Annotated in this window: 102 protein-coding genes (2 of these 102 cut by a window edge); 37 read left to right on the plus strand and 65 right to left on the minus strand. The window is 69.9% G+C overall.

Going from position 1 to position 111,635, the window contains the following annotated elements:
• Both ACNI65_RS21080 and ACNI65_RS21085 read left to right on the plus strand, forming a co-directional pair.
• On the plus strand, positions 1–355 hold the final stretch of the coding sequence (locus tag ACNI65_RS21080) for an efflux RND transporter periplasmic adaptor subunit (protein WP_416759157.1). 959 nt of this gene lie to the left of the window's left edge; only the last 355 of its 1,314 coding nucleotides appear in the window; the start codon falls outside the window, past its left edge; its stop codon occupies positions 353–355.
• Positions 356–373: 18 nt separating this feature from the next.
• A complete protein-coding gene (locus ACNI65_RS21085; RefSeq protein ID WP_416759159.1) occupies positions 374–3,475 on the plus strand; it encodes an efflux RND transporter permease subunit in 3,102 nt (1,033 codons plus the stop codon).
• Here the strand turns inward: ACNI65_RS21085 and ACNI65_RS21090 are convergent.
• Positions 3,459–4,067, minus strand: coding sequence for a DNA-3-methyladenine glycosylase I (locus ACNI65_RS21090; RefSeq protein WP_416759161.1), 609 nt, complete (start codon positions 4,065–4,067; stop codon positions 3,459–3,461). The two genes, ACNI65_RS21085 and ACNI65_RS21090, sit on opposite strands and share 17 nt — an antisense overlap.
• Before the next feature lie 106 nt (positions 4,068–4,173).
• On the opposite strand from ACNI65_RS21090, the gene ACNI65_RS21095 reads away from it, so the two are divergent.
• On the plus strand, positions 4,174–6,894 hold the full coding sequence (locus ACNI65_RS21095) for a hypothetical protein (protein WP_416759162.1): 2,721 nt from the start codon (positions 4,174–4,176) through the stop codon (positions 6,892–6,894).
• Positions 6,895–6,901: 7 nt separating this feature from the next.
• Here the strand turns inward: ACNI65_RS21095 and ACNI65_RS21100 are convergent, their stop codons facing one another.
• From ACNI65_RS21100 to ACNI65_RS21110, 3 genes are all read right to left on the minus strand, one after another.
• On the minus strand, positions 6,902–7,378 hold the full coding sequence (locus ACNI65_RS21100; protein WP_416759163.1) for a low molecular weight protein-tyrosine-phosphatase: 477 nt from the start codon (positions 7,376–7,378) through the stop codon (positions 6,902–6,904).
• Positions 7,379–7,400: 22 nt separating this feature from the next.
• Positions 7,401–8,087 (minus strand): ribulose-phosphate 3-epimerase, encoded by a 687-nt coding sequence (rpe, locus tag ACNI65_RS21105; RefSeq protein WP_416759164.1) that lies wholly within the window; start codon positions 8,085–8,087, stop codon positions 7,401–7,403.
• Positions 8,088–8,162: 75 nt separating this feature from the next.
• A complete protein-coding gene (locus tag ACNI65_RS21110; protein ID WP_416759165.1) occupies positions 8,163–9,032 on the minus strand; it encodes a substrate-binding periplasmic protein in 870 nt (289 codons plus the stop codon).
• A 117-nt stretch (positions 9,033–9,149) separates the two neighbouring features.
• On the opposite strand from ACNI65_RS21110, the gene apaG reads away from it, so the two are divergent.
• The 3 genes from apaG (at position 9,150) to ACNI65_RS21125 (ending at position 12,881) form a co-directional block, all read left to right on the plus strand.
• Positions 9,150–9,524, plus strand: a complete 375-nt coding sequence (gene apaG / locus ACNI65_RS21115) for a Co2+/Mg2+ efflux protein ApaG (protein ID WP_416759167.1) — start codon at positions 9,150–9,152, stop codon at positions 9,522–9,524.
• The gene (locus ACNI65_RS21120; protein ID WP_416759169.1) at positions 9,521–11,569 is read left to right on the plus strand and encodes a site-specific recombinase; all 2,049 of its coding nucleotides are present in this window, start codon (positions 9,521–9,523) and stop codon (positions 11,567–11,569) included. The genes apaG and ACNI65_RS21120 overlap by 4 nt, the downstream gene beginning before the upstream one ends.
• Positions 11,570–11,705: 136 nt before the next feature.
• Entirely contained in the window at positions 11,706–12,881 is a 1,176-nt protein-coding gene (locus tag ACNI65_RS21125) for a murein transglycosylase A (RefSeq protein WP_416759171.1), read from the plus strand.
• A gap of 25 nt (positions 12,882–12,906) precedes the next feature.
• On the opposite strand, the gene ACNI65_RS21130 is transcribed toward ACNI65_RS21125, so the two are convergent.
• A complete protein-coding gene (locus ACNI65_RS21130; protein ID WP_416759172.1) occupies positions 12,907–13,188 on the minus strand; it encodes a DUF427 domain-containing protein in 282 nt (93 codons plus the stop codon).
• An 11-nt stretch (positions 13,189–13,199) separates the two neighbouring features.
• Between ACNI65_RS21130 and ACNI65_RS21135 the strand changes: the two genes are divergently transcribed.
• Complete coding sequence (locus ACNI65_RS21135; RefSeq protein WP_416759173.1) at positions 13,200–13,469, plus strand: hypothetical protein; 270 nt, start codon at positions 13,200–13,202, stop codon at positions 13,467–13,469.
• Positions 13,470–13,472: 3 nt separating this feature from the next.
• On the opposite strand, the gene ACNI65_RS21140 is transcribed toward ACNI65_RS21135, so the two are convergent.
• Together ACNI65_RS21140 and ACNI65_RS21145 are read right to left on the minus strand one after the other, a co-directional pair.
• Positions 13,473–15,143, minus strand: a complete 1,671-nt coding sequence (locus ACNI65_RS21140) for a GDYXXLXY domain-containing protein (protein WP_416759174.1) — start codon at positions 15,141–15,143, stop codon at positions 13,473–13,475.
• On the minus strand, positions 15,140–16,090 hold the full coding sequence (locus ACNI65_RS21145) for a DUF2157 domain-containing protein (protein ID WP_416759175.1): 951 nt from the start codon (positions 16,088–16,090) through the stop codon (positions 15,140–15,142). The genes ACNI65_RS21140 and ACNI65_RS21145 overlap by 4 nt, the downstream gene beginning before the upstream one ends.
• 104 nt (positions 16,091–16,194) lie before the next feature.
• Here ACNI65_RS21145 and ACNI65_RS21150 point away from each other — a divergent pair, with 104 nt between their 5' ends.
• Complete coding sequence (locus ACNI65_RS21150; RefSeq protein ID WP_416759177.1) at positions 16,195–16,866, plus strand: dienelactone hydrolase family protein; 672 nt, start codon at positions 16,195–16,197, stop codon at positions 16,864–16,866.
• A 7-nt stretch (positions 16,867–16,873) separates the two neighbouring features.
• On the plus strand, positions 16,874–18,364 hold the full coding sequence (locus tag ACNI65_RS21155; RefSeq protein ID WP_416759179.1) for a M28 family peptidase: 1,491 nt from the start codon (positions 16,874–16,876) through the stop codon (positions 18,362–18,364).
• A gap of 44 nt (positions 18,365–18,408) precedes the next feature.
• Here ACNI65_RS21155 and ACNI65_RS21160 read toward each other — a convergent pair whose 3' ends face one another.
• The 6 genes from ACNI65_RS21160 to ACNI65_RS21185 all read right to left on the minus strand — a co-directional run bounded on the left by ACNI65_RS21160 (position 18,409) and on the right by ACNI65_RS21185 (position 23,514).
• Positions 18,409–19,107 (minus strand): YciI family protein, encoded by a 699-nt coding sequence (locus ACNI65_RS21160; RefSeq protein WP_416759180.1) that lies wholly within the window; start codon positions 19,105–19,107, stop codon positions 18,409–18,411.
• A gap of 57 nt (positions 19,108–19,164) precedes the next feature.
• A complete protein-coding gene (locus ACNI65_RS21165; RefSeq protein WP_416759181.1) occupies positions 19,165–19,608 on the minus strand; it encodes a methylglyoxal synthase in 444 nt (147 codons plus the stop codon).
• Between the two features lie 35 nt (positions 19,609–19,643).
• Positions 19,644–21,011: a glycoside hydrolase family 18 protein gene (locus ACNI65_RS21170; RefSeq protein WP_416759182.1), complete on the minus strand. Its 1,368-nt coding sequence runs from the start codon at positions 21,009–21,011 to the stop codon at positions 19,644–19,646.
• 177 nt (positions 21,012–21,188) lie between these two features.
• Positions 21,189–21,854, minus strand: a complete 666-nt coding sequence (locus ACNI65_RS21175) for a hypothetical protein (RefSeq protein WP_416759183.1) — start codon at positions 21,852–21,854, stop codon at positions 21,189–21,191.
• An 86-nt stretch (positions 21,855–21,940) separates the two neighbouring features.
• Positions 21,941–22,633: a hypothetical protein gene (locus tag ACNI65_RS21180; protein WP_416759184.1), complete on the minus strand. Its 693-nt coding sequence runs from the start codon at positions 22,631–22,633 to the stop codon at positions 21,941–21,943.
• Complete coding sequence (locus ACNI65_RS21185) at positions 22,630–23,514, minus strand: EamA family transporter (RefSeq protein ID WP_416759185.1); 885 nt, start codon at positions 23,512–23,514, stop codon at positions 22,630–22,632. The genes ACNI65_RS21180 and ACNI65_RS21185 overlap by 4 nt, the downstream gene beginning before the upstream one ends.
• A 370-nt stretch (positions 23,515–23,884) precedes the next feature.
• Here ACNI65_RS21185 and ACNI65_RS21190 point away from each other — a divergent pair, with 370 nt between their 5' ends.
• Both ACNI65_RS21190 and ACNI65_RS21195 read left to right on the plus strand, forming a co-directional pair.
• Positions 23,885–24,085, plus strand: a complete 201-nt coding sequence (locus ACNI65_RS21190; protein WP_416759187.1) for a hypothetical protein — start codon at positions 23,885–23,887, stop codon at positions 24,083–24,085.
• Positions 24,086–24,156: 71 nt separating this feature from the next.
• Complete coding sequence (locus tag ACNI65_RS21195; protein WP_416759188.1) at positions 24,157–24,444, plus strand: hypothetical protein; 288 nt, start codon at positions 24,157–24,159, stop codon at positions 24,442–24,444.
• A gap of 25 nt (positions 24,445–24,469) precedes the next feature.
• Here ACNI65_RS21195 and ACNI65_RS21200 read toward each other — a convergent pair whose 3' ends face one another.
• The 3 genes from ACNI65_RS21200 to ACNI65_RS21210 all read right to left on the minus strand — a co-directional run bounded on the left by ACNI65_RS21200 (position 24,470) and on the right by ACNI65_RS21210 (position 26,809).
• Positions 24,470–25,825, minus strand: a complete 1,356-nt coding sequence (locus tag ACNI65_RS21200) for a type II toxin-antitoxin system HipA family toxin (RefSeq protein ID WP_416759189.1) — start codon at positions 25,823–25,825, stop codon at positions 24,470–24,472.
• A gap of 4 nt (positions 25,826–25,829) precedes the next feature.
• Complete coding sequence (locus tag ACNI65_RS21205; RefSeq protein WP_416759191.1) at positions 25,830–26,093, minus strand: helix-turn-helix domain-containing protein; 264 nt, start codon at positions 26,091–26,093, stop codon at positions 25,830–25,832.
• A gap of 119 nt (positions 26,094–26,212) precedes the next feature.
• Complete coding sequence (locus ACNI65_RS21210) at positions 26,213–26,809, minus strand: Lrp/AsnC family transcriptional regulator (RefSeq protein WP_416759192.1); 597 nt, start codon at positions 26,807–26,809, stop codon at positions 26,213–26,215.
• A gap of 208 nt (positions 26,810–27,017) precedes the next feature.
• Here ACNI65_RS21210 and ACNI65_RS21215 point away from each other — a divergent pair, with 208 nt between their 5' ends.
• From ACNI65_RS21215 to ACNI65_RS21225, 3 genes are all read left to right on the plus strand, one after another.
• Complete coding sequence (locus ACNI65_RS21215) at positions 27,018–30,578, plus strand: indolepyruvate ferredoxin oxidoreductase family protein (protein WP_416759193.1); 3,561 nt, start codon at positions 27,018–27,020, stop codon at positions 30,576–30,578.
• A gap of 236 nt (positions 30,579–30,814) precedes the next feature.
• The gene (locus ACNI65_RS21220; protein WP_416759194.1) at positions 30,815–31,747 is read left to right on the plus strand and encodes a DUF2167 domain-containing protein; all 933 of its coding nucleotides are present in this window, start codon (positions 30,815–30,817) and stop codon (positions 31,745–31,747) included.
• A 4-nt stretch (positions 31,748–31,751) separates the two neighbouring features.
• A complete protein-coding gene (locus ACNI65_RS21225) occupies positions 31,752–32,495 on the plus strand; it encodes a metalloprotease (protein ID WP_416759196.1) in 744 nt (247 codons plus the stop codon).
• A gap of 51 nt (positions 32,496–32,546) precedes the next feature.
• Here ACNI65_RS21225 and ACNI65_RS21230 read toward each other — a convergent pair whose 3' ends face one another.
• The 5 genes from ACNI65_RS21230 to ACNI65_RS21250 all read right to left on the minus strand — a co-directional run bounded on the left by ACNI65_RS21230 (position 32,547) and on the right by ACNI65_RS21250 (position 42,759).
• A complete protein-coding gene (locus tag ACNI65_RS21230) occupies positions 32,547–34,091 on the minus strand; it encodes an inorganic triphosphatase (protein WP_416759197.1) in 1,545 nt (514 codons plus the stop codon).
• Complete coding sequence (locus tag ACNI65_RS21235; RefSeq protein WP_416759199.1) at positions 34,088–35,878, minus strand: alkaline phosphatase D family protein; 1,791 nt, start codon at positions 35,876–35,878, stop codon at positions 34,088–34,090. The genes ACNI65_RS21230 and ACNI65_RS21235 overlap by 4 nt, the downstream gene beginning before the upstream one ends.
• The gene (locus tag ACNI65_RS21240) at positions 35,875–39,987 is read right to left on the minus strand and encodes an alpha/beta fold hydrolase (RefSeq protein ID WP_416759201.1); all 4,113 of its coding nucleotides are present in this window, start codon (positions 39,985–39,987) and stop codon (positions 35,875–35,877) included. The genes ACNI65_RS21235 and ACNI65_RS21240 overlap by 4 nt, the downstream gene beginning before the upstream one ends.
• Entirely contained in the window at positions 39,947–41,746 is a 1,800-nt protein-coding gene (locus tag ACNI65_RS21245) for an ATP-binding protein (RefSeq protein WP_416759203.1), read from the minus strand. The genes ACNI65_RS21240 and ACNI65_RS21245 overlap by 41 nt, the downstream gene beginning before the upstream one ends.
• A 434-nt stretch (positions 41,747–42,180) precedes the next feature.
• Positions 42,181–42,759 (minus strand): HD domain-containing protein, encoded by a 579-nt coding sequence (locus tag ACNI65_RS21250; protein WP_416759204.1) that lies wholly within the window; start codon positions 42,757–42,759, stop codon positions 42,181–42,183.
• A gap of 330 nt (positions 42,760–43,089) precedes the next feature.
• Between ACNI65_RS21250 and ACNI65_RS21255 the strand changes: the two genes are divergently transcribed.
• The 3 genes from ACNI65_RS21255 to ACNI65_RS21265 all read left to right on the plus strand — a co-directional run bounded on the left by ACNI65_RS21255 (position 43,090) and on the right by ACNI65_RS21265 (position 45,053).
• Complete coding sequence (locus tag ACNI65_RS21255) at positions 43,090–43,638, plus strand: cytochrome b (RefSeq protein ID WP_416763675.1); 549 nt, start codon at positions 43,090–43,092, stop codon at positions 43,636–43,638.
• Between the two features lie 169 nt (positions 43,639–43,807).
• Positions 43,808–44,359, plus strand: a complete 552-nt coding sequence (locus tag ACNI65_RS21260; RefSeq protein ID WP_416763676.1) for a YceI family protein — start codon at positions 43,808–43,810, stop codon at positions 44,357–44,359.
• Between the two features lie 121 nt (positions 44,360–44,480).
• The gene (locus ACNI65_RS21265) at positions 44,481–45,053 is read left to right on the plus strand and encodes a YceI family protein (protein WP_416763677.1); all 573 of its coding nucleotides are present in this window, start codon (positions 44,481–44,483) and stop codon (positions 45,051–45,053) included.
• Positions 45,054–45,124: 71 nt separating this feature from the next.
• On the opposite strand, the gene ACNI65_RS21270 is transcribed toward ACNI65_RS21265, so the two are convergent.
• Positions 45,125–46,018 (minus strand): hypothetical protein, encoded by an 894-nt coding sequence (locus ACNI65_RS21270; RefSeq protein ID WP_416759205.1) that lies wholly within the window; start codon positions 46,016–46,018, stop codon positions 45,125–45,127.
• A gap of 414 nt (positions 46,019–46,432) precedes the next feature.
• Between ACNI65_RS21270 and ACNI65_RS21275 the strand changes: the two genes are divergently transcribed.
• The 3 genes from ACNI65_RS21275 to ACNI65_RS21285 are packed head-to-tail and all read left to right on the plus strand — an operon-like array spanning position 46,433 to position 49,299.
• Positions 46,433–47,965, plus strand: coding sequence for a histidine kinase (locus tag ACNI65_RS21275; protein WP_416759207.1), 1,533 nt, complete (start codon positions 46,433–46,435; stop codon positions 47,963–47,965).
• Entirely contained in the window at positions 47,962–48,435 is a 474-nt protein-coding gene (locus ACNI65_RS21280; RefSeq protein WP_416759208.1) for a hypothetical protein, read from the plus strand. The genes ACNI65_RS21275 and ACNI65_RS21280 overlap by 4 nt, the downstream gene beginning before the upstream one ends.
• A 36-nt stretch (positions 48,436–48,471) precedes the next feature.
• Positions 48,472–49,299 (plus strand): LytR/AlgR family response regulator transcription factor, encoded by an 828-nt coding sequence (locus ACNI65_RS21285; RefSeq protein WP_416759209.1) that lies wholly within the window; start codon positions 48,472–48,474, stop codon positions 49,297–49,299.
• Positions 49,300–49,434: 135 nt separating this feature from the next.
• Here the strand turns inward: ACNI65_RS21285 and ACNI65_RS21290 are convergent, their stop codons facing one another.
• From ACNI65_RS21290 to ACNI65_RS21305, 4 genes are all read right to left on the minus strand, one after another.
• The gene (locus ACNI65_RS21290) at positions 49,435–52,086 is read right to left on the minus strand and encodes a hypothetical protein (RefSeq protein ID WP_416759210.1); all 2,652 of its coding nucleotides are present in this window, start codon (positions 52,084–52,086) and stop codon (positions 49,435–49,437) included.
• The gene (locus ACNI65_RS21295) at positions 52,083–52,781 is read right to left on the minus strand and encodes a lysoplasmalogenase (RefSeq protein WP_416759211.1); all 699 of its coding nucleotides are present in this window, start codon (positions 52,779–52,781) and stop codon (positions 52,083–52,085) included. Before ACNI65_RS21295 ends, ACNI65_RS21290 begins: the two co-directional genes overlap by 4 nt.
• 111 nt (positions 52,782–52,892) lie before the next feature.
• Positions 52,893–53,540, minus strand: a complete 648-nt coding sequence (locus ACNI65_RS21300) for an ImmA/IrrE family metallo-endopeptidase (protein ID WP_416759212.1) — start codon at positions 53,538–53,540, stop codon at positions 52,893–52,895.
• A gap of 120 nt (positions 53,541–53,660) precedes the next feature.
• Complete coding sequence (locus ACNI65_RS21305) at positions 53,661–55,727, minus strand: ATP-dependent helicase (protein WP_416759213.1); 2,067 nt, start codon at positions 55,725–55,727, stop codon at positions 53,661–53,663.
• A gap of 64 nt (positions 55,728–55,791) precedes the next feature.
• On the opposite strand from ACNI65_RS21305, the gene ACNI65_RS21310 reads away from it, so the two are divergent.
• Entirely contained in the window at positions 55,792–56,160 is a 369-nt protein-coding gene (locus tag ACNI65_RS21310; protein ID WP_416759214.1) for a DUF1304 domain-containing protein, read from the plus strand.
• Positions 56,161–56,193: 33 nt separating this feature from the next.
• Here ACNI65_RS21310 and ACNI65_RS21315 read toward each other — a convergent pair whose 3' ends face one another.
• The 3 genes from ACNI65_RS21315 to ACNI65_RS21325 all read right to left on the minus strand — a co-directional run bounded on the left by ACNI65_RS21315 (position 56,194) and on the right by ACNI65_RS21325 (position 58,922).
• Positions 56,194–57,015, minus strand: a complete 822-nt coding sequence (locus tag ACNI65_RS21315) for a substrate-binding periplasmic protein (RefSeq protein ID WP_416759215.1) — start codon at positions 57,013–57,015, stop codon at positions 56,194–56,196.
• 104 nt (positions 57,016–57,119) lie between these two features.
• Complete coding sequence (locus ACNI65_RS21320; protein WP_416759217.1) at positions 57,120–57,599, minus strand: hypothetical protein; 480 nt, start codon at positions 57,597–57,599, stop codon at positions 57,120–57,122.
• 243 nt (positions 57,600–57,842) lie between these two features.
• Positions 57,843–58,922 carry a hypothetical protein gene (locus tag ACNI65_RS21325; protein ID WP_416759218.1) on the minus strand — a complete coding sequence of 360 codons (1,080 nt, stop codon included), beginning with the start codon at positions 58,920–58,922 and terminating at the stop codon, positions 57,843–57,845.
• A 35-nt stretch (positions 58,923–58,957) separates the two neighbouring features.
• Here ACNI65_RS21325 and ACNI65_RS21330 point away from each other — a divergent pair, with 35 nt between their 5' ends.
• A complete protein-coding gene (locus tag ACNI65_RS21330; protein ID WP_416759219.1) occupies positions 58,958–61,456 on the plus strand; it encodes an alpha/beta hydrolase family protein in 2,499 nt (832 codons plus the stop codon).
• Here the strand turns inward: ACNI65_RS21330 and ACNI65_RS21335 are convergent, their stop codons facing one another.
• Genes ACNI65_RS21335 through ACNI65_RS21345 form a run of 3 tightly spaced genes read right to left on the minus strand, consistent with a single transcriptional unit; the run spans position 61,457 to position 65,346 of the window.
• On the minus strand, positions 61,457–62,353 hold the full coding sequence (locus tag ACNI65_RS21335) for a neutral zinc metallopeptidase (RefSeq protein ID WP_416759220.1): 897 nt from the start codon (positions 62,351–62,353) through the stop codon (positions 61,457–61,459). It abuts the gene before it with no gap.
• Between the two features lie 20 nt (positions 62,354–62,373).
• Positions 62,374–64,581, minus strand: coding sequence for an ATP-binding protein (locus tag ACNI65_RS21340; RefSeq protein ID WP_416759221.1), 2,208 nt, complete (start codon positions 64,579–64,581; stop codon positions 62,374–62,376).
• 15 nt (positions 64,582–64,596) lie between these two features.
• On the minus strand, positions 64,597–65,346 hold the full coding sequence (locus ACNI65_RS21345; RefSeq protein ID WP_416763678.1) for a substrate-binding periplasmic protein: 750 nt from the start codon (positions 65,344–65,346) through the stop codon (positions 64,597–64,599).
• Positions 65,347–65,644: 298 nt separating this feature from the next.
• On the opposite strand from ACNI65_RS21345, the gene ACNI65_RS21350 reads away from it, so the two are divergent.
• Together ACNI65_RS21350 and ACNI65_RS21355 are read left to right on the plus strand one after the other, a co-directional pair.
• Positions 65,645–66,262 carry a helix-turn-helix domain-containing protein gene (locus tag ACNI65_RS21350; RefSeq protein ID WP_416759222.1) on the plus strand — a complete coding sequence of 206 codons (618 nt, stop codon included), beginning with the start codon at positions 65,645–65,647 and terminating at the stop codon, positions 66,260–66,262.
• Between the two features lie 2 nt (positions 66,263–66,264).
• Entirely contained in the window at positions 66,265–66,984 is a 720-nt protein-coding gene (locus ACNI65_RS21355; protein ID WP_416759223.1) for a response regulator, read from the plus strand.
• A gap of 21 nt (positions 66,985–67,005) precedes the next feature.
• Here the strand turns inward: ACNI65_RS21355 and ACNI65_RS21360 are convergent, their stop codons facing one another.
• Together ACNI65_RS21360 and hemE are read right to left on the minus strand one after the other, a co-directional pair.
• Positions 67,006–69,111: a primosomal protein N' gene (locus ACNI65_RS21360; RefSeq protein ID WP_416759224.1), complete on the minus strand. Its 2,106-nt coding sequence runs from the start codon at positions 69,109–69,111 to the stop codon at positions 67,006–67,008.
• A gap of 318 nt (positions 69,112–69,429) precedes the next feature.
• A complete protein-coding gene (gene hemE, locus ACNI65_RS21365; RefSeq protein ID WP_416759225.1) occupies positions 69,430–70,536 on the minus strand; it encodes a uroporphyrinogen decarboxylase in 1,107 nt (368 codons plus the stop codon).
• Between the two features lie 148 nt (positions 70,537–70,684).
• On the opposite strand from hemE, the gene ACNI65_RS21370 reads away from it, so the two are divergent.
• Genes ACNI65_RS21370 through ACNI65_RS21380 form a run of 3 tightly spaced genes read left to right on the plus strand, consistent with a single transcriptional unit; the run spans position 70,685 to position 72,862 of the window.
• Complete coding sequence (locus tag ACNI65_RS21370) at positions 70,685–71,347, plus strand: LemA family protein (RefSeq protein WP_416763679.1); 663 nt, start codon at positions 70,685–70,687, stop codon at positions 71,345–71,347.
• A gap of 10 nt (positions 71,348–71,357) precedes the next feature.
• Positions 71,358–72,314, plus strand: a complete 957-nt coding sequence (locus tag ACNI65_RS21375; RefSeq protein WP_416759226.1) for a TPM domain-containing protein — start codon at positions 71,358–71,360, stop codon at positions 72,312–72,314.
• Entirely contained in the window at positions 72,314–72,862 is a 549-nt protein-coding gene (locus tag ACNI65_RS21380) for a TPM domain-containing protein (protein WP_416759227.1), read from the plus strand. Before ACNI65_RS21375 ends, ACNI65_RS21380 begins: the two co-directional genes overlap by 1 nt.
• A gap of 31 nt (positions 72,863–72,893) precedes the next feature.
• Here the strand turns inward: ACNI65_RS21380 and ppk2 are convergent, their stop codons facing one another.
• The 20 genes from ppk2 to ACNI65_RS21480 all read right to left on the minus strand — a co-directional run bounded on the left by ppk2 (position 72,894) and on the right by ACNI65_RS21480 (position 89,531).
• On the minus strand, positions 72,894–73,676 hold the full coding sequence (gene ppk2, locus ACNI65_RS21385; protein ID WP_416759228.1) for a polyphosphate kinase 2: 783 nt from the start codon (positions 73,674–73,676) through the stop codon (positions 72,894–72,896).
• Positions 73,677–73,756: 80 nt separating this feature from the next.
• Entirely contained in the window at positions 73,757–74,335 is a 579-nt protein-coding gene (locus ACNI65_RS21390; protein WP_416759229.1) for a hypothetical protein, read from the minus strand.
• Between the two features lie 61 nt (positions 74,336–74,396).
• Positions 74,397–74,915, minus strand: coding sequence for a hypothetical protein (locus ACNI65_RS21395; RefSeq protein WP_416759230.1), 519 nt, complete (start codon positions 74,913–74,915; stop codon positions 74,397–74,399).
• Between the two features lie 166 nt (positions 74,916–75,081).
• On the minus strand, positions 75,082–75,927 hold the full coding sequence (locus ACNI65_RS21400; RefSeq protein ID WP_416759231.1) for a D-hexose-6-phosphate mutarotase: 846 nt from the start codon (positions 75,925–75,927) through the stop codon (positions 75,082–75,084).
• 136 nt (positions 75,928–76,063) lie between these two features.
• On the minus strand, positions 76,064–76,480 hold the full coding sequence (locus ACNI65_RS21405; RefSeq protein ID WP_416759232.1) for a F0F1 ATP synthase subunit epsilon: 417 nt from the start codon (positions 76,478–76,480) through the stop codon (positions 76,064–76,066).
• An 81-nt stretch (positions 76,481–76,561) separates the two neighbouring features.
• Positions 76,562–77,974: a F0F1 ATP synthase subunit beta gene (atpD, locus tag ACNI65_RS21410; RefSeq protein ID WP_416759234.1), complete on the minus strand. Its 1,413-nt coding sequence runs from the start codon at positions 77,972–77,974 to the stop codon at positions 76,562–76,564.
• 48 nt (positions 77,975–78,022) lie between these two features.
• Positions 78,023–78,898, minus strand: a complete 876-nt coding sequence (gene atpG, locus ACNI65_RS21415) for a F0F1 ATP synthase subunit gamma (protein ID WP_416759235.1) — start codon at positions 78,896–78,898, stop codon at positions 78,023–78,025.
• 59 nt (positions 78,899–78,957) lie between these two features.
• The gene (atpA, locus tag ACNI65_RS21420; protein WP_416759236.1) at positions 78,958–80,511 is read right to left on the minus strand and encodes a F0F1 ATP synthase subunit alpha; all 1,554 of its coding nucleotides are present in this window, start codon (positions 80,509–80,511) and stop codon (positions 78,958–78,960) included.
• Between the two features lie 89 nt (positions 80,512–80,600).
• The gene (locus tag ACNI65_RS21425) at positions 80,601–81,134 is read right to left on the minus strand and encodes a F0F1 ATP synthase subunit delta (RefSeq protein ID WP_416759237.1); all 534 of its coding nucleotides are present in this window, start codon (positions 81,132–81,134) and stop codon (positions 80,601–80,603) included.
• A 2-nt stretch (positions 81,135–81,136) separates the two neighbouring features.
• On the minus strand, positions 81,137–81,607 hold the full coding sequence (locus ACNI65_RS21430) for a F0F1 ATP synthase subunit B (RefSeq protein ID WP_416759239.1): 471 nt from the start codon (positions 81,605–81,607) through the stop codon (positions 81,137–81,139).
• Positions 81,608–81,645: 38 nt separating this feature from the next.
• Positions 81,646–81,915: a F0F1 ATP synthase subunit C gene (atpE, locus tag ACNI65_RS21435; RefSeq protein WP_067066400.1), complete on the minus strand. Its 270-nt coding sequence runs from the start codon at positions 81,913–81,915 to the stop codon at positions 81,646–81,648.
• Between the two features lie 81 nt (positions 81,916–81,996).
• The gene (atpB, locus tag ACNI65_RS21440) at positions 81,997–82,866 is read right to left on the minus strand and encodes a F0F1 ATP synthase subunit A (RefSeq protein WP_416759241.1); all 870 of its coding nucleotides are present in this window, start codon (positions 82,864–82,866) and stop codon (positions 81,997–81,999) included.
• Between the two features lie 15 nt (positions 82,867–82,881).
• A complete protein-coding gene (locus tag ACNI65_RS21445; RefSeq protein ID WP_416759242.1) occupies positions 82,882–83,433 on the minus strand; it encodes an ATP synthase subunit I in 552 nt (183 codons plus the stop codon).
• A 219-nt stretch (positions 83,434–83,652) separates the two neighbouring features.
• A complete protein-coding gene (locus ACNI65_RS21450) occupies positions 83,653–84,591 on the minus strand; it encodes an SMP-30/gluconolactonase/LRE family protein (protein WP_416759244.1) in 939 nt (312 codons plus the stop codon).
• Positions 84,592–84,666: 75 nt separating this feature from the next.
• On the minus strand, positions 84,667–85,158 hold the full coding sequence (locus ACNI65_RS21455; RefSeq protein WP_416759245.1) for a GNAT family N-acetyltransferase: 492 nt from the start codon (positions 85,156–85,158) through the stop codon (positions 84,667–84,669).
• Between the two features lie 98 nt (positions 85,159–85,256).
• The gene (locus ACNI65_RS21460; RefSeq protein ID WP_416759246.1) at positions 85,257–85,901 is read right to left on the minus strand and encodes a glutathione S-transferase C-terminal domain-containing protein; all 645 of its coding nucleotides are present in this window, start codon (positions 85,899–85,901) and stop codon (positions 85,257–85,259) included.
• Positions 85,898–86,659 carry an alanyl-tRNA editing protein gene (locus ACNI65_RS21465; protein WP_416759248.1) on the minus strand — a complete coding sequence of 254 codons (762 nt, stop codon included), beginning with the start codon at positions 86,657–86,659 and terminating at the stop codon, positions 85,898–85,900. Before ACNI65_RS21465 ends, ACNI65_RS21460 begins: the two co-directional genes overlap by 4 nt.
• Before the next feature lie 18 nt (positions 86,660–86,677).
• Entirely contained in the window at positions 86,678–87,328 is a 651-nt protein-coding gene (locus tag ACNI65_RS21470; protein ID WP_416759249.1) for a VOC family protein, read from the minus strand.
• Positions 87,329–87,338: 10 nt separating this feature from the next.
• Positions 87,339–88,190 carry a PhzF family phenazine biosynthesis protein gene (locus tag ACNI65_RS21475; protein ID WP_416759250.1) on the minus strand — a complete coding sequence of 284 codons (852 nt, stop codon included), beginning with the start codon at positions 88,188–88,190 and terminating at the stop codon, positions 87,339–87,341.
• Between the two features lie 126 nt (positions 88,191–88,316).
• Positions 88,317–89,531: a PLP-dependent aminotransferase family protein gene (locus ACNI65_RS21480; RefSeq protein WP_416759251.1), complete on the minus strand. Its 1,215-nt coding sequence runs from the start codon at positions 89,529–89,531 to the stop codon at positions 88,317–88,319.
• A gap of 92 nt (positions 89,532–89,623) precedes the next feature.
• Here ACNI65_RS21480 and ACNI65_RS21485 point away from each other — a divergent pair, with 92 nt between their 5' ends.
• Positions 89,624–91,090, plus strand: coding sequence for a PLP-dependent aminotransferase family protein (locus ACNI65_RS21485; RefSeq protein WP_416759252.1), 1,467 nt, complete (start codon positions 89,624–89,626; stop codon positions 91,088–91,090).
• 40 nt (positions 91,091–91,130) lie between these two features.
• A complete protein-coding gene (locus ACNI65_RS21490; RefSeq protein WP_416759253.1) occupies positions 91,131–91,916 on the plus strand; it encodes a fumarylacetoacetate hydrolase family protein in 786 nt (261 codons plus the stop codon).
• 50 nt (positions 91,917–91,966) lie between these two features.
• On the opposite strand, the gene ACNI65_RS21495 is transcribed toward ACNI65_RS21490, so the two are convergent.
• Both ACNI65_RS21495 and ACNI65_RS21500 read right to left on the minus strand, forming a co-directional pair.
• Complete coding sequence (locus ACNI65_RS21495) at positions 91,967–93,844, minus strand: ATP-binding cassette domain-containing protein (protein ID WP_416759254.1); 1,878 nt, start codon at positions 93,842–93,844, stop codon at positions 91,967–91,969.
• A 93-nt stretch (positions 93,845–93,937) separates the two neighbouring features.
• Complete coding sequence (locus ACNI65_RS21500; RefSeq protein ID WP_416759255.1) at positions 93,938–94,822, minus strand: helix-turn-helix domain-containing protein; 885 nt, start codon at positions 94,820–94,822, stop codon at positions 93,938–93,940.
• Positions 94,823–94,911: 89 nt separating this feature from the next.
• On the opposite strand from ACNI65_RS21500, the gene ACNI65_RS21505 reads away from it, so the two are divergent.
• Positions 94,912–96,327, plus strand: a complete 1,416-nt coding sequence (locus ACNI65_RS21505; RefSeq protein WP_416759257.1) for a cytochrome P450 — start codon at positions 94,912–94,914, stop codon at positions 96,325–96,327.
• A 90-nt stretch (positions 96,328–96,417) separates the two neighbouring features.
• Here the strand turns inward: ACNI65_RS21505 and ACNI65_RS21510 are convergent, their stop codons facing one another.
• The gene (locus tag ACNI65_RS21510) at positions 96,418–96,990 is read right to left on the minus strand and encodes a helix-turn-helix transcriptional regulator (protein WP_416759258.1); all 573 of its coding nucleotides are present in this window, start codon (positions 96,988–96,990) and stop codon (positions 96,418–96,420) included.
• An 83-nt stretch (positions 96,991–97,073) separates the two neighbouring features.
• On the opposite strand from ACNI65_RS21510, the gene ACNI65_RS21515 reads away from it, so the two are divergent.
• On the plus strand, positions 97,074–98,270 hold the full coding sequence (locus tag ACNI65_RS21515; RefSeq protein ID WP_416759260.1) for a CynX/NimT family MFS transporter: 1,197 nt from the start codon (positions 97,074–97,076) through the stop codon (positions 98,268–98,270).
• Between the two features lie 37 nt (positions 98,271–98,307).
• Positions 98,308–98,814 (plus strand): hypothetical protein, encoded by a 507-nt coding sequence (locus ACNI65_RS21520; protein ID WP_416759261.1) that lies wholly within the window; start codon positions 98,308–98,310, stop codon positions 98,812–98,814.
• A gap of 37 nt (positions 98,815–98,851) precedes the next feature.
• Here the strand turns inward: ACNI65_RS21520 and ACNI65_RS21525 are convergent, their stop codons facing one another.
• Positions 98,852–99,847: a Bug family tripartite tricarboxylate transporter substrate binding protein gene (locus ACNI65_RS21525; protein ID WP_416759263.1), complete on the minus strand. Its 996-nt coding sequence runs from the start codon at positions 99,845–99,847 to the stop codon at positions 98,852–98,854.
• Positions 99,844–100,377, minus strand: coding sequence for a MarR family winged helix-turn-helix transcriptional regulator (locus tag ACNI65_RS21530; protein ID WP_416759265.1), 534 nt, complete (start codon positions 100,375–100,377; stop codon positions 99,844–99,846). Before ACNI65_RS21530 ends, ACNI65_RS21525 begins: the two co-directional genes overlap by 4 nt.
• A gap of 94 nt (positions 100,378–100,471) precedes the next feature.
• Here ACNI65_RS21530 and ACNI65_RS21535 point away from each other — a divergent pair, with 94 nt between their 5' ends.
• A complete protein-coding gene (locus ACNI65_RS21535; RefSeq protein WP_416759266.1) occupies positions 100,472–101,722 on the plus strand; it encodes a flavin-dependent oxidoreductase in 1,251 nt (416 codons plus the stop codon).
• A 146-nt stretch (positions 101,723–101,868) separates the two neighbouring features.
• The gene (locus ACNI65_RS21540) at positions 101,869–102,966 is read left to right on the plus strand and encodes a Uma2 family endonuclease (RefSeq protein ID WP_416759268.1); all 1,098 of its coding nucleotides are present in this window, start codon (positions 101,869–101,871) and stop codon (positions 102,964–102,966) included.
• Here ACNI65_RS21540 and ACNI65_RS21545 read toward each other — a convergent pair.
• The 5 genes from ACNI65_RS21545 to ACNI65_RS21565 are packed head-to-tail and all read right to left on the minus strand — an operon-like array spanning position 102,927 to position 108,754.
• A complete protein-coding gene (locus ACNI65_RS21545; RefSeq protein WP_416759270.1) occupies positions 102,927–103,694 on the minus strand; it encodes a metallophosphoesterase family protein in 768 nt (255 codons plus the stop codon). The two genes, ACNI65_RS21540 and ACNI65_RS21545, sit on opposite strands and share 40 nt — an antisense overlap.
• Positions 103,695–103,736: 42 nt before the next feature.
• The gene (gene fghA / locus ACNI65_RS21550; protein ID WP_416759271.1) at positions 103,737–104,609 is read right to left on the minus strand and encodes an S-formylglutathione hydrolase; all 873 of its coding nucleotides are present in this window, start codon (positions 104,607–104,609) and stop codon (positions 103,737–103,739) included.
• A gap of 35 nt (positions 104,610–104,644) precedes the next feature.
• Positions 104,645–105,628: a glutathione synthase gene (gene gshB / locus ACNI65_RS21555; RefSeq protein WP_416759272.1), complete on the minus strand. Its 984-nt coding sequence runs from the start codon at positions 105,626–105,628 to the stop codon at positions 104,645–104,647.
• An 11-nt stretch (positions 105,629–105,639) separates the two neighbouring features.
• Complete coding sequence (locus tag ACNI65_RS21560) at positions 105,640–106,812, minus strand: benzoate/H(+) symporter BenE family transporter (protein WP_416759273.1); 1,173 nt, start codon at positions 106,810–106,812, stop codon at positions 105,640–105,642.
• A gap of 58 nt (positions 106,813–106,870) precedes the next feature.
• On the minus strand, positions 106,871–108,754 hold the full coding sequence (locus tag ACNI65_RS21565) for a potassium transporter Kup (RefSeq protein WP_416759275.1): 1,884 nt from the start codon (positions 108,752–108,754) through the stop codon (positions 106,871–106,873).
• A 255-nt stretch (positions 108,755–109,009) separates the two neighbouring features.
• On the opposite strand from ACNI65_RS21565, the gene ACNI65_RS21570 reads away from it, so the two are divergent.
• The 3 genes from ACNI65_RS21570 to ACNI65_RS21580 all read left to right on the plus strand — a co-directional run bounded on the left by ACNI65_RS21570 (position 109,010) and on the right by ACNI65_RS21580 (position 111,259).
• Positions 109,010–109,786, plus strand: coding sequence for a hypothetical protein (locus tag ACNI65_RS21570; RefSeq protein WP_416759277.1), 777 nt, complete (start codon positions 109,010–109,012; stop codon positions 109,784–109,786).
• Complete coding sequence (locus tag ACNI65_RS21575) at positions 109,689–110,654, plus strand: LysR family transcriptional regulator (RefSeq protein WP_416759278.1); 966 nt, start codon at positions 109,689–109,691, stop codon at positions 110,652–110,654. Before ACNI65_RS21570 ends, ACNI65_RS21575 begins: the two co-directional genes overlap by 98 nt.
• 215 nt (positions 110,655–110,869) lie before the next feature.
• Positions 110,870–111,259 carry a hypothetical protein gene (locus ACNI65_RS21580; RefSeq protein WP_416759279.1) on the plus strand — a complete coding sequence of 130 codons (390 nt, stop codon included), beginning with the start codon at positions 110,870–110,872 and terminating at the stop codon, positions 111,257–111,259.
• Here the strand turns inward: ACNI65_RS21580 and gshA are convergent.
• Positions 111,250–111,635, minus strand: the 3' portion of a protein-coding gene (gene gshA / locus ACNI65_RS21585) for a glutamate--cysteine ligase (protein WP_416759280.1). The gene runs 910 nt beyond the window's last position; only the last 386 of its 1,296 coding nucleotides appear in the window; its start codon lies beyond the right edge, outside the window — the gene reads right to left on this strand; its stop codon occupies positions 111,250–111,252. The genes ACNI65_RS21580 and gshA overlap by 10 nt on opposite strands.

Consider the following 111,635-nt stretch of genomic DNA (forward strand, 5'->3'; position numbering starts at 1 on the left):
GCCCGGCCAGTACCTGCGCGTGCGCATGACGCTGCGCAGCATGAAGGACGTCGTCGTCGTGCCGCAGGCCGCGATCATCCTGCGCGGCAACGACCGCCAGGTCTACGTCGTCGCCCCCGACAAGACCGCGCAGCTCAAGACCGTGAAGCTGCGCTACACCTTCGGCGAGATGGCCGTGGTGGACGGCGTGGACGCGGGCGCGATGGTCGTGCTCGACGGCAAGCAGAACTTGCGTCCCGGCACGCCGGTGCGCACGCAGCCCGCCGCGGTGGACCCGGCCGCCGCCGCGCGACTGGCGGCCGCCTCGGCCGCGGCCGGCGGTGGCGCCTCGGCCACCGACGTCGCCGCCCCCTGATCCGACGCGGACGCTGCCATGAACCTCACCGAACTCTTCATCCGGCGGCCGGTCATGACCGTGCTGCTGAACCTGGCGCTGGTCGTCGCCGGCATCGCCGCCTGGAGCCGCATCCCGGTCGCCGCGCTGCCCAGCTTCAACACGCCCGTCATCAACGTGCAGGCCGTGCTGCCCGGCGCCAGCCCCGAGACCATGGCCTCCTCGGTCGCGCTGCCGCTGGAGAAACAGTTCTCGACGATCGCCGGCATCACGACGATCTCCTCGACCAACACGCTGGGCAACAGCTCGCTGACGCTGGAGTTCGATCCCTCGCGCGACATCGACGCCGCCGCGGTGGACGTGCAGGCGGCGCTGTTCCGCTCGCTGCGCGCGCTGCCCACCGAGATGACGACGCCGCCGTCCTACCGCAAGGTCAACCCCGCGGACGCGCCGGTGCTGCTGGTGGCGCTGACCTCGCCGTCGATCAACCTCTCCGACCTCAACGACTACGCCGAGAACCTGATCACGCCCAGCCTGTCGACGATCGACGGCGTGGCGCAGGTGTCGATCTACGGCCAGAAGCGCTTCGCCGTGCGCATCAAGGCGCGCAACGAGCTGCTCCAGCAGCGCAACATCACGCTCGACGAGCTGCAGGCCGCCGTCAAGGGCGCCAACGCCAACACGCCGGTGGGCACGCTGGACGGATCGCGCCAGACGCTGACCATCCAGGCCAACAAGCAGCTGCGCGACGCCAACGCCTTCGGCGGGATCGTCGTGGCCACGCGCAACGGCGCGCCGGTCTTCCTGCGCGACGTGGCCGATGTCCAGGACAGCTACGAGACCGTCAAGTCCTTCTCCAACTACAACGGCGAGCGCTCCATCGTGCTGGCCGTGCAGCGCCAGCCCGATGCCAACACGGTGAAGGTCGTGGACGCCGTCAAGGCGATGCTGCCGCGCTTCGCCGCGCAACTGCCCGCCTCGGTGCAGATGAGCACGCTCAATGACCGCTCGGTGTCGATCCGCGAAGGCCTGCACGACGTGTACTTCACGCTGGCGCTGACGGTGGCGCTGGTGGTGCTGGTGATCTTCCTGTTCCTGCGCCGCATGGTGGCGACGCTGATCCCGACGCTGTCGCTGCCGATCTCGCTGATCGGCGCGGTGACGCTGCTGTTCGCGCTCGGCTACAGCCTGGACAACATCTCGCTGCTGGGCATCACGCTGGCCGTGGGGCTGGTCGTCGACGACGCGATCGTGATGCTCGAGAACATCGTGCGCCACGTCGAGGACGGCATGGCGCCGTTCGACGCCGCGATCCGCGGCGCGCGCGAGATGGCCTTCACCATCGTGTCGATCTCGATCTCGCTGGTGGCGGTGCTGATCCCGATCTTCTTCATGCCCGGCGTGATCGGGCTGCTGTTCCACGAGTTCGCCGTGGTCGTGTCGCTGGCGATCCTCGTGTCGGCGGGTGTGTCGCTGACGCTGGTGCCGATGCTGTGCAGCCGCTTCCTGAGCCATCACCACGAGACTGAGGAGAACGCGCTGGGCCGCACGTTCGAGGCGGGCTTCACCTGGGTGCTGGACCGCTACACCGGCTCGCTGGACTGGGCGCTGCGGCACCGCTGGGTGGTGGGCGCGGTCGCGCTGGCCAGCTTCGTGGCGAGCGCCTGGTTGTGGATCGCGATCCCCAAGGGCTTCTTCCCCGAGGAGGACATCGGCCAGATCCAGGCCAGCACCGAGGCCTCGGAGGACATCTCCTTCGCCGCGATGACGGTGCTGCAGGAACGGGTCGCGCAGGTCGTCAAGGACGATCCGGCGGTGGCCTCGGTCGCCGCGGCCGTGGGCGGCGGCGGGGGCGGCGCGGTCAACACGGGCCGGCTGTTCATCAACCTGAAGCCGCGCGCCGAGCGGCCCGAGATGAAGCGGGTGCTCGAGGACCTGCGCAAGCGGCTGCGCGCGGTGCCCGGCATCGCGGTCTACCTGCGTCCCGTGCAGAACCTGCAGCTGGGCGGCCGCCAGTCCAAGAGCCGCTACCAGTACACGCTGCAGTCGGTGAGCACCGGCGAGCTCAACAGCTGGGCGGTGAAGCTGCAGGACAAGCTGCGCAATGACCCGGTGTTCCGCGACGTCACAAGCGACTCGCAGCTGCGCGGGCTGCAGGCCAACCTGGTCATCGACCGCGAGCGCGCGACGCTGCTGGGCGTGCAGATGCAGGACCTGCGCAACGCGTTGTACTCGGCCTTCGGCGAGCGCCAGGTGTCCAGCATCTACGCCGAGAGCAACACCTACCAGGTGATCATGGAAGCGACCGACGGCGACCGCCTCAGCGAGGACGCCTTCGACAAGATCTACCTGCGCGGGCGCAACAGCACGATGGTGCCGTTGACCGCCTTCGCCAGCGTGAAGCGCGAGCTCGGGCCGACGGCGGTCAACCACCAGGGTCAGCTGCAGGCGATCACGCTCAGCTTCAACCTCGCGCCGGATGTCCCGCTGGGCAACGCCACGGGCAAGATCGACCAGTTCACCAAGGAGATCGGCCTGCCGCCGTCGATCATCACCAGCTACGGCGGCGACGCGGCCGTGTTCAAGGACTCGCAGGGCGGGCAGGTGCTGCTGATCGTGCTGGCGGTGGCGGTGATCTACGTGCTGCTGGGCGTGCTCTACGAGAGCTACATCCATCCGCTGACCATCCTGGCGGGCCTGCCGTCGGCGGCGGTGGGGGCGCTGCTGACTTTGCAGCTCGCGGGCATGGAGCTGACGGTGATCGCCACCATCGGCATCCTGATGCTGGTGGGCATCGTCAAGAAGAACGCGATCATGATGATCGACTTCGCGCTGGACGCGCAGCGCAACGGCGGCATGACGCCGGCGCAGGCGATCCGCGAGGCCTGCATCCTGCGCTTCCGTCCGATCATGATGACGACGATGGCGGCGCTGATGGGCGCGCTGCCGATCGCGCTGGGCCTGGGCGCCGGCGCGGAACTGCGCCAGCCGCTGGGCCTGGCGGTGGTGGGCGGGCTGATCCTGTCGCAGGCCGTGACGCTCTACATCACGCCGGTGATCTACCTCGCGCTGGACCGCTTCAGCGGCAAGGGCCCGGACACGCGTGAAGTCGCGCAGGCGGAGATCAACGCGGTGGCGTGAACTTCCCGCGTTCGCGCGCCGCGGCCTCGCGCCCGATGCACCCGGGCGCGTGGTCGTTGATCAAGCCCATCGCCTGCATGAACGCGTAGACCGTCGTCGGGCCCACGAACTTCCAGCCGCGTTTCTTCAGTTCCTTGGAGAGCTTCACCGACATCTCCGAGGTCGGCCGCACATCGCCGCCCTCCTCCGGGTCCTCGAAGCGCCAGAAGAACGCGGCCAGCGAGCCGGCTTCCTTCTGCAGTTCCAGCGCGCGAGAGGCGTTGTGGATCGCCGCCTCGATCTTGCCGCGGTGGCGCACGATGCCTTCGTCCGCGAGCAGCCGCGCGACGTCGGCCTCGCCAAAGCGCGCGACCTTGGCGATCTCGAACTGCTTGAACGCCTTGCGGAAGTTCTCGCGCTTGGCCAGGATGGTCCGCCACGACAAGCCCGACTGGAAACCCTCCAGGCAGAGCTTCTCGAACAGCCGGCGGTCCTCGTCGACGGGATAGCCCCACTCGCGGTCGTGATAGTCGCGGTACATGTCGAAGCCGGGGGCTTCGCACCACTTGCAGCGCCACTGGCCATCCGGGCCTTGCGCCAGTCGTTCGCTCATCGTCGCTCCGGGGTCGCCATTCAAGTCGCTCGATTCTCACCGCGAACCTTGCGCCGCACTGGCAGCAGTCGACGGCCTGATGCCGCGGTTCGCCGACTCAAGCCCCATGCCCACCCTTCACGAACTCTACTCGCCCGGCTTCCTGACGGAGCGCGCCTCCGACACGCCCCCCGAAGCCGCCCCGACCGACACCCCCGCCCTCACGTATTGCCCTGAGCGCCACGGCAGGCCTGCGGACTTCGTGCGACATACGGACTTCGGTCCGTTCCGGGCGCGGGTCGAGCGTGAGCTCGCCACGCTGTCTGCCTTCGCCGCTGGCGCCGCGCCGACCGTCACGAATCTCGCGATGTGTCAAAGCAAGTTGTTCGACATCGACGACGCGGGCAACCATCTGCAGTACAGCGAGCGAGAAGCGGCGCTGATGTACGGCGAGGTCACGCGCGGTCTGACGCAGCTGAGCCGCTTGATCCTCGACGACCGGCTCAGCCTGGCGAGCCGACGTCTGGAGCTGGACCAGCTCGCCCCGCAGCTGACCGTGTGCGCGGGCGGCGCCGTCGAGGCGCTGCACTGCTGCCTCGGCCGGCTCGATCCCGCGCGCAACGACCTGCCGGGTCTCTTCCGCAGCCGCGTCGAGCAGATCGTCGAGCAGGTCGCCATCGACACGGTCGAGACCGAGTACGCCGACGAGCTGTCCGAGGCTCGGCTGGCTCAACGGCATTACGTCGCGGGGCTGAAGCGCAAACTCTACGACCGGCTGGAACTGCCGTGGCGCCTGCCGGAAGACCCGTTCGTCCACTCTCATCATGAGCAGCCGCTGGTCGAGCGGTGCGCCGCTTCGCTGGTGCCGAGACTCGCGCCGGAAGCCATCGCGCTGCTGCTGGCGGAGGACTACCTGCAGCGCTTCACCTGCGCGCTGCATCAGCGGATCGGGTCGCGAGGCGCTGCCCGCCCGTCCTCCCTGGACGCCCGGGCGCTGCCTTCACCGACAGTGACGCAGATCCAGGACTGCTTGCAGCCGCTGGCCGAGGAATTCGGCCCGCCGCCGCCCAGCGGCGCGCTGCTGCGCGAGGGCGAGGACGGTCAGTGCGAGTGCCTGACCGACGCCACCCTCGTGGCGGCCTACTTCCTCGATGTGATGGGCACGGCCGGCTCACTCGCCGCAAGCGGCGAGGCGAGCACGATCGCAGCCTGGTCGGAGCCATTGGCCGACGACCTGCCTGCGGCCCGGTCTTGCATCCGGTCCCGCGGCGACCTGGTCTGGGTCGAGGACAACGGGCTGCGGCGCCCGTTCGACGCGGAGGACCTCACCCGCGTGCCGCGCGGCGAGTTGCGGACATCCATGGTGCGGACGGCCCTCTTGAACAGCTCGCCGGCGCTCCTCGACCGCGTGCGGGCTTCGTCGGCCTGGAACGAGGAGCTGCAGGCGCTGTGGACCGAGACCCGCACGCCGCCGGCGGCTTCCCGGCCCCTGCCCGGACGGCTGAGCTGGACGGATGCGACGGGGCCGCAGTCGCTCGATCCGTCGCAGATCAGCCGGCTGTTCGACCAGCGCGGACCGGGCGAGCCCTTGCCCTCGGCGCTGCGCGAGGGGCTGAGCGCGCTGCTGGCGCTGACCTTGTCATTGCGGAAGCCCGGGCGCGCCCCTGGCGACGGACTGCCAAGGGCCCGCGTCATGCCCTTCGTCCAGCCCTTGAGGCTGTGGTGGGGCGAGGTCGGCAGCGCGATGCGCGCGGATCCGCCGCGCCTGACCGGCGACGAGCTGCTGGAGGTCTTGATGACCCCCACGGGCGACGCGCGGCCGCCGTTGGTGCAAGCCCTGACCGGTTCGCATCAGGACCTCGTGCATGTGCTGCTGGAAGGCCTGACCGAGTTGCGGCGCGATGGCCTGCTTCGCGGTGAGCGCCTGTTCGAGCGGCTCGCTGAACCCGACGCGGCCCCTGGCGGCCTGCCGGCGCTGTTGGCCGAGTTCAACTCGAACGCGCTGGGGCAACTGCTGCGCTTCGCGCTGCAGCCCGCCGGCGAAGACCGGCTTTCCGCTGAGGCCTGCCGCGCGCTGCTGCTCGGTCCGGCGCAGGTGCCGTCGACCCAGGCGGCCCCACCGCTGCCGCTCGCGCTGATCGAGCGAGCCCTCCTGTCCAAGACCGCCGCCCCGCCGCTGCAGCGATATGTCGAGGCGGCGATCCAGGCGTCTCAGCGCAAGCTGCTCTCGCGCGAGGATCTGCGGCAAGCCCTGGGCAGCCTGCCGGCAGCCGCCACGCGCATGCCGGAAAGCGCGCAGGAGTGGGAGACATGGTCGTCCGCTGCCTGGTTCTGGTACGCAGGGATCCTCAAGGGATGGTTGAAGGGCGAGATCCCGGAAGACGACGCCGCGGCCGCCCTCACCGAACGCGTGCGCCCGGACGGCGCGGAGGTCACGGCATCAGCGGCTTCACCAAGATCAGCGTCACCAGCGGACATCTGGGAGGCACGGCTCAACAGCAATCGGATCCAAGTCTGCGCCGAGCCCTTGCGGTTGGGTCCGCCGACGCCCGAGGCCGCGCGGGAGCGGCGCCTGCGCCGCCACATGCTGAATCGACTGGCTGGTCTGACCAGCGATGGCCGAGGCCTGGAGGGCCTGGAGGCTCGGCAGGTCCAGACGCCTTGCCGAGCGATCCGCTCGGCCCTGGACGCCGGACTCTGGCAGGAAGCCGCTGAATGCGCCCGACGATTGCAAACGGCGATGAATAGCCTGGCGTTCTCCCGGGAGGACATCGCCGCCGCCATCGGCAGCGCCCTGGACGGCGGGACCAAGCCTGCGAGCCCGGCGATGCGGGAAGCGGCGAACTGAGCGGCGCCTAGCCGGCGTCCTTGCCGAAGGTCGCGGGGTCCCGCGGCCAGGTGTGCACCCGGGCCTCGATCAGGTCGAGCACCTGCACAAAGCCGCTGCCCGAGCCGTAGTACGGGTCGGGAACCTCGTCCAGGCCCAGGCCCGTCATGCCGGCGAGGAACAGCCCCAGCTTCGCCGGCGAGATCGCCGGGCGCATCGCCTTCAATCCGCGCAGGACCGCGCGGTCCATCGCCAGGATCAGGTCGTGGCGATCAAAGTCCTCGGTCGTCACCTTGCGCGAGCGCCAGCGTCGGTCCATGCCGTAGCCGCGCTGCTCGAGCACGGTCAGCGCGCGCTTGTCCACCGGGTGCGGCCTCGAGGACGCGAACACGCCCGCCGAGGCGACCTCGCTCAGGCCGAGCTCGCGTGCGCGCAGGCGCAGCACCGCTTCGGCCATCGGGGAGCGGCACACGTTGGCCGCGCAGACCAGCAGCAGTCGGGTCACCGGTTCGAGGCGCCTGCGTGGATCAGCGCGCCAGCTCGGCGCGCATCGCGTCGATGACGCTCTTGTAGTCGGGCTTGCCGAAGATGGCCGATCCCGCGACGAAGGTGTCCGCGCCCGCATCGGCGATCTCGCGGATGTTGTCGACCTTCACGCCGCCGTCGATCTCCAGGCGGATGTCGCGGCCGCTGGCCAGGATCATCGCCTTGGCCTGCTGCAGCTTCTTGAGCGCGCTGGGGATGAAGCTCTGGCCGCCGAAGCCCGGGTTGACGCTCATGATCAGCACGAGGTCGACCTTGTCGATGACCCACTCCAGCACGTCCAGCGACGTGGCCGGGTTGAACACCAGGCCGGCCTTGGCGCCCTCGCCCTTGATCAGCTGGATCGTGCGGTCCACGTGCGCGCTGGCCTCGGGGTGGAAGCTGACCAGGTCCGCACCGGCGCGGCAGAAGGCCTGGGCGAGGCTGTCCACCGGCTGCACCATCAGGTGCACGTCGATCGGCGCGGGCGTGCCGTCGGGCTTGACGGCGTGTTTCTTCAGCGCCTCGCAGACCATCGGCCCGAAGGTCAGGTTGGGCACGTAATGGTTGTCCATCACGTCGAAGTGGATCCAGTCCGCGCCGGCGGCCAGCACGTTGCGGACCTCCTCGCCCAGCTTGGCGAAATCGGCGGACAGGATGCTCGGGGCGATGCGGGAGATGGGCGGGTTCATGGCGGGACGCGCGGCGGGCGTTGGCGGGGAAAGTCGACGATTGTAGGAAGGCCTCCGCAGTCGCGGCGGCCCGGGTCATCGGTAGCGCTCCGTCAGGCGTGCGATCTCGCCGGAAGCGTTCAGCTGGCGCAGCCGCTCCGTCAGCCGCTCCACCACCGGCTCGGGCAGCTGGCGCGAGACGACGACGAACTGCGTTTCCTCCTCGAAGACCTGCGTCCCGATGCGCACCTGCGACTCCAGACCGGTGAGCCGCGCGGCCTGGCGCAGGTTGATGTCCTGTCCGTAGACCGCCGCGGTGCGGCCCTTCACCAGCATCTGCAGCGCCTCGCGATCGCTGCGCGCCGACTCCTGGAACGCGACGTCGGCCTCCTGCAGCGTCCCCGCGAGCTTGGTCCCCTGCGCCAGCAGCACGGGCTGGCGCCGGGCGAAGGCGCGCAGCTCGTCCCAGGTCCGCGGCGCCGGCGGATCGCCCGCGCGCGTGGCCAGCACATGCGCCACGCGGTACAGCGGCACCGGCAGGTAGCGCATCAGCGGATGGCGATGCTCGGACTTGAGCAGGCAGAAGAACACGTCGAGCTCGCCGGTGCTGAGCATCAGCTCGAGCCGCCGCAGCGGGACCATCTGGTCCAGGCCCTGGATGCGCAGGTCGGGATCGGCACGCAGCACCGCCGCGGCGATCTCGCCGCACAGACCGGGGCGTTGCGGATCGCCCGAGGCGTACTTCGCGGGCGACCCCGACTGGGCGGCGCTGCGCAGCGTCAACGGACCGGAGCCGCCGCTGGTCGCACCCGGCGGCGGCGCGGGGCCCTGCGGCGCGGCGTGCGCGATGTCCCCGGGATCGGTGGCGAGGCCGGCCGCGAGCCCCAGCCACGCGCAGCCGCGCGCCACGGCCTGACGCCGGTTGGGGTGAGGAAGCGCCGGCGGGTGTCCTGCCCTTGTCTCCATGACGGATGGCGTCCGGATGCGTGCCGGCCGCGTGCTGGTGGTCCGTTCGAGCGGGTTCTGATTGTTGGCACAGTGTGCGGTAGCCAGCATAGCCGAGGCGACGCCTAAAATCCCCCGATGGCACATCCGCACTTCCACTGCAGCGTGGCCGTCGAGCCCCTCGCCGACCAGACCTTCCCGGATCGCAACGAGTTCGCGTACGGGTACACGATCACCATCGAGAACCGCGGCGACGTCACCGCCCAGTTGATCGGGCGGCATTGGACGATCGTCGACGCCGAAGGCAAATCGCAGGAGGTGCATGGGCTGGCCGTCGTCGGCCACCAGCCGCTGCTGCAGCCGGGCGAGCGCTTCCAGTACAGCTCCTGGGCGCAGATCGGCACGCGCCACGGCACGATGAGCGGCCGCTACCTGTGCGTCACCGAGCACGCCGAGGTCTTCTACGCCGACGTGCCCGAGTTCCTCCTCGCCGACACGGGGTCGCTGCATTGATCCGACGACGCCAGGGCTGGGACCTCACCGCGCTGCTCAACGCCGCGCATCCGCAAGCGCCGCTGGCCGAGCGCAACCTCTGGCTGGTGCGCCTGATCGAGTGGCTGCGGCACGCGCCGCTGAAGGACGCGACCAACAAGGAAGCGGGCAAGGACACGGCGAAGGACGCCGGCAAGGACGTCGTGGCCGCTGAGCCGGCCGCGCCCTCCGCCCCGCTGCCGGTGCGCCGGCTGAAGTACCTGCTCCACCTGCTGGAGCGCCACCCCGAACACGCCCGGGCCTTCGCCGAGGTCATCGCCAGCGTGTGGGCCGACGTGGACGCGATCAGCCTGTTCGCCGAGGTCGGCTTCGCGCCGCGCATGGCCCTGTGGAACGAATTCCTGGGACGCCTGCGTCGGCGGCTGCTGCCGCTGAGCGCGGACACCCGCGACCTCGCCGAGCTCTTCGAGCTGCTGTTCCCGCACGAGGCGGACGAGCAGTGGATCAACGCCGTCGACGATGAGCTGCTGCGCCGCCTGGGCCTGCTTTTCGCGGGGGCGCCCGAGGGCGACTGGCGCGAGGAGATGCGCGCGGCGATCACGGTGCTGGTCAGCTCGGTGCGCTCGGCGGGGCTGTCCGGCGCGCTGCGCGTGCGCATGGATCCGCAGAAGCTCGTCAGCCGGCCCTTCCGCAACCTGGCCACGGCCTGGGAGCAGGTCGAGCATGCGCTGGTCGACGACGACCGGGCGAGCCTGCCTGGCCGGCTGCAGTACCTGCGCGGCCTGCTCGACGAATGCCGCGCGGCGGTGCGGTCGGTGCCGGACCACCTGGAAGAACACGGCGTGTCGGTGGACCTGATGTTCGGCGTGGAGCAGATGCAGGCGCGGCTGCGACGCGTCGAGGACCTGCTGGCGGTGCTGCTGGCGCCGCATCCGCAGCGCGAGCTGCTGCGGCTGGTGGCCGACCTGGTCGCCGTCGTGCATGACCGGCGCAGCATCCGCACGCTGTTCGCGCGGCATTACTCGCTGCTGGCGCGCAAGGTCGCCGAGCGGAGCGCGGAAACCGGCGAGCACTACATCACCCGCAACCGCGAGGAGTACGGCGACATGCTGCGCCGCGCCGGCGGCGGCGGGCTGGTGATCGCGGGCACCACGTTCATGAAGTTCGCGATCGCGGCCATCGGGCTGTCCGCGTTCTGGGGCGGCTTCTGGGCCGGCGTGAACTACGCGGTGAGCTTCGTGATCATCCTGCTGCTGCACTGGACGGTGGCGACCAAGCAGCCCGCGATGACCGCGCCGGCGCTGGCCGACAAGCTGCGCCACATCGACAGCGATGCCGGCTTGCAGGCCTTCGTCGACGAGGTCGCCCATCTCTTCCGCTCGCAGGCCGCCGGCATCCTGGGCAACCTCGCGCTGGCCGCGCCGATGGTGCTCGTGGTGCAGCTCGCGGCGTGGCTGGCCCTGGGCAAGCCGCTGGTCGGCGCGAAGGAGGCGGAGCACGTGCTGCACGCGCTCACGGTGCTGGGCCCGTCGCTGTTCTTCGCGGCGTTCACCGGGGTGCTGCTGTTCGCGTCCAGCCTGATCGCGGGCTGGGTCGAGAACTGGTTCGTCTTCCATCGGCTGGACAGCGCCATCGCGTGGAACCCGCGCATCGTGGCGACGCTCGGCGCGAGCCGGGCCAAGCGCTGGTCGCAATGGTGGCGGGACAACATCTCGGGGCTGACCGCCAACATCAGCCTGGGTCTGATGCTGGGGCTGGTGCCGGCGCTGCTCGGCTTCTTCGGACTGCCGATCGAGGTCCGGCACGTGACGCTGTCGACGGGTCAGCTCGCCGCGGCGGCGGGCGCGCTGGGGTGGGACGTGCTCAAGCACTGGCCGTTCTGGCTGTGCGTGATCAGCATCCTGGGCACCGGCGTGCTGAACGTGGGCGTGAGCTTCTTCCTCGCGTTCAAGGTGGCGCTGCGCTCGCGCGGCATCCGCCTGGCCGATCAGAAGCGCGTGCGCGCGGCGATCTGGGCGCGCATGGGCCGCCAGCCGCTGAGCTTCCTCGTGCCGCCCAAGGGCTGATCGCCCGACGGCGGGGGCTCAGGCCGGATCGCGGTCGTCGGGCCGCTCGCCGCCCTTGCGCCCGGAGAACATCGTCCACCAGACGATGAACACGAGCAGCGCGAGCGCGCCGAGCGCCTCCAGCAAAATCACGCCCATGATTCGTGGTCCGATCCGTTGCAGAACTCGCCGCAGGAACGCGGCGCTGGCGATTCTAGGCGCGCCCATCCTGGCAGCCGCGGCGAGTGTCCTGATGGCGCTGTCGGCCGCGCCGGCCCGGAGCGCCTCGCTGGATCCGGCCCAGCTGCTCAACGGTCAGGACGACACGGCCGGACGCCGCGTGCTCCAGCGCGAGCGCGCCCGCTGGGTCGCCGCCCCCTGGAGCGAGCTGCCCGGCTGGGGGCAGGACCGGATGCTCGCGTGGTGGCCGGCGCTGTTGCGCGGCTGCGAGAAGCCGATGCCCGGCTGGACCACGGTGTGCGCGCAGGCGCGCGCCTTCAAGCCGGGCGACGACTGGGACGCGATGGTCTGGCTGATGAAGACGCTGCAGCCGTATCGCGTCGAATCGCCCGAGGGTCAGCGCGAGGGCCTGATCACCGGCTACTACGAACCGCAGCTGCAGGCGCGTCGCCAGTCGCAAGGCGAGTTCCGGGTGCCGCTGCTCGCGCCGCCGCAGGACCTGGCGCGACGCAAGCCCTACGACACCCGCCAGCAGATCGAGTCCAACGCCGCCCTGGACCGCCTCGGGCTGGCGTGGGTGCAGGATCCGCTGGACGCGCTGGTGATGCAGATCCAGGGCAGCGGCCGCCTGATGGTGACGGAGCGCGACGGGACGCGGCGCTGGGTGCGCCTGTCCTTCGCGGGGCACAACGAGCAGCCCTACCGCTCGATGGGCCAATGGCTGATCGCGCAGGGGGAGTTGCGGGCGACGGAGGCCTCATGGCCGGGCATCAAGGACTGGGCGCGGCGCAATCCGCAGCGGCTCAAGGAAGCGATGTGGGCCAATCCGCGCTACGTCTTCTTCCGCGAGGAACCGCTGCCCGACCTGGCGGTGGGGCCGCGCGGCGGCCAGGGCGTGCCGCTGACGCCGGAGCGCTCGATCGCCGTGGACAAGGCGAGCATCCCCTACGGCACGCCGGTGTGGATGGACACGACCGAGCCGATGTCGGCCACGCCGATGCGCCGCCTGGTGATGGCGCAGGACACCGGCGCGGCGATCGTCGGCGCGGTGCGGGCCGATTACTTCTGGGGCTGGGGCGAGCAGGCCGAGGCGCAGGCCGGGCGCATGAAGCAGCCGCTGCGGCTGTGGGTGCTGTGGCCGCGCCAGCCGTAGACCGCGAGGACGGGCGCCGCAGCGCTCACTCGGTGACCTGGACGCCCTTCCAGAAGGCGACGCGGTCCTTGATCTCGGCGGCGGCGTCGGAGGGCGTCGGGTAGTACCAGACGGCGTCGGGGTTCATGTCGCCGTGGACCAGCAGGCTAAAGTAGTGCGCCTGTCCCTTCCAGGGGCAGCTCGTGCGGTGGTTGCTGAACGTGGTGAACTCGCGCTTGAGCGCGGCCATGGGGAAGTAATGGTTGCCCTCGACCACCACGGTGTCGTCGCTCTCGGCGATGACTTCGCCGTTCCAGATTGCCTTCATTCCAACTCCTCGTGTTCAAACGTTATTTCGCCCATCGGGGCAAGGACATCTTCGTCACCGCCGGCTCGGCGCGGGATCTCGCGCCGGGCAGCTTCGGGATCTGCGCGATCGGGGGCGGCGCGGAGGGCTGGTCCGTCGTCCACGTCGGCCCGGATGGCGACGCCGCCGATCTCGGCGGGGAGTACTACTTTGCCACCTCCGAGGAAGCCCTCGCCTTTCTCAAGGAACTCATCGACCTGATGGTCGATGGCGGCGAACCGGAAGGCCTGGACGGCGATTGAGGCTCACAACGGCTTCAGGTCCTCCCCGACGACGCCCACCAGCAGGCCCTTGCCGTCGGGCGTCACGCGGAACTCGCCGTACTTCGCCGGTTGCCAGCGCTGCGCCTCGCCCTCGCGGAAGAACCAGGCGTCGGACACGAAGGTCCATCCGCCGGCTTTGGGCGTGAGCTCCAGCAGTTGCGTCCCCGGCGGCGGTGCCTCGCCGGGCGCGAGCAGCCGGGCCGCCACGACCACTCCACGCGCATCCAACGTCGCCGCCACGCGCGGCCTCGCGCCCCACAAGGGCGAGCCGTCGGCGGCCGTGTTGCGCGTCATCCACCGGATGCCCTGCGTCCCCGGCAGCTCGTAGGCCAGGCGCATGTAGTCGCCCTGCATCAGCGAGCGCGGATCCGCCGGCGCCAGCTTCACGTACACCGGACGGCCCTCGGTGATCAGCCGCTCGCGGCCCGCGATGCCGACGTTCACCAGGATCAACGCCAGCACCGCCGCACCCACGAGCACCGCCGCCGCCCCCCGCATCGCCAAGCGGGGCGCCGGCTCTTCCGACGCGGCCCCTGACGCAGGCGCTTCCGGATGCCAGGCCAGCCACCGCACCCAGGCCGCCAGCACGACACCGGCCACCACGAGCGCCAAGGACTTGTGCGCCAGCGGCAGGCTCCATTCGTAATACAGCGCTCCGATCGCCCACACCGCCGCCGCGCCAGCGAGCGCTGCCAGCGCCCAGCGCCGGGTCGACAGCATCAGCGCCAGCACCAGCAACGCGCCGCCCAGGGCCGGCATCAGCGCGGCCAGGCTCACCAGCACCAGTGCCGGCGGCACCAGACGAAGCGCATCCGCGGGACGCCAGCGTGACCACAGCCAGAACGCTCCGGCCAGCGCCAGCAACGCCGACAACGCCCGCGCGCACGCCATCGCCACGCGATGACCCTCGGTCACCATCTCCGTCGTGACGGTCATGAATCCGCCGCCACCGCCCATCGCGCCCACGGCCCCGAAGGCCTGGCCCGCCGCCATCGCGTGCAGCGCCAGGACGCCGATCCACCAGCCGCTCAATGCGGGCTCGAGCGCGGCTGCCACCGACGCGGTCCGCGCCGACTGCCCCGCCCGATGCTGCACGAGCATCGCCAGCACGCCGATCGCCAGCAGCGCCGCGGCCTGCGACAACATCTGCCCGCCGCCGCGCCGGTACCAGGCGAACGGCAGCACATCGTTCAGGCTGAGATGGAGCAGATACGCCGTCAGACCCGCCATCCCCAGGCCCACCAGCACCCGCAGCCACGCCTGCGGCAGCAGCACGACGAGCCCCGCCCCGATCGCCAGTCCGATTGCGGCCGCGCCGGCCTCGGGCAGGTCGCGGGCGAGCCCGAAGCCCAGGCACACCCCGCCCGTGAGCAGCAGCGGCACCGCCGCCTGCTCGAGGAACAGCGGCGTCGTCCGCCCGCGCAAGAGCACCAGCGCCAGGGCCATCAGCCCGAGGCCCTCGACATAGGGCATCGGCCCCTTGTCCCAGGCCTGCGCGAACAGCATCCAGAACATCGCGATGAACGGCGGCACCGCAAGCCACGCGCCCAGCGCGGTCAGCACGACCACGGGCCAGGGACGACCCGGTGGTCCCGACTCCGCGGGGACCAGGCCCTCGGCGCGGGCCTGCGCGATCCAGTCGGTGGGGTTCATCGCGCCTCCTGCACTGCGCGCACGCGCCGCATGATCAGGCTCACGCTCGCAGCCAACAGCCCGCAGGCCGTCAGGCCGATCAGCAGGAAACCGCCGATGTCCGCGCGCTGCTCGAGCATCAGCCGGGCCAGCGCCAGCACCAGCAGCGTGTCGACCGCCAAGGCCAGCGCGCTGAGCGCGTAGACCTCGGCACGGCGCCAGGCCAGCACGCCGCCGATGGCCAGCACGCCCAGGCCCAGGTAGAACTGCGGCGCCACATGGCGCGCGAACAGCCCGCCGATGGCCGCTCCGGAGATCGCGATCACCGACGCCAGCACCGCGAGCCGCCAGGCCCAGGGCTGCGTCGCCGCGCCGGGCCGCCAGGCCAGGCCCGCGCACAGCACGCCGTAGGCGACGAAGCCGATCGCGTGGACCGGCACGGTGGCGGCGTCGAAACGCCAGCCGTGTCCGCCGAAGGTTTCCATCCACAGGCCGATGCCGGTCGCCGCGATCAGCGCCCAGGGCGTCCAGACCAGGTCCGAGCGCGCCACCCAGGCCAGCGGCAGCCCCAGCGCCGCCCACAGCGCGAAGAGCTGCCAGGGATCGGCACCGGTCTGGTAGGTCTGGCCGAAATAGGCGAGCAGCCCGCCCAGCGTCAGCAGTCCCACCAGCGTCAGCGGTGCGCGCCAGGCGGCCAGCAGCGCGGCGGCCAGCAGGCTGATGGCGGTCACCGCCTGCAGCAGCCCGAAGCGCATCGCCCGGCCGAAGTCGTCCCAGTTCGCCGCGACCCACAGGATCAGCCCGAAACCGACCAGCCCCGCCGCCAGCGCGCCCGCGCCGCGGCGCAACGGCGTCCACGGATCGCCCGGCGGTGCGTCCAGGCCCGCCAGCGCCCGCAAGCGGCGTGCGCTGCTCGCATCCAGGCCCTGCCGGGCCGTCCATTGGTACAACTGCTCGTGCAGACTCACAGCTTCCTCCCTGAGGATCCGACCGCCCGCAGCGGCCGTCCATGGTGTTCTTCGAGGGGGCCGATTCTTCCTCTCATCCTTCGTTCTCGCACTGGGAGTTCCACATGGGACAGATGATCGAATTCGACCGCCCCGACGGCGGCCGCACCGAAGGCTACCTGGCCAGCGCCGGTGACGGCGCCCCGGGCATGATCCTGATCCAGGAATGGTGGGGCCTCAAACCCCACATCAAGGAGATCGCCGAGCGGCTGGCCTCCGCCGGCATCACCACGCTCGCGCCCGACCTCTACCGCGGCCGCATCGCCGCGGACGCCGACGAGGCCAGCCACATGATGAACGGGCTGGACTTCGGCGACGCCACCACGCAGGACCTGCAGGGCGCGCTCACCCACCTGCGCGAGCACCTGGGCTGCGGCCCGGTCGGCGTGATGGGCTACTGCATGGGCGGCGCGCTGACGATCGCGGCCGGCGTCCTGGTCAAGGACCTGCAGGCCGCGGTCTGCTACTACGGCATCCCGCCGACCGAGTTCGCCGACCCGGCCCGGATCGAGCCGCCCTTCCTCGGCCACTTCGCCACGCGCGACGACTGGTGCACGCCCGAGAAGGTCGACGCGCTGCAGGCGCGCATGACCGCCGCCGGCAAGCACCCGGTGATCCACCGCTACGAGGCCGACCACGCGTTCTCCAACAAGACGCGGCCCGAGGTCTACGACGCCGCCGCGGCGGAACTCGCCTGGACCCGCACGCTCGACTTCCTGAAACAACACCTCGCCTGACGCCGCCATGAGCCTACGCCCTGCCCTGATTCCCACCGCCGCCGCTGTCTGGGCGCTGATCGCCACATCCGCCTTCGCCCAGACCACGCCGGCCTCGGGACCGGCGCAGGCCACCGCTCGGGCGGCCGCCGAGACCGCGCCGCCGCCGCTGGATCCGCGCGTCGCGCCGATGCTGGCGGACATCTCCGCCGAACGCATTGAATCGACGATCCGCAAGCTCGCGGCCTTCGGGACGCGGCACACGGCGTCGGACACCGTCAGCGACACGCGCGGCATCGGTGCCGCGCGTCGCTGGATCGAGCGCCAGTTGAAGGACTGCAGCGCGCGCACCGGCGGCCGGCTGCAGGTCACGATGGACGCGTTCATCGAGCCGGCGGGCAATCGGCTGTCCGCGCCCACCGAGCTGGTCAACGTCGTGGCGACGCTGCCCGGCGCGTCGGCGGGCACGCCGCGCGAGCGCGTGCTGGTGGTGAGCGGGCATTACGACTCGCGCAACACCGACGTGATGGACGCCAAGGGCGAGGCGCCGGGCGCCAATGACGACGCCTCGGGCACGGCCGCGGTGATGGAGATGGCCTGCGCGGCGGCGAAGCAGCGCTTCGACGCGACGCTCGTGTTCATGGCGGTGCCCGGCGAGGAGCAGGGCCTGCTGGGCGCTCGGCACTGGGCGCGGCGTGCGCGTGCGCAGGGGCTGAACGTCGAGGGCATGATCACCAACGACATCATCGGCAGCTCGCGCGGCGACAAGGGCGAGTACGACCCGAAGCGCCTGCGGCTGTTCGCCGACGGCTTCGATCCGCTGCTGCGATTGCTGGTCAACGCCAGCGCCAACAGCGCGGCCACCGAGGACGAGGTCAAGACCAACGCCGCGATCCGCGCGCAGCTGCAGCCGCTGGCGGTGGCGGGCGGCGGCGCGGACCTGCCGACGCAGCAGTTCGGCCGCCACCTGAAGGCGGTGGGCGAGCAGTACCTGCCCGGTTTCCGCGTGGACCTGATCGAGCGCCGCGATCGCTACCTGCGCGGCGGCGATCACCTGCCGTTCCTGGAGCGCGGGTATGCGGCGGTGCGTTTCTCCGAGCCCTTCGAGGACTTCCGCCACCAGCATCAGAACTTGCGCACCGAGAACGGCGTGGTGTACGGCGACCTGCCGGAGTTCGTGGACTTCGGCTACGTGGCCGACGTGGCGCGGATCAACCTCGCAGGACTGGCGACGCTGGCATGGGCGCCGTCGCCGGTGAAGGGCGCGCGCATCGACGCGCGCGAGCTGACCAACGACACGACGCTGCTGTGGACGGCCAGCGTCGATCCGGAGCTGGCGGGTTACCGCGTGGTGTGGCGCCGCAGCGAGTCGCAGATGTGGGAAGGCGCCAAGGACGTGGGCAACGTGACGACGGTGACGCTGCCCCTGTCCAAGGACAACCTGATCTTCGGCGTGCAGGCCGTGTCCAAGTCCGGACACGCCAGCTTGGCGAGTTATCCGCTGCCGCTGTCGAGGTGACGGAGGGCGGTGAGGAAGGGCGCTGAGGGCGTGGCGCTGAGGGATCAGCGCAGCACGCCCTTCCCCAGCCACTGCCCCCAGATCTTCATCGTGACGCGCTGATCGGACAGGCCGGGGTACTCGGCCATCGTCTTGCGCAGCGCCGTCTCGTCCGTGCCGCGCATGAAGGCGACCTCGCCGATCGGGCCGTCCTCCAGCGAGTACCAGGCCCCGATCGCGCCGTCGTCCAGCGCGCGCTTGAGGAACACCGGCACGGCCGCCTTGTCCTGCGCCTCGGCGCGGGTGAACAGCACGATGCGGTTCTCCTCGATGCCGTTGGGATCGATGCCCGTGTGATGCAGCGCCTGATGGACGGTCGCGGGCTGCGCGTTCACGACCATGTAGCCCTCGCGCACGTACTCGTCGGGCTGGAAGTAGCTCAGCAGCGTCTCGCGGTCCGGCGCCTGCACGACGACGATGCCGCGCTTCTGCCGCGCCGGATCGCGCATCGGGCCGGCGGCGAAGAGCTTGCCCTCGCCGAACAGCTTCTTGAAGTTCTCGATGTGCCCGCGCTGCATCGCCTCGACAGCCGCCTTGTCGTCGGGCACCGGCTTGCCGGTCTCCAGGAAGATGAACCACCAGCGCGGCGCGGTCGCGGTCTGCGCGCGGGCCGGCGTGAGGACCGTCGTCATCGCGGTCAGCGCCGTCATCGCGCTCATTCCGGTGAGCGAAGCCGTGCCCGCGATCCAGGTACGTCGTTGCATCGGAGTCTCCTTGTCTGGGGCCGGCGCGCTCCCGCGCCGCAGCCTCGACCGATGACTCTACTCCCGCGAGGCCGGGGCGCCGAGCGCCTGCAGCGAGCGCAGCATCAGCCGGCCGCTGGTCACGTTGGTGGCGCAGGCGACGTTGTGCACGTCGCAGGCGCGCACCAGCGCGTTGATGTCGGGTTCATGCGGCTGCGGCGTCATCGGGTCGCGCAGGAAGACCACCGCGTCGACGCCGCCGACCGCCAGCCGCGCGCCGATCTGCAGGTCGCCGCCGAGCGGGCCCGAAAGCATGCGCTCGACCTGCAGGCCGACCTCGGCGCTCAACCGCGTGCCGGTCGTGCCGGTGGCCACGAGCTCGCAGCCGCCGAGGAAGTCGGCGAACTCGGTGGCGAGCATCACCATCTCGTCCTTCTTGCCGTCGTGGGCGATCAGGGCGATGCGCAGGCGCGCGGACGGCGTGGGGGCCGGGACGGCGATGGAAGTCAGGGTCGAGCTCATGGCCGCGATCGTAGGCCCGGGAGGCGCCGCCCGAGTTACCGGCGCGGTTCTTTCTGAGCCTTGGCCGGCGCGGTCGCGGTGCCTGCATCGAGCGGCAGGTTGCCCACGCCCCGGTTCATCGCGTTGAGCAGGTCACCGTTGTCCTGGCTCAGCTCCCAGGCGAAGACACCGGCCAGGCCGAGGTCGCGGGCGAAGCGGCCCTTGGCGAGCACGGCGCGCGGATCGTCGTAGCCCATCCAGAGCTTGAGCTTGGGGTGGTACAGCGACCACGACTGCGTCACCGGATCCCATCGCGATTCATAGCCCTGGCGGCCCTGCCCCTGGGCATCGAGGATGCGCCCGGCGATCTCGCGATAGCCCTGCGCGCCCTCGGCGCCGGGATAGGCACCGGTCTTGGCCGTGCCGGCCTGCGTCGCGGCCACGCCGGTGAAGCCGCGGCCGTACATCGCCACACCGGCGACCAGCTTGCCGCGCGGCATGCCGGCGGTCTCGAGGTTGCGCACCGCGCGCTCGAGGCTGTCATCGGCCTGCGCCGACGAGGACTTCAGCGTCGAGTGATGCCCGGCCACCGGCGACCACATGCCGTAGAAGTCGTAGCTCATCATGAAGACGAGATCGAGCGGCTTGGACGCGGCCTTGAAGTTGATCTTGCCGACGATCGAGTCCATCGGATTGACGGCGGTCGTGAGCAGGTAGGGCCGGCCGGTCTCGGCGGTGAGCGCGTCCAGCGCCTGGCGCAGGTCGGTCATCAAGTCGGCGTAATGCTGGCCGTCCTGCGGCGTGCCGAGCTGCACGCCATTGGGCGCGCCGTTGTTGCCGGGGTGTTCCCAGTCGATGTCGATGCCGTCGAAGGCGGGATGCTCGCGCAGGAATCGCTGCGCGGAGGCCGCGAACACGGCGCGTCGCGCCGGGTCGCCCGCGAGGTGGAAGATCGGATCCGACCCGCCCCAGCCGCCGATCGACGCGACGATCTTCAGATGCGGCGCGCGCTGCTTGTAGCGCAGGAAGGCGGCGTTGAAGCGCTCGTCGACGGGGCCGGTGCCGATCTCGAAGTCCTTCTTGCCGACGCACTTCGCGGCGTCCTTCTCCAGCTGGCCCGGGCCGCACAGGCGCAGGAAGGCGTAGAGCACATGCGTCAGGTTCTGCGGCGGCACGCGCTCGATGAGCTCGACCGGTTCCCAGTTGGGAACGTACACGCCGACGACCTTGTTGCCGGTGCGCTCGAACGCAACGGGCTTGCCGCCGAAGAGCGCGTACCCGGGCGCCTCGGCAGCGGGCGCGGAGGCCGGAGAGGGAGCCGGCGTCGGCGTCGCAGCGATCGCGGCGGAGGCGGCGATCGCGCCACACAGCGTGAGCGTGGTGCTCAAGGGGTTGCGGACACGGGACAGGACGCGAACGGACATGCGGGTCTCCAAGGGACGCCGCAGCTTAGCGGATCGCCGCTCGAATTAACACCAGTCAAATACCAATTAGACTGATTGAGCCGCTTCGAAGAAACCTGTTCGAGTCCAGATCCCAGACTCCCCTCGCCTGCGAAGCGGGAGAGGGGTGGGGGTGAGGGCTCGCGGAAGGACTCGTGCTCAAGGAGCGACGTCCACGCGCAGTTGCAGTTCCCGGAGCTTCTGCACCTCGGCGTCGCGGGTGCTGTAGGTGTTGCGGCTGGCGCTCGAGCTGACGCTGCCGGTGCGCGCGATGGTGACCCAGATGCCCAGCGGCGCCTGCACGGTGCTGAGCACGTCGGTGCTCGGGCGCTGGTGGGCGTCGGGCAGCGAGGTCCCGTAGGCGCCGCCCTGCGGCAGCTGGGACTGATCCGACGCACGGACCTCGACATTGACCGGACTGCGGCCACCCGGCCAGTTCGGCCGCACGACGATGCCGCGCACCCGTTCGGCCATGCCTTGGCGAGGCACGACGACCACGCGGTCGCGCTCGCTCTGCTGACGGTCCACGGCGACGTCGACCCATTGCACCGGTGTGGACTCGGTCATCGTGAACGAGGCCTGCGAGCCGTTGAGCACCATGAGCCGCGGGAAGAGCTGCTGGCGCTGCTCGCGGTTCTCGGTGGAGAGCGTGACGCCGCCGCGCGGCGAGACGCTGCCGCCGGTGCTGACGACGGTGCTGCCATCGCGGATGCCGGCGACGGCGGTGCCGCTGAGCTCGGACTCGACCCATCGGAGCTCGACCAGCAGGTTCTGCTTGGGGCCCTGCGCGTGGGCCGTCGCGGCGAGCCCGGCGCACGCGGCCAACAGGACGACAAGAGCGGTTCGGCGAGGGTGCTGCATCGCGCCAGCATACGCCGCGATGCCGTCACGGTCGCGCGCCACGGCTCCGACTACTTGTTGAGCGCCCTGCACCGCTGGATATCGCAAGCGGTCGGCAGCATCGAGCGGTACTCGACGACGCTGCCCCAGCTCTTGGGATCGCGCAGCGCGCAGCGCTCGCCCTTGCCGTTGTCGTAATAGGACAGCGTGTCGACGCAGCGCCGGGAATGCGCCATCAGCCCGAGGAAATGGCCCATCTCGTGCGACAGCACCATCTGCAGCGTCTGCTCGGCGGGGTGCTTCGGATTGCGCTCGCGCAGCAGCGCGAAGAGCCCCGGGCCGATGGACAGGCTGCGCGCGGTGACGTTGGCCAGCGCGAACTGGCCGCGGCTGCCGACGTCGCTCCACAGGATCTGGATGGCGTCCTCGGGCGGAGACTGGCCGATGGGCACGGCGATGACGCGCAGCTGGATGCCGCACTCGGACCAGGCTTCGGCGGAACGCTTCACCAGCGCCAGGACCTGGGCCTCGGTGAACCAGGGCGGCGCGTTGTCATGGCGATAGGCGAAGCGCAGCGAGCGCGTCGCGATCGGGCGATCCTTGCCGTCACCCCAGGTCTGGATTTCGCCCGGCAGGCATTGGGCGATCTCCTGATCGCGCACCGGGGGCGCGGCAGGTCTGCCCTTCTCCGCCGGCACGAACTGGGCGAGCGCGGACGCGCTCAGGAGCATCCACGCGGCCAGGTGCGCGACGCGGCGTCTCATGCGGCGCGCAGCACGCCGCGCACGCGCGGCCAGAGCAGGTTGACGGCCAGGCCGCTGATGACGAGCGCGGCGGCGGCGAGCTTCCACGGCGGGAGGCCCTCGCCGAGCAGCAGCGCGGAGCAGCTCATGCCGAAGACGGGCACGAGCAGCGCCATCGGGACGATGGTGGCAGCGGGGTAGCGCGAGAGCAGGAAGCTCCACGCGCCGTAGCCGAAGAGCGTGTTGCCGACGGACTGCCAGAGCACGGCGCCCCAGGCGCCCAGGCCCGCGTGGCGGAGCGCGTCGCCCATCTGGGCGGGGCCCTCGACGACGAGGGAGAGCGCGTAGAGCGGGGGCGCGGCGAAGACGCTGCTCCAGACGACGTAGGCGAGCATGTTCACGGCGCCGGCGCGCTTGCCGACGATGTTGCCGCTGGACCAGCTGAACGCGGCCAGCAGGACCATGGCCAGGCCCAGGACGGTGGTGGAGCCGTCGGTGTGGGAAGCGATGACACCGATGCCGGCCGCGGCCATGGCGAGCGACAGCCACTGGAAGCCCTGGACGCGTTCGCCGCTCAGGCGCATGGCCAGCAGCAGCGTGAAGAAGACCTGGGTCTGGATGACGAGGGAGGCCAGCCCGGGGGAGATCTGGGAGCGCATCGCCAGGTAGAGCAGGCCGAACTGGCCGACACCGACGAGCGCGCCGTAGGCGGCGAGGTTGCGCCAGCTGACCTGGGGACGCGGGACGAGGAAGACGGCGGGGATGGCGGCGAAGGTGAAGCGCAGCGCGGCGAAGAGCAGCGGCGGGAAGGCGTTCAGGCCCCAGCGGATCACGACGAAGTTGCTCCCCCAGATGGCGACCACGGACAGCGCGAGCAGGAAATGGCGGAGCGGGAGCGTCATGGCGGCCAGGGCGAGCGGGGGGATCGCTGACTATGCCAGCGAGGGGTCGGGGCCAAGCGGTACAGGGGCTTGGGAGTGTGACCGGTACAGAGACGTCATGGAATTGGCAATGGTCAGCATTAACTATTTAAGCTCACCGCACCAATTACGCCTGGGCGCCCCAATATCTATTCACATGATGGAATTTCCACCAATAAAAATTACTCCTCGACGCGAATAACCTTCATCCCATGGCTTTCAAGTCGACTGACAAAGCCATTTGAGCCTAGGCCGACATTCACGAAGGCATGGGTTTGACTTGAAGGGAATTCGAGCACTTCGGCTCGAAGCGGAAGGATGGACGCATTAACCATCCATGGAGGAGATTGATATGCGTGAACTCGAAGACCACGAACTCGATCAGGTATCGGGAGGGATCCCGTTGCTGATCTCGGCTTGGGTGGCGCTCGGCGACACCGCCGGTTGGGGTGCCGCGATGGGGGCCGGCGCGGCCGGTTATGGTTTTGGAACCGTCCTGTCGGACATGGCGAATCACCAGGGTGACAACCTGATGGACTTCAACCTCTTCTAAGGAAGCCCCATATTTCGTCGACGAAATTGGAGGGGACGCCCTCCTCGACTTTCATATATGGAGAATTCGGCATGGTCAATATCTTTCGAGTCGTTTGCCTGCTCATCGCGATTCTCAGCTTTTTCCTGGCTTGTCACTGGCTCTCGGTCCATCGGGTCGCGATGGGATTACTCGGTGGATCTGCAACCCTTGGATTTATCGCCACGGCCAATCTGATCGATCCGACTCGCCCCATGAATCTCAAGCAGTTCATCTTGCGGCAGGAGAGATTCCAGATCACGCCGATCGGCCGTGCCTTGCATTTCCTGTCGATCACGCTGCTGATCAGCGCGATCCTTGCCGGATGGTTCGAGCTTTGAGCACGACGCCAGGTCGTCTGGAGGATCACCGCCCAACGCCCAACCGATCCGCCGCCGCTTGGAGCCCATCCAGGATCGCCTCGGCCACCTCCGCGGGGAAATCGTCCGGCAACTGCGCTCGCACGGCCTGGATCACCGACGGCGTGCGCGCCACCACCTCATCGATCAGCGCCCCGATATCGCGACCGTCTTCCGTGACGACACCATGCCTGGTGCCGAGCACGACCCAGTGGCGTCGGAGGATGTCTCGCATCTTCCAATGCGCATTCTTCGACCGGACCGCCATGGCCATCTTGACCTTGTGCGACGACAGCTTGCCCCGCCCTTCTCCCAGCACGGGGTAGGCAGACAGCACGTCATAGAGCGGCGTGAGCTGATATCGACGCCCCGGCCGGAGGTGCAGGCTGAAATTCTTGGCGTGGCCGTCGGTCGCGCAGAGCATCCAGAAGATCAACTGCGCCTTGAAGAAGACGCGCTTGTCCTCCTCTTGCGCGATGGAGCCGTCGAGCAGATCGAGGAGTTGATCCATCCCCGGCCCGCCATCCGCTTCGTACTTCGCGCCCGGAGGCACTCCGAGCGCCTGACACATGTCTTCCTGTGGCAGGCGGATCAACCGGTTCATTCCCTCCCGCGAGGTTCGCCAGACGCGGTCGAACCGCTCGACCACAAGGACCTTCACATCCTCGAAATGCCGGACCTCGCAGGCCGCCACCGGCAGCCGGAACTCCCTCAGGATCTGCGCGCAGAGCCATTCGTTCTCGACGGAGTTCCGCATGTCCACCTGCAGGCCGCCGATCAGCCCCAGCGGCAGCTTGAAGATGTGCGTGGTTGGCGTGCTGCCTCGAGGCAGACACCAACGGTCGTCCAATCGCAGGAGCGCCGTCTTCTCCTGGGCGCCGGCAATGGAGATGCGGAACTCATCTTCGTCGGCCCCCCAGTTCAGCGTCTGCGGCGTCGTCGCGGCGCGCAGGTCCTGCGCGACCTCGGCGTCGCTCAGAGGCCTTGCCTGCGCCTCCGCCGGGCCGGCTGACACGTCTCCCTCGGGGAGGATCTCCAGCGCCCCCACGCAGTCCCGCCCGATCTCGGCCAGCAGGTCGAAGGCATCGATCGAGCCCGTGTTGAAGCGACGCGCCAGGCGCTCACGGATCTCCCTGCTGTCCGGCAGCAGGTTCTCGAAATAGGCGTGGACCTTCTCGCCTCGATGCGGCGCATTGCCCGGCATGAAGGGCAGCGACAGGGAAAGGGGGCGCCCCTCCGCTGATTCGACCCAGGCAGGGTCGTACTGGAGCGTGTCCTGCGCATTCCTGGCAAGCGTCCAGGTGCCCACGCGCGCTCCGTTCATCCAGAGTCCGAGCGTGCGGGTCGGTGCGAGGCGTCCCATGGCCTCACCACTCCGGTTGACCGTCGCCCGAACCACCCCGCGTCGCCGGCGACGGCCTGGCCAGGGTCAACTCGACCCCCAGGATGTTCAGCAGCTTCAGCAAACGCGCCGCGCCGACCGTGTTGGCGTTGCGCTCCAGGGCCGAGTAGGTCTGCTGCGTCACGCCCAGACGGAGCGCCACTTCGCTCTGCGTCAGGCCGGCCTCCTTGCGAAAGGCCTGCAGCAACGCCGGCAACTGATCGGGTGTCCTGACGGGGAAGTTCGGCATACAGACTATGGGCTGTTTATTCGGTTTACAGCATAGGAGCTGTTTTCAGAGAATACCAATCAAAGGCTGTAAACGCAATAAACAGTCTCTGCGCTGTTTCCTCCCTCACGCCTTCCCCCTCACCCCTTCGGCCGCAGATGCCCCAACGGCAGCGCGCCACCCGCCTTCACCTCGCCAAGCGAGAAGCTCGTGTGGATGTCCTTCACGTTGGGCAGGTTCAGCAGCGTGTCGATCGAGAACCGGCTGAACGCATCCAGATCCGTCGCCATCACCTCCAGCTCGAAGGTCCCCGCGCCGCTGATGTAGTGACAGGCAATCACCTCCGGCAGCTGCCGGATCGCCTCCTCCAGCTCCTTCGTCGCCGCGCCGTTGTTCCGATCCGCGTCCACCCGCACGAACGCCAGCACGCCCAATCCCAGCCGCCGCCGGTCGATCTCGGCCCGATAGCCGGTGATGAAGCCCTGCTCCTCCAGCCAGCGCACCCGGCGCCAGGTCGGCGCCGGCGACAGCCCGATCCGCGTCGCCAGCTCCGCGTTGGACAAGCGCGCCTCCCGCTGCAACTCCGCCAGGATCGCCACGTGGTACCGGTCCAGCTCCCCGCTCGCCGAGCCCCCCGACCCGCCGCCACCGTCCTCGGAATCCTCCGCCCCCGCCGACGCCGCGGAACCCGCCGTCGCCCTCATGGTTTTCCCTGAGACGCCGTTTTTCGATGCCATACGATCTCCACTACCCATTTCGGGAAAGATTCTTGCTCAATTGACCGCCCGCAGGGCAGAACGAGCAAGCACTCGCCGGGCATTGTTTCCTACACTGTTCGCTGCGTTTTCCGCGCGCGCCCATACTGGCGCTGCGTCGGCAGCCACGGCACACGGCCTCGCCACAAGCGAGGACCGGAGGTCAGCCACCCATCAGGAGACTCCCCGCATGAACGCCCCCTTGCCCGAACACATCCTGCGCGCCCTCGAGAAGGTCACGCTCGATGACAAATACGCACTCGACGAGGGCCGTGCCTTCATGAGCGGCGTCCAGGCGCTGGTCCGCCTGCCGATGCTGCAACGCACCCGCGACGCCATCGCCGGCCTGAACACCGCCGGCTTCATCTCCGGCTACCGCGGCTCCCCGCTGGGCGGCTACGACCAGGCCCTGATGGCCGCCAAGAAGCACCTCGCCAAGCAGCACATCGTCTTCCAGCCCGGCGTCAACGAGGAACTCGGCGCCACCGCCGTCTGGGGCACCCAGCAGCTCGCCCTCTTCCCCGAGAAGGCCCGCTTCGACGGCGTCTTCGGCATGTGGTACGGCAAGGGCCCCGGCGTCGACCGCTCCATCGACGTCTTCAAGCACGCCAACATGGCCGGCACGTCCAGGCACGGCGGCGTCATCGCCATCGCCGCGGACGACCACATCGCCAAGAGCTCCACCGCCGCCCACCAGAGCGACCACGTCTTCAAGGCCGTCGGTTTCCCCGTCTTCTTCCCGTCCAGCGTCCAGGAAATCCTGGACATGGGCCTGCACGCCTTCGCCATGAGCCGCTTCTCCGGCCTGTGGTCCGGCATGAAGACCATCCAGGAGATCGTCGAGTCCTCCTCCAGCGTCAGCGTCGACCCCGACCGCGTCCAGATCCTCATGCCCGAGGACTTCCAGATGCCCCCGGGCGGCCTGCACATCCGCTGGCCCGATCCCCCGCTGGATCAGGAAGCCCGGATGATGGACTTCAAGTGGTACGCCGCGCTGGCCTACGTGCGCGCCAACAAGCTCAACCACAACGTCATCGCGACGCCCCACGACCGCATCGGCCTGATCGCCTCCGGCAAGGCCTGGAACGACACCCGCCAGGCGCTGCACGACCTGGGCCTGGATGACGACAGCTGCCGCCGCCTGGGCATCCGGCTGCACAAGGTCAACGTCGTCTGGCCGCTGGAAGCGACCATCACCCGCGACTTCGCCACCGGGCTGCAGGAGATCCTCGTCATCGAGGAGAAGCGCCAGATGATCGAGTACCAGCTCAAGGAAGAGCTGTACAACTGGCGCCCCGACGTCCGCCCCAACGTGCTGGGCAAGTTCGACGAGACCGACGGCGACCAGAGCGGCGGCGAGTGGAGCCACCCCAACCCCAGCAGCAACTGGCTGCTGCGCCCGCAGGCCGACCTCACGCCGGCCATCATCGCGCGCGCCATCGCCAAGCGCCTCAAGAAGCTCGGCGTGGACGCCGACACCGCTGCGCGCCTGGACGCCCGCGTCGCGCTGATCGACGCCAAGGAGCAATCGCTCAAGTCCGAGGAAAAGACCGCCGGCGGCGCCGACCGCACGCCGTGGTTCTGCTCGGGCTGCCCGCACAACACCAGCACGCGCGTGCCCGACGGCTCGCGCGCCGTGGGCGGCATCGGCTGCCATTACATGGTCACCTGGATGCCGGGCCGCAACACCGCGACCTTCACCCAGATGGGCGGCGAGGGCGTGCCCTGGGTCGGCCAGGCGCCGTTCACCGACGAGAAGCACATCTTCAGCAACCTCGGCGACGGCACCTACTTCCACAGCGGCATCCTCGCGATCCGCCAGTCCATCGCGGCCGGCGTGAACATCACCTACAAGGTGCTCTACAACGACGCCGTCGCGATGACCGGCGGTCAGCAGGTCGGCGAGCGCCCCGAGGGCCACAGCGTCACGCAGATCATGAACAGCCTGATCAGCGAAGGCGTCGCCAAGCTGATCATCGTCACCGACGAACCCGAGAAGTACGACGGCAAGCCGCTGGCCGCCGGCGTCACCGTGCATCACCGCGACGAGCTCGACGCGCTGCAGCGCCAGTTCCGCGAGATCCCCGGCACCTCGGTCATCATCTACGACCAGACCTGCGCCACCGAGAAGCGCCGCCGCCGCAAGCGCGGCAAGCTGGTCGATCCGGCCAAGCGCACCGTCATCAACGAGCTGGTCTGCGAAGGCTGCGGCGACTGCTCGGTGCAGTCCAACTGCCTGTCGGTCGAGCCGCTGGAGACCGAGTTCGGCCGCAAGCGCCAGATCAACCAGAACACCTGCAACAAGGACTTCTCCTGCGTGAAGGGCTTCTGCCCGAGCTTCGTCACCATCGAGGGCGGCGAGCTGAAGAAGCCCAAGAAGGACAAGCGCATCAGCCCGTTCGACGCGTCGCTGCCGGCCCTGCCGCAGCCGCTGGTCCCCAACCCGGTCGAGGCCTGGGGCATCGTCGTGGCCGGCGTCGGCGGCACCGGCGTGATCACGATCGGCTCGCTGCTGGGCATGGCCGCGCACCTCGAGGGCAAGGGCGTCATCACGCAGGACGCCGCGGGCCTGGCGCAGAAGGGCGGCGCGACCTGGAGCCACATCCAGATCGCCAACAGCCCGGACGCGATCCACTGCACGAAGGTCGGCACCGCGGAAGCGGATCTGGTGATCGCCTGCGACTCCATCGTCGCGGCCAACAAGACCACGCTGGCCGTCATGCGCGAGGGCCGCAGCTTCGTCGCGCTGAACACGCATGGCTCGCCGACCGCCACGCTGGTCAATGACGCCAACTGGTCCTTCCCCGGCGCCGCCTGCGAGGCCGCCGTGCAGAAGGCCGTCGGCGCCTCGCACCTGGGCATGTTCGACGCCGAGGAAGTCGCGGTGAAGCTGCTGGGCGACTCGCTGTACACCAACCCGCTGATGCTGGGCTTCGCGTGGCAGAAGGGCCGCGTGCCGCTGAGCCACGCCGCGCTGATGCGCGCCATCGAGCTCAACGGCGTGCAGATCGACAACAACAAGGCCGCCTTCGAATGGGGCCGCCGCTGCGCTCATGACCTGGCCGCGGTGCAGTCGCTGTTCGCCGCGCAGCAGGTGATCAACTTCGTCAAGCGCCAGGGCGTGGACGAGCTGATCGCCAAGCGCGTGGAGTTCCTGACCGGCTACCAGAACGCCGCCTACGCCGAGCAGTACCGCGCCTTCGTCGAGAAGGTCCGCCAGGCCGAGACGCCGGTCGGCGGCACGCGCCTGACCGAGGCGGTCGCGCGCTATCTGTTCAAGCTGATGGCCTACAAGGACGAGTACGAGGTCGCCCGCCTGCACACGGACACCAAGTTCCTGGACAAGATCAAGGGCCAGTTCGAGGGCGACTTCAAGGTCGTGCACCACCTCGCCCCGCCGATGCTGGCCAAGAAGGACGACCACGGCCATCTGCAGAAGCGCGCCTTTGGCGCGTGGGTGCGTCCGGCGATGGGCGTGCTGGCGAGGATGAAGGGCCTGCGCGGCACCGCCTTCGATCCCTTCGGCCATACCGAGGAACGCAAGATGGAGCGCCAGCTGATCGCCGACTACCGCGCGACGATCGAGGCCATCCTGGCCAAGGGCCTGAGCACCGACCGCCTGGCCACCGCCGTTGACCTGGCCCGCATCCCGGAAGAGATCCGCGGCTACGGCCACGTCAAGGAGCGCCATGTGAAGGCCGCCCGCCTGAAGTGGGACCAGCTCAAGCAGCGTTGGCAGGAACTCGCCTGATCGGTCGGGCGGTCACCTGATCGCCTGAAGACCCTCAGAACGACACCCCACGGCCCGCCCGGCACCCGCCCGGCGGGCCGTGGTTCCTTCAGGCGTGCGAGGTTTGGCGTTCGTGCGCGACGCGACGCCCCCTCATGGGGGAAGTTCGGTTTTACGGATCCCTCACATCGATAGACTCGCACCCTTCGGCCCGAAGAGGCCGTCCGGATTCGTCACGTCTTTCGAGGGAGCTCTCCATGACCACCACCCCCACCCGCTGGATGCGGGCCTTCGCCGTCGCCTGCCTGGGCGCGATGTTCCTCGGCGCCACGCCGGCCTTCGCCGAGGGTTCACAGGGCGCCGAGACCGGCCAGAACGCCTTCGCGCAAGTGATCGCCGCGGCCCAGAACGACATCGTCAAGGGCCCGCAGGACATCAAGCTGTCGACGCAGGCCGTGCTGCACCTGCCAGAGGGCAAGGTCTACATCCCGCAGCCGCACGCGGCCAAGCTGATGCGCGCGATGGGCAACCCCGGCGATTACAGCGACCTGGAAGGCGTGGTCTTCCCGCGCGGCGACGGCGACTGGTTCGCGACGCTGCGTTTCGAGAAATCGGGCTACATCAAGGACGACGACGCCAAGCACTGGGACGCCGCCGACATGCTCAAGAGCTTCAAGGAAGGCACCGAGGCCAGCAACGACGAGCGCAAGAAGATGGGCGGCCGCGCGCTGGAGATCACCGGCTGGGCGCAGGAGCCCGCCTATGCCGCGGACACGCATCGCCTGGTCTGGGCGATGAAGTCGCGCGAGGTGGGCGCACCGGCCGGCGAGCCGCAGGGCGTCAACTACAACACCTACGCGCTGGGCCGCGAGGGCTACATGTCGCTGAACCTGGTCACCGACCTGGACGCGCTGCCCAAGTACCAGGGCGACGCCAAGCAGCTGCTGGGCGCGCTGGAGTTCAACGACGGCAAGCGCTACAGCGACTTCAATGCCAAGACCGACCACGTCGCCGAGTACGGCCTGGCCGCGCTGGTGCTGGGCGTGGGCGCCAAGAAGCTGGGCCTGCTGGCGGTGATCGGCGCGTTCTTCCTGAAGTTCGCCAAGATCATCGTGCTGGCGGTCGTCGGTTTCGGCGGCGCGATCATGAAGCTGCTGGGCCGCAAGAAGAGCGAAGCGGCGGAGTCCTGAGCCGATGACCAAGCTGCTCTTCCTGCTGTTCTCCGGGCTGAAGTTCGGCAAGCTGCTGGCCAGCGGCGGCACGATGCTGCTGTCGATCGCGCTGTACGCGATGGTCTTCGGCTGGCGCTACGCGGTCGGGTTCGTCGTGATGATCGTGCTGCACGAGCTCGGCCACTTCTTCGCCGCGCGGCACCGGGGCATCCCGGCGGGTCTGCCGATGCTGGTGCCCTTCATCGGGGCCTGGACCACGATCGACAAGGCCCCGCATGACGCCGAGACCGAGGCCTTCGTCGGACTGGGCGGTCCGCTGCTGGGCACGGTCGCGGCGACGGCCTGCTACCTGCTGGCGCGCAGCTGGAACGTGGACTGGCTGCTGGCCGTGTCGTACGCGGGCTTCATGCTGAACCTGTTCAACCTGATCCCGCTGTCGCCCTTCGACGGCGGCCGCATCACGGCGGTGCTGTCGCCGCGGATCTGGTTCGCGGGTGTGCCCATCCTGGTGGGGCTCTTCATCCTGCGGCCCAGTCCGCTGCTGCTGCTGATCGCGGTGCTGGCCGCGCCGCAGCTGATGAAGGCCTGGAAGTACCGCGCCGACAGCGAGGAGGCGATGACCTACTACGCGGTCCCGCTGAAGACCAAGATCGAGTACGCGGCCTACTACCTCGGCCTCGCTGCCTTCCTCGCGGTGATGGCGCACGACGTGCACGAGATGCTGGGCGCCGCGCACACGCTGGGCGGTGGCGGGCTCAGCACCTGACGCGCGAGAAGGCGATGCCTCGCGCCGGGCCCTCAGGCCCTGGCGCCGTCGTCAACCCTTCCTGAGCGCCGCGACGAGCTTGGCCGCCTTGGCCAGGGCCCGTTGCTGACGCGGCCTCAACCAGCCGATCGCGAAGCCCGCCTGCGCGGCGGCGCTCACGTCCGATGCCGCGATCGCCAGCGCCAACCGCTCGCGCGCCTGCGTCAGGCCCACTTCCAGATCGTTGAGCGCGCCCAGCTGCTGCGCCGCGGCGTGCACCCGCGCGAGGCGATGCCCACGTGCTTCCGAGACCTTCCTGGACACCTTCGCGCCCTCGCTGCCGGATTGCGCGTCAGGCACCGCGATGGCGAGCTCCATCGCGAGCCTGAGGCGACGCAGGCGCCGGCGCAGGTGATGGCGGCCCTCGGCGTCGAGCCGCTCGAAGCGCTTGATCTGCCCGTCCAGTTCCGCGCGCCAGGCATCGATGCGGGCATGGACGTGGCCGAGGTCCGCCTGCGCGGTGTCCGGCTTCGGACGCGCGAGCCACCCGATGAGCGCGAGCAACCAGCCCTGCGTCTCGCGCGTGAGCAGCAGCGCGGCGACATCGACGCGGGGCGTGGACGGCGGCTCGACATCGGCGGAGGGCCGCTCGGCGCGCCAGGCCTTGCGCAGCGCCTTCTGCCACGGCGCTTCGGCCTGGGCATCGGCATCGCGGGCGACGGTGAGCTGTCGCGACAGCTGACCCGCGCCGGCCGCGAGCGCGAGCAACGCGTGATCGTCGTCTCCCGCGAGCAGCAGCAGACCCGCGCGCAGGCGGCGCAGGCCGACGCGCATCTGATGCAGGTGCTCGGGCAGATGCCGGCCGGCGACGATCTGCGACGCGTTGCCGATCACGGGTTCGATGCTGGCGCGCAGCAGCGCGCGCAGGGCCTGGTCGGGCGTGAGGTCGGCACGCCAGCGCAACGCGGAGGCCGGGGCCACCGGCGCGACGGCCACTTCGCGCGCGAGCAGGTCGCCGCGCAGTGCCTTGGTGCGCAGCTCCAGGGAGAGGCCGAAGTGCTGGATGGCCCATTCGCGGGCGACCTCGAGCACCGCGCGCGGCTCGCCATCCTTGAGCTCGATCTCGAGTTCCGCCACCGGCGTCGAGCGCGACGCATCGCCGTCACCAGCGAGCAACGCGCCGTGATCGAGCGCGAGCTCGACGACACCGAACGGCGTCTCCATCGCACGCGAGAGGCGCGTGATGTCGGTGCGGAAGAGCGCCTGCAGCGCATCGGCCGGCAGCGTGTCGAGCAGCGTCTGGAGGGCCAGGCCGGCGGGATGCGTGGCGTGGCGGGTGACATCGAGGGTGGGGGTGTCGGCGCCGAGCGGCACGTTGTGCTCGAGCCGGGTCATGCCGTCGGGTGCGGCGCCCTTGAGGGTCTGGACCCAGACCTCGCCCTCGCGTCGCAGGCGCAGCGCGAATCCGGCGCGCGCGAGATCGCGATCGGGGGTATCGAAGTAGGCGGCCTGCAGGCGTTCCTGCGTCGCGGTCGAGGCGCCGCTGCCCGCGACCCACTGCCGCACCTCCGGCCATCGCGATTCGGGGATCTGGAAACGCAGCTCGATTTCGTTCATGGGGCAGTGTCGCACGCGACACACGCCAACACCCCATCCGGCGCCTCCGCCTCGGGGCCGGCGCGATCGAACCAGAGCTCGATCTCGTCGCCGCGCACACGCAGCACGGTGAAGCCGTCACCCGGGCGATCGGTCCATTCGCTCACCACGCACCGCAGCCGCTCGCCATCGGGGCCGTCGAACTCGAACACGTCCGGCGCGGCCAGCTCCTCGGCCGCCGTGATCGCGAACGGCCACGGCGCATACAGCGCCGAGCTGTGCACCGAATGCACCCGCACCACATCCCGTGCCACGTCCCGCGCCGGATCGCCATCGACACGCGAGATCTTCGCGCTCACCCAACCCGACCGATGCTCGTCGCCCGACAGGAACACCAGGCCCGACGCGCGATGTCGCCACACCGCACCGAGCAGCTCGTGCAGGCTGTGCGGATACCCGTCCCATGCGTCCGACCGCAGGCAGCTCGACGCGTGCTCCGCGGTCATGCGCTTGCGCGGCAGCGGCAAGGAGCCGCTCATCACAAAGCGCGGCCGCCCGGCGCTGCGCGCGAGCCAGTCGCCGAACGCGTCGCGCTGGGCCGTCGACCACATGCGCGCGCTCGACCAGTTCGCGACCCGCCGCGCCTCGCGCTCGCAGCGCGCATCGGCGATGAAGAACGATGCGCCGTGCCACGCGAAGTCGTGCCACAGCAGATGCGGGCCGCCCACGCGCGGCCCCGCTTCCCAGCGGTGATCCCACGCGGCCTGGCGTGCGACCTCGAACCACGGGCCCAGGCCTCCGTGGCTCGCGCCCGGGCTCGGCTCCCAGTTGTCGACGATCTCGTGGTCATCGGCCGCATGCACCACGCGCGCCACGGTCGGCGGCAACAGCCGCGCCGGTCCGCCCTTGAACTCGCCGTAGCCGCGCGCGTAGCGCTCGACGCCGCTGCGCGAATCGGCCATGCCGCCGCTCGCGTCGGCATAGATCTGATCGCCCGCGAAGAGCACCAGCGAGCAATCCCGCCCGCGCGCCGTTGACCGCGTGAATCGATGCAGCCGCGCCATCGCGGCCAGCGCCGGCCCCGCCTGCGACGCATCGAGCTCCCAACCCGGGCTCACATCGAGCATGCCCGGCGGGTACTGGCACGCGGCGAGCGCGAAGCAGACGCCCTCCTCGGCCGACGCCTCGGTCCGCGCCGATGCAGCTGATGCATCGCGCTCGTCCGGCGAGGGCACGAAGCCATGCGCCCAACGATGTGCCGGCTCGCTCAGCAACTGATCGAGCGCGCCCTCCACCTGCAGGCGCAACTCGTCCTCGCCCAGCCGATGCATCACGCCGTAGTGCTCGCCCTCCATCGCCAGCGCGCGCGGTTCCAGATACAGCGCGACCAGCAGCAGCCCGTTCATCTCGACATCGCGCGGCATGCCCGGGAAGCGCTCGTCATCGGGTTCAGGCCCGGGCAACAGCGATTCCCCCGCCACGATCGCGGGCGCCGGGAAGGCCTCCACCGGCATCGAGAAGCGCCACGGCGCACCCGGTTGTCCCTGCCCCGGCGGCACGAAGTCCTCGAGCCGCCACGGCAGCGACAACCGCTCATAGGCCCAGTCACCGCGCCAGCGCATCGGCACCCACACCAGCCAATGCGGCCAACCGCGCTCCGGCCGCAAGGCGCTCAGCAGCGGCACGCGGCCATGCTCCGGCGCTGCGTGCTCCACGCGATGTCCAGGCGCCTGCGCGCCGATCAGCAAGGCGTTGACGGCGGCCCGCTGCGCCGCGCGGATCGACCATCTTCTGGCGACGGCGTTCATGCCGGGTCCTCCTCGGCCAGGAAGGCCAGCACATGCGGGAACACCTGCGTCGCGACATGGCGGCCGATCAGGCAGTCCTGATGGCCATGGCCCGCGATCACGCGATAGCGATAACGCCCCGGGGCCGCCTGGTCGTAATAGTCCTTGAGCAGCTCCGCGCTGTCGGCGCTGCACAGGCCGTTGTCCTCGCCGTGCAGCGACATCACCGGGAAGGCCTTGAGCAGCGCCAGGCTCTTGGCCAGGCTGTCGAGGTACACGCTCGCGCCCTGCCAGTCGGTGATCTCGTGGCAGCGCGCGAAATGGATGGCCTGCGCCACGGTGTCCATGTTCAGCGGTCCGAAGTGGTCATCGATGAAGTCGAACACCGCCGGCGCGACATTGCCGATCGCGAAGTCGCGGCCGTAGAGCAGGTCCATGCGGTGGCGCGTCGCCGTCCAGGGCGTGCGCTTCATGCGCCAGGGCGGCCACGGCGGCGGGTTCTCCAGATCGAATTCCTCGTCCGGATAGGGCAGGCTCGCCAGCAATCGGTCGAGCAGCTGATCGAACAGCGCGGGTGGTCCTTCGGGCCGGAACGAGAAATCGCCCATCGGCAGGTAGGGCCGCACGTATTGCATCAGCACGCCGCGCAGGCTGTTGGTCGGCGACATCACCATGATCGGCGTGACCTGCGAGATCACCAGCTTGGAGATCCGGTCCTTGAGCCCCGCGCGCAGCGCGTAGAAGCGCTCCCACGGTTGCTCGCGCGGCTCCAGCAGCGCCATGTGCAGCATCACCGAGCCCATGCAGTGCGCGAAGACGTGCAGCCGCTCGCGGCCCGTCTCGCGCAGCACGCGGTCGATCGCCAGCGGGATGTCGTTGAACGCGGACTCCTCGAAGGTCCACGGCAGCTTCGCGGTCGGCAGGCCGGCGCTGGTGCGCATGTCCACGATCCAGACGTCGTAACCCGCGTCCCAGAGCAGCTTGGCCGGCCCCGGCCGCACCGAGTGGTGCGCGAAGGTCGTGCCGCTGGCGCTGTAGCCATGGATCATGAGCACCGGCTCGCCGCCGGGCCGCCCGTAACGCGTCAGGCGGATCAGCACGGGCTGGGCATCGTCGTCGCACGGCGTGCGGTCCAGGTCCTGGCGCTGCCGGCCGGCATCGCCCCAGCAGCCCGCGGCCATCTCGATCACCACCGGCTCGGGCAGGCCGGGCACGGCGCCCGGCAGGCGCGAGATGCGCCGCGGCGGCGCCTCGTCGGGCTTGCGGAAGGTCCATGCGTGCAGCCCCACCGTCATGCGCGCGATGTAGGCCATCAGCGCGCCGAGGTCGCGCACCGCCGACGGAATGTCCTGCGCCTGACGCACCCGCAGCAGCGGCATGCGCTCGCGGGCGAGATGGTGCAGATCCAGCGTCAGCGCGATCTCGCGCGCGCCCGGCGGCGGCGCCATGCCGGCCACCGGCGTCAGCACCAGCCGGCTGAGCTGCGTCCACGGATTGCCGCGCCGCGTGTAGCTGATGCGCTTGCGGCCCTCGAGCTGCGATCCGCGCAGACCGACCGCCCATGGCGGGACCTCGATGTCATCGCGCAACCGCACGCGGTAGGTCATCAAGCGCGCCTCGCCAGCATGGCCCGCGAGGTGCCAGGCGTTGACCGCGCGTGCGCGCAGGCCGGCCTTGGGCGCGCCGGGCAGCCGCGGCGCGCTGCGATTCCCGGCCCAGTCGATCAGGCCCTGCCACGAGTCCCGCACGCCGCGGTTGATCGCCCAGGCCCACAGTCCGCGCAGGTGGCGCCGCAGTGGGCCCGAGGTCTCGCGCTGGAAGAGCGTGAGCTCGCCCTCGGCCAGCGGCACGGTGAAGAGCGCGTGCTCGTCGCCGCGCTCCTCATGCGACCACAGGCGGCCATCGCCGGGTTCCGGTCCGACGACCTCGTAACGACCGGGACGTTTCTCGCGCGCCTCGAAGACGCGCAGGCGGCTGCCGGGCGCGACCTCGAGTCGTCGCTCCGCGCCCGGACGCAGCAGCTCCTGCAAGGCCTTGGGCCGGTAGGTGACGCACAGCTCGAGGTACTTCACCGGCGAGCCCGACGCGCCGGGCCAGCGCACGAAACCGCCCAGGCGCTCGCGCACTTCGATGACGGTGGGCGTCGTGGCTGTCCCGGCAGACGACGACGCCGATGCAGCCGTCGATGCCGATGCCGATGTCGTCGTCGATGCCGCCGTTGCGATCTCCGACGCGGGCCGACGGAACACCGGCCGCGTCGGCTCGCGCCGCCGCGCGACGAGCGGCGCGTCGCCCAGGCCCCACGCGACGATCAGCCGATCGAGCGCCCGTTGCGCGAGCGCGCTGATCGTCAGCGCCGGATTGATCGCGAGCGAGCCCGGCACGATCGCGCCGTCGAGCACGACCAGCCCCTCATGCACTGCGGCGCCATCGCCGGCGAACACGCGCCCGAGGTCATCCACGACCCCGTCGGTGCCGCGATCGCCCATCGCGCAGCCGCCCAGCGGATGCACGCTGACCATCGGTCCGCGCGCGTCGCCCGTCAGGAAGGCCATCTCCGGCGGCAACAGCTGCCACAGCGGATTGCGCAGCAGCCGGGCGCCCTGCCCTGCCAGCCGGCGTTCCAGCGCCTCGTGGCGCCGCGCGATCGCGGGCTCGTCGCGCAGGCCCGGCCAGTCGACCTGCAGCCCGCCGGCCTCCTCGAAACCGGCGCGCCGCGTGAGCCGCCCGGTGCCGCTGTCGCGCCCGATGATCGCCATCGGCAACTGGCGCTCGGTCACCGAGGGCCGCACCGCGAAGGGATCATCGAAGTCCGCGCCTTCCTCGTGCGGCCCGCCGTTGGCGCGCGCCAGGCCGTCGAGCGTCGCGGCGAACGCGAAGCTCTCCTCGAACAGCGGACGCAAGGCCCCGGGAATCGCCATGTCCTGCACGACGTGGTCGCTGCCCGCGGTCAGCAGGCCGGTGATCGTCGGGCCAACCTGACGCGCCGCCGGCGCCTGGTCCTCGTCCGCCACCGCGTGCAGCGCGCGCGGCCATTCATGGCCGACCGCGATCACGTCGCCGTTGGCCGAGAAGGCCTGCCCCAGCATCCGCGACACCCCGAGCCCGCGCTCACGCGAGCGCATCAGGATCTCCGTCGAGCCCAGCGTGCCCGCGGCCAGCACCACGCGTTTCGCGATCACCTCGAAGGGCTCGCCCTGGCGATCGCGCAGCAGCTCGTCGGTGTGTTGCATCCGCACGCGCCAGCCCACGCCGGGCACGGGCTCGAGGTCCTCGACGCTGGCGCCGCAGACCAGCTCCGCGCCCTGGCGCCAGGCCTGCAGCAGCAGGCCGGTGTCCAGCGACTGCTTGGCCTCGTGATTGCACCCGGTGGCGCAGTCGCCGCAAGCGATGCAGGCCTGATGCGCCCAGTCGGCCGCGCCGCGCGGACGATCGTCCATCGCGACCTGGATCCGCGCCGCGCGCGCGTTCGAGCCATCCAGCGCGCGCAGCGCCTCCAGCCGCCGCGTCTGGAACGCGGGCCGCGTCGCGCGCAGCCGCTCGATGGTGTTGTCGCCCGCGTCGTCGCGCACGCCCAGCAGGCGTTCGGCGCGCTCGAACCACGGGCTCAGGTCCTCGTCGAGGAAGACCTGCGGCCAGCCAGGCTCGCGGAACACCGCGGGGTCGGGCCGCTCCATCACGCCCGCGTTGATCAGCGAGCCGCCGCCCAGCCCGTTGGCCAGCGCGACGCAGACATCCGGCCCGAGGCGCAGGTCGAAGAGCCCCTCGCGGCGGCCCGTCGGCGCGGAGCCGCCCGAGGTGGTGAGCCGCACATGGCCCGGCAGATCGGCGAAGCGGCTGGGGAAGGCGCCGGGCAGGTATTCGCGGCCGCGCTCGAGCACGACGACGTCGATGAGTCGGCCGTCCGCGTCCCGCCGGCCGGCGAGCGCGTGCGCCGCGGCGGCGCCGCCGTAGCCGCTGCCGACGACGAGCACATCCACCACCGCCGGCCCGGGCGCGGGCACGGCCAGGCGCGCGGCCATCCAGTCCTCCAGCGGACGCGACAACCAGCGCGTGCCCAAGGGCCGCGCCGATGACGTGGCGTCGGCCTCAGACGGGGCTGGCGGCGCCTCCTCGTACGGGCGAGACATCGGCACCCTCCCTCCGATATTCGGCCAGCGCGGCCTGCATGGCGTTGATGAGCAGTTCCTCGGTCACCGGCTTGTGCAGCAGCGTCAGGCCGGCCTCGTGGGCCTCCCGCAGGCGCTCGGGCGCCGTGTCGCCGCTGACGATGAGCGCCGGCAGTCCCGGGAACGCGCTGCGCAGCGAGCGCACGGCGCTGATGCCGTCCTCGCCGCCGCGCAGGCGGAAATCGGTCAGCAGCAGATCGGGCTGCTGACCCATGCTCTTGAGCAGGCCCTCGCGCGTGCTGCCGGCCAGCAGGACCTGGCAGCCATGCGCGGTGAGCAGCGCATGCATGGCGATGCGCACCGGTTCCTCGTCGTCGATGACCAGCACGCGCATCGGCGGCAGGCGCGGTCCGTGCTGCGGCGTCGCGCCGGGCAGCACCTGCGCGATGTCCGCCGCCGTCACGTTGAGCATGAAGCTCGACCCATGTCCCGGCGCCGAGCGCAGCCCCAGGTGCAGGTCCAGCAGGTCCACCAGTCGCGTGACGATCGACAGCCCCAGGCCCAGGCCCTTGGCGCGGTCGCGCTCGGGATTCCCGACCTGATAGAACTCCTCGAAGATGCGCTGCTGCTCGTGCTCGGGAATGCCCATGCCGGTGTCGCGCACCGACAGGCGCCAGACTTCCTCGTCCTGGCCGCGGTTGACCTCGATGGCGACCTCGCCGCGCATCGTGTACTTGATGGCGTTGTCGATCAGGTTGCGGACCACGCGCTCCAGCAGCACCGGGTCGCTCTCGACGCAGGCCTCGGGCGGGCAGTCCAGGCGCAGCAGCAGCTGCTTGCGCAGCGCGGCGGGCTGGAACTCGCGTTGCAGCCGCGCGAGCCAGGGCTGCAGCGCGAAGACCTGGTTGTTGACCGGCACCACGTTGGCGTCCAGCTTGGAGATGTCCAGCAGCGCGTCCATCTGCGACGACAGCGACTGCAACGCCAGGTTCATCTGCGTGACGATGACGCGGCCCTCATCGTCCATCGGGCGCTTGTCCAGCGCCGCGCCGAACAGCGACAGCGTGTGCATCGGCTGGCGCAGGTCATGGCTGGCAGAGGCGAGGAATCGCGTCTTCGCTGCCATCGCCGATTCCGCCTGCGACAACGCCTGGCGCAGCTGCTGGTTGCTCTTGTTCTGCTGCAGCCGGATCAGCACGGACTCGGCGAAGACGCGATAGGTGTCCCGCGCCAGGCCGGTCAGGATCAGGCCGAAGAAGACGATCAGCACGGCCAGGACCCAGTCCAGCCAGCGGTGATCGCCGGCCTGGTGGAACAGGCCCCAGGCCAGCGCGTTGGCCACGGTCACCGGCCAGAGGAAGACCTGGAAGACCACGCGGTGTCCGGCCGTCGTGGCCACGGCGCCGGCGCACAGGCCCAGCAGCACGATGGTCTGCACCATGCGCTGGAAGTCGCTGAGGTGCGGCGCGGCCACGAGCGAGGCGCTGAAGACCATCCCGTTGGCCAGGCTCAGCCAGACCGCCCAGTCCAGGCGCTGCTCGAGCGGCCGGTGATGCATCTCGGGCAGCCGGCCCAGCACGGCCCACCGCAGGCCCAGCACCGCGAAGACCGCCACCAGCCAGCCGTAGGCCAGCCACGGCGACATCACCTGCGCCGCCATCACCGCCATCATCAGCGCCGCGATGCTCACCGGGTACGGGACGCGGCGGCCCTGCTTGCCGATCAGGCGCAGCAGTTCGAGCTCGACGCTCGACTGCTCGGCGCTGCGCTCACCCGCCATGGCCGGAGGGGACAGCGCCTGGCCGCTGCCGCGAGGGGAGATGCATGGGTTGTGTAAAGCTTGTTATGGGGCGGCAATATATCTTGCGGATCCCCACCGCCCAAGTGCCGTCCCTAGGCATCCCGCCCCAGGATCGCGGGCACCGCGTCGAAGCGCGAAAAGCCGCAGCGGCTGACGTCACCAAATCGCCAGAAAGGCTAAAAAGCGCATCGCGGATAAAACTATGCCGACCACCGCCACCTCCAACGAGGTTTTGGTAGGTCGGCATAGCACTCCTCCCCTTGATCACAACGCTGAGGTCCAGGCAGCGCGCGATCGGTGCCCAGTATGCAAATCGAAGTCAGTCGCCGATATCCCCCTCAAGTGGGAATCCCTCGATGGCATGGAACTTTCGGGCCATACGGAGCATTTAAGTCAGGACATGCGTCACCCCTTCAGGCGATGCGGACCCGCTCCGGCGCCTGCACCTCGCGCAGCAGTTCCTCCAGCAGCGCGAGGTAATACGCCAGCGGCGGCGTGCGCATGCCCGGGCGCTTGGCCAGGTCGTCCCAGCGGCGCAGCTGCAAGGCGGCGCTCGCGTGCGGATGCGCCATGAAGAGCAAGCGCTCCTCCGCGTTCATCGGCCCGCCCTGCAGCGCCAGGCTGTGGCGCGACGCGTCCGACAGGCTCGGCCCATAGGCCGCGTCGGTGCTCACCAGGTAGCGCTTGGCGGCGACATGCAGCCGGATGGGCTCCAGCACCGCGGGCCCGAGACCGCCCGCGCGCAGCAGCGGCAACGCGGTCAATTCATGTTCGTCATCCCGCAGAGGAGCTGTGGAAGCACCGTCCATCAGTTGGCCGATGTCATGAAGCAACGCAGCGGCTACAAGGCTATGCTCCGCGTGGGCCCACTCGGCGAGCTGGGCACATTGCAGCGCGTGTTCCAACGCGGTGACGGGCTCCCGGCGCTCGTCGCCGTACTGCAGATGACCGCGGCGGTGAAACACCGCTTCGATCTTGGCGATCAGGTCCATGTCGACTCCCAGCCATCGCTCCGGGTCGGAGCGGGCGCCAGTCTCGATGCGGCCCATGACGGATCTATGAAGCGTCGCCGGGGTTCTCATTCAAATGGACTGAACAGTGGCCTCAGTTCCGGTGAACCGACGAGGCAGAACCCACGCGGACACTTGCTCCCATCGCGAATGCGCCATCCCGACGCCCCAGGACTTTCCCAAGGACGCGAGCCCGACATGAGCCCCCACGACCCCCTGTCCCACGACCCCCTCAACGCGCCCACCCAGCCGGCCGAAGGCGCGGCCTTCGGTGATCCGGTCGCACCGGTCGCTTCGGCGGCCGCGGTGCCGATGCCCGCGCCGCGGCCGGTCAAGACGCGCTACGACGCGGTGGCCATGGTGTTCCATTGGGTGCTGGCGCTGGCGATCATCGGCGCGTTCTCGGTGGGCTGGTACATGGCGGACCTGCCGTTCTCGCTGACCCGGCTCAAGCTCTTCAACTGGCACAAGTGGGCCGGCGTGACGATCCTGGCGCTGTCGGCGCTGCGGCTGCTGTGGCGCCTGACGCATCGCCCGCCGGCGGATCTGCCGATGCCTGGCTGGCAGAAGCTGGGCGCGCACGCGGTGCACTGGCTGCTCTACGCGGCGTTCTTCGCCGTGCCGCTGAGCGGCTGGGCCTACAGCTCGGCGGCCGGTTTCCCGATCGTGTGGTTCGGCGTGCTGCCGCTGCCCGACTTCGTGTCCAAGGACAAGGAACTCGCCGAGACGCTCAAGCAGGTGCACCAGTTCTTCGCCTACGGGCTGGGACTGCTGGTGCTTGCCCATCTTGGCGCCGTGGTCAAGCACGTCGTCCTCGACAAGGACGGGCTGCTGCGACGCATGCTCCCGGGCCGCGCCTGAGCGGCACGCCCCTTGGCACCCGAACAAGACCTGACCCCGAGTTCAGACCCGATCAGACCCGTTCAGAACAACGACCGCAGAGGACTTCATGACCGCACGACTGGCCACCCATCTCTCGATCACCGCGCTGTCGGTGCTGAGCGCCGCCCTGCTGCTGGCCGCGCCGGCGATGGCGCAGACCAAGCCGGCCGCCGCACCCGCCGCGGCGACGGCGGCGGCCGCGCCCAAGCTGGTGCCGGCGCAGAGCGACATCGCCTTCACCTTCCGCCAGATGGGCGTGCCGGTGGATGGCCACTTCAAGAAGTTCGATGCCCAACTGGCCTTCGATCCGAAGAACGCGGCGGCGGGCAAGGTGACGCTGTCGATCGAGCTGGGCAGCGCCACGCTGGGCGATGCCGCGACGGACGCCGAGCTGGTCAAGCCCGAGTGGTTCAACGTCAAGAAGATCCCGACGGCCACGTTCCAGAGCACGTCGATCAAGGCGCTGGGCGGCGGCAAGTTCGAAGCGGCCGGCAAGCTGACGATCAAGGGCCAGGCCAAGGACGTGGTGGTGCCGGTGGCGCTGGCGCAGGCCGGCGGCACGACGACGGCGACCGGCGCGTTCGCGATCAAGCGGCTGGACTTCAATATCGGCGAGGGCGAATGGAAGGACACCTCCATGGTCGCCAACGACGTGCAGGTGAAGTTCAAGCTGGTGTTCACCGGCATGGCGCCGCTGTAAACCCGACATGAGGACCGCGACGGCCGTAAGGGTCGTCGATGTCCGATCCCAAGTTTCTCCAACCGGTCCGGGTCCTCGCCCGGTTCCTTCCTCACCCACTGTTCGACAGGACCCCACCATGATGAAGAAAGCCCTGCTGCTCGCCTCCCTGATCGCCGTTGCCGGCCTGGCGCAAGCGCAAAGCGCGACGTACGCGATCGATCCGACGCACACGTACGCGACGTTCGAGATGAAGCATTTCGGCACCTCGACCAACCGCGGCCGCTTCGACAAGAAGGAAGGCACGGTGCAGCTGGACAAGGCGGCCAAGACCGGCAAGGTCGAGATCACCATCGACATGAACAGCATCGACACGGGCTTCTCGAAGTTCGACAGCCACCTGAAGAGCGCCGAGATCTTCGATTCGGCGAAGTTCCCGACGGCCAAGTTCGTGGGCACGAAGTTCAACTTCACCGGTGACAAGGTCGCGTCGATCGACGGCGAGCTGACGCTGAAGGGCAAGACCGGCCCGGTGACGCTGAAGGCGGTGAACTTCAACTGCTACGAGAGCCCGATGCTGAACAAGCGCGAGGTGTGCGGTGGCGACTTCGAGACGACGTTCGACCGCACCGCGTTCGGTGCCGACTACGGCGTGGCGTATGGTTTCCCGAAGGAAGTGAAGGTCGTGATCCAGGTCGAGGCCATCAAGCAGTAAGCCCCCGGGAATCCTTTACACCCGATGCCGCAAGGCCCGCGAAAGCGGGCCTTTCGTGTTTGTGGCGGGCGTCATGGGGATCCGGTGACCGGTTGCGCGGCAGCCATGGAGAGCAGCCGCGCGCTGGTGGTGTGATCCGACAGGAATCCATTCACGGCATGGGTGGTGCAGAGCTTGTTGAACCAGTCCCACCCGAAGGAGGCCCGGTAGGCCGCAGCGGTCTCCGGCGAGATCCAGACCAACACGTCCAGCATCTCGGCGTGGAACTTCCGCAACGCTGCCACGGCGTGGCTCCAGTGCCGCGGCGATCCATGTCCCGGCGAGATGGCGTGCGGCTTCCAGATGGGCTCGAAATGGCAGACCCGATTCCGTAGCTGCTGCAGTCGCTTGACCTGGGTCAGCGCCGCCAGCTTGTTGGCTTCTCGGCTCCAATACGGCGGCTTGGAGTGTGGATGGTGCGGGAAGACGTCGGTGAACGTGCGCGGCGCGTGGCGGTTGGACAGGCCTTCCAGCAGGTTCGGCCAGAACCCGAACGACATTCCGGACACGACCGCATCGGGAGACGGTTGGATCAGTCGGCGCGTCGGTGGTGTGCCTTCGCACAACCGCTGCTCGATGCGTTCGAGCGATTTGCCCTTCAAGGCGATGGCGCCGGGAACTGCACGGTCGTACCAGGCGGCGGAGACGCTCGCACGGGCGGTCACCTGCAGCGACAGCGATTGGTGGATGGCGTTGCGCAGGACCACCTCGATCAAGCCCACGAACGGGTGGAGGCTCGCGCTCAGCGCCTGGGCCCACAAGTAGCACCCGAGCCTGGCCTCCGGCGAGTTCGGGGTGAAGGCGGCGCCATAGGGGACGAGACGCGCAGCCGACAGTCGATCCAGCACCTGCGCCACGCTCGCCGTCGAACTCGACGTCGAAGTGATCAAGGGAGACGGCAGCGGTTGTTGAACGGTTTGACTCATCGGGCTCGGCTCGTTACTCTCCCGCCCCGTAGGCACTGTGGATCCCACTCCCGCACCTGCACGCAGGTCCCCAAGCCGGTGATGCCCACAGCAGCAACAGAGCAAGACGCCACCCTCGGGTGGCGTTGAGCTTTCTGGGTCGCCTTGCGACCCCGGCACTTCCAGCACCACCGGGCGTGAAGCGCCTATCGTCCGTCGGCGCCGACCACCCGCCCGCGAGTCGTGAACCCCTTCACACCTGCCAGTTGACCGATCCCGACTGGCCGTCGGTCCAGGCCCGGACACCACCCCGCCGCCCCTCCGGCCTGTCGCCGATCGGTGCAGTCCATCCCACCTTCCGCACGGCGCGTCGCCCGCCCCCCTGGGCGCGAAAGGGACTTGCGTACAGTCCGCTCCATACGACAGGTCCCCCTCATGAACGCGCCGACTCCCGCCTCCCCCACCCCGCGCCAACGCTGGCAGGCTTTCATGCAGCAGGCCGAGCAAGGCTTCCACGCCTACGGCAGCTGGCTGGTGTCCATCACCTGGAAGCGCTTCGCGCTGCTCGCCGTGATGCTCATCATCGGCGCCAACATCCTGCAGACCCTCCCCCCCTTCTCCTTCAGCTGGCAGATCCCCCTCGAGACCACCGAGATCATCCATCCGCCCAAGGACCTGCGCCGCGATCGCGACGCCGACCGCCGCGAGCAGAAACGCGCCGCGGAAGCCGAGAAGGCCCGCGCCAAGGCCGAGAAGGAACGCGCCGAGAAGGAGAAGGCCGACACCGCCGCCACCTCCGAAGCCGCCGGCTCCTCCGCCGAACACACCGCGTCGGGCGTCGAGGGCGACGGCCTGCGCTACGAGGTCCAGATCGACTCGCGCGGCGTGCGCATCGTCCCGCGCCCGCCGCTGGGCTCCGCCAGCGCCGCCACGCCCGCCGCGGCCGCGTCCGCCGCCGAACCCGTCGACCCGAACCTGCCGTCCATCGACATCCGCATCCCCAACGAGAAGCAGCGCGAGGCCATCCGCGAGGCCGTCAAGACCGCCGCCGCCGACGCCAGGCGCGCCCTGGAGGAAGCCGCCGAGGACGCCCGCCAGGCCAAGGCCGAGGCCGAGGAAGCCAAGGACGAGCTCGAGCAGGCCCAGCGCGAGACCTCCCGCAAGACCCGCTACCGCACCGTCCACCTGGGCGACTTCCTGGACAAGCTCGCGCTGCTGGTGGTCTTCGCCTCCGCGCTGCTCAAGGCCACCTACAAGGGCCGGCTGCAGGCCGAGGTCAAGGCCGCCAAGGCCACCGAGACCGCCGAGGCCGAATCGCTGCGCCGCCAGGTCGTCGAGGCCCGCATGGCCGCCATGCAGGCCCAGGTCGAGCCGCACTTCCTGTTCAACACGCTCGCCTCCATCGACCACCTGATCGAGACCGACCCGCCCCGCGCCTCGCAGATGCAGAAGAACCTGATCGCGCTGCTGCGGGCCTCCATGCCCACCATGCGCGAAGCCAACGCCAACGGCGGCGTGCGCGAGCTGGGCCGCGAGATGGCCGTCATCCGGCCCTATCTCGAGATCCTGCAGGTGCGGATGGAGGAACGCCTGGTCTCGCGCATCGACGTGCCCGACGGACTGCTCTCCGCGGAGTTCCCGCCGATGATGATCCAGAGCCTGGTCGAGAACGCCATCAAGCACGGCCTGGAACCCAAGGCCGAGGGCGGCAGCCTGACGCTCAAGGCCGAGATCGTGCACGGCAAGCTGCAGGTCACCGTCGCCGACACCGGCCTGGGCTTCGGCCGCGCCGCGACCTCCGGCACCGGCGTCGGCCTGGCCAACATCCGCGAGCGCCTGACGCTGCTCTACGGCAAGGCCGCCAGCCTCACCGTCGCCGAGAACCAGCCCTCCGGCACCGTCGTCACCATCACCGTCCCCTACCGGACGTCCGCCCACCACGCCCCGGAACAAGGAGCACACGCATGAAAACGCTGTTCAAGGCTTTCTTCCTCGTCGGTTTCGCGCTGGTGGCGCTGGCCGTGCTGCTGGGCTGGGGCGCCATCCACGTGCTCGGCGACGTGCCCGGCGTCCACCTGCAGGTCAACGGCGACGAGGTCATCTGGTCCGGCCTGGATCTCTTCGACGCGCTGGGCGCGGGCCTGGGCCTCGTCATCACCATCGGCGTGATGTGCCTGGTCGTGCCGCTGGTGCTGCTGCTCGGGCTGGGCCTGCCGCTGCTGATCCTGGGCGCGCTCGCGCTGGCCGGCATCGCCGCGCTGCTGGGCGTCGGCGCGGTGGTCGGCTCGCCGCTGATCCTCATCGGGCTCATCGTCTGGCTGCTGGTGCGCGACAAGAAGCCGCGCCATCCGCCGGCCCAGCCGGTCCAGCCGATGCCCGCGCAAGCGCCCGCCGCGACGGTCGCGCCCACGCCCACCGAGCCCTCGTTCCGCGCCTGAGGTCCGAGCATGACCGATGACCTAACATCGCCCCTCATGAGCGACACCATTCAAGCCCCCCGCGCGGTCCTGGCCGACGACGAACGCCTGATGCGCGAGCAACTGCGCAGCCGCATCGCCGAGGTCTGGCCCGACCTGCAGATCGTCGCCGAGGCCAAGAACGGCCTGGAGGCGGTCGAGCTGGTCAAGGAACACAAACCCGATCTGGTCTTCCTGGACATCCGCATGCCCGGCATGACCGGTGTCGAGGCGGCCAAGCAGATCGCGCAGCTGCCCGACGACGAGGACTGGGCGCTGCCCGAGATCGTCTTCATCACCGCCTACGACCAGTACGCGGTCGAGGCCTTCGAGCAGGGCGTGTGCGACTACGTGCTCAAGCCCGCCGAGCGCGAGCGGCTGCAGGTCACCGTCGAGCGCATCAAGAAGCGCCTGGCGCAGCGCAGCGGCGAGGTCGAACCCGACGGCCCCAGCAACGGCACGCTGCAGCAGCTGCTGCATTCGCTGTCGGCGCGGGTCAACAACACGGGCGGCTCGCCGCAGTACCTGCAGTGGATCCAGGCCTCGGTCGGCCAGACCATCCAGATGATCCCGGTCGAGGACGTGCTGTTCTTCATCAGCGACGAGAAGTACACGCGCGTGCAGACGCCCACCGTGGAAGCGCTGATCCGCAAGCCGATCAAGGAGCTGGTGGATGAGCTCGACCCGAAGGTGTTCTGGCAGATCCACCGCTCCACGCTGGTCAACGTGAAGGCGATCAACGGCATCAGCCGCGACTTCCGCGGGCGTCAGCTGGTGGGGGTGCGCGGGCTCGAGGAAAAACTCGAGGTGAGCCGCAGCTACACCCACCTCTTCAAGGGGATGTGACGCTCTTCCTACCCCCCTCTCCCGCGGAGCGGGAGAGGGGCAGGGGGTGAGGGCTCGTCGAAGGGCACTGAGGTCCGCCACGAGCCCTCACCCCAACCCCTCTCCCGCTCCGCGGGCGAGGGGAAAGAGGGAAAGCTAGCGGGCGGGGCCCTTGAGCTTCACGCCCGCCGCCTTCATCGCGCGGCGCACCTCGGGCGCGCCTTCGAAGTCGGAATCCATCTCCGGCAGCACCGTCTCCAGGCCATGGCCGGAGTCGTCGCCGCCGCTGCCGCGCGGACGCCGGGATGGCGCGCGCAGCCCCAGACCCAACGCCAGCATCGCGTAGAACAGGAACGCGATCCGCGGCGCATCGATGAGGCTGTCGAACAGCCCCACCACGCCGAACGCCACCAGCCCGCCCACCACCGCCGGCGCCAGCGGATGCCGCCGCCCCGCGCCGAAGGTCAACCGCACCAGCACCGTCACCAGCAGCCCCGACCACAGCGCCAGTCCGAACAGGCCCTGCTCGAACAGCACGTGCGCCGGCAGGCTCTTCATGTGGAAGGGCATGTGATACCGGTCGCTGGAGAAGTACCAGCGCGCCAGCCCCTCGGTGAAGTCGCCGTTGCTCAGCAACGGCCCGTGGACGCTGTCGACGATCCCCACCGACGCGATCTCCAGCACCCCGCCGCGCCAGTTCTGCGTCACCGACGCCACCAGCCGCCTCGGCGCCCAGGACGGACCGCCGAAGTCCTCCGGCGCCTGGCCCAGCTTCAGGTCCACCGACTGCCACGCGCCATTCATCGGCTGGATCTCGGCTTCCTTGTCCACGCAGCGCAGCGGGTACAGCAGGAACTTCTCGCAGACCTCCACACGCAGCCGGGTCTTGAACTGCGTGCGCAGCCGCACCGTCGCCGCCACCTCGCCCGCCACCGCCGGCACGCGCTGGCTGAGCCGGAACATCTCGCCGTTGCCCATCTGGTGCAGCCCGCTGGTCAGCGTGACCGTCGGACCCGGCGCCGGCTCCGCGCCGGGCAAGGCCGAAGCCGCCGCCTCGGTGCGCGGCGCGTTGAGCCGGTAGTCGCCGACGCGCTCCTCGAACGGTCCGCCGTTGGCGAAGCTCGCAGGGAAGCGTCCGCTGCCCTGCCCCAGCAGCCAGCCGTCCATCGTCTTGAGCAGCCCCAGGCCGACGCGCCAATGCTCAAGACGGCCCTCGAAGTCCTGCTGCCCGGTCGACATGCGCTGGCCGATGTAGGCCCCGCCGCCCAGCGACGCCACCACGGCGCACATCAGCAGACTGCCGGTCCAGACCAGCCCCCGCACGCGCCACCCGGCGCTGCGCAGGTCCGCGCCGACCTGCGGCGACCACTGCGTCACGATCCAGAGCGCCGCCAGCACCGCCAGCACCAGCGCGATCACGCCGCCCTCGCGCCCGTTGCCCCACTGCACCGCCACCAGCGCCGTGGCCGCGAGGGAGGCCATCCACAGCATCGCCAGCACGAAGGCCTGCGTCGGCTGCGTCAAGCCGCCGCGCCAGCGCCACGCCAGGGCCAGGCCGAACAGCACCGTGACGCCGTCAATCACATACGCCGCCTTCGGCACGACATCGATCAGCAGGCCGCCGCCCACTGCCAGCAGCACCGCCGGCAGCGGCGCGAGCAGCAGCAAGGTGCGATGCTGGCCGCGCGGCCAGGACGCGCGCGTCGCGGGCATCGCGATCAGCACGGCCACGCTGCCCGCCAGCGCGAGCAGCGCGCGGTAGCCGCCGGCACCGAACAGCACCCAGGCCGCCGCCGCGGTGCCCACGATCACGCCCACGGCCCAGCCCAGCGGCACGCGATCCGGATTCGTACCGGCCGGCATCGATCCGTCGCCTGCGGTGTCCTGGTCCTCGCGCCGTTGCGCGACCCACAGCAGCGCGCACAGCGCCAGTCCGGCCGGCACCGCCAGGTAGACGCCCCGCGAGAAGGTCGTGATCGACGCATAGAAGGCCAGCAGCAGCACCGCCAGCGCCGCCACGAAGCGCAGCGGGCGGCGCTCGCGCAAGGCCCACAGCATCGCGAACGGCAGGCTCAGCGCGAGCGCGCCATCCAGCGACGCGCCACCGACGTTCATCTCCCAGAACAGCGAGGTGGTCCGGTAGTCGGTCGAGAAGTTCAGCAGCCCCGTGTAGATCCAGCGCTCCCACAACGCGCCCAGCGAGGTCGCGACCAGCACGATCACCCAGGCGGCGCGCGACAGCCGCGTCACCGACGAGGGCCGCAGGTCCGAGGCCTTCTGCCACAGCGGCAGCAGCAGCAGCACGAGGAAGAAACTCTTGCCCGCGCGCAGGCTGTTCATCGGCTCCTGGAAGCCTTGCCAGAAGCCGAACTGCACGCCGCCGAAGTGCTCGAAGCCTCGCCACACCGCGATGAACGCCGACAGCGCGAAGACCGCGATCAGCACCCGCACCGCGGCGCGCCAGCGCAGCGTCCGATACCGCCACGGCACCGCCTTGCGCGCGGGCTGCGTGATCGCGAGCGCCGCGTAGCCGCCCGCGGCCACGGCCAGCACGAGCAGGTCCAGCTCCTCGAAGGTGATCCAGCCGGTCCACGGCGCGAAGCCGATCACGGGCACCAGCGCGGGCACGAGCAGCGGCAGCACCCGCCAGCCGAGGAAGGACCCCACGGCGATCGCCGTCCACAGCGCGCAGGCGGCCACGGGCTGCACCGGGTAGTGACGCACCAGCCACAGGCCCAGCACGGCGCAGCCCAGGCTGCCCGCCAGCAGCATCCAGGACAGCGGACGTCGAGGCAGGACGAACTTCATGCGCGCGCCCGTCCCAGGCTGCTGGCGATGCACCATTGCGCCGGCCAGTAGCTGGCCAGCACCCAGAAGCTGGCCATGTCCAGCGGACCGGCGAACTTGTTGATCGCCAGCATCGCATCGGACAGCACGAACAGCGTGCCGCCCCAGGCGGCCCACCGGGCGAGCGGCTCATCGGGTTGACCGACGCTGGCCCGCCACCAGGCCCAGGCCTGCGCCGCCATCGCCGACAGGCACACCACGTAGACCACGACCGGGATCTGCAAGGCTGCGGGGATGTTGGGCCAGAGCCGGCCCAGCACCGCCGCCGCGATCACGCCGAACATCAGGAAGGGCCAGCGCACCGCGCCCAGCCGCTGGCGCGTGCAGAACCCGACGATGTAGCAGACGTGCGCCGCGAGGAAGCTGACCAGCCCGGGCAGGAAGCCCTGCTCGGGCCAGAGCAGCGCGATGTCACCGACCAGCGAGCACAGCAGGCCGGCGCGCAACCAGCGCGCCAGCCTCGGACGATCGGCGCCGCGCGGCCAGGCGTGGAGCAGGATCAGGACGGTCGTCAGCGGCTTGAAGACGAACCCCAGCCCCGGCGGAAGCTGCGCGGGCTGGGACAGCGCGAGGATGGCCGCGACCGCGCTGAGCAGGGTCAGCAGCGGCAGGGCAGCGGTCCACCGGGGGACGGGCTTGGCGGGGGAGGCGGTCATGCGCCCGCATTCTGCCGTTTGCCGGCGACACCTACCGCCCGGTTCCGGGTGACATGGCAGACCTTACAGGGTTGCCCCGGAGTGGGCGATCAGCGCTCGACGACGACGCGTTCAGAGGTAATCGCAGCGCTGGTGCAGCGCCTGCAGGCGCTCGCGCACTGCGCCTTCGGGCAGCAGGAACAGATCGCCGAGCTTGCGCGCGTTGATCACGCCCTGGTTCATCAGGCGCTGGACGACGAAGTCCGGCATCAGCAGCTCCAGCGCGAAGTGCTGGGCCTCCTGCTCGATCGGACGCGGATTGGCCACGGTCAGCGTCGGCGGCAGCTCCGGCGGCACCGGTCCATGTCCCAGCACGTGGTGCCCGAGCGCGTGCGCCAGCACCAGCCGCTGTCGCGGCGGGTCCTCGTCGTCGTTGAGCTCGATCACCGGGCGCCCATCCAGGTAGAGCAGGCGGCCGCGGTAGGGATAACCGGGTTCGCGCGTCCCGCCGCGCGTCCGGACCTCGACCCCGGCGCCCTCGGCCATGTCCCAGGCGTTGACCGGCAGCGTGACCTGGTCCCAGTGGGCCTTGCGCAACTCGCGGGCGATGGCGTCGATCAGCCGGCGGCGGGCGGCCTGCTCGGCGGAGGAGCGGACCTCGCGGTAGACGGGCGGCGGGAGTGGAAGCGAAGACGGAAGCGAAGAGGGAAGCGAAGGGGGCGGCGAAGGGGGTAGCGAAGGGGTGAGCGAAGAGGGATGGGGAACGGGGGCGTCGGGCATGGGCGGTCTCCTCGGCGAGCGCAGAGGGACCGGATGCTAGGAAGGCGTCGAGCGCCGCGAAATGACTCGAACCAGTAAGAATCGTTCGACCACGCCAGGCGCGGTCCGTTCAATGACGGCTCAGCGATCGTTCTTGGCCGCCTGCGCCTGCTTGGCCGCGGACTCGGCGGCCTTGGCGGCCAGCTGCTCGCGCATGCGCTTGAGCTTCTCGCGCGGGTCTTCCTTGATGCCGCCTTCGTCGAGCTTCATCTCCGCGATGAAGCGCGAGGGCACGCCCACGACGGTCTCGCGGTTCTTCTTGCGCCGGCGCAGCGTGGACACCGCCAGCGTGCGCCGCGCGCGCGTGATGCCCACGTACATCAGGCGGCGCTCCTCCTCGACGCGCTGCGGCGTGAGCTCGTCGTTCTCGGCCTTGAACGGCAGCAGGCCCTCGTTCACGCCGGCCAGCATCACATGCGGCCACTCCAGGCCCTTGGACGCGTGCAGCGTGGTCAGCACGACCTGGTCCTGCTCCTCCTGGCGCTCGGCCAGCGACAGGATCACGCTGATCGTCTGCGCGACCTCGAGCAGCGTCTGGCGCGGGCTCTCGGTGGTGATGCCGCCGTCGGTGGAGATCTCGCCGCCGCAGCGCTTGGCGACCCAGTCGACGAAGTCCAGCACGTTGCCCCAGCGGGCCTGCGCGACCTTCTCGTTGTCCTCCTGGTCGACGAGGTACTGCTCATAGGCGATGTCCTTGAGCCATTCCATCATCAGCGCCTTGCCCTCCTCGGCGCCCACGGCGTGCCGCGCGCGGTACTCGAGGTCGACGACGTAGCGTCCGAACTCGTGCAGCCCGTGCAGCGCCTTGCTCGACAGCGTCGCCTTGAGCGACTCGGCGAACAGCGACTCGAACATCGACAGCTTCCACTTCGCCGAGAACTCGCTCAGGTGGCCCAGCGTCTGGTGGCCGATGCCGCGCTTGGGCGTGGTGACGGCGCGCAGGAACGCGGGGTCGTCGTCCTGGTTGACCAGCAGGCGCAGCCAGGCGCAGAGGTCCTTGATCTCGGTGCGGTCGAAGAAGCTCTGGCCGCCGGAGACCTTGTACGGAATCTCCGCGCGGCGCAGCGCCTGCTCGAAGACGCGCGCCTGGTGGTTGGCGCGGTACAGGATGGCGAAGTCGGAGAACTTGGTCGTCGGGTGATTGGCGCGGATCGACTGGATGCGGGCGACGGCGCGCTCGGCTTCGTGTTCCTCGCCGTCGGCCTCGATCAGCGTGATGGGGTCGCCCTCGCCGAACTCGCTCCACAGCGTCTTGGGGAAGAGCTTGGGATTGCTGCCGATGACGTTGTTGGCCGCGCGCAGGATCGCGCTGGTGGAGCGGTAGTTCTGCTCCAGCGGGATGACCTTGAGCTGCGGGTAATCCATCGGCAGCTTCTTGAGGTTCTCGATGGTCGCGCCGCGCCAGCCGTAGATGGACTGGTCGTCATCGCCGACGGCGGTGAACATCGCGCGCTCGCCCACCAGGCATTTCAGCAGCTCGTACTGGACGGCGTTGGTGTCCTGGTACTCGTCGACCAGCACGTACTTGAGCGTTTCCTGCCACTTGCCGCGCGCTTCCTCGTTGGTCTGCAGCAGCTTGAGCGGCATGCCGATGAGGTCGTCGAAGTCCACGGCCTGATAGGCGGTCAGCCGCTCCTGGTAACGCTGCATGACGACGGCGGCGGCGCGCTCCATGTCGTCCTTGGCGTAGGCCAGCGCCTGCTGCGCGCTCAGGTTCTGGTTCTTCCACAGCGAGATCGTCCACTGCCAGGACTTGGCCGTCGCCGCGTCGGTCGTCCCGCCGGCGTCGCGCAGCACGGACAGCACGTCGTCCGAGTCGAGGATCGAGAACTGCTCCTTGAGCCCGAGGTGGCGGCCGTCCTCGCGCAGGATGCGCACCCCCAGCGAGTGGAAGGTCGACACCACCAGCTCCGACCCGGCCTTGTTGCCCACCAGATGACGAGCGCGCTCGCGCATTTCCTGCGAGGCCTTGTTCGTGAAGGTGATCGCGGCGATGTTCTTCGGCCGGTAGCCCTCGGACATCAGCTTGGCGATCTTCTGCGTGATCACGCTGGTCTTGCCCGAACCCGCGCCCGCGATCACCAGGCACGGTCCCGCGAGGTGATGCACAGCCGCCAGCTGGGCGGGATTGAGCGTGGTCTTGGACATGGAACGTGCGGGACAGGGAACGACGGGCGGGCCGGGGATGATAGCGGGACGTACAGTGCGAACCATGAACACCACCACCGCCCTCGCTGCCAACGTCGTTGTCGCGCTCGTCGCGCTGATCCATGTCTACATCCTGGTGCTGGAGATGTTTCTCTGGACGACGCCCAAGGGGCGCAAGGCCTTCGGACTGACGCCGGAGTTCGCCCAGGCCAGCAAGGTGCTGGCGGCCAATCAGGGCCTGTACAACGGCTTCCTGGCCGCGGGCCTGATCTGGGGTCTGGTGCTGGGCGCCGCGGGCGGTCCGGTGAAGGTCTTCTTCCTGGCCTGCGTGCTGGTGGCCGGCCTGTACGGCGCCGCGACGGCCAGTCGCAAGATCCTCTACATCCAGGCCATTCCCGCGGCGATCGGCCTGGCGCTGCTGTATCTGGGATGAGCCGCTGGGCTGAGCCTCCGGGCTGAGCCCGGTTCAATCCGGCAGCGCGACGCCGCGCCGCGCGGCCATCTGCTGCAGTTCGCCGCTGGCGCGCAGTCGCTGCATGCCGGCGTCGATCAGCGCCAGCCAGGGCTCGCCCGCCGGATCACGGCTGAACGCGAAGTGCCCGCGCAACTGCGCGAACGGCGGCGCGCACAGCGCGACCTGATCGTTCAGGCCCAGCTCCTGGATCACGGGCTCGGAGTTGCGCTGGTTCGCCGCGATCAGGTCCACGCGGCCGAGTTGAAGCATGCGCAGCGCGGTCGCGAGGTCGCGCACCGGCGTCACGTTGAGCGTGGCGCGCGCCTGCTCGAAGCGCTCGCCGTAGACCCAGCCCTGCACCGTGGCCACGCGCAGCGGCTGCAGCGCCTGAAAGTCGCCCCACCACAGCCCCTCCTCGCGACGGCGCGCGTAGAAGACGAGCGCGTCCTCGTAGAAGGCCTGGCGCGAGAAGCGCATCGTCTTCTCGCGTTCGGGCGTGCGATACGGGCCGACGAGGATCTGCGCCGGACCGTGCTCGATCATCGATTGGGCCCGCAGCCACGGGTAGAAGTCGTAGCGCGGCTGATGGCCGGCGGGCAGCAGGATCGCGTCGAGCACATCGACCGCCAGGCCCCGGGGCTTGCCGCCGTCCGCACCCGGCTCGAAGAGCCGCGCGAAGGTCGTGCCCGCGACCAGCACCTGCGCGGTCCGGGGCCGGCCGACATCGGAGGGCGCGCCTTTCGGCGTGGTCCGGGCGGTGGCCGCGGTCGTCAGACCGAGCGCCATCGTGCCGAGCGCGGCATGGCGGAGCAGGTGGCGGCGCAGGGCATCCATGAAGGGCCGATGATAGGCGCGCCATCGCGCTGCCGGCAGCCCTGCCTCACGGGGTTTCCCACAGGACGCGGGCGCCGCGCCGCCACGCCCCGAGCCCGCGCCGCTCAGCGGCTGCGCGTCTCCGCGGCGAGGGCTTCCGGCATCAGCGCCCCGGGGATGAAGATCGGCACCCGGATCGGATCGCGGCCGATCTCCTCGGCGTAGGACCCATGCACGCCGAAGGCCGCCGTCAGCACCGCGTGGACATGGGCCATCGTGTCGTACGACGGCGAGGAGCCGCCCGCGAAGTACACCTTCGCCTCGCCCACGCCCAGCCCGCACAGGCCGTAGACCCGCTCGCCGACGCGGGCGCAGTAATGGTCCGAGAGCTGCCGGCCGATCAGCGACGGCAGCCGCACCAGGTAGTCGCCGGTCTCGGCGTCGACGGCCCGGCGCACCGACAGGCGGATCCAGTGCGCATTCTTGCCGTCGATGCAGCTCTCGAGCACGCCCTTCAACCACGGCGAGCATTCGGGGTCGGTCACCGCGTCCCGCCAGCACGCCCGCCAATCGTCGAGGGACATCGGCTGGATTTCGAAACTCACGCGCATCTCCTCGCGTCGCCATCCGCGGCGACAGGAGGTTGATCGTAGGCAGCAGGCCCCGGTGAGGACAATTCGCCTCGATCGGCGCGCGCGTGACTTGTCGAGGTCGGATCCCGCCGAGAACTTGTGGTTTCGCCTGGGTCCGGCGCGACCCGCCTCGCGGGATCCCGCAAGGGAACTAGCGCATCGAGGTCGGTCGACGACCGCTCCGCGGGGCGCGCTCAGCCTGAGCTCAACCCGAGCTCAGCCCGAGCGCAACAGCAGCCACACCACGACGGCCGCCAGCGCCAGCACCAGCGCCAGGCTGGACAGACGTTCCAGCCTGGAGGCGGGCAAGGTCGCGGGCCGGTCGGCCTTCGTCTCCAGCGGCGGCGGGGGCGGCAGCAAGGGCATCGGCGCGGAGGCGGGTGCGCCAGCGCCGCGCGCGGCGGCAGGCGGCTCGAAGTCGATCCAGTCGCGCACGGCCTGCGCGAGCAGCTCGCGATCGGTGAACGAGCGGCCGTCCATCATGGCGCGGTCCAGCAACTGGTCCAGGCTCTCGCGCTGCGCCGCCGTCAGCGACAGCCACGACTGCAGCGACGCCACCGGCGTGGTGCCGGGTTCGGCCTCCTCCTCGACGGTGTCGTCACGCGCGTCGCCCGCCTCGCGGCGCGGCAGGCGTCCGTTGACCAGCAGGCCCAGCAGGCGGCCCAGCGCATGGGTCTCGCTGTTGGCGTCGGGTCGGCCGCCCGCGCGTTGACGCGCGTTGGCCAGAGGCTCGGCGGCCCGCACCAGCGCGGCCGGCGCCTGGCTGTCGCGCGGCGCCAGGCCCTGGCCCAGCCAGTGCAGCTGCTGGGCCGGGCTCAGCCACAGCGTGCCGGGGTCGAGCTCATGCAACACCAGGCCCTGCGCGTGCGCGGCATCGAGCAGCGCGATCAGGTCCAGCAGCAGCTGCATGCGGCGCTTGAGCGGCAGCGCCATCGCCACGCGCAGCAGCGGGGCGCCGTCCATCGCGGGAACGATGAGGTAGGGCAGGCCCGAGGGGCTCAGGCCGCTGTCCAGCGGCGCGCCGTAGACCGGGTACTGGAAACGCGCCAGCGCCTCGGAGTCCTCGGCGAAGCGCATCAGCACGGCCTGCGCGTCGGCGTCGTGCCGATAGACCAGCGCCATGCCGGCCTGGGCCGAGGCCTTGCCGTGCTCGACGCGATACCAGAAGCCCGACGCGCATTCGAAGAGCTCGGCGGCCACGCGCCAGACGCCCAGCCGCTCGCCGATGGCCGGCAGCGCGCGCGCCGCCCCCTCGCCGGCTGCGGCGGGAACGTGCGGGGCGGTCGGCTCGATCATGGGCGCGAATCCTAGCGCAGCGATACTTCGCACCCATGCCCTCCCGCGTCCCCTCTGTCGGTTCGAGCCGCCCGCCCGTCGGTGCCCCCCCTGCCTGGGTGGGGGCCGCGGGATCCGCGCTGGCGATCCTGTCGTCGCTGCTGGCGCTCGTCGCCCTGCCCGCCGCGGCGGACGCCGCGCCCTCCCCCTACAAGCAGCCCTCCGCGGCGATCCGCGAGCTGTTGGACGCGCCGTCGCTGCCGCGGCTGCTGCCCTCGCCGGACCGCCAGTCGCTGGCGCTGGTGGAGCAGCGCCGCTACACGCCGCTGGAGGAACTCGCGCGGCCGGGGCTGCGCCTGGCCGGCGCGCGATTCGATCCGCGCAACGCCAGCCAGCAGAACCTGCTGGCGGTGCAGCGCGTGCGGCTGCGCTCGCTGCTGGAGCCCGAGGCCGCCGAGCGCGACGTGGAGCTCCCGGCCGGCGGCACCTGGCACAACTTCGTCTGGGCGCCGGACGGGCAGCGCTTCCTGCTGTCGCGGCGCACGGACTCGGCCGACGAGCTCTGGGCGGGCGCGACGTCCAACGGGCAGCTCTGGCGCATCTACAACGTGCGGCTGAACAACGCCGTCGATGCCGACGACATCGCCTGGCTGAATCCGCGCGAGGCCGTCGTGCTGACCGTGCCCGACAACCGCGGCCCGGTCCCGAGCCGGCCGCAGACCGGTCCGGCGATCCAGGAGACCCACGGCAAGGCGTCGCCCGAGCGCACCTATCCCGACCTGCTGCGCAATCCGCGCGACGAGGACCTGTTCGAGCACTTCGCGCGCTCGCAGCTCACGCTGATCGACATCACCAACGGCCAGAGCCGCGACATCGGCACGCCGGGACTGTTCACCAGCGTGTCCAGCGTCGGCAACGGCCAGGCGCTGCTCACCGAGCGGCTGGTGCGGCCCTTCAGCTACAACCTGACCTTCGACGACTTCCCCACGGTGGTCGAGGTCCGCCAGCGTGACGGCAAGGTCATCCGCGAGCTCGCGAAGATGCCGCTCAAGCAGGGTGTGGCGATCGACGGCGCGCTGCAGGGACCGCGCGTGTTCTATCCCTCGCCGACAAAGGACGCGGCGATCTACTGGGTGGAGGCGCTCGACGGCGGCAACCCCGCCAACCGCGCCGCCTTCCGCGATCGCGTCATGCGCCTGGATCCGCCGTACACCGGCGAGCCCGCCGAGGTGCAGCGCATGCCCTACCGCTTCACGCGGCTGCGTTTCCTGGACGACGGCATCCACGGGCTGCTGACCGAGGAAGACCGCAGCCGCGGCTGGACGCGCACCTACCTGCTGCCGCTCAACGGCAAGCAGAGCCGGCCGCTGTTCGAGCACTCGGTGCGGGAGCGCTATCGGCATCCGGGCTATCCGTTCATGCGGACCTTGAGCAATGGCCATCAGGTCGCGCAGACGCTGGGCGGCGACCTGCTGCTGTCGGGCCAGGGCGCCGGGCCCAAGGGCGACCGGCCCTTCCTGGACAAGCTCTCGCTGAAGGACCTGTCCACGCAACGCCTGTTCCAGTCGGCCGAGGGCGTGTACGAGCTGCCCGTGGCGATGCTGGAGGACCGGCGCCTGGTCACGCAGCGCGAGACCGAGCATGAACCGGCCAACCTCGTGCTGCGCGAGAGCGGCAAGGCCACGCCGCTCACGCGGATCAAGGACCCGACGCCGCAGCTGAAATCGGTGCGGCGCGAGCTGGTGAGCTTCAAGCGCAACGACGGCGTGGAGCTGTCGTTCTGGATGTACCTGCCGCCGGACATGCGCGAGGGCGAGAAGCGGCCCGCGCTGGTCTGGGCGTATCCGCTGGAGTTCACCGACGCCGCGATCGCGGGTCAGCTCAGCGGCTCGCCGGGTCGGTACATGAGCTTCTCCGGCATCAGTCCGCTGAACCTGCTGATGGACGGCTACGTCGTGCTGATGGACGCGACGATGCCGGTGGTCGGCGACGCGCGCAACATGAACGACAGCTTCGTCGAGCAGATCACCGCCAACGCGCGCGCGATCGTCGACAAGGCCGAGGAACTGGGCACGGTGGACGCGCGCCGCGTCGCCATCGGCGGCCACAGCTACGGCGCGTTCATGGCCGTGAACCTGATGGCCCACACCAAGCTGTTCCGCTGCGGCATCGCCCGCAGCGGCGCCTACAACCGCACGCTGACGCCTTTCGGATTCCAGAGCGAGCGCCGCTCGTTGTGGGACGCCAAGGACGTCTACCTGAAGCTCTCGCCCTTCCTCTTCGCCAACCAGATCAAGGATCCGCTGCTGCTGATCCACGGCGAGGCGGACAACAACTCGGGCACCTTCCCGATGCAGAGCGATCGCCTGTACCAGGCGCTGGCGGGGCTGGGCGGCACGGCGCGTTACGTGCTGCTGCCCTTCGAGGCGCACGGCTACTCCGCGCGCGAATCGGCCGGCCAGGTGCAGTGGGAGATGAGCCAGTGGCTCAAGGGCTGCGTCGGCGATCCGCGCGCCGAGGCCAGGCCGCGCCAGGGGGCCGGCTCGGCCCCGTGATCAGAGCTGGCGCGCCGCGAAGGTGTCGCAGTCCTGCACGTTGCCCTGGGCCATCCCGCGCTTGAACCAGCGCTGACGCTGATCGCTGGTCCCGTGGGTGAAGCTCTCCGGCACGACGCCGCGGCCGGCGTTGCGCTGCAGCGTGTCGTCGCCGATCTGCGCGGCGGCATTGAGCGCTTCCTCGATGTCGCCGGCCTCGAGCCAGCCCTTGCCCTGCTGCGAGTGGTGCGCCCAGACGCCGGCGAAGCAGTCGGCCTGCAGCTCCACGCGCACGCTGGTGGCATTGGCGGCGGCCTCCGACTGCCGACGCCGCGCGGCATCGACCTTCTCGGTGATGCCCAGCAGGTGCTGGACGTGGTGGCCGACCTCGTGCGCGATCACGTAGGCCTGCGCGAAGTCGCCGGGCGCGCCCAGCCGGTCGCGCAGCGTCTGGTAGAAGCTCAGGTCGATGTAGACCTTCGAGTCCCCCGGGCAGTAGAACGGCCCCATCGCCGCCTGCCCCATGCCGCAGGCCGTCGGCTCGCGGCCCTCGAAGAGCCGCAGGCGCGGCGCCTGGTAGGTCTTGCCGCCGGCCTGGAAGAGCTTCGTCCAGACGTCCTCGGTGTCGGCGAGCACGACGGAGACGAACTTGGCGGGCGCATCGGTCGGATGGCTCGGATCGACGACGCGCTGCTGCTGGCCGCCGGTCTGCACGCTGCTGCCGTCCAGCACGCCGAGCACGGTCAGCGGGTTGATGCCGAAGATCCACGACGCGATGAGCGCAATGACGATGCCCCCGACGCCCAGGCCCCTTCCGCCGATCGGCAGCCCGCCACCGCCACCACCGCCGCCACCGCCGCCACCGCCGCCGCGGGCGTCCTCGACGTTGTCGCTCTCTCGTTCGCCTTCCCACTTCATGGTGTGCTCCTCAATTCAGCTCAATTCATCGCTTCGCCGTGGATCGGCAGGACCAGGTGGAACTCGGCACCGCCGCCATCGCGGTTGGCCGCATAGAGACGGCCGCCGTGCATCTCGACGATACGCCGGCTGATGGGCAGCCCCAGGCCGGTGCCGCCCGAGCCGTCCTTGGTCGCGCTCGACTGGATGAACGGCTCGAAGATGCGGTCCAGTTCATCGACCGGGATGCCCGGGCCGCGATCGGCGACGCACAGGTGCAGATCGCCTTCGGGCGTGCGTCCGCCGCGGACCTCGATGGTGCCGCCCTGCGGCGCGAACTTGATCGCGTTGGCCAGCACGTTGCGCACGGCCTGCTGGAAACGCAGCGGGTCGACGCGGGCGGGCATGGGCTCGGGCAGCTCGGCGCTGACCATCAGCTGGCGCTTGGCGGTGAGCGGCGCGAGCTCGCGCGTCACCGTGGAGACCAGCTCGCGCAGGTCGCGTGATTCCAGCTCCAGCGCGCCGACGGCGTCGAGCTTGGACGCGTCCAGCAGGTCGTTGACCAGCGCCAGCATGCGCTGTCCGGAGCCGTGGATGTCCGAGAACATCGCCTGCAGCCGCTCCTGCCCGCCGCTGCGCGCGATGCCCAGCTCCGAGAAGCCGAGGATGGACTGCAGCGGCGTGCGCAGCTCATGGCTGATGTTGGCGAGGAACTCCGTCTTGCTCCGCGAGGCTTCCTCGGCCGCGTCGCGCGCCTGGCGCGTGAGCCGCTCGGCGGCGGCGCGCTCGGTGATGTCCACGGCGCTGCCGGCGTAGCCGAGCAGGTCGCCGTCGCGGCGCAGCGGCACGATGGCGATCTGATAACGGCGCGGCGCGCCCTCGCCGTTGCGGATCGTGGCCTCGATGCTGCGCACGCCCTCGTCGCCATCGAAGAGCGAGTCGACCGCGTCGCGGTCCGCGGGCTCGGCGAGATCGGCCAGCCGCCGGCCCACCGCCTCATCGGGCCGGCCGCGATGCAGCGTCGTCCAGCGCGCGTTCACGAAGGTCAGCGTGCCGCCGGGGTTGGTGCGGAAGATCACCTCCTGCACGCTCTTGAGCAGCACGCGCATGTCGCGCTCGCGATCGGCGAGCTGTTCATGCGCGCCCTCGAGCGCCTCCATCGCCTCGGCGCGCGCCTGCAGGCTGCGGCGCACGGTGACCGTGGCCAGCACGATCACCGCGAGCGCCAGCGCGCCGATCAGCAGCAGCCAGCGCAGGCCCGCATGCCAGCGCGCGAGGACCTCCTCGACCGATTGCTCGACACCGACCATCAGCGGGCGCCGCGACGCCGCGCGGTAGGCCACGACGACCTCGCCGGGCAAGGCGCCGCTGCCGATGTAGGTGCCGTGCTCGCGTCCGCGGCGCAGCGCATCGAAGGCGGGATGACCGTCCAGGCGCTGGCCGGGTAGCTGATGCAGCGTCTCCATCGCCGCGAGGAGCTGGCCGTCGGTCGATGCGAGCCATGCCGCGCTTCGCCCCGCGGGCAGCGCGCGCTGCTGCACCTGCGTCAGCGCGTCCGGATTGATCAGCGCCAGCAGCCAGCGCGGGTCGCCGTCCTTGGCGGGCGCGACGGGGGCGGCGTCGGCGGGCGCGGCGGTTGACGCGGCGGTTGACGCAGAGGTGGGCGCGGAGGTGGGCGCGGAGGTGGCCTCGCTCACCCCGGGCGGCGCGGGCAGTTGCAGCAGCAGCGGCAACATGCCCACCGGCGAGCCGCGCGCGGCGCGCCCGCGCGCCAGGTCCGCCAGCCCACGCCCGGGCCGCAGCGGCAACAGCAGGTCGCGGTCGGGACCGGGCAGCCGGCCGAAGTCGTCCAGCGGCACCTCCAGCCCGACGTCATCGGCGTTCGTGCTGATCAGCACCCGGCCGCGGGTGTCCAGCAGCGACACGCTGCGGATGAACGGCAGGCCGACCAGCACATGGCTGAAGTGATCGCCCAGGTGCTCGACCTCATGCGGGTCGTCGACCGAGCGCATCAAGCCGTCGCCGATCGCGTGCAGGGACAGCGACGCGGTCTCCACGGTGCGGCTGGCGTCGCTCTCCAGGACCTGCGCCAGCAGCGCGCCGCGCACGCGGGCCTCGTCGATCGCCTCCTGGCGGCCGACCCAGGCCGGCCCGATCAGTCCCGCGAGCGTGCCCGCGGCCACGGCCACGCCCGCCCACAGCGCGGCCCGGCGCAGGCGTTGGAGCGATCGGACGGCGGGACCCAGCATCGTCGCGACTCCGCCTCAGGGCACCACGATGGCGGCCAGGCCGTGGCGCGCGGCGGCCGCGCGCAGGCGGCCATCGCGCTTGATCCGCGCGACGAATTCGTCCAGCCGCGCCAGCCACGCCGCATCGCCGCGCTTGACCGCGTAGGCATAGGGCAGCACGTGGAAGGGCTTGGGCGGCGCGATCAGCTGCGCCCAGTCGGCGTTGTCGAGCAGGCGCCGGCTGTACGGGTAATCGGTCATGAACACATCGGCGCGGCCGGATTCGAGCTCCCGTTCGCGCGTGGCCGGCGGCTGCACCACCTGCAGCCGGGCGCGCTTGAGCGCGTCCCGCATCACCGGTTCCATGAAGGTGCCGGCCTGCACGGCCACGACGACGCCGGGCTGGTCGATGTCCTCCCAGCGCTTGACGACGCGGCTGGCGCGGCTGGCGATCGCGTAGATGTCGCTCTGCAGATAGGGCTGCGTGAAGGCCAGCGCCGCGCGCCGCTGCGGCAGCACGGCCACGGCGAACATCGCGACATCGCAGCGATCGGCATCGAGGTCCGGGATCAGGCGCTGGAAGGACGATTCGACGTAGCGCAGCCGCACGCCCAGGTCCTTGGCGAGTTCGTTGGACAGGTCGATGTCCAGGCCCGACAGGGTCTCGTCACGCGGATGGCGATAGGTGATGCCGTAATAGTCCGGCCAGATGCACACGCGCAGGACGCCCGCCGCCTGCACGCGCTGCAAGACCTCCGAGCCCTGGGCGAGCGCCTTGCCCGCCATGGACAGGCAGAAAAACAGGCACAGGGACAGACCTAGAGCCGGGCCCAGAGACAGACCCAGGGTCGGACCCAGGAACAAGGGCAGGGCTGATCGGGTCCTTCGCTTCGTCATCGCATCTCCTCGGACCCGGATTGCACCAGAGATCGCCCGGGCCGACCGCGAGGGAAGCCACCATGTCCCACCGATGTCACATCGAATATCACTTTTATCGCTTATAAGTGGGGATATTGCCCACCTATAAGTTTGGGAAATTCGGCAAAATCGACCTATGACTGCTATTGCCCGGACACCCGACGACATGCAAGAGGACTTCAGCACGCGAGAAGTCGCGCAGCGCCTCGGCATGGCCGTGCGGTCGGTTCAGTTGATGGTTGACCGCGGCGAGCTGCAAGCCTGGCGCACGCCCGGCGGCCACCGCCGCATCCTGCGCGCGTCGCTCGACGCGTGGCTCACCGGCCGCGGCCTCGCGCCCACCAAGCCGGCGGACCTCTCCCCGCTCGACGGCACGCCGCAGCGCCTGAAGGCCCTGCTGATCGAGGACTCAGTTCATTACCAGAACCTCGTCATGTTGCTGGCGCAGCAGGAGTTTCCTGACCTGGACCTGCATACCGCCAATGACGGGATCGGCGGGCTGGTCATGTACGGCCAGTTGCAGCCTGAGATCCTGCTGGTGGACATCCTGCTGCCCGGCATCGATGGCGCGGCGCTGGTCACCAGCCTGCGCTCGCAGCCGCAGTTCGCGAGCAGCGAGCTGATCTTCGTCACCGCGCTGGACGAACAGCAGCGCGCGCCCTACGCCTTCGCGCTGGCGGGTCTGCCGCTGGTGCACAAGCCGCGGCTCGTCACCGACCTGCCGCCGCTGCTGGCCGCGGCCATCCAGCGCATCCGGGCCCGCCAGCCGCAGTTCGCCGGCTGAGCATGGCCAGTCGCGTGCGGGTCCTCCTCGTGGAGGACGACACCACCCTGCAACGGTTCGTGGCGATGGCGCTGGAGGACGACGAGGTCCGCCTGCAGGCCTGCATTTCCGTCGACGAGGCGCTGCTGGCGCTGGCCACGCAGAGCTTCGACCTGGTCATCAGCGACCTGATGCTGCCGGGCCGGCATGGGCTGGATCTGCTGCAGACGCTCAAGCAGCGGCCGGAACTGCGCGGCAACGCGCGGCTCGCGGTGTTCAGCGCCGGCCTGAACCCGACCGTGCGCGAGCAGCTCGAGGCGCTGGGCGTCACGCGATTCCTGTCCAAGCCCTGCTCGCTGGCGGATCTGCAGTCCTGCCTGGACGGCCTGCGCGACGCGCCGGCGCCGGCCGCCCTGCCCTCCATCCATCGCGCGGCGATCGAGCAGTACTTCGGCGGCAACGCCGCGCTGTACCAGGCCTTCCTGGCGCGCTGCCGCGTGCAGTTCCCGCTGGACATCGCCACCGGACGCGCCGCCTGCGAGCACGGCGAGCACGTCAAGATGCGCCACCTCGCGCACAGCCTCAAGAGCGTGCTGCTGACGCTGGGCCACACCGACGCCGCGGGCGTGGCGCGACAACTCGAGCTGGACGCGCAGGACGCGGCCCATGGCTCGGAGGACGCGCTCGCGGCCGTGCGTGCGGCCTGGCCGACGCTGGAAGAGGCGCTGGCGCGGCTGCTCTGAGCCTGAGCGCGCGCCGCGCGTTCAGATCGCCAGGGGATCCACGTCCACCGCCCAGCGCGTCAGGCCCTTCTGACGGCGCTTGAGCGCGTGCAGCTCCGGCAGCCATGCGCGCAGGAAACGCTGCAGCTGCGCGCGGCTGCCGGCCTCGATCAGCATCTGGAATCGCTCGCTGTCCGCCACCCGCGCCACCGCCATCGGCACCGGCGGATAGAGCAGCAGCCCGAGCGACAGCGGCAGCGCCTGCGCCGCCTCCTGCGCCGCGACGAGGAAGTCGCGCGCGGCCTCCACGGTGCGGCCTTCCGCGCGCACCAGCGCCAGGTGCGCGAACGGCGGCAGGTTGGCCGTCATGCGCTCATGCAGCTGGCTGCCGGCGAAGGCCTCGTAGTCGTGCTTCTGCAGCGACTGGTAGAGGGCGTGCTCGGGATACCAGGTCTGGACCCACATCTCGCTGGCCGCGGCCTGCGCGGCGTCGCGGCCCGCCCGTCCGCCGGCCTGCATCAGCAGCGAGAACAGCCGCTCCGGCGCGCGGAAGTCGCTGCTGAACAGCGCGCCGTCCGGATTCACCGCGGCCACCAGCGTGATGCGTCTGAAGTCGTGCCCCTTGGCCACCATCTGCGTGCCCACGAGGATGTCGACATCGCCCTCGTGCACCGCGGCGAGCTGCGATTCCAGGCTGCCCTTGAGCTTGGTGGTGTCGGCGTCGATGCGGGCCACGCGGGCTCCGGGCAGCGCCTGCGCGAGCTGCTCCTCCAGCCGTTCCGTGCCGCGGCCCAGCGGCGCGATGTCGGGGTTGCCGCAGGACGGGCAGGCGCGCGGCACGCGCGTGCTCACGCCGCAATGGTGGCAGCGCAGCGTGCGGTCCTCCTTGTGGAAGACCTGATGCGCGCTGCAATGCGGGCAGTCGCTCTTCCAGTTGCACTGGTCGCAGTGCAGCACCGGCGCGTAGCCGCGGCGGTTGAGGAACACCAGGCTCTGCTCGCCGCGGTCGAGCCGCTTGCGCAGCGCGTCCAGCAGCGGCACGGAGAGTGTCGTGGTGACGCCCTTCTTGCGCTCGAGCCGGTTCATGTCGAAGAGCCGCACGCGCGGCAGCGCGCCGCCGCCGATGCGCTCGGTGAGGTCGATGCGCCGGTAGCGCCCGCCCAGCGCGTGCTGCCAGCTCTCCAGCGACGGCGTCGCCGATCCGAGCACCACCGGCACCTTCTCCAGGTGGCCGCGGTAGACGGCGAGATCGCGCGCCGAGTAACGCGCGCCGTCCTGCTGCTTGTAGGAGGGATCGTGTTCCTCGTCGACGACGATCAGTCCCAGTCGAGGCATCGACGCGAACACCGCCAGCCGCGTGCCCAGCACCAGCTGCGCGCGGCCCAGGTGTGCGGCGAGCCAGTGGCGCAGCCGCTGCGCGGGCGTCAGCGCGCTGTGCAGCGACACGATCGCATGACCCGCGAAGCGCTCGGCGAAACGTGCCTCGAGCTGCGGCGTCAGGTTGATCTCCGGCACCAGCACGAGCACCTGCTGCCCGCGCTCGAGCGCGGCCTCGGCGGCGCGCAGGTAGATCTCGGTCTTGCCGCTGCCGGTCAGGCCCCAGAGCAGCGCTGGCTGCGGCGTGGCGCTGTCGGCGAGCGCGAGTACCGCGTCCAGCGCCTGCTGCTGCTGCGCGGTCAGCGCGGGGCGTTCCGGCACGACCGCGGGCGTCTCGGCGGCCGCCTTCGCCGCTTCCGCGTCGGCCTTGTCGAGCTTCTTGAGCCGGGCCTGCAGCTGCTTGGCGTCGAGCTCGCGCAACTGCGGGGGCAGCACCGCCAGGGCCAGCTCGCCGATGCTGCGCTGGTAGTACCCCGCCGCGAACTCGACCAGCCGACGCCAGCGATCGGACAAGGGCGGGAGCGCGTCCAGCGCCTCGCCCACCGGGCGGAGTTCGGATTCGGGCAGCGGCTCGTCGTCGGTCAAGGCCTGGCCCTCGGCCAGGTCGTCCCACACGAGACCCATCACGTCGCGCCGGCCCAGCGTCACGTGCACCAGCGTGCCGGGGGTCAAGTCTTGCGGGCCGAGATAGTCGAGCGGACCGGTCAGCCCGCTGTGCTGGGGCGCTTCCACGGCCACGCGCAAGCGGCGCAGGGGCGTCGGTTCGCTCATCGGCCATTCCTCCCCGGCTTGGCGCGGCCCGGCTCGGTGTCCCCCACGGCCGTCATCGGCCATGAGGAAACCTCGCCAAGTGCCTGATTTCCAAGGGTGTTCACAACGGGGTCGAAAGCCTGTGGATAACTTTGTGGGAAACGGCGGGGGTTTTTCGGGTCCGACGGGATTGCCGCCAGGGCGCCCTGCCGGCGTCAAATTCCGGGGAAATACCGAGCCCCCTTTGAAATCAACGACTTACGCGCCCATCGGGGAAAGCCCTAGCTCGGCGTCACCGCTTGTGCTGCGTTTGGGTGACATGCACGGATTTGGGGATAACTAGGTCGTGGATGGGCCGGCGGGCAAGCGCGATTTGCGCGAATGCTCATGCACTTCGTGCACCAGTTCGGCCACGCTCTCCGGCGGCGTGAACTGGCTGATGCCATGGCCGAGGTTGAACACATGGCCGCCCCAGCCGCCATCGGCGCGTTGCGGCGCGCCGAAGCTGTCGAGCACCGCGCGGGCCTGTTCGCGGACCGCGGCGGGCGGCGCGAACAGCACGTTCGGATCGAGGTTGCCCTGCAGCGCCACGCGGTCCTGCACCTGCGCGCGGGCGCGGGCCAGGTTGACGGTCCAGTCCAGGCCGACGACATCGGCGCCGGCCGCGGCGATCTCGTCCAGCCACAGGCCGCCGCCCTTGGTGAAGAGCAGCTTGGGAATGCGGCGGCCGTCGCGTTCCGACTTCAGCTGCGCCAGCACGCGGCGGGAGTACGCCAGGCTGAATTGCTGGAACTGGCCGTCGGCCAGCACGCCGCCCCAGGAATCGAACAGCATGACGGCTTGCGCACCGGCGTCGATCTGCGCGTTCAGGTAGGCGGCGACGGCGTCGGCGTTGATCGACAGGATGCGGTGCATCAGGTCGGGGCGCGCGTACATCAGGCTCTTGACGTGGCGGTAGTCGTCGGAGCCGCCGCCCTCGACCATGTAGCAGGCCAGCGTCCACGGGCTGCCCGAGAACCCGATCAGCGGCACGCGACCGCCCAGCGCCGAGCGGATCGAGCTGACCGCGTCGAAGACGTAGCGCAGCTTGTCCATGTCCGGCACGGCCAGCGCGTTGACGGCGGCCTCATCGCGCACGACCTTCTCGAACTTCGGGCCCTCGCCCTGCGCGAACGACAGGCCCAGGCCCATCGCGTCGGGCACCGTCAGGATGTCGCTGAACAGGATGGCGGCGTCCAGCGGATAGCGCTCCAGCGGCTGCAGCGTGACCTCGGTGGCGTAGTCCTTGTTGGTGGCCAGCCCCATGAAGCTGCCCGCTTTCGCGCGGGTGTCGCGGTACTCCGGGAGGTAGCGTCCCGCCTGGCGCATCAGCCAGACGGGGGTGTATTCGGTGGGCTGGCGCAGGCACGCGAGCAGGAAGACGTCATTCTGAAGGGGGGCGCTCATGGGGGGGAGATTATCCTCGGGGCTTCCGGGCTCTCGCGGCTCTTGAATTCAACAGGCCGGCACACGATATGCCGGTGCGCACACGGAGGATTCGACGATGACCCTGACCACCCCCACCCGCCACACCCGCGCGCCCGCGGCCCGTCTGATGAACACGCTGCGCGCGGCCGCGGCCGCCACGCTGATCGTGGGCGCGCCGATGGCGCTCACCGGCTGCGGCTACAACGAATTCCAGAGCCTGGACGAGCAGGTCAACGCCAGCTGGTCCGAGGTGCTGAGCCAGTACCAGCGCCGCAGCGACCTGATCCCCAACATCGTCAACACGGTCAAGGGCGAGGCCGGCTTCGAGCAGGAGACGCTGACCAAGGTCGTCGAGGCCCGCGCCAAGGCCACCAGCATCCAGGTCACGCCGGAGCTCGCGCGCGATCCCGCCGCGTTGCAGAAATTCCAGGCCGCGCAGGGCGAGTTGTCCGGCGCGCTGAGCCGGCTGATGGTGGTCAGCGAGCGCTATCCGCAGCTGCAGGCCAACCAGGGCTTCCGCGATCTGCGCGTGCAGCTCGAGGGCACCGAGAACCGCATCACCGTGGCCCGCAACCGCTACATCAAGTCGGTGCAGGACTACAACGTGCTGACGCGCAAGTTCCCGACCAACCTGACGGCCAAGGTCTTCGGTTACGAGACCAAGCCCAACTTCACCGTGCAGAACGAGGCCGCGATCTCCGCGCCGCCGACGGTGAACTTCGACAAGCCCGCGACGGCGCCGGCGACCACGCCGGCACCGGCACCGGCGGCCTCGCCCGCCTCGAACTGAGGCCGCGCGCATGCGGGCGGTCTCGCTCCGGGCCCTCGCGCTGGTCGTGATGGGCCTGCTGATGACGCTGGGCCTGCTGCCGCGCGTGCGCGCGCAGGACGTGCAGGCGGTGCCGCCGCTCAGCGCACGCGTGATCGACCAGACCGGCACGCTGACCACGGCGCAGAAGCAGGGCATCGAGGCCAAGCTCGCCGCGTTCGAGCGCGAGGCCGGGCCGCAGATCGTCGTGCTGATGGTTGGCACGACCCAGCCCGAGGACATCGCCGCGTACGCGCAGCGGGTCGGCGATCAATGGAAGCTGGGCCGGCGCGATGTCGGCGACGGCCTGCTGATCGTGGTGGCCAAGAACGACCGGCGCATCAACATCCAGACCGCCAAGGCGCTGGAAGGCGCGGTGCCGGACCTGGCCGCGCGGCAGATCATCGAGCGCGACATCACGCCCGCGTTCAAGGCCGGCGACTATGCGGGCGGGCTGAACCGCGCGATCGATTCGCTGCAGGCGCGCATCCGCGGCGAGCACCTGCCCGCGCCGACCCAGCGCACGGGGTCCGGCGCGCGCGGGCACAACATCGACCTCGGCGAGATCGCGATGATCGCGTTCCTCGGCGTGCCGCTGGCGGGGGCGCTGCTGACCTCGATGTTCGGGCGCAAGCTCGGCAGCGTGGTCACGGGCGCGGGCGCCGGCGCGGTCGGCTGGGGCCTGAGCGGCAGCCTGCTGCTGGGTATCGGCGCGGCGCTCGGCTCGCTGGTGCTCGTGGGGCTGCTGGGCATCGGCGCGGCGCGGCGTTCGGGCTCGAGCCTGTCCGGCGGTGGGTATCGGCGCAGCGCGCATGGCGGCGTCTCGCCACCGATCATCTGGGGTGGTGGTGGAGGCGGTGGCGGCAGCTGGGGCGGCAGCGACGGCGGCGGCTTCTCGTCCGGCGGCGGTGGCGACTTCGGCGGCGGCGGCGCCTCGGGAGACTGGTGATGGAACGACCCGGCGATCACGAGATCCGCGTGTCCGGCGACACGAGTCGGCTGGGCCGATTCTTCCGCCATCGCTTCTGGGATGAGGCCGACGTGCGGCGCGTGCTGCCGGCGGCGGCGCTGGCGCGGCTGTCGGCGCGGGTGACGGAGAGCGAGCTGCGCCATGTCGGCGAGATCCGGCTGTGCGTCGAGGCCAGCCTGCCGATGAGCTATCTATGGCGCGGATTGACCGCGCGGCAGCGAGCGCTGGCGCTGTTCGGCAAGCTTCGGGTGTGGGACACCGAGCACAACAACGGCGTGCTGATCTATCTGCTGCTGGCGGAACACGCGATCGAGATCGTCGCGGACCGCGGGCTCAACCGGCGGGTGACGGCGGCGCAATGGCAGGCGATCGTCGAGAGCCTGCGGCAGTCGCTGCGCGGCGGCCAGTTCGAGCAGGGCCTGATCGAGGCGATCCGCGCGGTCGAGGCGCTGCTCGCGGAGCACTTCCCGGTCGAGCCGGGCTCGCCGCCTCGCAACGAGTTGCCCGACGCCGTCGTGGTGCTCTGAATTCACCCTCGCCCGCGAAGCGGGAGAGGGGCTACAAGCTCTTGATCGGCTTGAGCTTCCCCTCGAAGCGTTCCTTCTTCGTCTTGCCGGTGAGCGGCGGGAAGGTCAGCGCTTGGGCGGGCACGCTCACATCGGGCAGATGGTCGAGCAGATGGCGAATGAGCGTGAGCCGACCGCGACGCTGATCATTGAAATCCACCAGCGTCCACGGCGCATGTTTCGTATGCGTGTGCTTGAGCATCCGATCCCGCGCCTTGCCGTAGTCGGCGTAATGCTCCCTCGCCTGGAGATCGATCGGCGAGAGCTTCCACTGCTTGAGCGGATCCTCGGCGCGCTCAGCGAAGCGTTCCTCCTGCAGCGCCTGATCCACGGTCAGCCAGTACTTGAACAGCAGCAGCCCATCGTCGACGAGCAGCCGTTCCAGGCGCGGCGCCTGCTCGAGGAAGTCATCGGTCTGCTCGGGCGTGCAGAAGCCCATCACGGCCTCGACGCCGGCGCGGTTGTACCAGCTGCGGTCGAAGAGGACGATCTCACCGGCGGCCGGCAGATGGGTGAGGTAGCGCTGGAAGTACCACTCGCCCTGCTCGCGCTCGCTGGGTTTGCCCAGCGCGACAGTGCGGCATTGACGGGGATTGAGCGTCTCGGAGATCGCGTTGATGACGCCGCCCTTGCCGGCGGTGTCGCGACCCTCGACGAGGATCAGCAGCCGCTTGCGCGTGTGCTGCAGCCAGCGGGCCAGGTTGTTCAGCTCCACCTGCATCGGTTGCAGGCGGTCCAGGTAGTCGGACTTGGAGAGCTTTCGACTGTCGGGCATGCGGGCTCCTTCGCTGAGGGAGCCCGCAGCTTAGCGCCGCGCGCAGCGATCGTCCCGATCGCGCGCGTCGGCGCAACGCCTCACTTGGCCAGCTGAACGCCAGCGCCGGCGACCTTCAGAGCGACGAGGTCGTTGATCAGCTGCGAGATGTTGCTGCGGATCGCGCCTTCGTTGGCCAGCTTCAGACGCTCGGTGCCCAGGAAGGCGGCGTTCCATTCGGCGGTGAACGGCACGGCGACGTCACGCTCCAGCACGGCCTTGCCGGTGGCGCGCTCGACCAGCGTGTACTTCACGGTGGCCGTGACCGTCATGCTGGCGCCGAACAGCGGCTGGTCCAGCTTCTTCAGGTCGGCGGTCAACGTGTACTTGCTGCCCTGACGGTTGCCCGACAGCAGACCGGCGTCCTTCAGCGAAGCTTCCAGCGCGCGCTCGAAGTCCGAGCTCGACACGTTGGACACCCACATCGGGTTGGTGTCCTTGCCGCCGGTCACGTCCTTGATGCCGATGTTCTCCTTCAGCTCCGACTGCGACACCGCGGTGCGCGTCTGCAGCGAGCTGCTGACCTGCATCTGGTCGGTACGGGCGGGGCTGGCGCAACCCACGAGCAGGACGGCGGCGGCCAGGGCGGCCGTCTGGGCGGCGCGATGCATGAACGACATGAAGGTACTCCTCTGAGAAGAAATGGCCGTGTGACGGCCTTGGTATGAAAGCGGGGGGAGATCAGCGGACCGCGCTGGCGGCCGCGTCGAGCGGGATCGGCGCGGAGGCGGCCGGATCGGCGGAAGCGACGGTGGCCACGGCCGGGGCGGCGCCCAGCGGCGCGGGCGCGGCAACCCCCGGTTGCGGTGCGGCGGCGAGGTTGGCGCCGGTCGCGCAGCGCTTCTGGATCAGCGTCTGCTGCACGGCGTCGTATTCACCGCGCAGGCGGCCGTACTCGGCTTCCTGCGACTTGGTGCCGCCCAGCGCGAACAGCGCCGGCCAGAACAGGATCAGGCCGACGCCCATGATGGTCTTGTCGTTGGTGGCGGCCTGGTCGAGGCGGCCGCCGAGCTCGACGTAACGCGCCTGCAGGCGTTGCGTCTCCGCGGTCAGTTGCGGGCAGTCGTAGCTGGCGTATTGGGCCGGGGACACGTAGGTGGCGCTGATGTCTTTCGACGCGGTGGCGCAACCGGTGACGAACGCGACGGCGGTGACCAGTGCGGTGGTGCGCACGGCCAGGGCGCGAATGGAGCTTCGCATGCTTCCTCCCTAGGACTCGAATCGTTATGAATTGGCGGGAGCGATTCTTGCCCAGGGCGCTGCTCGCGCGAAGCATGCGAACCCGTGTGTCGGGATTGATACGACAGGACGCCCCACGTTCACGGGGGCGTCACGGCGTCACGGTGCGTCGGCCGTGTTCCATCGATCAGAGCAGCTCGAGCGTCTGCATGCCGGCCCAGCTCTCGCCGGGCTGCAGCTCGATCGGCCGCAGCACCTGGGCGGCCTCGACGCACAACATCTGCTTCCAGCCGCCTTCGGGCATGTCGGCGAGCGCGTCGCCCTTCTCCTGGCCGGGATTCCAGACCACGGCGTCGGTGAACCCTTGCTGGCGCAGGATCAGGCGGCGATCGCCGTCGCGCAGGGTCAGGTCGTGCTTGACGTCCTGGTAGATGCGGTCGGTCTCGCCGTCCAGGCGTAGCAGGTCCTCGTGCTGCGTCGCGGCGCGGTCGATCGTCGAGTCCCAATAGGCCAGGCCCGACAGGCCTTGCACCGACGCGGACATGATCTGCGTCAGACGCAGGTAGGTGTGCAGCGCGGCGTTGAAGGAGAACGGGGTGTCGCCCTTGTTCTCGCAGGCCAGTTCCATCTCCAGGACGCGGCCGGCGATGCGGATGCTGATCTCGGCTTCGAACGCATGCGGCCAGACCATGCGCGTGGCGCCGTCGTCGGTCAGGCGCAGCACGGCCAGCGAATCGTCCTTGCCGGATTCCGCGCTGACGAGTTGCCAGGGCTTGCCGCGGGCGAAGCCGTGGCGCTGCAGCGGACCGCGCGTGGCGAACTGGGGAAAGATCACCGGCACGCCGCCGCGGATCGCCTGACCGGTGGCGAAGGCGCTCTTGGGGGAGAGGAAGAGCTGTTCGTCAGCGCCGGCGGGCACCCAGGACACCAGATGCGCGCCATGCAGCAGCAGCGTCGCGCGTGCGCCGTCGGGCGCGCGGAGTTCGAGGGCTTCCAGGCCCTGGTGGCGGGTGATGGCGATCGGTTGGCTCATGGGGAGGTGGAGCGGGCGGGGGATGCTGAAGGCTCGCCCAAAAAGAGAATCGGCAGGAGTGCGAGATTCTCGCAGTCCTGCCGATGCAGTGGGTGGGGACGTCGCACCGGCGAGGCCGGTGGGCGGCCGAAGAGGCTCAGCGCTTCGTACGGAACTTGCGCAGCGCGGCGATCTGCGCGGCCATGGCCGCGAATTCGCTTTGCGCCTTGGCGAAGTCGATGTCGCTCTTGGCGTTCTTCATCGCGTCCTCGGCGGCCTTCTTGGCGGCTTCGGCACGGGCCTCGTCGAGGTCCTTGCCGCGGATCGCGGTGTCGGCCAGCACGGTCACGACGTCGGGTTGCACTTCCAGCAGACCGCCGGCGACGAAGACGAATTCCTCGTTGCCGTCAGGACGCTGGATGCGCACCGCGCCCGGCTTGATGCGGGTGATGAGCGGAGTGTGCTTGGGCAGGATGCCCAGCTCGCCGCCTTCGCCCGGCAGCGCCACGAATTTCGCCTCGCCCGAGAAGATCTGCTCTTCCGCCGAGACCACGTTCACGTGGAGGGTTGCCATTGCGTTTCCTTGATCGAGAAGTGAGAAGTCCGTTCAGAGATCGATGGAACGCCGCTTTCACGGCGCGCCATCGACAGCTCATTACTGGATCTTCTTCGCTTTCTCGAAAGCCTCGTCAATCGTTCCAACCATGTAGAACGCTTGTTCCGGCAGGTGATCGCACTCGCCGTTGACGATCATCTTGAAGCCGCGGATCGTTTCCTTCAGCGGAACGTACTTGCCGGGCGCGCCGGTGAACACTTCCGCGACGTGGAACGGCTGCGACAGGAAACGCTGGATCTTGCGAGCGCGGGCCACGGCCTGCTTGTCTTCCGGCGACAGCTCGTCCATGCCCAGGATCGCGATGATGTCGCGCAGTTCCTTGTAGCGCTGCAGCACCGACTGCACCGAACGCGTCACGTTGTAGTGTTCTTCGCCGATGACGTTCGGGTCGATCTGACGCGACGTCGAGTCCAGCGGGTCCACGGCCGGGTAGATACCCAGCGACGCGATGTCACGCGACAGCACGACGGTGGCATCCAAGTGGGCGAAGGTCGTGGCAGGCGACGGGTCGGTCAGGTCGTCCGCAGGGACGTACACGGCCTGGATCGAGGTAATCGAGCCGACCTTCGTCGACGTGATCCGCTCTTGCAGACGGCCCATTTCCTCGGCCAGCGTCGGCTGGTAGCCCACCGCGGACGGCATGCGACCCAGCAGCGCGGACACTTCCGTGCCGGCCAGCGTGTAGCGGTAGATGTTGTCCACGAAGAACAGCACGTCACGGCCTTCGTCGCGGAACGACTCGGCCATCGTCAGGCCGGTCAGCGCCACGCGCAGACGGTTGCCCGGGGGCTCGTTCATCTGGCCGTAGACCATCGCGACCTTCGACTTGCTCAGGTCCTCCTGGTTCACGACGCCCGCGTCCGACATCTCGTGATAGAAGTCGTTGCCCTCACGGGTACGCTCGCCGACACCAGCGAACACCGACAGACCCGAGTGAGCCTTGGCGATGTTGTTGATCAGCTCCATCATGTTCACGGTCTTGCCCACGCCGGCGCCACCGAACAGACCCACCTTGCCGCCCTTGGCGAACGGGCAGATCAGGTCGATCACCTTGATGCCGGTTTCCAGCAGCTCCTGCGACGGGCTCAGCTCGTCGTAGGCCGGGGCCTTGCGGTGGATCGACGCGGTCTGCGCGCGCGACACGTCGCCGCGCTCGTCGATCGGGTTGCCCAGCACGTCCATGATGCGGCCCAGCGTCGGCTGGCCGACCGGGACCTGGATCATGTCGCCGGTGTTGTAGACCTCGCTGCCGCGGCGCAGGCCGTCGGACGAGCCCAGCGCGATGGTGCGGACCACGCCGTCGCCCAGCTGCTGCTGGACTTCCAGCGTCAGGGTCGAGCCTTCCATCTTCAGGGCGTCGAACACCTTGGGCATCTGGTCGCGCGGGAACTCCACGTCGACCACGGCGCCGATGCACTGAACGATCTTGCCCACCGATTGAGTGTTAGCCATTTCTTCGTTCCTTCAATTCAAATCTGTTGCCTGCGATCGATCGCGAGATCAACCGCTGATGGCGGCCGCGCCGCTGACGATTTCCGACAGTTCCTTCGTGATCGCGGCCTGGCGGGTCTTGTTGTAGACCAGCTTCAGCTCACCGATCAGCGTGCCGGCGTTGTCGGTCGCGGCCTTCATGGCCACCATGCGCGCCGATTGCTCGGACGCCATGTTCTCCGCCACGGCCTGATAGACCAGGGCTTCGGTGTAGCGCACCAGCAGCTCGTTGATCACCGTCGGGGCGTCGGGTTCGTACAGGTAATCCCATGCGTGACCCGCGGCATCCGTCTCCAGCGACTCGGCCGTCAGCGGCAGCAGCTGCTGCACCACCGGCTCCTGCTTCATCGTGTTGACGAAGCGCGTGTAGCAGAGATAGACCGCCGACAACTTGCCTTCCGCGTAAGCGTCCAGCAGCGTCTTGACCGGGCCAACCAGCTTCTCGAGCTGGGGGCTGTCGCCGAGCTGCGTCGCGTGCGCGACGACCTTGGCGCCGATCCGGTTCATGAAGCCCAGACCCTTGTTGCCGATCGCCACCACTTCCGCCTTCTGACCCGCCGTCTCAAGTTCCTTGAGCTTGGCGGTTGTCGCGCGGAGCAGGTTGGTGTTCAGACCACCGCACAGACCCTTGTCGGTCGTGACCACGACGAAACCGGCCGTCTTGGCGTCGGGATGCGACACCATGAACGGATGACGGTACTCGGGGTTGGCCTTGGACAAATTGGCGGCGATGTTGCCGACCTTCTCCGCGTAGGGACGAGCCGCGCGCATCCGATCCTGCGCCTTGCGCATTTTCGAAGCGGCGACCATCTCCATGGCCTTCGTGATCTTCTTGGTGTTCTCGACCGACTTGATCTTGCCGCGAATTTCCTTGCCTGCTGCCATGATTTCTCCAGTGAGGGCCGGGTCTTGCCTGAATTCAGCGAGACCCGGTCATGGTTGCTTTAGGCGAAGGACTTCTTGAACGACGTGATCGCGGCGTTCAGTTCGGCTTCGGCGTCCTTGTCCATGGCCTTGTCGCTTTCCAGCTTGGACAGCAGGGCCGCGTGCGAGGTCTTCAGGAACTGGTGCAGACCGTGCTCGAACGACAGGACCTTCTTGACCTCGATGTCGTCCATGAAGCCCTTGTTGGCGGCGTACAGCGATGCGCCCATCAGGCTGATCGACAGCGGGCTGTACTGGGCCTGCTTCAGCAGTTCCGTCACGCGCGCGCCACGGTCCAGCTGCTTGCGGGTCGCGGCGTCCAGGTCGGAAGCGAACTGCGCGAACGCAGCCAGCTCACGGTACTGGGCCAGGTCGGTACGGATACCGCCGGACAGCGACTTGATCAGCTTGGTCTGGGCAGCGCCACCGACGCGCGACACCGAGATACCGGCGTTGATCGCGGGACGGATGCCGGCGTTGAACAGGTTCGTTTCCAGGAAGATCTGGCCGTCGGTGATCGAGATCACGTTCGTCGGAACGAAGGCGGACACGTCGCCGGCTTGCGTCTCGATGATCGGCAGCGCGGTCAGCGAGCCGGTCTGGCCCTTGACTTCACCCTTGGTGAAGGCCTCGACGTACTCGGCGTTCACGCGAGCGGCGCGCTCCAGCAGACGGCTGTGGAGATAGAACACGTCGCCGGGGAAGGCTTCGCGGCCCGGGGGACGGCGCAGCAGCAGCGAGACCTGACGGTAGGCGACGGCCTGCTTGGACAGGTCGTCGTACACGATCAGCGCATCTTGACCGCGGTCGCGGAAGTACTCGCCCATCGTGCAGCCGGAGTAGGCCGACACGTACTGCATCGCAGCGGATTCGGACGCGGAGGCGGCGACGACGATGGTGTATTCCATCGCACCGGCGGCTTCCAGGGCGCGCACGACGTTCTTGATCGACGAAGCCTTCTGGCCGATCGCGACGTACACGCAGGTCATGTTCTGACCCTTCTGGTTGATGATCGCGTCGATCGCCACGGCGGTCTTGCCGGTCTGGCGGTCACCGATGATCAGCTCGCGCTGGCCACGGCCGACGGGCACCATCGAGTCGATCGACTTCAGGCCGGTCTGCACCGGCTGGTCGACGGACTTGCGGGCGATCACGCCCGGGGCGACCTTCTCGATGACGTCGGTCATCTTGGCGTTGATCGGGCCCTTGCCGTCGATCGGCTGACCCAGCGCGTTCACGACGCGGCCGATCAGCTCGGGGCCGACCGGCACTTCCAGGATGCGGCCCGTGCACTTCACGGTGTCGCCTTCGGAAATGTGCTCGTAGGCGCCCAGGATCACGGCGCCGACGGAGTCGCGCTCCAGGTTCAGCGCCAGACCGAAGGTCTGCGAGCCGTCGGCGGCGACGGGGAACTCCAGCATTTCGCCTTGCATCACGTCCGACAGGCCGTGCACGCGCACGATGCCGTCAGACACGGACACCACGGTGCCCTGGTTGCGCACGTCGGTGGACGCGCCAAGGCCTTCGATGCGGCTCTTGATCAGTTCGGAAATTTCAGCGGGATTCAGTTGCATTGCTTGCTCCCAGCGGCATCCCGCCGAAGCGGGACACCAGGGTGAATCGGGGGGATCTTGGCAGTCGGGCTGAGGCTGAGGCTTGCGCCTCAGGCCGTCAGCGCCACTTTCATGCGTTCCAGGCGGGCCTTCACCGAGGTGTCCAGCACCTCGTCGCCGACCACCACACGGATACCGCCGATCAGGCCAGGCTCCAGTTCAACGTTCGCTTGCAGCTTGCGGCCGAAACGCTTCTCCAGCGCCGCGATCACGTCGGCCAGCTGGGCCGGCTCGATCGGGAAGGCGCTGTAGATGTGCGCGTCGGACAAGCCGGAAGCGGCGTTGGCCAGGTCGTGGAACTGCTGGACCATCGCCGGCAGCGCCGACAGGCGGCCGTTGGCGATCACCTCGCGCAGGAAGTTCTGCACGCCGGGCAGCAGCGTCTGCTGACTGGTCGCCGAGATGACCTGGAACACCTGTTCGGTGCTCACCTTCGGGTCCTCGGCGAACTGGCGCAGCTGGCTGTCGCCGGCGACGAGCGCCAGCGCGGCCAGCTGCTCGTTCCAGGCCTTCAGGTCCTGCGAGGACGCGACCTGGAACAGCGCTTCGGCGTAGGGACGGGCAATGGTTGCGAGTTCAGCCATGATTACAGCTCCGTCTTCAGACGGTTCAGCAATTCGGCATGCACGCCGGCATTGACCTCGCGCTGCAGGATCTGCTCGGCGCCCTTGACGGCCAGCGCGGCGACCTGCTCACGCAGGGCCTCGCGGGCACGCACCGACTGCTGCTCGGCTTCAGCCTTGGCAGCGGCGATGATCTTGGCGCCTTCGTCTTCCGCACGCTTCTTCGCTTCGTCCACGATGGCGGCGCCGCGCTTCTCAGCGTCGGACAGCAGCTTCGTGGTTTCGTTGCGGGTCTGCGCCAGTTGCTCGTCGACCTTCTTGTTGGCGGTGGCCAGTTCGGCCTTCGCCTGGTCAGCGGCTGCCAGACCGGCGCGGATCTTGTCCGCGCGCTCGTCCAGGGCCTTCACGATCGGTGGCCAAATGAACTTCACCGTGACGAACATCAGGATGAAGAACGGGATCCACTGGATGATGAGGCTAGCGTTGATATTCACGGCACGATCCTTTCAGTCGTGAAAGGGGTCGGGCGAAATCAGCGGGCGACGGTGGCCAGCAGGGTCGCAGCGAACGGGTTGGCGAACGCGAACAGCAGCGCGATGGCGACGCCGATCAGGAAGGCCGCGTCGATCAGGCCAGCCAGAATGAACATCTTGGTTTGCAGTTCGTTCATCAGCTCGGGTTGACGAGCCGACGACTCCAGGAACTTGCCGCCCATCAGCGCGATGCCGATGGAAGCGCCGATCGCGCCCAGACCAACGATGATGCCGCAAGCCAGAGCGACCAGACCGAGGATGTTTTCCATGTTTTGCTCCTGAGAGAGTTAGATAAAAGGGAAAGGGAAAAGGAAACGGGTAACTTGAGAGATCGCGGCTGTCCGTCCGGATCAGTGCGCGTCGTGCGCCTGGCCCAGGTAGATCAGCGTCAGCATCATGAAGATGAAGGCCTGCAGCGTGATCACAAGGATGTGGAACAGCGTCCACACCGTGCCCGCCAGGACGTGGCCGATGGCCAGGCCGATGCCGGTTCCGGTGAGGGCCCAGCCGCCGCCCATCAGGGCGATCAGCATGAACACGAGTTCGCCGGCGAACATGTTGCCGAACAGTCGCATGCCATGGGACACCGTCTTGGCGATGAACTCAATGACCTGCATGGCGAAGTTGGCCGGGTAGAGGAACCACTTGTCGCCGAAGGGCGCAGCGATCAGCTCGTGGCCCCAGCCACCCAGGCCCTTGATCTTGATGCTGTAGATGAAGACCATCAGCAGGACGAAGGTCGACAGGCTCAGCGTCGTCGACAGGTCCGCCGTCGGCACGACGCGCTGATAGGCGTGGTGCGGGTCGTGGGCGATGTAGTTGGAGAAGATCCAGGGCAGGAAGTCCACCGGGAACATGTCCATCGCATTCATGAAGAAGATCCACACGAACACGCTCAGGGCGAGCGGTCCGATGATCTTGCGGCTCTTCTCGTTGTGGATGACCGACTTGGCCTGGTTGTCGACCATCTCGACCAGGATTTCCACGGCGGCCTGGAAGCGGCCCGGCACGCCGGCATGCGCCTTGCGTGCGGCACGCCACAGGATGAAGACGGCCAGCAGACCCAGCACCGTCGAATAGATCAGCGAATCGAAATTGAAGACGCTGAAGTCGACGAGACCCGTCTGCTTGACGTCTTCAAAGGCGAAATTCTTCTGCCAATGCTGCAAATGGTGGGTGATGTATTCACCCGAGGACGGCGCGTGCCCTTCTGCTGCCATGGTTGCTTTCCGATGCTATTTTCTGATTCGACCCCGCCGAAGCAGGGCCAGCCAATTTGCCTTCAGGGTCACCACGAGGGTCGACAGCAGCGCTGCCCAACTCAACGACGGGAAACCCGCGGCGACCGCCACCAGGATGGCGACCGCCAGAATGATCTTCACCAGCTCCCACACCATGAACGACAGCAACGGGCTGCCGGACTCGACGGTGGAGCGTCGTGTCATGCCCCACGCCATCAGGGCGTTCGGCACGACGACCGAGACGGCACCGAACAGCGCCGACCAGGTCTTGTCGCCTTGCAGGGACAGCAGCCCCCACAGCGCGACCATCACGGCCCCCGCCGCCGCCTGCCAGGTCAACAAGGACCAGGCCGACATCGTCGGAAGCCGGGCTCGCAAGTCCTGCGCTTGTTCTCGCGTCAGAGGCTTGAAAGCCGGTTCGCTGCCCGTATCTCCGTCGATCGGGTCATCCCAGCGATCCTGGCTGGCGGCGCCGCGCGCGTCAGGGACACGCTGGCTGGGCTCGGCGGGCGGCGCACCAGGTGCGCGCGCTGGATCGGGGTTCACGTCGTCGGAGGGCGATCAGCAAAACCGCGAGATTATAGGGGCTCCGACCTTACAGACCCTTAACAGGCCGTCGCGTCCGCCCATACAGCTCGACTTGACAGGGCGTGCGAACCCCGCATAGGGCTCTCCCGAGCCCTGTTCATGGGCCTTCCGAGCAAGTGCCGTGCCGCCCCGGCGAGGCGGCGGCGCAACACCCGGCCCCACGGGCCCGCGCGCCGATCACCAGGTGGCGAACTGCACCGGCAGGCCGGCCACCGGCACCCGCATCTTCAACACGCAGCCGGCCCAGGGCTGGGCGGCGAGCTCCGCCTCGCTGCGCTTTTCCCGTGCGGTGGTGACGAAAAGGGTGCGCATGTCCGCACCACCGAAGGTCGGCATGGTCGCGCAACGCACCGGCAGCGGCACGCGGCGCAGCACTTCGCCCGACGGCGCGAGCTGCAACAGCTGCTGGCCTTCCATCATGGCGACCCAGTAGTTCCCTTCGACGTCGACCGCCGCGCCATCGGGCCGGCCGCCGTAGGTCTCCAGCGGCTGGTCCGCGCCGCGCGGCTCGAATCGCGCGAACACGCGCCGCTCGCCGATCTCGCCGGACTCGGCGTCGAACGGCAGCTGGTAGATCTCGTGCGCCTTCGTGTCGGACCAGTACATCGTGCGGCCGTCCGGGCTCCAGCCCAGGCCGTTGGACGTGGTGATCCCGTCGCGCATCGGCGTGAAAGCGCGGTCGCGCAGGCAGTACAGCGCCGACACCGGCTGGCGCGCGTCGTCGATGGTGCCGACCCAGAGCCGCCCCTTCGCATCGGCCTTGCCGTCGTTGAAGCGGCGCTTGCTCGCGTCGTACGGCGGCGCGAGCAACTGCTCATAGGCGCCGGTGGCCGGATCGAAGCGCCACAGGCCGTTGCGCTGCGGAATCAGCAGGCCGCCGCCCTGCAGCGGCACGACGCAGCCCGGCTCGTCATTGAGCGGCCAGACCGTGGGCGTGCCCGCGCCGTTGTCGAGCCGGCACAACGCCTTGCCCGGGATATCGACGTAATAGAGACATTGCTCTAGCGGATGCCAGAACGGCGATTCGCCGAGCAGCGCCGGCGTGGTCGTCGCGGGTTCGAGCTGGAAGAACGCGTCCGCGGACGGCGACGAGGCGGCAGGGGTGGGCGAGGTCATGCCCCGATGCTATGCCCGTAACCTCGCGAAACCCGCGAACCCCATAAGCGCCGATGAATCCGCGCAGAGCCGCCCTCAGGCCAGGTCGACCTTCAGGTAATGCGCGCCGGCGATCGGGTTGAAGTAGTACGGGGGGATCTCCTCGAAGCCGAGGCTCTCGTACAGATCGCGCGCGGCCTCCATGTCGTCGAGCGTGTCGAGCAGCATGCTCGAGTAGCCCGCCGTCGTGGCGCGGTCGATCAGCGCCTGGGCCATCGTCCGTCCCAGCCCGAAGCGGCGGAACGCGGGGCGGATGAACAGGCGCTTCATCTCGCAGGCGTTGGCGTAGTCAGAATCGGCCAGCGACCGGAAGCCGCCGCAGCCCGCGACCTGGCCATCCACCAGCGCCAGCAGCATCGCGCCCTGAGGCGCGTCGTACTCGCCGGGCAGCGAGGCCAGTTCCTCGTCGAAGCCCTGGAAGTCGAGGTCGATGTCCAGGCTCTGCGCGTATTCGCGCATGATCACGCGCGCTTCTTCCCACATCGTGGGCGAATCGGGGCAGATCAGTCGTATGTCAGGGGTATCCACAGCGGGCGAGTGTAGCGAGACCGTCTCCGCGATCAAGCACCTCGGCTAGAGGCGGCCATCCAGGAGGGACATGGCGTCGAGTTCGCACCCCATCGCGCTCAAGGCCCGGCCGCGGGGCCGTGCTCGGCGAAACCAGGACGGGTGAGCAGACGCTGGTACCAGCCCTCCACAGCCGCCAGCTCGACATGCGCGATCGGCGCCGCGCGCCAGCGATGCGCCGACAGCCCCAGCACGATGTCGGCCAGGGTGAAGGTCGCGCCCAGCACGAACGGGCCGCCCGAGCGGACGAGCTGCTCATCGAGCATCGCCATGTGCCGGTTCCAGTTCGCCACACCCGACTCGATCTGCGCCGGATCCTGATGCAGCGCGCTCTTGCGCACCGTCGCCATGAACGCGTAGCGCCAGCTGCTGTTGAGCTCGCCGCCTTGCCAGTCCATCCACATCTCGACCCGCGCCCGGTCCTGCGGCTCGTCGGGCAACAGATCATCGCGGCCCTCGCGTCGCGCGAGATAGCGGCAGATGCTGTTGCTCTCCCACAGCGAGAACGGCGTGTCGCCCGCCGCGGCGGCGCCCGCCGCGTCGATCAGCACCGGCATCATCGCGTTGGGGTTGAGCACGCGGAAGGCATCGGCCTTCACGTCCACGTCCTCGCGCGCGAGGTCCAGGCCCAGTTCGACGCCCGTCCACAGCACCTTGCGCACGTTGATCGACGCGGCGCGTCCGAGCACGCGCAACGCGCTCATGCCGCGCTCGGTTCGCCAGCGGCCGCGCTGGTGGCCGCGGGCAGGAAGCCGAGCACCACGCGACGCGTCTTCGCCGACTTCTTCTCGATCTTGGTCACCACGACCGCACCGATCTCCGCGGTGTTGGCCACGTGCGTGCCCCCGCAGGGCTGCAGGTCCACGCCGTCGATCTTGAGCACGCGCACGCGGCCCGTGCCACGAGGCGGCTGCACGCTCATGCTGCGCACGAGTCCCGGATTGGCATCCAGGTCCTCATCGCTGATCCAGCTGTGGCTCACCGGATGCGCCTCGGCCACGAGCCGCGCGATGCCCGCGCTCAGCGTGTCCTTGTCCAACGCATCGGTCATGTGGAAATCGAGGCGCGCGTAACCCGCGGTGATCGAGCAGCCATCCACCGGATGCGGCACCAGCGCGCACAGCAGGTGCGTCGCCGTGTGGAAACGCATGTGGGCATGGCGCCGGTCCCAGTCGATGCGCGCCGTCACCGGCGTGCCCGCGGGGAGCTCGGACAGACCGCTCAGGTCCTCGTCCGGCGCGGGCACGTGCAGGATCTCGCCGCCCTCGCCCTTGCGCGTGTCCGCGATGCGGAGCACGCGCCCGCCGGGCAGCGTCAGCGAGCCGGCATCGCCGGCCTGCCCGCCGCCCTGCGGATAGAACACGGTGCGGTCCAGCAGCAGGCCGCGCTCGTCGGCGCGCAACAGCGTCGCCTCGCATTCGCGCAGATGCGCGTCCTCACGAAACAGATCCTGCGTGCTCATCGCTTCCCTGTCGCCGTGTCAGCTCGCCGCCGGCAGGACCTCGTCGAGGTCGCCCGACTGCGTCGGTGCATCGGACAGCGTGCCCTCGATCGCTTCCAGCTCGACGAGGCCGCGAGGCGTCGACAGCTGCGCGCGCAGGCCGTCCCGGGCCTCGAAGCCCAGCAGCTTCACGCCGCTGTCGGGCAGCTTGTCGGTCGGATGGGCGTCGCCCTTCCATTCGATGGGCACGGGCAGGCCTTCCTTGCGCAGGCGGCGGCCGTCCTCGCGCAGCGCGATGCGCCAGCTCAGGTCACCGCGGGCGGCCTCGACCGCCTCGCCGGCATCGACGCCCTCGCCCGACCAGGTGGCCAGCGTCGCATCCAGGCTCGAGACGCGCGCGACCCAATGCAGCAGCGAGGGTCCGTCCTGCCGCAGGCGCTCGCGCACGGCGGGCTGGTCCAGGTCGAACCAGCGCGGCCGGCCGGGATCCGGCGCCTCGGGATCGATCGCGATGATCTCCAGGTAGCAGCGCGGATACGTCGGCGGCGCGCTGATGTTGAGCAGCAGGTTGTGCGTGCCCATGAGCGCATGGCGCCCGCCGGGTTGGGGCGCGACACCCAGGACGCGTTCGCACCAGGCGCGGCCCTCCTCCAGGGTGTTCGCGGCGACAACGAGATGATCGACTTCCATGCTCATGGCTTCACAACCTCACCTGACCGTGGATCAATGGGGTGACATCGCCGCCAATCCAGCAATGCGCGCCCTCGCGTGCCACATGGATCCGGCCGGCGCGCCCGAGGGCGGCGCCCTGGGCGGCCACATAGCGGTCGGGCGCCAGACCGGCGCCCTGCAGCCATAGTGCCAGACCCGCGTTCAGGCTGCCCGTCACCGGGTCTTCCGGAACGCCCAGCCCGGGCACGAAGGCCCGGACCTCGAATTGCTGCGGCGAACCCGCAGGATAAGCGCCCACGACGCCCAGCTTCAGACCGCGCATCGCGACGAAGTCCGGTCGCAGCGCCAGCACCGCCTCGGCCGAGGCCAGACGCGCCGCCATCCACTGCGGGCCGTTGTCGACCCAGACCAGGTCCAGCAGCGCCGCATCCTCGATGCCCAGGGCCTTCAAGGCCTGCGCGCGCAGCTCGGGCTCGACCGGACCCTCGCGCCGCAACGGCGGCGCGGCGAAAGCGAGCCGGGCGCCGTCGCGTCGCACGCGCACCAGACCGATCGCGCATTCCTGGACCACCTCGCCCGGCTGTTTCGGGTCCCCGCCGCTGGCCAGCCACGCATGCGCGGATCCCAGCGTCGGATGGCCCGCGAAGGGCAGCTCGCCGCCGGGCGTGAAGATGCGGACGCGGTAATCGGCGGCCGGATCGGTCGGCGGCAGCAGGAAGGTCGTCTCGGACAGGTTGGTCCACTTGGCGAAGTCCGCCATCGTGGCCTCGTCCAGGCCCGCCCCGTCGACGACGACGGCCAGCGGGTTGCCCCGCAGCGCCTGCGCGGTGAAGACGTCGACCTGGACGAAACGGCGGAGTTCGGCGGGGGAAGCGGACATGCGAGGCCTCGGGTTGGGCAGGGACGAGTCGATCCGCACCGCCTGACAGGGCGGTGACGGGAGCCAGGAACAGGGGACAGGCCGGCTGCGGCGCGCCGGGTGGGCGCCGCGACGGACGTCAGCGGATCAGGGCGCGGTTTCGGCCGTGGTCAGCGCCAGCGCCTCGTGCAGCACGCGGCAGAGCTTGTCCACGCCTTCGGCGATCAGCTCCGGCGTCAGCGTCACGAAGGACAGCCGCAGCGTGCGCGGATCGGGCTGGTGCGCGTAGAACGCGGCGCCAGGCACGTAGGCCACGCCGGCCTCGACGGCGAGCGGCAGCAGCGCCATCGCGTCCAGGCCCTCGGGCAGGCGGATCCAGAAGAACATGCCGCCCTCGGGGCTCTGCCACTCGCAGCCCGCGGGCAGGTTCTGCTCGAGCGCCTTGGCCATCGCGTCGCGGTTCGCCTTGTAGCGGGCGCGGATCTTGGGCACGTGCTCGTCGAGGAACCCGCCCTTGATGACCTCGTGCACCACGCGCTGGTTGAAGCCCGGCGTGTGCAGGTCGGCCGCCTGCTTGGCCTGAAGCAGCTTGGGGTAGATCTCCGCGGGGGCGATCAGGTAACCCAGGCGGAAGCCCGGCGTCAGCACCTTGGAGAAGGACCCCAGATAGATGCTGCCCTCGGGCCACAGCGCGCTGAGCGCCTGCGGCGGAGCCTCGTCGAACCACAGGTCGCCGTAGGGGTTGTCCTCGACGATCGGCACGCCGGCCTTGCGCGCGGCGGCGACCACCGCCTGACGGCGCTCGGCGCCCATCACGCGGCCGGTGGGGTTCTGGTAATTCGGCAGCAGGTACGCGAAGCGCGTGCCCGGCGCGTCATGCGGCAGCGCCTCGATGGCCGAGGGCAGCGGGCCCTGCTCATCGCTGGCCAGGCTGGCGAAGATCGGCTCGTAGGGCGTGAAGGCCTGCAGCGCGCCGAGGTAGGTCGGCGTCTCGACGGCCACGGGCGCGCCGGCGTCGCACAGCAGCTTGCCCACCAGGTCCAGGCCCTGCTGGGACCCGCTGGTGATCAGCACCTGGTCGGGCGAGCAATGGATGCCCAGCGTCGCGACCTTGGCGGCCACCCACTCGCGCAGCGGCGCGAAGCCCTCACTGGCGGCGTACTGCAGGGCTTCCTTGGAGTTCTGGCTCAGGACGCGGTCGCAGGCGGCCTTGATCGCGTCGACCGGGAACGTGTCCGCGCTGGGCAGGCCGCCGGCCATGGACAGGATGCCCGGCTTCTCGGTGACCTTCAGGATCTCTCGGATGATGGACGGGTTCATGCGCGCGGCACGGCGGGCTTGCGTCCAGGGACTGCGGTTCATGGGGGTTGTCTCCGGTTGAGCGGGCCAGTCTAAGGGGTCGACCAGCACAGAACCAATACACTGAGCCATACCACCGCATCATCTGTATCGGCATGGACACCAGCACAGCACACGGCAGCCTGTCCGCGTCCACGAGCGCCAATGTCGCTCCGGTCACGCTCTCCCGCAATGCCAGCCAGCCGCTGGCGCAGCAGCTGGCGCAGCGATTCGCGGCGCGCATCCAGCAGCGGCTGCTGTTGCCGGGCGCCCGGCTGCCCTCGGTGCGCGACTGCGCCCGCCACCACGGCGTGAGCCCGTACACGGTGGTCGCGGCCTACGACCAGCTGCTCGCGCAGGGGCTGCTGGAAGCCCGGAAGAAGCGAGGGTTTTTCGTTCGCGAAACCCGGCCGTTGCCGACGCGCTCGCCGCTCGCCCCGGCCGCACCCACGCCGCTGCCCCCGCCGGTGGACGCCAGCGCGCTGATCCGCGGCATGTTCCAGGCCGATGCGCGGCGCTCGCCGGGACTGGGCACGCTGCCGGCGGAGTGGCTGGACCTGGGGCTGCTGCAGTCCACGCTGCGCCGGCTGGCCGCCAACGCCGACGACGCGCTGCTGTCGGGCTACGGCGAGCCGATGGGCGACGAGCGCCTGCGGCGCGCGTTGTCGCGCCGGCTGCTGGACATCGCCATCCAGGCCGCGCCGGACCAGATCATGAGCACCGTCGGCGCGACGCATGGGCTGGACCTGATCACGCGCGCCTTCCTGGAACCGGGCGATGCGGTGCTGGTCGACGATCCCGGCTGGGCGATCGAGTACGCGCGGCTGTCGCAGGCCGGCATGCGGCTGCTGCCGGTGCCGCGCGGCGCGCACGGCCCCGACATCGCGGTGATGCGGCGCCTGATCGAGGAACACCGGCCGCGGATGTACGTGACGGTGTCGGTGCTGCACAACCCGACGGGCGCGACGCTGGACCTGGCGCACGCGCACCAGGTGCTGCAGCTGGCGCACGAGCACGACCTGCTGATCGTCGAGGACGACACCTACGCGCTGTTCGCGCCCAATCACGCGCCGCGGCTCGCGGCGCTGGACCAGCTGCGGCGCACGATCTACGTCTCGGGCTTCTCCAAGATGCTGTCGCCGGCGTGGCGCGTGGGATTCGTCGCCGCGAGCCCCGACCGCATGGCGCGGCTGACGGAGCTGAAGCTGCTGGCCTCGCTGACGACCAGTCCGCTGATGGACCGGGCGGTGGCGCTGTGCCTGGAGCAGGGCCTGCTGCGCAAGCACGCGGAGCGCATCGCGTCGCGGCTGGCCACGGCGCGCCAGCGCTGCGTGCGCCTGGCCGAGGACGCGGGCTGCCGTTTCGCCGCGACACCGGCGGGGCTCTTCGGCTGGGTCGACGTGGGGGTCGACACGGAGCGGCTCGCGCCCGCGATGATGGATCAGGGCTGGCTGATCGCGCCGGGCATCCTGTTCAGCCCGACCCGCACGCCGGGCACGCTGATGCGCATCAACTTCGCGACCTCGCAGGATCCGAAGTTCTGGCACGCGCTGGAACGGGCCCGGGAGGCGCTCAGGCGCTGAGCGCCCGGTCCGGACCGGGTGACGCCTAAGATCCGCGCTCATGACGACCTCACCCTCCTCCTCCCCCGCCGACCTGGGCGCCGCGCTGGCCCAGGCCTGGACCGACGACACGCTGCTCGACGACGCCGCGTGGTCGCTGCCCGACGAGGCCGCCGCCTACGCCGCGCAGGCCGAGCTCGCACGGCGCCTGGACTGGCTGTCGCCGGGACGGGTGCAATTCTGGAAGTGCGGCGGCTCGTCGCGCGAGGGCGCGCTGGGCAGCTCGCCACTGCCGCCGCTGCGCGCGCGAGAGGTCCGCGGCCTGCGCAACGGTGGGGACTTCAGCGAATTCACCCTGGTCGGCGCCGAGGCCGAGATCGCCCTGCGCCTCGGTCAGGACGTAACCCCGGAGATGGCTGCCGCGCTCGTGCCGGGTCAGGCCGAGCACCTGATCGACGCGATGTGCGTCGCCGTGGAATGGCTGGGCTCGCGCTGGCAGCGCGGCCTGGGCGCGGACAACACGCTGCGGCTCGCCGACGCGCAGACGCACGGCGCGCTTGCGCTGGGCCCCTGGATGGCCTGGAAGCCGGGCCACGACTGGGCGAACCAGCCCTGCGAGCTGATCGTCGAGGGTCAGGCGCCGATGACCGGCATCGGCGGCCACGGCCTGAACGACCCGGCCTGGGTCATCGCGGGCTGGCTGCAGATCGCCACGCGCGGCGGTCAGACGGTGCCGGCCGGCAGCGTCGTGACGACGGGCTCCTGGCGCGTCGCCACGAAGCTGGCCAAGGGCGCGACGGTCACCGCCCGCTACGAGGGCCGGGGCGAGCTCACCGTCCGCGCCTGAGCCTGACTGGCTAACGGGCCCAGGGGCTCAGGGGCCCACGGCCCTAGTGCTCACTTCGCGTCGAGCTCTTCCCAGCGCGTCATCAGCGTCAGCAGCTCGTCGTCGATCTCGGCGGCGCGGTTGGTCACCTCGGTGATGCGCGCGGCGCCCTGCTGGTAGAGCTCGGTGCTGTTGAGCAGCGCCTGCAGGTGCTTCTGCTCGGTCTCGAGCGCGCCGATCTGCTTGGGGATCTCGTCGAGCTCGCGCTGCTCCTTGTAGCTGAGCTTGCGCTTGGTGGCGACCACCGGCGCCGCGACCGGCGCGGGCGCCGGGGCGGGCGTGGGCGCGGCGGCCGGCGCCTGACGCGCGCGGATCTCCGCGGCGCGCTGCGACTGCTTGAGCCAGTCCTCGATGTCGCCCTCGTACTCGCGCCACTTGCCCGCGCCCTCGCTGACGATCGTCGAGGTCACGACGTTGTCCAGGAAGCGGCGGTCATGGCTGACCAGGAACACCGTGCCGTCGTACTCGGCCAGCAGTTCCTCGAGCAGTTCCAGCGTCTCGATGTCGAGGTCGTTGGTCGGTTCGTCGAGCACCAGCACGTTGGCCGGACGCGCGAACAGGCGCGCCAGCAGCAGCCGGTTGCGCTCGCCGCCGGAAAGGCTGGACACCGGCGATTCCGCGCGGGCCGGCGAGAACAGGAAGTCGCTCAGGTAGCTCTTGACGTGCTTGCGCTGGTTGCCGATCTCGATCCACTCGCTGCCCGGGCTGATCGTGTCGGCCAGCGTGGCGTTGAGGTTGAGCGCGTCGCGCATCTGGTCGAAGTAGGCGACCGTCATCTTCGTGCCCAGGCGCACCGAGCCGCTGTCGGGCGGCAGCTCGCCGAGGATCATCTTCAGCAGCGTGGTCTTGCCGGCGCCGTTGGGGCCGATCAGGCCGACCTTGTCGCCGCGCAGGATGGTGCCGGTGAAGTTGTCGACGATCACGCGATCACCGAAGCGCTTGGAGACGTTCTCCAGTTCCGCCACGATCTTGCCGCTCGAGTCGCCGGTGGCGACATCCAGCCGGACCTTGCCCTGCACGTCACGGCGGGCCTGGCGCTCGTTGCGCATCTCGTGCAGGCGCTGCACACGGGCGACGCTGCGGGTGCGGCGGGCCTCGACGCCCTTGCGGATCCAGACCTCTTCCTGCGCCAGCAGCTTGTCGAAGCGCGCGTTGGCCAGCGCTTCGTTCTCCAGCTCATAGGCCTTGGCGGCCTGGAAGGCGGCGAAGTTGCCGGGATATCCGCGCAGCTGGCCGCGGTCGAGCTCGACAATGCGGTTGGCGACGTTGTCCAGGAAGGCGCGATCGTGGGTGATCAGCAGCAGCGAGCCCTTGAAGCCGTTCAGCAGTTCCTCGAGCCAGCGGATCGCGTCGAGGTCCAGGTGATTGGTGGGTTCGTCCAGCAGCAGCACGTCGGGCTGCGCGACCAGCGCGCGGGCCAGCGCGACGCGCTTCTTCAGACCGCCGGAGAGCTCGCCGATCTTGCGGGAGCCGTCCAGGTCCAGGCGGTGCAGCGTCTCGTCGACGCGCTGTTCCCAGTTCCAGGCGCCGATCTGCTCGATGCGTTCCTGGACCCAGCCCAGGTCGTCGTTCTCGTCGTGCGCCTCGTAGCGGGCGCGCAGCGCCTTGGCCTCGGCGACGCCCTCGCTGACGACGTCGAAGATCGACGCCTCGGGGCGGAGCTCGGGTTCCTGCGGCACGTAAACGCTGGTCAGGCCCTTCTCGAGCTGCAGCAGCCCGTCGTCGAGCTTCTCGATGCCGGCGAGCACCTTGAGCATCGAGGACTTGCCGGTGCCGTTGCGGCCGATCAGGCCGACGCGGTCGCCGGTCTCGAGGGAGAAATTGGCGCCATCGAGCAGCGGCACGTGACCGAAAGCGAGGTGGGCGTTGGAGAGGGAAAGGACAGCCATGGGGGGATTGTCCTCGATGGCGCGCGGGACCCTTTTTGCCTGCCATCGCTGCTGGCCCTCACCCCTGCCCGTTCCCGCAAGCGGGAAAGGGAGTCAAACCCAGACGCGGTAGGCCCAGAAGGCCTCGTCCTCGGCGACACGCCGGCGCAGTTCCTCGGGGCTGAAGCCGCTCAGGCGGCGGGTCTCGCGGCACAGATGCGCCTGGTCGGCGTAGCCGTGGTCCTGCGCCAGCGCGCTCCAGATCACGGCGCCCTCGTCCTCGTCGAGCCGGCGCACGTCCTGGAAGGCGGCTTCCGCGCGGCTGACCAGCCGCAGCGCGCGCAGGCTCTGCCCGCTCCACTGCTTGATGCGGCGCTCGGCCTGCCGCACGCTGCGGCCGTGGCCGGCGGCGATCGCGCGCAGCGCCAGGTGCTGCATCCAGCCCGCGTAACCGCGCGGCGGTGGATCGTCGGCGAGCACGGCCTCGCGCACCGCGCGCCAGCGCGGCAGCAGGAAGTCCTCCAGCGTGCGTCGCGCGGTGGGCTCATCACCGGCGGCCTGCATCGCGGCGTCCAGCGCGTGCCAGGCGGGATCGTCGATCAACGACAGCGGCACCATCCGATCCTTGAGCGCGGTGATGTCCAGTCCGGTCATCGCCTGCAGCGCCTCGGGCCGGATCGCGACCATGAAGGCGCGGCCATCGGGCGTGGACTGGAATCGCCGAGGGCCGCTGCGGGGACCGCCCATCACGCCGGCGGGCAGCCAGTCGAGCGGTTCGCCATCAGGGCCGATCTCGCGCACGCGGCCGCTCAGCGCCCAGCTCAGGCCGCACAGCGGCGTCGCGGGGAACCAGCTCTGGCATTGGGCGTCGGTGAGGCGCTCGCCTTGCGCGGCCGCCGCCGACAGATCTCGCCAGAGATAGGCGTAGAGGCAGCCTTCCAGCGCACGCGGCGGGATGCGCAGTTGAGCCACGGTGGCGGGATGCAGGGAAGCGTCCATGCGCCGCAGTCTAGGCGGACGACGCTGCAGTCAGAGGATGTCGCTTCGATTCAAGACGCCGCGCTCGGCGACACGGACGATCTGCCCTCATGAGCCACGTCCTCTCCTTCCCCGAAGCCGTCCCCGGCCCACGTCCCCGCTGGGGCGGGCTGCCTGAGGTCCTCGCCCTGAAGCGCGACTACCTGGGCCACCTGTGGCGCCTGCAGCAGCAATACGGCGACGTCGTCCACCAGCGCCTGCTCGGCCTGGACGACTACAGCTTCTTCCACCCGGACCACGTGCGCGAGCTGCTGATTGCCGGCCACGACGGGATGATCCGCTGGGAGCGCGCGACGCAGGTCTTCGCCGATGCGCACGGCCAGAGCGTGCTGGTGGCCGAGGGTCCCGCCTGGCAGCGCCAGCGCAAGCTGCTGCAGCCGGGCTTCTCGCCGCAGCGCGTGACGGGCTTCGTGCCGCTGATGGTCGAGGCCGCCGAGCGTGCGCTCGATGGCGCGCTCGACCGCAGCCGCCCGGCTCGAAGCGCCGACGACGCCTTCGACCTCGACTTCGAACAGCGCATGACGCTGCTGACGATGGACGTCATCCTGCGCACGCTGTTCTCCCGCGGCGACGCCGACGAGGTGGTGGCCGAGGCCTCATGGTCCGTCCACGAGCTCGGCCGCGTCGCGATGGGCGAGATGTACGTGCCGGTGAGCGCGCCGTCCTGGGCGCCGTGGAAGCGCGGCAAGCGGCGCGCGCTGCGCACGCTGGACGCGCTGATCCACGGCCATCTCGGGCGCCGCCGCGAGCTGCTCCGCCGCGGCGACGCCGCGCCCGAGGATCTGCTGGCGATGCTGATGTCCCTGCGTGACGAACACGGCGAGCCGCTGGACGACACCGCGCTGCGCGACGAATGCATGACCACCTTCCTCGCCGGCCACGAGACCAGCGCTGCGGCGCTGACCTGGTGGGGCTGGTGCATGGCGGCGCACCCGCAGGCGCAGCAGCGCGCCGCGGACGAGGTCGATGCGGTGCTCGGTGGGCGCGCGCCGAGCGCGGCGGATCTCACCCGTCTGCCTTGGCTGAGCCTGTGCATCAAGGAGACCCTGCGCCTGTATCCGCCCGCGCCCGCGCTCTTCTCACGCCGCACGACGCAGCCGCTGGAGATCGCCGGCCTGCGCCTTCCGCGCGGCGCGATGCTGCGGCTGACGCCGGGCCTGATGCATCGCGACCCGCGTTGGTTCGATGACCCGGACGCCTTCCTGCCCGAGCGTTTCGATCCGGCCTCGGGCCACCGCGAGATCCCTCGCGGCGCCTGGATGCCGTTCGGCGCGGGGCCGCGCGTGTGCCTGGGCAGCCACTTCGCGCTGATGGAGATCACGCTGATCGCCGCGATGGTGCTGCAGCGCCATCGGCTGGAGCCGATCCCCGGCGCGCCCCCGCCACGGCCGGCGCTGCACATCACGCTGCGGCCCGAGACGCCGTTGCGGCTGCGCCTGTCGCCCCGCCCGCCACCGCGCCGATAGGCGGCCAAGGCGCGCGGAATCTTTTATTCGTGGACGCGGCGCGCGCGTGCGCCTACGGTGGCGGGCATGTCCTCGCGCCGCCGTTTCCGCTCACGCCCTCTCGACCGTCTCGGTCAACCGAACGAAGGTCCCGTCCGAGAGCTGGAAGCGCACCCAGCGCATCCGGCTGGGCAGGATGGGCATGTCCTGCTCAGTCGCCGCGCCGGAGTCGAACTCGACCGCGTCGGGCGACGGCTCGTACCAGCCCAGCGCATCCAGCCGAGACTCCTGCGCGACGATCTCGGGCGTCGCGTAACACCACAGCGCGCGCCCGATCAGCTCGGTCCGCGGCAGCCGGCAAAGGCGCTCGCGGCCGCGCGACATCGCGAGCAGCCGGTGGCTCAGGTCGCAGATCAGGTGGACGGCGCCCGGCGCGCGTTCGACCAGGCGTCCGAGCTCGAAGTCCGCCGCACTGTCCAGCCGCGCGGCCATCAGCCGGCGCAAGGCCTGCTGCTCGTCCAGCGACGGCGCGGCCTGGCCGGACTCCCAGCGCGAGACCGTCGTCTGCGACACGCCCAGCTCGGCGCCGAGCGCGCCCTGCTTGAGGCGGCGCAGCGCGCGCCACTGCCGCAGGCTGCGGCCGAGCTGGCGGGCATCGCAGGACAGCAGGGGCGAATCGTTCATGGCGGGAACTCCGGCGGGGCGGCGGATCGTGATCATCGGCAACAGGCGCGCGCCGCGGCGCCCATCGACGGGAAAGAAGCGAAGTGAGGATTGTCCTGTACTACCTGTGCGGCGTGTTCGCCGCGGCCCAGCTGGGCAAGCTCGCGGCCCTGTCGCCGCCGATCGCGCGCGAGCTCCAGCTCGGCCTGGCGGCGATGGCCGCGCTGACCTCGCTGCTCGAGGTCTGCGGCGCGACGCTGGGCGGCGTGGCCGGGCGCTGGCTGCCGCGTGTCGGCCTGAAGCCGGCGCTGTCGCTGGCCGTGCTGGCGCTGGCCGCCGGTGCCGCCGGGACCGCCTTCGCCCAGGATGTCGTGACGCTCGCGCTGGCCCGGCTGGTCGAGAGCCTCGGCTACCTGGTCATCGTCGTCGCGGCGCCGGTGCTGATCGCGCGCGCCGCGGACGGCCGGCATCAGGCGGCCGCGATGGCCCTGTGGAGCACCTTCGTGCCGGTGGGCATGGCGCTGGGCGCCTGGTCCTTCGCGCATGCGGCGGATTGGGCCGGCTGGCGGCCGGCGCAGGCGCTCAGCGTGGTCGCGGGCGTGCTGCTCTGGATCGGCCTGCGCGCGGTGCCGTCCGACGGCGCGGGCGCCGCCGCCGAACCCGCCACGCCGCCGGGGCCGACGGGCGCCCTGCTCTGGGCCCTGGTCGCCGCCTTCGGCGCGTATGCCATCGCCGAGGTCGCGCTGCTGGCCTTGCTGCCCAGCCTGCTCACGCGCGGCGGCATGACGCTGGCCAGCGCCGGCACCTGGACCGCGGTGGCCGCGCTGGCCAACGTGCCGGCCAGCGCGCTGGGCGCCTGGCTGCTGCGGCGACACGGCCCCACCGGCAACGCCGTCGCGGTGGCGATGGCGATCTCGCTGGGCCTGTCTGGCGCGCTCTACCTGGGTGTGATGCGCGACGCCGGGCTGCCCGCGTGGCAGGCCCCGCTGGCCGTGGCGATCAACGCCGCGTCGGGCGTGTTCCCGAGCCTCGTGTTCGCGCTCCTGCCGCTGGCCGCGCGGACGCCGGACCGGCTGGTCCTGGCCAGCGGACGGCTGACGCAGTTCGGCGCCTCCGGCGCGCTGATCGGCCCACCGCTGGCCGGCGCGGTGATCGAGCGCTGGGGCTGGAGCGCCGCCGGCGGCCTGTGCCTGGGCCTGTCGCTGCTGGCGGTGCCGCTGGCGCTGAGCGCCTGGCGCCAACTGCACCGGCTGCATCGAGTGGGGCTGACCCGATCTCCGCAGGGGGCCGCCTTCCGATAAGCTGCGCCACTTCGATCCCGAGTCCGTCGCGCACGCCATGAAGCTGTCCACCTCCCTGCTGACCGCCCTCCTCGCCGGCGCTGCCGCCGTCCTGCCGGTCCACGCCCAGAGCGAAGCCGACGTGCTGCGCTGCCTGGATGTCGGCGACAGCACGGCCCGCCTGGCCTGCTTCGATCAGAACGCCCAGGCGCTGCGCGCGGCGCGCGCCAGCGGCAAGGCTGCGCCAGCGGCGCCCGCCGCTCCGGTGGCCGCGGCCGCGCCGCAGGACGACGCGCCCCGCGCCGAGAACTTCGGCAAGACCGGCCGCCGCGCGCCCGAGGCCATGAGCAGCCAGATCGTCGGCGACTTCAGCGAATGGCAGCGCAACACCAGCGTCAAGCTGTCCAACGGCCAGGTCTGGCAGGTGACCGAGGAGTCGCCCGGCAATTCCGGACGGCCGCTGAAAGACCCCAAGGTCACCATCAAGTCCGGCTTCCTCGGCGCGACGTATTACATGAGCGTCGAGGGCCTGGCCTTCCAGATCAAGGTCCGCCGCGTGCAGTGAGATCGCGCGGTCCGCGCGGGGCCCCTCCCCGCGCGGTTCAATCGTCCGACGAGAACCCGGACGCCGCCACGATCGGCCCCCATTGCGTGCGCTCGGCCGCAAGCCGGCGCGCGTAGTCCGCCGGAGCCATCGCCAGCGGCTCGAACCCGAGCTTGGCCAGCCCGTCCACGACCGCCTTCTCGCGCAGCGCGACGCGCACCAGGTCGAAGACCTTGTCCACGATGGATGCGGGCGTGCGCGGCGGCAGGAACAGGCCGTAGGTCTCCACGCCGATGATCCCCTTGAAGCCCTGCTCGCCGAAGGTCGGCACGTCGGGCGCGAAGCGCGAGCGCTCGTGGTCGGTGACGCCCAGGATGCGCAAGCGCCCGCCGGGCAGGTGCGGCAGGAAGTCGCCCAGGATGAAGCAGCCCGAGGCGATCTGTCCGCCCATCAGGTCCTGCAGCCCGGGCGCGGCGCCGCGATACGGCACATGCGTGAGCGTGATGCCGGCGGCGCGCTTGAACTGATCGCCCAGGAAATGGGGCATCGCGCCCGCGGCCGGCGACGCATAGGACGATTGCTGCGGATTGGCCTTGGCCCAGGCGACGAAGTCGGACAGCGTCTTCACCGTGGCCGGCACCATCGGCCCCACGCCGAAGCCGCAGGTCGCGTTGGCGATCGGCGAGACGGCGATCGCATCGGTGTCCGGCTTGTAGGCCAGCTTGCGATAGACATGCGGGTAGATCGTGAACATCGATGACGGGCTCATCAGCAGCGTGCCGCCATCGGCCGGCGCATCGCGCAGCGCGGTGATCGCGAGCCGGCCGCCGGCCCCCACGCGCTGCTCGACCAGCACCTGCTCGGCGAGCCGGCCACGCCACGCGTCAGCCACGCGCCGCGCGCTGACGTCCACCGAGCCGCCGGCCGGGAAGCCGACGAGGATGCGCGGCATCGCCACGGCCTGGGCGCGCAGCGGTCCTGCGAGGCCCGCCATCGCCGCACCCAGCAGCAGGCCGGCCTCGCGCCGGGAGAACTTGCGATCGTCATCGTTCATGGTCTGTCTCCGTCGTTGTTGTCGTTCGGACGCTCTCCACCGGCGATGGCCGCGAGCCGCTCAAGGTCGGCCTTGAGCGCCGCGGCGCGCTCGCCCAGTCCCGCCATCAGCCGCGCGTCATGCGCCTGCACGAGGCGCTCCAGCGCCGTGAGCTTGCGCTTGCCGGTCGCGGTCAGATGCAGCCCCCAGCTGCGCGCGTCCTCCGCATCCTCGCGGCGCTCGACCCAGCCGCGGCCGGTGAGCCAGTCCGTCAGGCGCAGCGCGCCGCTGCGATGCAGGCCCATCGCCTGCGCGAGCAGCCCCTGGCGCATGCCGGGATTGCGTCCCACGAGCACCAGCGCGGCGAAGCGCTGCGGGCTGACGTCGAGCGCGGCCGTCGCGCGGTAGAAGTCCAGGTAGAGCGCGTTCTGCGCGCGGCGCAGCGCGTAACCGAGCAGGTCGTCGAGCACGCCGTAATCGAGCCCGGGAACGGGCAGCAGCGGGGCCTCGGGCGGCTCGGGGACGACTTTGGGCGGCGTGGAACGGCTCATCCGGATCAGCTTAGATACTGTTGCATAGCGCAACTATCTCGCTTACCCTGACCCGATCGATCCCCCGCGATTCCCTTCAAGCCGGAGCGTCCCCATGGCCCTCGACATCCTGATCGCCGGCGGCGGCATCGGCGGACTGGCCGCCGCGCTGGCGCTGCACCGCGACGGCCACCGCGTCACCGTGTGCGAAGCGGCCGCCGAGCTCAAGCCGCTGGGCGTGGGCATCAACCTGCTGCCGCACGCGGTGGCGGTGCTGGACGAGCTGGGCCTGATGCCCGCGCTGCAGGCGATGGCGGTGCCGACCTCGGCGCTGGTCTTCGCCAACCGGCATGGGCAGACGATCTACGAGGACGTGCGGGGCATCGCCGGTGGCTACAGCCATCCGCAGTTCAGCGTGCATCGCGGCGAGCTGCAGCTGATGCTGTGGCGCGAGGCCGCGGCGCGACTCGGCGCGGAGCGCTTGATCAGCGGCTGGCGCGTCACGGGCGCGCGGCTCGATGGCGCCGCGGTGATCGCGCAGGGCGTGGACGCCTCGGGCGCGCCGGTGGCGCGCCGGGCGGACGTGCTGATCGCGGCGGACGGCATCCATTCGGCGATCCGGCGGCAGTTCTATCCGGACGAGGGCGCGCCCTGCTGGAACGGGATGATGATGTGGCGCGGCACCTCGCTGGCGAAGCCCTTCCTGGATGGCCGCACGATGGTGCAAGCGGGGCATCGGCGCGCGAAGTTCGTGGTCTATCCGATCGCGCCGGTGCGGCCGGACGGCCTGCAGCTGATCAACTGGATCTGCGACCGCCGCCTGCGCGAGGACGGCCTGGGCGGCGGGTTGACCGCGCCGGGTCGCGAGGACTGGAACAAGCCGGGATCCATCGAGGACCTGCTGCCGACCTTCGGCGGCTGGCGTTTCCCGTGGCTGGACGTGCCCGGCGTCATCCAGGGCGCGACGCAGCTGCTGGAGTGGCCGATGGTGGACCGCGATCCGTTGCCGCGCTGGCGGCACGGGCGGATCACGCTGCTGGGCGACGCGGCGCACCCGATGTACCCGATCGGCTCGAACGGCGCGACGCAGGCGATCCTGGACGCGGCCTCGATCGCGACAGCGCTGCGCGAGGAACGGCGCGTGGAGACGGCGCTGGCGAACTACGAGGCCGAGCGCCGACCGATGTGCGCGCGGATCGTGGAGCTCAACCGGCAGGAGGGGCTGGACTACATCCTGGACATGGTCGAGGAACGCGCGCCGGAGGGATTCGATCGCCTGGCCGATGTCATCGACCCGGCCGAGGTCGAGGCCTTCGTGAAGCGCTACAAGGCGGCGGCGGGGCATCGGCAGACGTCCACGCCTTGAGGGCAGGAGCCGCCCTCCCGGTGTCAGTCACCCACCTCCCTTCCATCAGGGAGTCGGACGGGATTTCACACTGATCGGTGCGACAGACGGCGACACGCCGTCTGCCAAGAATCGCCAACTTCCCCAACCAAGTTGCAGGAGTGGCGATGTCCTACATGCCTGTCGAGCAATTGATGACCGCGGACGACTACCTTCAGTGGCAGGCCCTTCAGGAGGTCCCGCATGAGCTCATCGCCGGTCACCTGCATCCGTTGCCGCCGCGTGACCGGGTGTTCTTCCGCCTGCTGGTCAACCTGACATCGGCGATCCAGGGCCAGCGCGGCGAGCGCGCGGACTGGGAGACTTCCCTGAGCGACTGTCCCCTGGTGGTCAGCGATCACGACGTCCTTCTTCCGGACGCATTCGTCGCACGCATCGGCGAGTGCCATTCCCCGCGGGTTGCCCTCGCCATTCCCGCGACGACGCGCCGGATCGCGGACCGTCGTCGACTGGATGCGCAGCGTCGCATCGCCACGCTGCTGGAGCTCGTGATCGTCGACCGGGAGACGCGGACGGTGACGGTGGAACGCCGGACCGGGCCCGGCACATGGTCCGTCGAACGACTGGCGACGGACTTCGACCTGAGGCTCGATGCGCTCGGCATCACGGTGGCCGTGGCGGATGTGTTCGGAGGGCTTGACCGGGACGATCCCGCGTTGACCCTCGATGAGTTCTGCGCCTGGGAAGCGAAGCAGTCGCGACGGCATGAATTCTTCCATGGTCGCATCCGTGCGATGACAGGCGCGCTTCTCGACCACGGCACGGTCGGCATGAATCTCGCGGCAGCGCTGCATCAGCATCTGAGGGGAACGCCGTGCCGCGTGTTCGCCGCGGATGCAGCCGTGAACCAGACGGCCGGCACGCACTTCTATCCCGACGTGGTCGTCACGTGCGAGCCGATCGACATCGGTCAGCAATGGCTGCTGGCGCCCATCCTGGTCATCGAGGTGCTGTCGATCTCGACGCAACGTTTCGACCGGACGGAGAAGGCGCAGGCCTACTTCCGGCTGCCTTCGTTGCGGGAGTACGTACTGGTCGATCACCGCCGCCGCCGCATCGATCTGCATCGTCGGGAGCCCGACGGCAGTTGGTCGTGTCACCCGTCGATCGGCGACGCGCCGCTCCATCTGCAGTCGCTGGACCTCACGATCCCCGCCGCGCTGATCTACGAGCGGATCGGGCCAAGCGGGCTGGCCGCCGCATAACCCGTCCTCAACCACCTCGCCCAGTCCTCGCGACCGTGGCGAGCGGCGATCCGGGCGGCGGACTCGTGGTCGTAGGGCACGCTGATCGACTGCACGACCCAGCCCCGCTCCGACTGCTCCGCGATCGCGTAGCGAGCGTCCGGTGATCCCATCTCCGCGACGTGCACCTCGGGGTGATCGTCGTCCCAGGCCTGCAGGCCCACGCTGCCCGGATTCACCAGCCACTGGCCCCGCGCGCTGCGCAGCACCCGCGGAATGTGCGTGTGGCCGCAGCACACCAGCGTCGCGCGCTCCTCGCCGAGCCGCTCCGCGACCTCCGTCGCCGTCGCCAGCACCAGACGCTCCCCGACCTGGGAGTCCAGGAAGTACTCGATGTCCCGCCGCGGCGTGCCGTGGCACAGGAAAACGTCGTCGCTCAGCCGCATCGTCGCGGGCAAGGCCCGCAGCCAAGTCAGCTCCGCATCGCCCAGACATTCGCGCGCGAATCGATCGGACGCACCGCCCGGCTTGGCCGGCGTGATCGACAGCAGCTGCCGCTCGTGATTGCCCGCGATCGTGGGCCAGTCCTGCGCCATCAGGTAACGCGCCGTCTCCAGCGGCCACAACGGCCCCGACAGGATGTCGCCCAGATTGACGATGCGATCCACAGCTCGCGCGCGCAGGTCCGCGACGACAGCCTCCAGCGCGGGCAGGTTGCCGTGGATGTCCGATAACAAGGCGATGCGCATGTGGGGCTCCCCGTTCACGCGCCGCTCGAGGTCGGCCTGGGATCAGGCCACGAATGCCCGCGCGTGATGCGCCAGATGATCGTCGATCACCGACGCGATGAAGTAGTACCCGTGGTCATAGCCGTCGTGCCGGCGCAGGCTCAGCGGCTGGCCGATGGCCGCGCACGCCGATTCGAGCGCCTCCGGATAGAGCTGCTCCACCAGGAACTTGTCCGACAGCCCCTGATCCACCAGGATGCCCGCCGGATAGGGCACCCGCGGCTGCGCCTGCATCAGCGCGCTCGCGTCGTGCGCGGGCCAGGCGTCGCGATCCTCGCCCAGGTAGCCGGTGAAGGCCTTCACGCCCCAGGGGCAGCGGCTGGGCGCGGAGATCGGCGCGATCGCCGACACCGACGCGAACGCGCCCGGATGCCGCAGCGCCAAGGTCAGCGCGCCGTGTCCGCCCATCGAGTGCCCCGCGATCCCCGTCCGCGCCGCGTCCAGCCCCAGCGCCGCCCGCACCTGCGGGATCAACTCCCGCATCAGATAGCTTTCCATGCGCCAGTGCGTCGACCACGGCGCCTGCGTCGCATCGAGGTAGAACCCCGCCGCGATGCCGAAGTCCCAGGACGCCGTCGCGCCCGGCAAGGTGCTGACCGCCTCGCCCCGTGGGCTGGTGTCCGGCATCAGCAGCGCCAGTCCGAGTTCCGCCGCGCGACGCTGCGCGCCGGCCTTCATCGTGAAGGTCTCCTCGGTGCAGGTCAGGCCCGCCAGGAACACCAGCAGCCCCTTGACCGCGTGTGTCCCGCCCGGCGGCAGGTACAGCGCGAAACGCATCGGCAGACCGATCTCGGTCGAGTCGTGGCGGTGGAAACGCTGCACGCCGCCGAAGCTGGCGTGCTCGCTGAGCAATTCGAAGTCCATCTCGTGATTCATCGTGATCGTCCGGTACTGCCTGTCATGCACGCGAGTCAGCGCGCCGCGGCGACCGCCGCTTCCAGCGCATCGATGAACACGGCGCCGACGTCAAATCCGGTCTGCTCCATGATTTCCTGGAAGCAGGTCGGGCTCGTGACGTTGAGCTCGGTCATCTTGTCGCCGATCACGTCCAGCCCCACCAGCAGCAGCCCGCGCGCGGCCAGCACCGGCGCGAGCGCCTCGGCGATGCGGCGGTCGTCCTCGGTCAGCGGCTGCGCCACGCCCTTGCCGCCCGCGGCGAGGTTCCCGCGCACCTCCGTGCCCTGCGGGATCCGCGCCAGCGAGTACGGCACCGGCTTGCCGCCGATCAGCAGGATGCGCTTGTCGCCCTGCACGATCTCCGGCACGAAACGCTGCACCATCACCGACTGCGCGCCGTTCTTGTTCAGCGTCTCGATGATGCTGCCGAGGTTCAGCGCATCGGCCTTGACGCGGAAGATGCCCATCCCGCCCATGCCGTCCAGCGGCTTGAGGATGATGTCCTGATGCTCCGCGTGGAACGCGCGGATCGCCGCGGCGGAGCGCGTCACCAGCGTCGGCGCGATGAACTGCGGGAACTCCAGGATCGCCAGCTTCTCGGGGTGATCGCGCAGCGACGCCGCCTTGTTGAACACGCGCGCGCCCTCGCGCTCGGCCTGCTCGAGCAGGTGCGTGGCGTAGAAGAACTCGGAATCGAAGGGCGGATCCTTGCGCATCAGCACCGCGTCGACATCCGCCAGCGCCAGGTCCTGCGTCGCCGTGACCTCGTGCCACACCGCCAGCTTCGTGCCAGCCTGGCTGGCCACGGCGTCCGGCGTCAGCGTCAGCTGGCGCGCGGCATGCGCCGTCACGCGGCCGCCGCTGACCCACAGCAGATCGGGGACCTCGCACACCCACAGCTCGTGACCGCGCCGGGCGGCCTCGCGCATCATCGCGAAGGTGGAGTCCTTGTAGGTGTTGAAGGTGGACAGCGGGTCGGCGAGGAACAGCAGTTTCATGGGCGGAGCTTTCAGCGGGAACGAGCCCGGAAGTGTTGCACCAAAAGAGAAACCGCACCGGCGACCACGCCCCAGAACGCCGAGCCGATGCCCAGCAGGCTCAGCCCCGACAGCGTGACGAGGAAGGTGAGGATCGCGGCGTCGCGATGCGCCTCGTCCTTGAGCGCGGCGGACAGCCCGCCCGCGATCGTCCCGAGCAGCGCCAATCCGGCCACCGCCGCGATCAGCTCGCGCGGGAAGGCCGTCAGCAGCCCCACCACCGCGCCGCCGGCCAGGCCGATGGCGATGTAGAACACCCCGGCCATCGCCGACGCGGTGTAGCGGCGCGCGGGATCCTCATGCGCCTCGCGCCCCATGCAGATCGCCGCGGTGATCGCCGCCAGGTTGAACGCATAGCCGCCGAACGGCGCGAAGACGACCGAGGCAACACCCGTCGCAGCGATGCTCGCCGACACCGGCGTCTGGTAGCCCGAGGCCCGCTGCGCGGCGACGCCGGGCAGGTTCTGCGAGGCCATGGTCACGAGGAACAGCGGCAGCGCCACGCCGATCAGCGCGGTCCACGAGAACGCCGGGGTCACCCACACCGGCTGGGCCCAGCCCCACTCGACGGCTTCCAGGTGCAGCCGGCCCTGCGCGGCCGCGACGATCACCCCGGCGACCAGCACCAGCGGTGTGGCGTAGCGGGGCAGGAAACGGCGCGCCAGGACGTAGGTCAGCGCCATCGCGAGCACCATCGCCGGCGCGGTCTTGGTCGCGAGCACCGCGTCCAGGCCGAATCGCGCGAGCACGCCGGCCAGCAGCGCCGAGGCGATCGCGATGGGGATGCGGTCCATGATCCGTTCGAACCAGCGGGTCGCGCCGGCGATCAGGATCAACACACCGCAGACGATGAAGGCGCCGACGGCCTCGGGCATGGTCACACCGGACACGCCGGCCAGCAAGGCCGCGCCGGGCGTGGACCAGGCGGTGAGGATGGGCTGGCGGGTCCACAGCGACAGGCCCAGGCTCGTGAGCCCCATCCCGAGGCCCAGCGCCCAGATCCAGGAACTGGTCTGGGCGGGCGTCGCGCCCAGCGCCTGCGCGGCCTGGAACACGATCGCCACCGAACTGGTGAAGCCCACCAGCACGGCGACGAAACCCGCGACCGCGGCGGACAGGGACAGGTCTTGCAGCCAGCGTTTCATGGGATCAGAGCATCCCACAAGTGGCCGCAAGACCGTGCGCGGCGCAGACCGCGCGCCCTCAGATCTCGACCTTGGAGCCCAGCTCCACGATGCGGTTGGTGGGCAGGTGCAGGAAGTCCGCCGCCGCTGCCGCGTTGCGGTGCATGCTGGCGAAGAGCTTCTCCCGCCACAGCGCCATGCCCGAGCCGATCGTCGGGATCACGATGTCGCGCGACAGGAAGTAGCTCGTCTCCATCTCGTCCAGGTGCACGCCGCGCTGCTCCAGCAGCTTGAGCGCGTCCGGCACGTCGGGTTCATTCTTGAAGCCGAAGTGCAGCGTCACCTGCCAGCAGTCGTTGTCCAGGCTCTCCACCTCGACGCGTCTCTCGAAGCCGATCCACGGCACCTCGTGATGCTTGACGCTGACGAACAGGTTCTGCTCGTGCAGCACCTTGTTGTGCTTGAGGTTGTGCAGCAGCGCGTTGGGCGTCACGCCCTGCTCGGCCGACAGGAACACCGCGCTGCCCTGCACCCGCGTGGGCGGGTTGATGAACACCGCTTCCAGGAAACTCTTCAGGTCGATCGCGTCCTCGCGCAGCTTGTCCGAGAGCAGCCGACGCCCCTGCTTCCAGGTCAGCATCAGCGTGAACATGCCGAAGCCGATCAGCAGCGGGAACCAGCCGCCGTGCAGGACCTTCAGCAGGTTGGACGCCAGGAAGGTCGCGTCGATCACGAAGAACACGCCGGTCGCCGCGATGCACAGCCACAGCGGATAACGCCAGCCGAAGCGGATCACGAAGAAGGTCATCACCGTGGTGATGGTCATGTCGATCGTGACGGCCACGCCGTAGGCGCCGGCCAGTTTGCTGGAGGACTCGAAGAACGCCACCGCCACGACGACGAAGGCGAACAGGCCCCAGTTCACGAACGGCACGTAGATCTGGCCGGTGTCGCGCACCGACGTGTGCACGATGCGCATGCGCGGCAGCAGGCCCAGCTGCACGGCCTGCTTGGTCACCGAGAAGGCCGCCGTGATCAGCGCCTGCGACGCCACGATCGCCGCCAGCGTGGCCAGCACGAACAGCGGGATCTCCGCCCAGCTCGGCGCGAGCAGGAAGAACGGGTTCTTGATCGCCTCGGGGCGGTCCAGCAGCAGCGCGCCCTGGCCGAAGTAGTTCAGCGTCAGCGCGGGCATCACGAAGCTGTACCAGGCGATGCGGATCGGCTGCTTGCCGAAGTGGCCCAGGTCGGCGTACAGCGCCTCGCCGCCGGTCACCACCAGCACCACCGCGCCCAGCGCCACGAAGGCGATCCAGCCGTAATGCGTGCAGAACTCGATCGCCCAGATCGGGTTGAGCGCCTGCAGCACATGCGGATTGCCGACGATCTTGGGAATGCCCAGCAGCGCCAGCGAGGTGAACCACACCAGCATCACCGGCCCGAAAGCCTTGCCCACGCCGGCCGTGCCGAAACGCTGCACCGCGAAAAGCCCCGCCAGCACGACCAGCGAGATCGGCACCACCGCGTCGTGATACTGCGGCGCGTAGACCTCGATGCCCTCGACCGCCGAGAGCACCGTCATGGCCGGCGTGATGACCGCGTCGCCGAAGAAGATCGCCGTCCCGAACAGCCCCACCAGCATCAGCCCGCGGCGCAGCGTCGGCTTCTCGCGGACCGCCGTCGTGGCCAGCGCCAGCATGGCGATCAGGCCGCCTTCGCCGTTGTTGTCCGCGCGCAGGATCAGCAGCACGTACTTGAAGGAGACCACGACGGTCATCGTCCAGAACAGCAAGGACAGCACCCCGAGGATGTTGTCGTGCGTCATGGGGACGTGCGCGCCGTGGAAGACTTCCTTCAGCGCGTAGAGGGGACTGGTGCCGATGTCGCCGTAGACGACACCGAGGGCGCCGATGGTCAGACCGGCCAGGACGGCCGGCGAGCGGGGCGCATTGTGTGAACTCACGAAGGGCGCGGCGGCCACCCGGGCCGCCGGAAGTCGAAAGTGCGTATTGTCTGCCTTCCATTGTGCGGTGCGTCAATGGCCGCCTCCCGCCGTTGCGGGGGCGGGGTTGACGGCAGGCGGCGGTTGCGCTTGAGCCCGGAAAATTCCCATGAAACCGGCGCCCGGCTCGACACGACACCCCCGTCCCGGCTCCCGGACGTGGCCACTGACCGCCCCGAACCGCGGGGAGGTCCCGCGGAACCCTGTTCCTGTCGCATGTCCCGTCCGTCCCTGTTGCCGTCCCTGTCCCGCTGGCTCCCCTTCAACGCCGCTCCCCCGTCTTCCACGTCTCCCGCTGAACGCGCCCACCACCGGGCGCGCGAGGCGCTGGAGGCCTTCCAGCTCACCGGGGGCCGCCTGGTCCCGTTGCTGGACACCGCCCGTCACCGGCAGGCCCCGCAGGCGCTGGCCCTTCAGCTCGGCACGCCGCCGGTGGATCAACCGCCGGTGGGTCTGGTGCTGCGAGCATCGGAGGGCCACGGGCTGCATCTGCAGGCGCGGCCCAGCGCATTGCCGCTGCACCGCCCGCCGGAGGTCACCGTGGGCCTGATCGACGGCACGCTGGCGCCCGGCGACCTGCATGACCTGCTGCGCCTGATCCGCCAGATCAAGCGCCATGATCAGGCGGTCAAGGTCTACGCGCCCTTCGGATCCTGGCTGCAGGAGACGCTCCTGGTCGCGGGGCGGCTGCTCGATCAGGCGCAAGCCGGGTTGCTGCACGAGGACGTCGAGCGGGCGGTCATCCAGGCCTGCGTGGACCTCGCGCCGCACGCGTCGTTCAGCGACATGGACCTCGGCGCGCTGTGCGCGTTCCACTTCTACTGCCGCGCCGCCTTCCCGGCCAACGAGACGGCTGACGCACAACGACGCAGACGCGCACGGGATACTCCGGCCCATGACCCCGCCCGCAGCACCGTCCCAGGAGTCCGCCGAACACTTCGTGCTGCGCCGCATGTCGCTGCGGCATGCCCGGGTGCTGCTGGCATTGCATGACACCGGCACGCTGAGCGCGGCGGCCGAGCGGCTACACGTGACGCAACCGGCCGTCAGCAAGACGCTGGCGGAGCTGGAGCAAGGCCTCGGGCAGACGCTGTTCCTGCGCCAGGGCCGGCATCTGCTGCCCACGGCGCTGGGCCGGCGGATGCTCGCGCTGGCGCGCAAGCTCGATGCGGACGTGCAACGCGCCGCCGGTGATGTGGCGACGCTGGTGCGCGGCGCTTCAGGCGAGGTCCGCGTCGGCGCGACCAATGCGGCGCTCGCCCGGCTGCTGCCGCGGGCGATCACCGCGATGAAACGCGAGAACCCGGGCGTCACGCTCAGCGTGCGCACGCATGCGCTGCGATCGCTCTTCGCCGAGTTGCACGCAGGCACGCTGGACCTGGTCGTCGCGCGCGCGATGCCGCAGGACGAGCCGCTGGGCCTGGCGCGCGTCGCGTTGGTGCCGCAGCCCGAAGTGCTCACGATGAGCGCCCATCACCCGCTGGCCGGCACGCCGAACCTGGGCTGGGAAGCGCTGAGCCGCCAACGCTGGATCTGGCACCTGCCCGGCACCCGCACGCGGCTGCGCATGGACCGCTTCTGGCAGGACATGGGCCTGGCGCCGCCGGCCGACCTGATCGAGAGCGGCGATGCGATGCTCGCGCTCAGCCTGATGCGGGACATGCCGCTGGTGGCCGTGATGGCGCACGACATGGCCATGGTCGCCGCGCGACGCGGCGTCGTCGTCATCCTGCCGCACCCGGTCGACCTGGGCTTCGGCCCGATGGGCATCTGGCATCTGCCCGACGCGCAGGTCGAGGCCGTGGAACGGTTCAAGCATTGGCTGGTCGAGGCCGCGAATTCTCCTGACGGCGACGAGTGATCACGGCGCGGGCCTTCGCGGCCTCATCGCGCACATCCAGTTGTCAACGGAACCGGACCCGGCGAACAGCAACTGATCGACCCTTCCGCGGGACGGTCCCGCGGTGTCTGGAGGTCCTCATGCCAGCAACCATGTCTCTCGCCCCTTCCCCGATCGTTTCTTGCACCGGGGGTGCCAGCACCCCGACGCCTCCACCGCGAAAGCAAAAGCACTTCTTGGACGCGCTGACTCAACGCCCGACCTCGAAACCACCGGTGCCGCCCAAGTCCGAGGAGCTGCTCCAGCGCATCGCGACCGAGTCGCTGCGCAAACGCATCACGGCCGAAGATCGCGCGGCGGCGAGCCGCTTGACACCGAAGACCCGTCCCGCGCCGATGCCGCCGACACCACCCACGGCGCCACCGCAGACCACCTCGCTGAGCGAGGCCCGCGTCCCCCTGCTCCCCGAGCGGCAGCCCCCGGCACCCAGCCGCGCGCGACGATTCAGGCAACTTCTCGCGGTGCGGGTGGCCGCACCGCTGCAGCACGCCTGGCATGCCACGCGTGGGGCCTGCCGCCACGCGATGACGCGCCTGTCCGACGCGCTGCGTAGGCGTCAGGCGTAATCCTCGGCGTCCGGATCGGTCGTCTCGAGCTCGTAGCTCGCCGCGAGCATCGCCAGGCGGCCGATCACGCCGTACATGTAGAAGCGGTTGGGCGCGCTCGCGCCCGGCTTCTCGCCCGGCGCGGGCAGGTGCGACGAATGCGCGAACGCCAGCGGGACGAAGCTCGAGCCCGGCGCGTTGAGGTTCTCGTCCTCGGCGCGGTCCGCGTGCACGCGGTAGAAGCCGCCCACCACGTAGCGGTCCATCATGTAGACCACCGGCTCGGCGACGGCGTCATGCATGCGCTCGTGCGTCACGACGCCTTCCTGCACCAGCACCTGCGACAACGCGGGCACGCCCTCCAGCTTGGCCAGCTTGTCACGGGCCTTGATCGCCA

Source organism: Roseateles sp. So40a, from assembly GCF_048081605.1.
Taxonomy (GTDB): domain Bacteria; phylum Pseudomonadota; class Gammaproteobacteria; order Burkholderiales; family Burkholderiaceae_C; genus Roseateles.

Bases quoted from the DNA above. Each gene is read 5' to 3' on its own strand.
- ACNI65_RS21085 (WP_416759159.1), top strand. From the start codon at position 374: ATGAACCTCACCGAACTCTTCATCCGGCGGCCGGTCATGACCGTGCTG.
- ACNI65_RS21090 (WP_416759161.1), bottom strand. From the start codon at position 4,067: ATGAGCGAACGACTGGCGCAAGGCCCGGATGGCCAGTGGCGCTGCAAG.
- ACNI65_RS21095 (WP_416759162.1), top strand. From the start codon at position 4,174: ATGCCCACCCTTCACGAACTCTACTCGCCCGGCTTCCTGACGGAGCGC.
- rpe (WP_416759164.1), bottom strand. From the start codon at position 8,087: ATGAACCCGCCCATCTCCCGCATCGCCCCGAGCATCCTGTCCGCCGAT.
- ACNI65_RS21110 (WP_416759165.1), bottom strand. From the start codon at position 9,032: ATGGAGACAAGGGCAGGACACCCGCCGGCGCTTCCTCACCCCAACCGG.
- apaG (WP_416759167.1), top strand. From the start codon at position 9,150: ATGGCACATCCGCACTTCCACTGCAGCGTGGCCGTCGAGCCCCTCGCC.
- ACNI65_RS21125 (WP_416759171.1), top strand. From the start codon at position 11,706: ATGATTCGTGGTCCGATCCGTTGCAGAACTCGCCGCAGGAACGCGGCG.
- ACNI65_RS21130 (WP_416759172.1), bottom strand. From the start codon at position 13,188: ATGAAGGCAATCTGGAACGGCGAAGTCATCGCCGAGAGCGACGACACC.
- ACNI65_RS21140 (WP_416759174.1), bottom strand. From the start codon at position 15,143: ATGAACCCCACCGACTGGATCGCGCAGGCCCGCGCCGAGGGCCTGGTC.
- ACNI65_RS21150 (WP_416759177.1), top strand. From the start codon at position 16,195: ATGGGACAGATGATCGAATTCGACCGCCCCGACGGCGGCCGCACCGAA.
- ACNI65_RS21155 (WP_416759179.1), top strand. From the start codon at position 16,874: ATGAGCCTACGCCCTGCCCTGATTCCCACCGCCGCCGCTGTCTGGGCG.
- ACNI65_RS21160 (WP_416759180.1), bottom strand. From the start codon at position 19,107: ATGCAACGACGTACCTGGATCGCGGGCACGGCTTCGCTCACCGGAATG.
- ACNI65_RS21165 (WP_416759181.1), bottom strand. From the start codon at position 19,608: ATGAGCTCGACCCTGACTTCCATCGCCGTCCCGGCCCCCACGCCGTCC.
- ACNI65_RS21170 (WP_416759182.1), bottom strand. From the start codon at position 21,011: ATGTCCGTTCGCGTCCTGTCCCGTGTCCGCAACCCCTTGAGCACCACG.
- ACNI65_RS21180 (WP_416759184.1), bottom strand. From the start codon at position 22,633: ATGAGACGCCGCGTCGCGCACCTGGCCGCGTGGATGCTCCTGAGCGCG.
- ACNI65_RS21185 (WP_416759185.1), bottom strand. From the start codon at position 23,514: ATGACGCTCCCGCTCCGCCATTTCCTGCTCGCGCTGTCCGTGGTCGCC.
- ACNI65_RS21190 (WP_416759187.1), top strand. From the start codon at position 23,885: ATGCGTGAACTCGAAGACCACGAACTCGATCAGGTATCGGGAGGGATC.
- ACNI65_RS21195 (WP_416759188.1), top strand. From the start codon at position 24,157: ATGGTCAATATCTTTCGAGTCGTTTGCCTGCTCATCGCGATTCTCAGC.
- ACNI65_RS21200 (WP_416759189.1), bottom strand. From the start codon at position 25,825: ATGGGACGCCTCGCACCGACCCGCACGCTCGGACTCTGGATGAACGGA.
- ACNI65_RS21205 (WP_416759191.1), bottom strand. From the start codon at position 26,093: ATGCCGAACTTCCCCGTCAGGACACCCGATCAGTTGCCGGCGTTGCTG.
- ACNI65_RS21210 (WP_416759192.1), bottom strand. From the start codon at position 26,809: ATGGCATCGAAAAACGGCGTCTCAGGGAAAACCATGAGGGCGACGGCG.
- ACNI65_RS21215 (WP_416759193.1), top strand. From the start codon at position 27,018: ATGAACGCCCCCTTGCCCGAACACATCCTGCGCGCCCTCGAGAAGGTC.
- ACNI65_RS21220 (WP_416759194.1), top strand. From the start codon at position 30,815: ATGACCACCACCCCCACCCGCTGGATGCGGGCCTTCGCCGTCGCCTGC.
- ACNI65_RS21225 (WP_416759196.1), top strand. From the start codon at position 31,752: ATGACCAAGCTGCTCTTCCTGCTGTTCTCCGGGCTGAAGTTCGGCAAG.
- ACNI65_RS21230 (WP_416759197.1), bottom strand. From the start codon at position 34,091: ATGAACGAAATCGAGCTGCGTTTCCAGATCCCCGAATCGCGATGGCCG.
- ACNI65_RS21235 (WP_416759199.1), bottom strand. From the start codon at position 35,878: ATGAACGCCGTCGCCAGAAGATGGTCGATCCGCGCGGCGCAGCGGGCC.
- ACNI65_RS21240 (WP_416759201.1), bottom strand. From the start codon at position 39,987: ATGTCTCGCCCGTACGAGGAGGCGCCGCCAGCCCCGTCTGAGGCCGAC.
- ACNI65_RS21245 (WP_416759203.1), bottom strand. From the start codon at position 41,746: ATGGCGGGTGAGCGCAGCGCCGAGCAGTCGAGCGTCGAGCTCGAACTG.
- ACNI65_RS21250 (WP_416759204.1), bottom strand. From the start codon at position 42,759: ATGGACCTGATCGCCAAGATCGAAGCGGTGTTTCACCGCCGCGGTCAT.
- ACNI65_RS21255 (WP_416763675.1), top strand. From the start codon at position 43,090: ATGCCCGCGCCGCGGCCGGTCAAGACGCGCTACGACGCGGTGGCCATG.
- ACNI65_RS21260 (WP_416763676.1), top strand. From the start codon at position 43,808: ATGGCGCAGACCAAGCCGGCCGCCGCACCCGCCGCGGCGACGGCGGCG.
- ACNI65_RS21265 (WP_416763677.1), top strand. From the start codon at position 44,481: ATGAAGAAAGCCCTGCTGCTCGCCTCCCTGATCGCCGTTGCCGGCCTG.
- ACNI65_RS21270 (WP_416759205.1), bottom strand. From the start codon at position 46,018: ATGAGTCAAACCGTTCAACAACCGCTGCCGTCTCCCTTGATCACTTCG.
- ACNI65_RS21275 (WP_416759207.1), top strand. From the start codon at position 46,433: ATGAACGCGCCGACTCCCGCCTCCCCCACCCCGCGCCAACGCTGGCAG.
- ACNI65_RS21280 (WP_416759208.1), top strand. From the start codon at position 47,962: ATGAAAACGCTGTTCAAGGCTTTCTTCCTCGTCGGTTTCGCGCTGGTG.
- ACNI65_RS21285 (WP_416759209.1), top strand. From the start codon at position 48,472: ATGAGCGACACCATTCAAGCCCCCCGCGCGGTCCTGGCCGACGACGAA.
- ACNI65_RS21290 (WP_416759210.1), bottom strand. From the start codon at position 52,086: ATGAAGTTCGTCCTGCCTCGACGTCCGCTGTCCTGGATGCTGCTGGCG.
- ACNI65_RS21295 (WP_416759211.1), bottom strand. From the start codon at position 52,781: ATGACCGCCTCCCCCGCCAAGCCCGTCCCCCGGTGGACCGCTGCCCTG.
- ACNI65_RS21300 (WP_416759212.1), bottom strand. From the start codon at position 53,540: ATGCCCGACGCCCCCGTTCCCCATCCCTCTTCGCTCACCCCTTCGCTA.
- ACNI65_RS21305 (WP_416759213.1), bottom strand. From the start codon at position 55,727: ATGTCCAAGACCACGCTCAATCCCGCCCAGCTGGCGGCTGTGCATCAC.
- ACNI65_RS21310 (WP_416759214.1), top strand. From the start codon at position 55,792: ATGAACACCACCACCGCCCTCGCTGCCAACGTCGTTGTCGCGCTCGTC.
- ACNI65_RS21315 (WP_416759215.1), bottom strand. From the start codon at position 57,015: ATGGATGCCCTGCGCCGCCACCTGCTCCGCCATGCCGCGCTCGGCACG.
- ACNI65_RS21325 (WP_416759218.1), bottom strand. From the start codon at position 58,922: ATGATCGAGCCGACCGCCCCGCACGTTCCCGCCGCAGCCGGCGAGGGG.
- ACNI65_RS21330 (WP_416759219.1), top strand. From the start codon at position 58,958: ATGCCCTCCCGCGTCCCCTCTGTCGGTTCGAGCCGCCCGCCCGTCGGT.
- ACNI65_RS21335 (WP_416759220.1), bottom strand. From the start codon at position 62,353: ATGAAGTGGGAAGGCGAACGAGAGAGCGACAACGTCGAGGACGCCCGC.
- ACNI65_RS21340 (WP_416759221.1), bottom strand. From the start codon at position 64,581: ATGCTGGGTCCCGCCGTCCGATCGCTCCAACGCCTGCGCCGGGCCGCG.
- ACNI65_RS21345 (WP_416763678.1), bottom strand. From the start codon at position 65,346: ATGGCGGGCAAGGCGCTCGCCCAGGGCTCGGAGGTCTTGCAGCGCGTG.
- ACNI65_RS21350 (WP_416759222.1), top strand. From the start codon at position 65,645: ATGCAAGAGGACTTCAGCACGCGAGAAGTCGCGCAGCGCCTCGGCATG.
- ACNI65_RS21355 (WP_416759223.1), top strand. From the start codon at position 66,265: ATGGCCAGTCGCGTGCGGGTCCTCCTCGTGGAGGACGACACCACCCTG.
- ACNI65_RS21360 (WP_416759224.1), bottom strand. From the start codon at position 69,111: ATGAGCGAACCGACGCCCCTGCGCCGCTTGCGCGTGGCCGTGGAAGCG.
- hemE (WP_416759225.1), bottom strand. From the start codon at position 70,536: ATGAGCGCCCCCCTTCAGAATGACGTCTTCCTGCTCGCGTGCCTGCGC.
- ACNI65_RS21370 (WP_416763679.1), top strand. From the start codon at position 70,685: ATGAACACGCTGCGCGCGGCCGCGGCCGCCACGCTGATCGTGGGCGCG.
- ACNI65_RS21375 (WP_416759226.1), top strand. From the start codon at position 71,358: ATGCGGGCGGTCTCGCTCCGGGCCCTCGCGCTGGTCGTGATGGGCCTG.
- ACNI65_RS21380 (WP_416759227.1), top strand. From the start codon at position 72,314: ATGGAACGACCCGGCGATCACGAGATCCGCGTGTCCGGCGACACGAGT.
- ppk2 (WP_416759228.1), bottom strand. From the start codon at position 73,676: ATGCCCGACAGTCGAAAGCTCTCCAAGTCCGACTACCTGGACCGCCTG.
- ACNI65_RS21390 (WP_416759229.1), bottom strand. From the start codon at position 74,335: ATGTCGTTCATGCATCGCGCCGCCCAGACGGCCGCCCTGGCCGCCGCC.
- ACNI65_RS21395 (WP_416759230.1), bottom strand. From the start codon at position 74,915: ATGCGAAGCTCCATTCGCGCCCTGGCCGTGCGCACCACCGCACTGGTC.
- ACNI65_RS21400 (WP_416759231.1), bottom strand. From the start codon at position 75,927: ATGAGCCAACCGATCGCCATCACCCGCCACCAGGGCCTGGAAGCCCTC.
- ACNI65_RS21405 (WP_416759232.1), bottom strand. From the start codon at position 76,480: ATGGCAACCCTCCACGTGAACGTGGTCTCGGCGGAAGAGCAGATCTTC.
- atpD (WP_416759234.1), bottom strand. From the start codon at position 77,974: ATGGCTAACACTCAATCGGTGGGCAAGATCGTTCAGTGCATCGGCGCC.
- atpG (WP_416759235.1), bottom strand. From the start codon at position 78,898: ATGGCAGCAGGCAAGGAAATTCGCGGCAAGATCAAGTCGGTCGAGAAC.
- atpA (WP_416759236.1), bottom strand. From the start codon at position 80,511: ATGCAACTGAATCCCGCTGAAATTTCCGAACTGATCAAGAGCCGCATC.
- ACNI65_RS21425 (WP_416759237.1), bottom strand. From the start codon at position 81,134: ATGGCTGAACTCGCAACCATTGCCCGTCCCTACGCCGAAGCGCTGTTC.
- atpE (WP_067066400.1), bottom strand. From the start codon at position 81,915: ATGGAAAACATCCTCGGTCTGGTCGCTCTGGCTTGCGGCATCATCGTT.
- atpB (WP_416759241.1), bottom strand. From the start codon at position 82,866: ATGGCAGCAGAAGGGCACGCGCCGTCCTCGGGTGAATACATCACCCAC.
- ACNI65_RS21450 (WP_416759244.1), bottom strand. From the start codon at position 84,591: ATGACCTCGCCCACCCCTGCCGCCTCGTCGCCGTCCGCGGACGCGTTC.
- ACNI65_RS21460 (WP_416759246.1), bottom strand. From the start codon at position 85,901: ATGAGCGCGTTGCGCGTGCTCGGACGCGCCGCGTCGATCAACGTGCGC.
- ACNI65_RS21465 (WP_416759248.1), bottom strand. From the start codon at position 86,659: ATGAGCACGCAGGATCTGTTTCGTGAGGACGCGCATCTGCGCGAATGC.
- ACNI65_RS21470 (WP_416759249.1), bottom strand. From the start codon at position 87,328: ATGGAAGTCGATCATCTCGTTGTCGCCGCGAACACCCTGGAGGAGGGC.
- ACNI65_RS21475 (WP_416759250.1), bottom strand. From the start codon at position 88,190: ATGTCCGCTTCCCCCGCCGAACTCCGCCGTTTCGTCCAGGTCGACGTC.
- ACNI65_RS21480 (WP_416759251.1), bottom strand. From the start codon at position 89,531: ATGAACCGCAGTCCCTGGACGCAAGCCCGCCGTGCCGCGCGCATGAAC.
- ACNI65_RS21485 (WP_416759252.1), top strand. From the start codon at position 89,624: ATGGACACCAGCACAGCACACGGCAGCCTGTCCGCGTCCACGAGCGCC.
- ACNI65_RS21490 (WP_416759253.1), top strand. From the start codon at position 91,131: ATGACGACCTCACCCTCCTCCTCCCCCGCCGACCTGGGCGCCGCGCTG.
- ACNI65_RS21495 (WP_416759254.1), bottom strand. From the start codon at position 93,844: ATGGCTGTCCTTTCCCTCTCCAACGCCCACCTCGCTTTCGGTCACGTG.
- ACNI65_RS21500 (WP_416759255.1), bottom strand. From the start codon at position 94,822: ATGGACGCTTCCCTGCATCCCGCCACCGTGGCTCAACTGCGCATCCCG.
- ACNI65_RS21505 (WP_416759257.1), top strand. From the start codon at position 94,912: ATGAGCCACGTCCTCTCCTTCCCCGAAGCCGTCCCCGGCCCACGTCCC.
- ACNI65_RS21510 (WP_416759258.1), bottom strand. From the start codon at position 96,990: ATGAACGATTCGCCCCTGCTGTCCTGCGATGCCCGCCAGCTCGGCCGC.
- ACNI65_RS21520 (WP_416759261.1), top strand. From the start codon at position 98,308: ATGAAGCTGTCCACCTCCCTGCTGACCGCCCTCCTCGCCGGCGCTGCC.
- ACNI65_RS21525 (WP_416759263.1), bottom strand. From the start codon at position 99,847: ATGAACGATGACGATCGCAAGTTCTCCCGGCGCGAGGCCGGCCTGCTG.
- ACNI65_RS21530 (WP_416759265.1), bottom strand. From the start codon at position 100,377: ATGAGCCGTTCCACGCCGCCCAAAGTCGTCCCCGAGCCGCCCGAGGCC.
- ACNI65_RS21535 (WP_416759266.1), top strand. From the start codon at position 100,472: ATGGCCCTCGACATCCTGATCGCCGGCGGCGGCATCGGCGGACTGGCC.
- ACNI65_RS21540 (WP_416759268.1), top strand. From the start codon at position 101,869: ATGTCCTACATGCCTGTCGAGCAATTGATGACCGCGGACGACTACCTT.
- ACNI65_RS21545 (WP_416759270.1), bottom strand. From the start codon at position 103,694: ATGCGCATCGCCTTGTTATCGGACATCCACGGCAACCTGCCCGCGCTG.
- fghA (WP_416759271.1), bottom strand. From the start codon at position 104,609: ATGAATCACGAGATGGACTTCGAATTGCTCAGCGAGCACGCCAGCTTC.
- gshB (WP_416759272.1), bottom strand. From the start codon at position 105,628: ATGAAACTGCTGTTCCTCGCCGACCCGCTGTCCACCTTCAACACCTAC.
- ACNI65_RS21560 (WP_416759273.1), bottom strand. From the start codon at position 106,812: ATGAAACGCTGGCTGCAAGACCTGTCCCTGTCCGCCGCGGTCGCGGGT.
- ACNI65_RS21570 (WP_416759277.1), top strand. From the start codon at position 109,010: ATGTCCCGTCCGTCCCTGTTGCCGTCCCTGTCCCGCTGGCTCCCCTTC.
- ACNI65_RS21575 (WP_416759278.1), top strand. From the start codon at position 109,689: ATGACCCCGCCCGCAGCACCGTCCCAGGAGTCCGCCGAACACTTCGTG.